Origin of the sequence: Streptomyces sp. NPDC086519, assembly GCF_040686075.1 — a bacterium.
In the GTDB taxonomy this organism is placed as follows: domain Bacteria; phylum Actinomycetota; class Actinomycetes; order Streptomycetales; family Streptomycetaceae; genus Streptomyces; species Streptomyces shenzhenensis.
On the sequence record NZ_JBFBJL010000017.1, the window covers coordinates 1 to 111,880 of the forward strand.

General features: G+C 72.6%; 97 protein-coding genes and 4 pseudogenes (1 of these 101 cut by a window edge). 41 read left to right on the plus strand and 60 right to left on the minus strand.

Going from position 1 to position 111,880, the window contains the following annotated elements:
- The 4 genes from AB0P24_RS17795 to AB0P24_RS17810 all read right to left on the minus strand — a co-directional run.
- Positions 1-493 (minus strand): GAF domain-containing protein (locus AB0P24_RS17795; RefSeq protein ID WP_365794922.1); only part of this gene is annotated, 493 nt, incomplete at its 3' end.
- 145 nt (positions 494-638) lie between these two features.
- Positions 639-1,502, minus strand: a complete 864-nt coding sequence (locus AB0P24_RS17800; protein WP_365794924.1) for a universal stress protein — start codon at positions 1,500-1,502, stop codon at positions 639-641.
- Between the two features lie 118 nt (positions 1,503-1,620).
- Positions 1,621-2,298, minus strand: coding sequence for a pyridoxamine 5'-phosphate oxidase family protein (locus AB0P24_RS17805; RefSeq protein ID WP_365794926.1), 678 nt, complete (start codon positions 2,296-2,298; stop codon positions 1,621-1,623).
- A gap of 23 nt (positions 2,299-2,321) precedes the next feature.
- Positions 2,322-3,389 (minus strand): zinc-dependent alcohol dehydrogenase family protein, encoded by a 1,068-nt coding sequence (locus AB0P24_RS17810; RefSeq protein WP_234532844.1) that lies wholly within the window; start codon positions 3,387-3,389, stop codon positions 2,322-2,324.
- A 274-nt stretch (positions 3,390-3,663) separates the two neighbouring features.
- Between AB0P24_RS17810 and AB0P24_RS17815 the strand changes: the two genes are divergently transcribed.
- The 3 genes from AB0P24_RS17815 (at position 3,664) to AB0P24_RS17825 (ending at position 5,528) form a co-directional block, all read left to right on the plus strand.
- On the plus strand, positions 3,664-4,056 hold the full coding sequence (locus AB0P24_RS17815; RefSeq protein WP_365794928.1) for an STAS domain-containing protein: 393 nt from the start codon (positions 3,664-3,666) through the stop codon (positions 4,054-4,056).
- 159 nt (positions 4,057-4,215) lie between these two features.
- Positions 4,216-4,797, plus strand: a complete 582-nt coding sequence (locus tag AB0P24_RS17820) for a hypothetical protein (RefSeq protein WP_365794930.1) — start codon at positions 4,216-4,218, stop codon at positions 4,795-4,797.
- A gap of 47 nt (positions 4,798-4,844) precedes the next feature.
- Positions 4,845-5,528, plus strand: coding sequence for a universal stress protein (locus AB0P24_RS17825; protein WP_365794932.1), 684 nt, complete (start codon positions 4,845-4,847; stop codon positions 5,526-5,528).
- Positions 5,529-5,544: 16 nt separating this feature from the next.
- Here AB0P24_RS17825 and AB0P24_RS17830 read toward each other — a convergent pair whose 3' ends face one another.
- From AB0P24_RS17830 to AB0P24_RS17905, 16 genes are all read right to left on the minus strand, one after another.
- The gene (locus AB0P24_RS17830) at positions 5,545-6,450 is read right to left on the minus strand and encodes a universal stress protein (RefSeq protein ID WP_365794934.1); all 906 of its coding nucleotides are present in this window, start codon (positions 6,448-6,450) and stop codon (positions 5,545-5,547) included.
- Between the two features lie 222 nt (positions 6,451-6,672).
- Positions 6,673-7,167 carry a flavodoxin domain-containing protein gene (locus AB0P24_RS17835; protein WP_365794936.1) on the minus strand — a complete coding sequence of 165 codons (495 nt, stop codon included), beginning with the start codon at positions 7,165-7,167 and terminating at the stop codon, positions 6,673-6,675.
- Between the two features lie 15 nt (positions 7,168-7,182).
- Positions 7,183-7,914 carry a CBS domain-containing protein gene (locus AB0P24_RS17840; protein WP_365794938.1) on the minus strand — a complete coding sequence of 244 codons (732 nt, stop codon included), beginning with the start codon at positions 7,912-7,914 and terminating at the stop codon, positions 7,183-7,185.
- A 20-nt stretch (positions 7,915-7,934) separates the two neighbouring features.
- Entirely contained in the window at positions 7,935-10,631 is a 2,697-nt protein-coding gene (locus AB0P24_RS17845; RefSeq protein WP_365794940.1) for a GNAT family N-acetyltransferase, read from the minus strand.
- A gap of 207 nt (positions 10,632-10,838) precedes the next feature.
- Positions 10,839-11,852, minus strand: a complete 1,014-nt coding sequence (gap, locus tag AB0P24_RS17850) for a type I glyceraldehyde-3-phosphate dehydrogenase (RefSeq protein WP_365794943.1) — start codon at positions 11,850-11,852, stop codon at positions 10,839-10,841.
- A 30-nt stretch (positions 11,853-11,882) separates the two neighbouring features.
- Positions 11,883-14,267 (minus strand): phosphoketolase family protein, encoded by a 2,385-nt coding sequence (locus tag AB0P24_RS17855; RefSeq protein WP_365794945.1) that lies wholly within the window; start codon positions 14,265-14,267, stop codon positions 11,883-11,885.
- A 74-nt stretch (positions 14,268-14,341) separates the two neighbouring features.
- Positions 14,342-15,202 carry a universal stress protein gene (locus tag AB0P24_RS17860; protein WP_365795205.1) on the minus strand — a complete coding sequence of 287 codons (861 nt, stop codon included), beginning with the start codon at positions 15,200-15,202 and terminating at the stop codon, positions 14,342-14,344.
- Between the two features lie 5 nt (positions 15,203-15,207).
- A complete protein-coding gene (gene adhP, locus AB0P24_RS17865) occupies positions 15,208-16,230 on the minus strand; it encodes an alcohol dehydrogenase AdhP (RefSeq protein WP_365794947.1) in 1,023 nt (340 codons plus the stop codon).
- Positions 16,231-16,255: 25 nt separating this feature from the next.
- Entirely contained in the window at positions 16,256-17,161 is a 906-nt protein-coding gene (locus AB0P24_RS17870; RefSeq protein ID WP_365794949.1) for a universal stress protein, read from the minus strand.
- A 136-nt stretch (positions 17,162-17,297) separates the two neighbouring features.
- A complete protein-coding gene (locus tag AB0P24_RS17875; protein WP_365794951.1) occupies positions 17,298-17,924 on the minus strand; it encodes a hypothetical protein in 627 nt (208 codons plus the stop codon).
- A gap of 142 nt (positions 17,925-18,066) precedes the next feature.
- Positions 18,067-18,810 (minus strand): pyruvate formate-lyase-activating protein, encoded by a 744-nt coding sequence (pflA, locus tag AB0P24_RS17880; RefSeq protein ID WP_365795207.1) that lies wholly within the window; start codon positions 18,808-18,810, stop codon positions 18,067-18,069.
- On the minus strand, positions 18,801-21,059 hold the full coding sequence (gene pflB / locus AB0P24_RS17885; protein ID WP_365794954.1) for a formate C-acetyltransferase: 2,259 nt from the start codon (positions 21,057-21,059) through the stop codon (positions 18,801-18,803). Before pflB ends, pflA begins: the two co-directional genes overlap by 10 nt.
- A gap of 150 nt (positions 21,060-21,209) precedes the next feature.
- Entirely contained in the window at positions 21,210-22,133 is a 924-nt protein-coding gene (locus AB0P24_RS17890) for a carbamate kinase (protein WP_365794956.1), read from the minus strand.
- Positions 22,134-22,147: 14 nt separating this feature from the next.
- On the minus strand, positions 22,148-23,149 hold the full coding sequence (gene argF / locus AB0P24_RS17895; protein WP_365794958.1) for an ornithine carbamoyltransferase: 1,002 nt from the start codon (positions 23,147-23,149) through the stop codon (positions 22,148-22,150).
- Between the two features lie 23 nt (positions 23,150-23,172).
- The gene (locus AB0P24_RS17900; protein ID WP_365794960.1) at positions 23,173-24,378 is read right to left on the minus strand and encodes an arginine deiminase; all 1,206 of its coding nucleotides are present in this window, start codon (positions 24,376-24,378) and stop codon (positions 23,173-23,175) included.
- 24 nt (positions 24,379-24,402) lie between these two features.
- The gene (locus tag AB0P24_RS17905) at positions 24,403-25,869 is read right to left on the minus strand and encodes an amino acid permease (protein WP_365794962.1); all 1,467 of its coding nucleotides are present in this window, start codon (positions 25,867-25,869) and stop codon (positions 24,403-24,405) included.
- Positions 25,870-26,074: 205 nt separating this feature from the next.
- Between AB0P24_RS17905 and AB0P24_RS17910 the strand changes: the two genes are divergently transcribed.
- From AB0P24_RS17910 to AB0P24_RS17950, 9 genes and pseudogenes are all read left to right on the plus strand, one after another.
- Positions 26,075-26,533 (plus strand): cyclic nucleotide-binding domain-containing protein, encoded by a 459-nt coding sequence (locus tag AB0P24_RS17910; RefSeq protein WP_365794964.1) that lies wholly within the window; start codon positions 26,075-26,077, stop codon positions 26,531-26,533.
- A 39-nt stretch (positions 26,534-26,572) separates the two neighbouring features.
- Positions 26,573-27,250 (plus strand): CBS domain-containing protein, encoded by a 678-nt coding sequence (locus AB0P24_RS17915; RefSeq protein WP_365794966.1) that lies wholly within the window; start codon positions 26,573-26,575, stop codon positions 27,248-27,250.
- Positions 27,251-27,336: 86 nt separating this feature from the next.
- Positions 27,337-28,038, plus strand: a complete 702-nt coding sequence (locus AB0P24_RS17920; protein ID WP_234532498.1) for a response regulator transcription factor — start codon at positions 27,337-27,339, stop codon at positions 28,036-28,038.
- A gap of 481 nt (positions 28,039-28,519) precedes the next feature.
- Positions 28,520-30,106 (plus strand): annotated as a pseudogene (locus AB0P24_RS17925) (oleate hydratase); the annotation flags it as partial.
- A 211-nt stretch (positions 30,107-30,317) separates the two neighbouring features.
- Positions 30,318-30,617, plus strand: a complete 300-nt coding sequence (locus AB0P24_RS17930) for an SHOCT domain-containing protein (protein ID WP_365794969.1) — start codon at positions 30,318-30,320, stop codon at positions 30,615-30,617.
- A 129-nt stretch (positions 30,618-30,746) separates the two neighbouring features.
- The gene (ppdK, locus tag AB0P24_RS17935; RefSeq protein WP_365794971.1) at positions 30,747-33,431 is read left to right on the plus strand and encodes a pyruvate, phosphate dikinase; all 2,685 of its coding nucleotides are present in this window, start codon (positions 30,747-30,749) and stop codon (positions 33,429-33,431) included.
- 329 nt (positions 33,432-33,760) lie between these two features.
- A complete protein-coding gene (adhE, locus tag AB0P24_RS17940) occupies positions 33,761-36,424 on the plus strand; it encodes a bifunctional acetaldehyde-CoA/alcohol dehydrogenase (RefSeq protein ID WP_365794973.1) in 2,664 nt (887 codons plus the stop codon).
- 96 nt (positions 36,425-36,520) lie between these two features.
- Positions 36,521-37,735, plus strand: a complete 1,215-nt coding sequence (locus tag AB0P24_RS17945) for a globin domain-containing protein (RefSeq protein WP_365794975.1) — start codon at positions 36,521-36,523, stop codon at positions 37,733-37,735.
- A 20-nt stretch (positions 37,736-37,755) separates the two neighbouring features.
- On the plus strand, positions 37,756-38,178 hold the full coding sequence (locus AB0P24_RS17950) for a hypothetical protein (protein WP_365794977.1): 423 nt from the start codon (positions 37,756-37,758) through the stop codon (positions 38,176-38,178).
- An 84-nt stretch (positions 38,179-38,262) separates the two neighbouring features.
- Here the strand turns inward: AB0P24_RS17950 and AB0P24_RS17955 are convergent, their stop codons facing one another.
- A complete protein-coding gene (locus AB0P24_RS17955) occupies positions 38,263-39,093 on the minus strand; it encodes a universal stress protein (RefSeq protein ID WP_365794979.1) in 831 nt (276 codons plus the stop codon).
- 320 nt (positions 39,094-39,413) lie between these two features.
- On the opposite strand from AB0P24_RS17955, the gene AB0P24_RS17960 reads away from it, so the two are divergent.
- The 3 genes from AB0P24_RS17960 (at position 39,414) to AB0P24_RS17970 (ending at position 43,344) form a co-directional block, all read left to right on the plus strand.
- A complete protein-coding gene (locus AB0P24_RS17960) occupies positions 39,414-39,995 on the plus strand; it encodes a hypothetical protein (protein WP_365794981.1) in 582 nt (193 codons plus the stop codon).
- Between the two features lie 325 nt (positions 39,996-40,320).
- A complete protein-coding gene (locus AB0P24_RS17965) occupies positions 40,321-42,744 on the plus strand; it encodes a SpoIIE family protein phosphatase (RefSeq protein ID WP_365794983.1) in 2,424 nt (807 codons plus the stop codon).
- Positions 42,745-42,894: 150 nt separating this feature from the next.
- The gene (locus AB0P24_RS17970) at positions 42,895-43,344 is read left to right on the plus strand and encodes a pyridoxamine 5'-phosphate oxidase family protein (RefSeq protein ID WP_365794985.1); all 450 of its coding nucleotides are present in this window, start codon (positions 42,895-42,897) and stop codon (positions 43,342-43,344) included.
- Between the two features lie 57 nt (positions 43,345-43,401).
- Here AB0P24_RS17970 and AB0P24_RS17975 read toward each other — a convergent pair whose 3' ends face one another.
- On the minus strand, positions 43,402-45,357 hold the full coding sequence (locus AB0P24_RS17975) for a PAS domain S-box protein (protein ID WP_365794987.1): 1,956 nt from the start codon (positions 45,355-45,357) through the stop codon (positions 43,402-43,404).
- A gap of 235 nt (positions 45,358-45,592) precedes the next feature.
- Between AB0P24_RS17975 and AB0P24_RS17980 the strand changes: the two genes are divergently transcribed.
- A complete protein-coding gene (locus AB0P24_RS17980) occupies positions 45,593-45,841 on the plus strand; it encodes an aldehyde dehydrogenase family protein (protein WP_365794989.1) in 249 nt (82 codons plus the stop codon).
- A gap of 109 nt (positions 45,842-45,950) precedes the next feature.
- Here AB0P24_RS17980 and AB0P24_RS17985 read toward each other — a convergent pair whose 3' ends face one another.
- Positions 45,951-46,970: a YafY family protein gene (locus AB0P24_RS17985; protein ID WP_365794991.1), complete on the minus strand. Its 1,020-nt coding sequence runs from the start codon at positions 46,968-46,970 to the stop codon at positions 45,951-45,953.
- Between the two features lie 101 nt (positions 46,971-47,071).
- Here AB0P24_RS17985 and AB0P24_RS17990 point away from each other — a divergent pair, with 101 nt between their 5' ends.
- Entirely contained in the window at positions 47,072-47,503 is a 432-nt protein-coding gene (locus AB0P24_RS17990) for a VOC family protein (RefSeq protein WP_365794993.1), read from the plus strand.
- A gap of 10 nt (positions 47,504-47,513) precedes the next feature.
- Here the strand turns inward: AB0P24_RS17990 and AB0P24_RS17995 are convergent, their stop codons facing one another.
- The gene (locus AB0P24_RS17995) at positions 47,514-48,032 is read right to left on the minus strand and encodes an adenylate kinase (protein WP_365794995.1); all 519 of its coding nucleotides are present in this window, start codon (positions 48,030-48,032) and stop codon (positions 47,514-47,516) included.
- Between the two features lie 9 nt (positions 48,033-48,041).
- Positions 48,042-49,160: an MFS transporter gene (locus AB0P24_RS18000; protein ID WP_365795209.1), complete on the minus strand. Its 1,119-nt coding sequence runs from the start codon at positions 49,158-49,160 to the stop codon at positions 48,042-48,044.
- A gap of 396 nt (positions 49,161-49,556) precedes the next feature.
- On the opposite strand from AB0P24_RS18000, the gene AB0P24_RS18005 reads away from it, so the two are divergent.
- Together AB0P24_RS18005 and AB0P24_RS18010 are read left to right on the plus strand one after the other, a co-directional pair.
- Complete coding sequence (locus tag AB0P24_RS18005) at positions 49,557-50,324, plus strand: hypothetical protein (protein ID WP_365794997.1); 768 nt, start codon at positions 49,557-49,559, stop codon at positions 50,322-50,324.
- 174 nt (positions 50,325-50,498) lie between these two features.
- Positions 50,499-50,663 (plus strand): annotated as a pseudogene (locus AB0P24_RS18010) (cytochrome P450); the annotation flags it as partial.
- Between the two features lie 109 nt (positions 50,664-50,772).
- Here the strand turns inward: AB0P24_RS18010 and sbnA are convergent.
- From sbnA to AB0P24_RS18045, 7 genes are all read right to left on the minus strand, one after another.
- Positions 50,773-51,861 (minus strand): 2,3-diaminopropionate biosynthesis protein SbnA, encoded by a 1,089-nt coding sequence (gene sbnA, locus AB0P24_RS18015; protein ID WP_365794999.1) that lies wholly within the window; start codon positions 51,859-51,861, stop codon positions 50,773-50,775.
- Between the two features lie 36 nt (positions 51,862-51,897).
- Positions 51,898-52,968, minus strand: a complete 1,071-nt coding sequence (sbnB, locus tag AB0P24_RS18020; RefSeq protein ID WP_365795001.1) for a 2,3-diaminopropionate biosynthesis protein SbnB — start codon at positions 52,966-52,968, stop codon at positions 51,898-51,900.
- On the minus strand, positions 52,965-53,969 hold the full coding sequence (locus AB0P24_RS18025; RefSeq protein WP_365795003.1) for a TauD/TfdA family dioxygenase: 1,005 nt from the start codon (positions 53,967-53,969) through the stop codon (positions 52,965-52,967). The genes sbnB and AB0P24_RS18025 overlap by 4 nt, the downstream gene beginning before the upstream one ends.
- A gap of 37 nt (positions 53,970-54,006) precedes the next feature.
- Positions 54,007-57,273, minus strand: a complete 3,267-nt coding sequence (locus AB0P24_RS18030) for an amino acid adenylation domain-containing protein (protein ID WP_365795005.1) — start codon at positions 57,271-57,273, stop codon at positions 54,007-54,009.
- A 13-nt stretch (positions 57,274-57,286) separates the two neighbouring features.
- Positions 57,287-59,860 (minus strand): Pls/PosA family non-ribosomal peptide synthetase, encoded by a 2,574-nt coding sequence (locus AB0P24_RS18035; RefSeq protein WP_365795007.1) that lies wholly within the window; start codon positions 59,858-59,860, stop codon positions 57,287-57,289.
- A gap of 700 nt (positions 59,861-60,560) precedes the next feature.
- Positions 60,561-60,839: a hypothetical protein gene (locus tag AB0P24_RS18040; RefSeq protein ID WP_365795009.1), complete on the minus strand. Its 279-nt coding sequence runs from the start codon at positions 60,837-60,839 to the stop codon at positions 60,561-60,563.
- A gap of 91 nt (positions 60,840-60,930) precedes the next feature.
- Entirely contained in the window at positions 60,931-61,371 is a 441-nt protein-coding gene (locus tag AB0P24_RS18045; RefSeq protein WP_365795011.1) for an ATP-binding protein, read from the minus strand.
- A 260-nt stretch (positions 61,372-61,631) separates the two neighbouring features.
- Between AB0P24_RS18045 and AB0P24_RS18050 the strand changes: the two genes are divergently transcribed.
- Genes AB0P24_RS18050 through AB0P24_RS18060 form a run of 3 tightly spaced genes read left to right on the plus strand, consistent with a single transcriptional unit; the run spans position 61,632 to position 63,633 of the window.
- Positions 61,632-62,507 (plus strand): helix-turn-helix transcriptional regulator, encoded by an 876-nt coding sequence (locus AB0P24_RS18050; protein WP_365795013.1) that lies wholly within the window; start codon positions 61,632-61,634, stop codon positions 62,505-62,507.
- Positions 62,508-62,530: 23 nt separating this feature from the next.
- On the plus strand, positions 62,531-62,791 hold the full coding sequence (locus AB0P24_RS18055) for a DUF397 domain-containing protein (RefSeq protein ID WP_365795211.1): 261 nt from the start codon (positions 62,531-62,533) through the stop codon (positions 62,789-62,791).
- Between the two features lie 35 nt (positions 62,792-62,826).
- Positions 62,827-63,633 (plus strand): SAM-dependent methyltransferase, encoded by an 807-nt coding sequence (locus AB0P24_RS18060; RefSeq protein ID WP_365795015.1) that lies wholly within the window; start codon positions 62,827-62,829, stop codon positions 63,631-63,633.
- Between the two features lie 73 nt (positions 63,634-63,706).
- Here AB0P24_RS18060 and AB0P24_RS18065 read toward each other — a convergent pair whose 3' ends face one another.
- Both AB0P24_RS18065 and AB0P24_RS18070 read right to left on the minus strand, forming a co-directional pair.
- Positions 63,707-64,561, minus strand: a complete 855-nt coding sequence (locus AB0P24_RS18065; RefSeq protein WP_365795017.1) for a chitosanase — start codon at positions 64,559-64,561, stop codon at positions 63,707-63,709.
- 140 nt (positions 64,562-64,701) lie between these two features.
- Positions 64,702-64,917, minus strand: a complete 216-nt coding sequence (locus tag AB0P24_RS18070) for a hypothetical protein (protein WP_293995971.1) — start codon at positions 64,915-64,917, stop codon at positions 64,702-64,704.
- Between the two features lie 160 nt (positions 64,918-65,077).
- Between AB0P24_RS18070 and AB0P24_RS18075 the strand changes: the two genes are divergently transcribed.
- A complete protein-coding gene (locus AB0P24_RS18075) occupies positions 65,078-65,860 on the plus strand; it encodes a DNA-formamidopyrimidine glycosylase family protein (protein WP_365795020.1) in 783 nt (260 codons plus the stop codon).
- Between the two features lie 97 nt (positions 65,861-65,957).
- On the opposite strand, the gene AB0P24_RS18080 is transcribed toward AB0P24_RS18075, so the two are convergent.
- Entirely contained in the window at positions 65,958-66,635 is a 678-nt protein-coding gene (locus tag AB0P24_RS18080; RefSeq protein WP_365795022.1) for a metalloregulator ArsR/SmtB family transcription factor, read from the minus strand.
- 214 nt (positions 66,636-66,849) lie between these two features.
- Here AB0P24_RS18080 and AB0P24_RS18085 point away from each other — a divergent pair, with 214 nt between their 5' ends.
- Complete coding sequence (locus tag AB0P24_RS18085) at positions 66,850-68,133, plus strand: MFS transporter (protein WP_365795024.1); 1,284 nt, start codon at positions 66,850-66,852, stop codon at positions 68,131-68,133.
- Positions 68,134-68,261: 128 nt separating this feature from the next.
- On the plus strand, positions 68,262-68,621 hold the full coding sequence (locus AB0P24_RS18090; protein ID WP_365795026.1) for a tetratricopeptide repeat protein: 360 nt from the start codon (positions 68,262-68,264) through the stop codon (positions 68,619-68,621).
- A 58-nt stretch (positions 68,622-68,679) separates the two neighbouring features.
- Here AB0P24_RS18090 and AB0P24_RS18095 read toward each other — a convergent pair whose 3' ends face one another.
- The 3 genes and pseudogenes from AB0P24_RS18095 to AB0P24_RS18105 form a co-directional block, all read right to left on the minus strand.
- Positions 68,680-69,600 (minus strand): M56 family metallopeptidase, encoded by a 921-nt coding sequence (locus AB0P24_RS18095; RefSeq protein WP_365795028.1) that lies wholly within the window; start codon positions 69,598-69,600, stop codon positions 68,680-68,682.
- Between the two features lie 6 nt (positions 69,601-69,606).
- Positions 69,607-70,023, minus strand: coding sequence for a BlaI/MecI/CopY family transcriptional regulator (locus AB0P24_RS18100; protein ID WP_365795213.1), 417 nt, complete (start codon positions 70,021-70,023; stop codon positions 69,607-69,609).
- A gap of 108 nt (positions 70,024-70,131) precedes the next feature.
- Positions 70,132-70,809: pseudogene (locus tag AB0P24_RS18105) on the minus strand (PepSY domain-containing protein); the annotation flags it as partial.
- Positions 70,810-70,925: 116 nt separating this feature from the next.
- Here AB0P24_RS18105 and AB0P24_RS18110 point away from each other — a divergent pair.
- Complete coding sequence (locus AB0P24_RS18110) at positions 70,926-71,570, plus strand: peptide deformylase (protein WP_365795030.1); 645 nt, start codon at positions 70,926-70,928, stop codon at positions 71,568-71,570.
- A gap of 124 nt (positions 71,571-71,694) precedes the next feature.
- Here the strand turns inward: AB0P24_RS18110 and AB0P24_RS18115 are convergent, their stop codons facing one another.
- On the minus strand, positions 71,695-73,122 hold the full coding sequence (locus AB0P24_RS18115) for an NAD(P)/FAD-dependent oxidoreductase (protein WP_365795032.1): 1,428 nt from the start codon (positions 73,120-73,122) through the stop codon (positions 71,695-71,697).
- A 133-nt stretch (positions 73,123-73,255) separates the two neighbouring features.
- On the opposite strand from AB0P24_RS18115, the gene trxA reads away from it, so the two are divergent.
- A complete protein-coding gene (gene trxA / locus AB0P24_RS18120; RefSeq protein WP_365795034.1) occupies positions 73,256-73,630 on the plus strand; it encodes a thioredoxin in 375 nt (124 codons plus the stop codon).
- Between the two features lie 6 nt (positions 73,631-73,636).
- Here the strand turns inward: trxA and AB0P24_RS18125 are convergent, their stop codons facing one another.
- Both AB0P24_RS18125 and AB0P24_RS18130 read right to left on the minus strand, forming a co-directional pair.
- Positions 73,637-75,073: a benzaldehyde dehydrogenase gene (locus tag AB0P24_RS18125; protein ID WP_365795036.1), complete on the minus strand. Its 1,437-nt coding sequence runs from the start codon at positions 75,071-75,073 to the stop codon at positions 73,637-73,639.
- Positions 75,074-75,197: 124 nt separating this feature from the next.
- Positions 75,198-76,244, minus strand: a complete 1,047-nt coding sequence (locus tag AB0P24_RS18130; protein WP_365795038.1) for a LacI family DNA-binding transcriptional regulator — start codon at positions 76,242-76,244, stop codon at positions 75,198-75,200.
- Positions 76,245-76,402: 158 nt separating this feature from the next.
- Between AB0P24_RS18130 and AB0P24_RS18135 the strand changes: the two genes are divergently transcribed.
- Positions 76,403-77,074 (plus strand): TetR/AcrR family transcriptional regulator, encoded by a 672-nt coding sequence (locus AB0P24_RS18135; protein ID WP_365795040.1) that lies wholly within the window; start codon positions 76,403-76,405, stop codon positions 77,072-77,074.
- A gap of 9 nt (positions 77,075-77,083) precedes the next feature.
- Entirely contained in the window at positions 77,084-78,280 is a 1,197-nt protein-coding gene (locus AB0P24_RS18140; protein ID WP_365795042.1) for an NAD(P)/FAD-dependent oxidoreductase, read from the plus strand.
- Here the strand turns inward: AB0P24_RS18140 and AB0P24_RS18145 are convergent.
- Positions 78,255-78,935, minus strand: a complete 681-nt coding sequence (locus tag AB0P24_RS18145) for a helix-turn-helix domain-containing protein (protein ID WP_365795044.1) — start codon at positions 78,933-78,935, stop codon at positions 78,255-78,257. The two genes, AB0P24_RS18140 and AB0P24_RS18145, sit on opposite strands and share 26 nt — an antisense overlap.
- A 101-nt stretch (positions 78,936-79,036) precedes the next feature.
- On the opposite strand from AB0P24_RS18145, the gene AB0P24_RS18150 reads away from it, so the two are divergent.
- Positions 79,037-79,594 (plus strand): NAD(P)H-dependent oxidoreductase, encoded by a 558-nt coding sequence (locus AB0P24_RS18150; protein ID WP_181808158.1) that lies wholly within the window; start codon positions 79,037-79,039, stop codon positions 79,592-79,594.
- Between the two features lie 66 nt (positions 79,595-79,660).
- Here the strand turns inward: AB0P24_RS18150 and AB0P24_RS18155 are convergent.
- Positions 79,661-79,786 (minus strand): annotated as a pseudogene (locus AB0P24_RS18155) (LLM class F420-dependent oxidoreductase); the annotation flags it as partial.
- 151 nt (positions 79,787-79,937) lie between these two features.
- Between AB0P24_RS18155 and AB0P24_RS18160 the strand changes: the two are divergent.
- A complete protein-coding gene (locus tag AB0P24_RS18160; protein WP_365795047.1) occupies positions 79,938-80,912 on the plus strand; it encodes an alpha/beta hydrolase in 975 nt (324 codons plus the stop codon).
- Between the two features lie 266 nt (positions 80,913-81,178).
- Here the strand turns inward: AB0P24_RS18160 and AB0P24_RS18165 are convergent, their stop codons facing one another.
- Positions 81,179-81,637 carry a (2Fe-2S)-binding protein gene (locus AB0P24_RS18165; protein WP_365795049.1) on the minus strand — a complete coding sequence of 153 codons (459 nt, stop codon included), beginning with the start codon at positions 81,635-81,637 and terminating at the stop codon, positions 81,179-81,181.
- Between the two features lie 31 nt (positions 81,638-81,668).
- Complete coding sequence (locus AB0P24_RS18170) at positions 81,669-83,723, minus strand: molybdopterin cofactor-binding domain-containing protein (RefSeq protein WP_365795215.1); 2,055 nt, start codon at positions 83,721-83,723, stop codon at positions 81,669-81,671.
- A 192-nt stretch (positions 83,724-83,915) separates the two neighbouring features.
- On the opposite strand from AB0P24_RS18170, the gene AB0P24_RS18175 reads away from it, so the two are divergent.
- Positions 83,916-84,956 (plus strand): helix-turn-helix domain-containing protein, encoded by a 1,041-nt coding sequence (locus tag AB0P24_RS18175; RefSeq protein ID WP_365795051.1) that lies wholly within the window; start codon positions 83,916-83,918, stop codon positions 84,954-84,956.
- A gap of 23 nt (positions 84,957-84,979) precedes the next feature.
- Here AB0P24_RS18175 and AB0P24_RS18180 read toward each other — a convergent pair whose 3' ends face one another.
- Positions 84,980-89,092 carry a molybdopterin-dependent oxidoreductase gene (locus AB0P24_RS18180; protein ID WP_365795217.1) on the minus strand — a complete coding sequence of 1,371 codons (4,113 nt, stop codon included), beginning with the start codon at positions 89,090-89,092 and terminating at the stop codon, positions 84,980-84,982.
- A gap of 345 nt (positions 89,093-89,437) precedes the next feature.
- Between AB0P24_RS18180 and AB0P24_RS18185 the strand changes: the two genes are divergently transcribed.
- Both AB0P24_RS18185 and AB0P24_RS18190 read left to right on the plus strand, forming a co-directional pair.
- Positions 89,438-89,569 carry a hypothetical protein gene (locus AB0P24_RS18185; RefSeq protein ID WP_365795053.1) on the plus strand — a complete coding sequence of 44 codons (132 nt, stop codon included), beginning with the start codon at positions 89,438-89,440 and terminating at the stop codon, positions 89,567-89,569.
- 49 nt (positions 89,570-89,618) lie between these two features.
- Positions 89,619-90,563 (plus strand): polyprenyl synthetase family protein, encoded by a 945-nt coding sequence (locus AB0P24_RS18190; protein ID WP_365795055.1) that lies wholly within the window; start codon positions 89,619-89,621, stop codon positions 90,561-90,563.
- Positions 90,564-90,721: 158 nt separating this feature from the next.
- Here AB0P24_RS18190 and AB0P24_RS18195 read toward each other — a convergent pair whose 3' ends face one another.
- The 3 genes from AB0P24_RS18195 to AB0P24_RS18205 all read right to left on the minus strand — a co-directional run bounded on the left by AB0P24_RS18195 (position 90,722) and on the right by AB0P24_RS18205 (position 93,291).
- Complete coding sequence (locus AB0P24_RS18195) at positions 90,722-91,747, minus strand: alcohol dehydrogenase (protein ID WP_365795057.1); 1,026 nt, start codon at positions 91,745-91,747, stop codon at positions 90,722-90,724.
- Between the two features lie 110 nt (positions 91,748-91,857).
- Entirely contained in the window at positions 91,858-92,943 is a 1,086-nt protein-coding gene (locus AB0P24_RS18200; RefSeq protein WP_365795059.1) for a hypothetical protein, read from the minus strand.
- 165 nt (positions 92,944-93,108) lie between these two features.
- Positions 93,109-93,291, minus strand: coding sequence for a hypothetical protein (locus AB0P24_RS18205; RefSeq protein WP_365795061.1), 183 nt, complete (start codon positions 93,289-93,291; stop codon positions 93,109-93,111).
- A gap of 329 nt (positions 93,292-93,620) precedes the next feature.
- Here AB0P24_RS18205 and AB0P24_RS18210 point away from each other — a divergent pair, with 329 nt between their 5' ends.
- Entirely contained in the window at positions 93,621-94,403 is a 783-nt protein-coding gene (locus tag AB0P24_RS18210; protein ID WP_365795063.1) for a TIM barrel protein, read from the plus strand.
- 224 nt (positions 94,404-94,627) lie between these two features.
- The gene (locus tag AB0P24_RS18215) at positions 94,628-95,662 is read left to right on the plus strand and encodes a LacI family DNA-binding transcriptional regulator (RefSeq protein WP_365795065.1); all 1,035 of its coding nucleotides are present in this window, start codon (positions 94,628-94,630) and stop codon (positions 95,660-95,662) included.
- A gap of 4 nt (positions 95,663-95,666) precedes the next feature.
- On the opposite strand, the gene AB0P24_RS18220 is transcribed toward AB0P24_RS18215, so the two are convergent.
- Entirely contained in the window at positions 95,667-96,464 is a 798-nt protein-coding gene (locus tag AB0P24_RS18220; protein ID WP_365795067.1) for an anti-sigma factor antagonist, read from the minus strand.
- A 129-nt stretch (positions 96,465-96,593) separates the two neighbouring features.
- On the opposite strand from AB0P24_RS18220, the gene AB0P24_RS18225 reads away from it, so the two are divergent.
- Entirely contained in the window at positions 96,594-96,941 is a 348-nt protein-coding gene (locus tag AB0P24_RS18225) for a helix-turn-helix domain-containing protein (RefSeq protein WP_365795069.1), read from the plus strand.
- A gap of 48 nt (positions 96,942-96,989) precedes the next feature.
- Here AB0P24_RS18225 and AB0P24_RS18230 read toward each other — a convergent pair whose 3' ends face one another.
- On the minus strand, positions 96,990-97,124 hold the full coding sequence (locus tag AB0P24_RS18230; protein ID WP_365795071.1) for a hypothetical protein: 135 nt from the start codon (positions 97,122-97,124) through the stop codon (positions 96,990-96,992).
- 243 nt (positions 97,125-97,367) lie between these two features.
- Here AB0P24_RS18230 and AB0P24_RS18235 point away from each other — a divergent pair, with 243 nt between their 5' ends.
- Complete coding sequence (locus AB0P24_RS18235; protein ID WP_365795073.1) at positions 97,368-98,432, plus strand: LuxR C-terminal-related transcriptional regulator; 1,065 nt, start codon at positions 97,368-97,370, stop codon at positions 98,430-98,432.
- 68 nt (positions 98,433-98,500) lie between these two features.
- On the opposite strand, the gene AB0P24_RS18240 is transcribed toward AB0P24_RS18235, so the two are convergent.
- The 9 genes from AB0P24_RS18240 to AB0P24_RS18280 all read right to left on the minus strand — a co-directional run bounded on the left by AB0P24_RS18240 (position 98,501) and on the right by AB0P24_RS18280 (position 109,111).
- Complete coding sequence (locus AB0P24_RS18240) at positions 98,501-101,086, minus strand: carboxypeptidase regulatory-like domain-containing protein (protein WP_365795075.1); 2,586 nt, start codon at positions 101,084-101,086, stop codon at positions 98,501-98,503.
- A gap of 681 nt (positions 101,087-101,767) precedes the next feature.
- Positions 101,768-102,226 (minus strand): hypothetical protein, encoded by a 459-nt coding sequence (locus AB0P24_RS18245; RefSeq protein ID WP_365795077.1) that lies wholly within the window; start codon positions 102,224-102,226, stop codon positions 101,768-101,770.
- Between the two features lies 1 nt (position 102,227).
- Positions 102,228-103,823, minus strand: coding sequence for a long-chain fatty acid--CoA ligase (locus AB0P24_RS18250; RefSeq protein WP_365795079.1), 1,596 nt, complete (start codon positions 103,821-103,823; stop codon positions 102,228-102,230).
- A gap of 40 nt (positions 103,824-103,863) precedes the next feature.
- On the minus strand, positions 103,864-104,700 hold the full coding sequence (locus AB0P24_RS18255; protein ID WP_365795081.1) for an SDR family NAD(P)-dependent oxidoreductase: 837 nt from the start codon (positions 104,698-104,700) through the stop codon (positions 103,864-103,866).
- Positions 104,697-105,557, minus strand: a complete 861-nt coding sequence (locus tag AB0P24_RS18260; protein WP_365795083.1) for an alpha/beta fold hydrolase — start codon at positions 105,555-105,557, stop codon at positions 104,697-104,699. The genes AB0P24_RS18255 and AB0P24_RS18260 overlap by 4 nt, the downstream gene beginning before the upstream one ends.
- 25 nt (positions 105,558-105,582) lie before the next feature.
- A complete protein-coding gene (locus AB0P24_RS18265; protein WP_365795085.1) occupies positions 105,583-106,158 on the minus strand; it encodes a 3-phenylpropionate/cinnamic acid dioxygenase subunit beta in 576 nt (191 codons plus the stop codon).
- Positions 106,159-106,218: 60 nt separating this feature from the next.
- Positions 106,219-107,433, minus strand: a complete 1,215-nt coding sequence (locus AB0P24_RS18270; protein ID WP_365795087.1) for an FAD-dependent oxidoreductase — start codon at positions 107,431-107,433, stop codon at positions 106,219-106,221.
- Positions 107,430-107,765: a non-heme iron oxygenase ferredoxin subunit gene (locus tag AB0P24_RS18275; protein WP_365795089.1), complete on the minus strand. Its 336-nt coding sequence runs from the start codon at positions 107,763-107,765 to the stop codon at positions 107,430-107,432. Before AB0P24_RS18275 ends, AB0P24_RS18270 begins: the two co-directional genes overlap by 4 nt.
- Positions 107,762-109,111, minus strand: coding sequence for an SRPBCC family protein (locus AB0P24_RS18280; protein WP_365795091.1), 1,350 nt, complete (start codon positions 109,109-109,111; stop codon positions 107,762-107,764). The genes AB0P24_RS18275 and AB0P24_RS18280 overlap by 4 nt, the downstream gene beginning before the upstream one ends.
- A gap of 101 nt (positions 109,112-109,212) precedes the next feature.
- On the opposite strand from AB0P24_RS18280, the gene AB0P24_RS18285 reads away from it, so the two are divergent.
- The 3 genes in view from AB0P24_RS18285 to AB0P24_RS18295 are tightly spaced (at most 11 nt apart) and all read left to right on the plus strand, a layout consistent with a single transcriptional unit that may run on beyond the window.
- Complete coding sequence (locus AB0P24_RS18285; protein WP_365795093.1) at positions 109,213-110,196, plus strand: zinc-binding dehydrogenase; 984 nt, start codon at positions 109,213-109,215, stop codon at positions 110,194-110,196.
- 11 nt (positions 110,197-110,207) lie between these two features.
- Positions 110,208-111,155, plus strand: a complete 948-nt coding sequence (locus AB0P24_RS18290; protein WP_365795095.1) for a 3-carboxyethylcatechol 2,3-dioxygenase — start codon at positions 110,208-110,210, stop codon at positions 111,153-111,155.
- Positions 111,152-111,880: the 5' portion of a fumarylacetoacetate hydrolase family protein gene (locus AB0P24_RS18295; protein ID WP_365795097.1), read on the plus strand. It continues 84 nt past the right edge of the window; only the first 729 of its 813 coding nucleotides appear in the window; its start codon is at positions 111,152-111,154; the stop codon falls past the right edge of the window. The genes AB0P24_RS18290 and AB0P24_RS18295 overlap by 4 nt, the downstream gene beginning before the upstream one ends.

Genomic DNA, 111,880 nt, shown 5'->3' on the forward strand with positions numbered 1-111,880 from the left:
TCTCCGTCAGATACAGATTCCCGAAAACCTGGTCACGCACCCGGATCGGAACCCCGAGAAAAGTGTTCATCGGCGGATGATTCGGCGGAAAACCATACGACGCCGGATGCTCCGACAACTTGGTCAACCGCAACGGCTCAGGACGACGGATCAACTCCCCCAGAATCCCGTGCCCCTCCGGAAACGCACCGATCCGAGCGATCTGCTCCTCAGTTACCCCCACCGTATGAAAAGCCGACAACCGCCTCCCATCCGGCCCGATCACCCCCAAAGCCGCATACTCGGCATCCACCAACACCGCCGCAGCCTCCACAATGCTGTGCAGAGCCTGCTCCAGATCCAGCTCCCGACCGACCGACAGCACCGCCTCCAGCAGACTGTGCACCCGATCCCGAGTCCCCCGCGCGGCATCCAGACGCGCCTGCAACTCCTCCAGCAGCTCATCCAACCTGAGCTGCGGCAACCGTACGCGGGCCACCCCAGGGCTCTCCACGGTGCTCCTCCCGATCCCGTCGACTCGTAAACCGGCAGGTCCGGTCAGGTGCCACCGTAATGCGCGGCGACCGGCGGTGAACACCGGATCGGGTCAAGTCGTCGGCAGCCGCGGCGGGGCCACTCGGCCGTGCGGAGCGGACGCGTCAGTCGTGCGGTACGACCGCGACCGGTGCGGCCGCATGCCGCAGTACGGCGTGGGCGACCGGGCCGATGTGCGAGCCGAGCGCGGCCCGGCGGATGCGGCGGCCGACGACCACCAGGGAGGCCTTGCGCGAGGCGTCCGCCAGGTGGGCGCCGGCGTCGCCCACGACCGACTCCTCGGTCACCTCGACGCCCGGGAACTTGGCCCGCCACGGGCTGAGAATCCGCGTGCGCACGTCGGCCTGCCCGTCCTGGGGCTCCGGACCGCTCCGGCCGTGCACCACGCGCAGCCCCGCGGCGCGGCGGGCCGCCGCGGCGAACGCGAAGCCGAGCACCGTGTCGTCGGCGTCGCTGAGGTCCAGCCCGACCACGACCTCCCGGTAGGGGGTCGCCTCGGACGGTGTCCCGGAGGCATCGGCCAGGTGCTCGCCCTCGGCGGCGACTCCCGCCCGGACGAGGACGACCGGCTGTTCGGCACGGGCGACCACCGCCGACGCCACCGAGCCGGGCAGGAAGTCCACGGGCGCGCCCGGGCCCCGCGTGCCGAGCACCAGCAGCTCGGCGTCCCGTGCGGCGCCGATCAGTGCCGGCACCGGCTGTCCCGGGAGCCGGTCGGTAGCCGCCCGCAGGCCGGGGTGACGGTGGTGCAGCCGGGCCGCCGTCTCCCGGAGCAGCGTCGCAGGGTGGCCGGCACCCGCCGGGGGCACCGGCTCGCCCGCGAACGGCGCCTGCTCGTGAGGCTGTTGGCCGCCCACGTGCACCAGTCGCAGCGGAAGGTCGGACATCAGGGACTCACGCGCGGCCCAGTCGGCTGCGGCAAGGCTTTCCGGTGAGCCGTCCAGGCCCACGGCGACGACACGCGTCATGAGGAGACCTCCTGTTTCAGGATGTGCTCCCACTCTGGTCACGTGCGACGCGCGGCAGGAGTGCCCATAGGTCCTCGCGGTGGGTCCATCAGTCCCTGATGCTGTCGGTGACGAAGGGTCAGGAGACCGCGATACGGCGCCCGGACAGGGAGCGGGGCTCGATCCGCACCCACAGCTCGCGCTCGCCGCCCGCCCACGGAGTGCTGTGGACCGCCGCGGTGAGCCGCTCCACCTCCTCCGCCTCGGTCACCCGGCTCGCCGGCCCGCGCGCCAGTACGCTCCAGCCCTCGCCGAAGGCGTCGTCGATGCGGTCGACCTCGAAGGCCACCTGGTGGCCCTGGGCCAAGGACGGTGTGGTGTCGTCAGCGGTCCTGAAGACGATCGCGCCGTCGACGATGCTGTAGTTGACCGGCACGATGACGGGGCCCGAGGCGGTGTCCACGCCGAGCCGTCCCACACCGTGCGAGCCGAGCAGGTCCCTGCACTCGGGCGGGCTCAGCTCCGTGAACCGGGGGTGGTGTCCCGCCCGGCCGCCGCCGGGCGGGGCGCCGAGGTCGCCTCCCGTGAGATGCGACACGGTGGTGCGCAGGACGTCGGCGAGCCTGAGCAGCGCGCCCGTGCCCGGCGCGGCCTCGGAGTGCTCCTCCAGGTACCGCAGGTACCCGGCCGCGATGCCGGCCTGTTCGGCCGTCTCCTCGCGGGTGAGTCCGAGTTCCTTGCGGCGGGCCGCCACGCGGCGCCCCAGGTCCCCCAGCGGCGGTTGTTCTGCCGTGTGCGGCCGTACCTGTTCGGCCATGACCGGTCACGTCCTCTCGTCGGTCAGGTCCCGCGGACGGCGACCTCGTGCTGCTCCCCGCCGAGCACGACCTTGAGCGCGCCGGTGTCGGCGGCGCGGCCGAAGACGTCGTACGCCTCGGCCATGTGGTCCAGCGGGAAGGTGTGGGTGACCAGCTGCGCGGTGGGCAGCCGGCCGGCGGCGGCCATCCGCAGCAGGGTGGGGGTGGAGTGGGTGTCCACCAGGCCCGTGGTGATGGTCACGTTCTTGATCCACAGGTCTTCGAGGTGCAGCGTGGCCGGCTTGCCGTGCACGCCGATGTTGGCGACGCGTCCGCCGGGCCGCACCATGCGGGTGCACAGCTCGAAGGTCTCCGGTACGCCGACGGCCTCCATGACGACGTCCGCGCCGAGCCCGTCGGTGAGGTCGGCGATCAGTTGCTCCGGGGCCTCCCGGGCATCCGCGACGGCGTCCGCGCCGAAACGCTTGGCCGCCTCCAGCCGGGCCGGGGCCAGGTCCACGGCGACGATCCGCTCGGGGGCGAACAGCCGTGCCGTCGTGATCGCCGCGAGGCCGATGGGACCCGCGCCGACGACGGCGACGGTGTCGCCGGGACGCACCCGCCCGTTGAGGACGCCCACCTCGTAGGAGGTCGGGAAGATGTCCGCGAGGAGCACGGCGTCCTTGTCGTCCACCGCGGCGGGCAGCGCGTGGACGGACAGGTCCGCGAAGGGGACGCGGACGTACTCGGCCTGGGTGCCGTCGATCAGATGGCCGAGGATCCAGCCTCCGCCGCCGCGGCACTGGCCGTACATGCCCTCCCGGCAGTAGGAGCAGCGCCCGCAGGAGCTGATGCAGGAGACCAGCACACGGTCTCCCGGCCGTACGGTCCGTACGTCACTGCCGACCTCGACGATCTCGCCGACGGCCTCGTGACCGAGGATCGTGCCGGGCCGCACCTCGGGGACGTCGCCCTTCAGGATGTGCAGGTCCGTCCCGCAGATCGTGACGGCGTCCACGCGCACGACGGCGTCGGTGGGCTCCTTGACGGCGGGGTCGGGGGCCTCTTCCCAGGCGGACTGCCCGGGGCCGTGGAACACGAAGGCCTTCATGAAGTCGCTCACCGTCCTTGGTCCGCTGCGGGGCTCGGGGTAGGCGGACGCCGGCGGCGGTTCCGGCCGGACGTCGGTGCATCGCCGGTACTGCCCCGCACCTCCAGCCTGTCCTTTCCGGGCCGGGTCCGCTTGGGCCGTCCGGCCCTCATGGCCTGCCCAACGGGCCGGCACCGCGCAACACCCGGACGCGGGCCCCTCGGCCCCCGCCGCCCGGGCCCAAAGGGCCGAACGGCACTTCCACGGGCCCCGCCGCCTGGACTTGTCTGTCTCCATGGCCGACAACCACACGAGTTCCCTGACGTACCGGACGACCCGTACCGGACACGGCACCGTCGTCGTCACCCTGTACGGCGAACTCGATCTTCTGGCGGTTCCGGTGCTCTCCGCCGTCCTGGACTCCCTGACGGCCGCAGTGGCGCCCGATCTGGTGCTCGACCTGAGTCCCGTCTCCTTCGTCGACTGTTCGGGCCTCGGGCTGCTGTGCCGGGCCCGCAACCGCGTCCGCTCACGCATCGGCAGACTGCGGCTGGTCACGCCGGACGACGGCTTCCCGCGCCTGCTGCGCTGCACGGGCCTGGGCGAGGCCTTCGAGCTGTATCCCGCTCTCGCCGAGGCCCTCGCCGGCGAGGTCGCACCGGCGCCGGCCACCGCCGCGGTCGCCTGAGTCTCTCCCGGTGAGGGCTGAACGGCCCATGCGCCCGGTCGGACCGACCCCCGAGCAGCCCTATGACGGTCCCTGGTCGGCCCATGTCCCGGCGCCGGGCCGGCTGACACCTTCGAAGAGTGTCACCACGACACGGAGTCAAGGAGGAGGTGCGGACCGATGCGCAGGACCCGGCGCGTGAAGAAGCTGCTGTGGCGGTGGCGGAGCAATCCGCTGCGACGCCGCGACGATGTCGTCGAAGCCTGGATCGTACTGGCCGTATGGACTCTCGCCGTGGTGGGGGGAGCCGTCGCCGGACTGGTGGCCGCCGGGGCCGCGGACGGTGTCTTCGCGCGGCAGCGAGAGGAACGGGAGCCGGTGCGGGCCGTGCTTCTCGTCGACGTCCCGAAGAACGTTTCCGGGTTCGGCACGGTGAGCGAGCGCATACCGTCCGCCGTGACCTGGACCGCCCCCGACGGTTCCCCGCGCACCGGCCGGACCCTCGTGGACACCGGCACCAAGGCCGGCTCCAGGGTCGTCGTCTGGCAGGACCGCCAGGGCCGGCTGGCCACCCGGCCGCCGAGCGCCGGCGCGGCAGCCGTCGAGGCGGGTGTCCTGGGGACGGCGGCCGGCTGTGCGCTGGCCGGCGCGGTCTTCGGGGCCGGAGCGGTCGTGCGGTGGCGGCTGGAGCAGCGGCGGCTCGGCATGTGGGACCGCGAGTGGACCACCGTCGGGCCCCGCTGGGGTCACAAGACCGGCTGAGGGCCGGCGCTTCCTCGAACCCGCACCCATTCGGAAGGTGAACGGCGATGGACCCCGTGCTCCTGGCCCGCACCGGCACGTCGGCCCCCGGCCGCGCCGCGACCGCCTGGGCGGCCCGCGAGGCCGAGATGCGGGGTGCGGTGCTGCGCGTGCCGGACGGCCCGGTGCGGGAGCCCGGCAGGGCATCGGTGATCGTCTGCGGCGTGAGCGGGGAAGCCGACGCGCCGCCTGGGTCCGGCTCTCCCTGGGCCGCCCTCGTCGACGCCGCCCGCGGCCCGGTCGTCCTCGTCCCCGACCTTCTCACCACCTCCCACCGCCGGACGGGGGTCACCCTCGGCGTCGACGCCCGCGATCCCTCCGCCGCGGCCCTCGCCTTCGCCTTCCAGAGCGCCCGGCTCCGCGGCGTGCGGCTGCACGCCGTGCACGCCTGGGCGCTGCCCGCGGACGCCGTCGGCCGGCCCTTCGGCGTGCCGGAGGGCGAGCGCGCCGCCTGGGAGGACCAGGAGGTCCAGTCCCTGGGCGACGCGCTGCGCCCGTGGCGGGAGAAGTATCCCGAGGTGCGGGTACTGGCGGACGTCCGGTTGTTCAGCCCCACGGCGGCGCTGCTGCACTGCTCCGAACACGCCGCGCTGGCCGTGGTCCCGGGTGGCTCGGGGGACCTCGCCTGGCAGGAGGCCGTCAGGGCCCTGCTGCGCCGCGCCACCTGCGCCGTGGCCGTCGTACCGTCCTGACCCGGGGCACCCGCCGTCAACCGTGAGCCACGACCGCGACGGGCGCGCTGATGTGATGCAGGGCGGCGTGGGTGACATGGCCGATGTGGGCGCCGAGGGGGCCGGTGCGGATGCGCCGGCCGACGACGGCCAGGGACGCGTCGCGGGACGCGTCGACGACGGCCTGTGCGGCGCTGCCGCAGCGGCTCGTCTCGATCACGTCGACGCCCGGGAACTTCTGCCGCCAGGGACGCAGCGCCTCGGCCAGAGCGGTGCGATGGCTCCGTTCGAGGTCGTCCTGGAGTTCCGCGTCACCGGGGAAACGGTAGTAGGACGTGGCCGTCTCCGGCCAGGCGGACACCACGCGCAGCGGTGTCTCCCGGCGAACGGCGGCGTCGAAGGCGAACTCCAGCAGCGTGTCGTCCGGGTGATCGGCGTCGAGGCCGAGCACGACCGGCCTGAACGGTGCGGCGGCGGACGGCACGCCCGCGGGATCCATCCTGTGCTCGTCCGCGGCCTGCTCGCCCCCGCGCACCAGTACCACGGGCCGTTCCACGCGGGCCACGACCGCCAGGCTCACCGAGCCGACCACGAACCCGCCGATGCCGCCGAAACCCCGCGAACCCAGCACGAGCAGGTCGGCGAGGCCGGCCGCCTCGCACAGGGCTTCGGGCACACCACCCGTCAGCTGCTCGGTGAGGACCTCGAGGCCGGGGTGCCGCAGCCGAAGGCCCTCGGCGGACTCGTCAGGCAGCTGCGGGGTCCAGTGCTGACGGGTCTCGGGGCCCACCAGCGGGGCCTGCGCCACGGGTGCGGGGGCAGGCTCCGCGACATGCACGAGCTTCAGCGGCAGGCCGCGCAGCTGCGCTTCGCGCGCCGCCCACTCCGCGGCGGCCCGGGCCTCGGGCGATCCGTCGAGACCTACGGTGACGGTTCGAACCATGATCTCCACCTCCGGGGAGCGTCCCCTTCCAGCGTGCCCACACGCTGCCGGGCCGCCAGGGGCCGTACGTCCCTGCACGGGACCGACCGGCCCACGCGCGGGCGCGGGGCGGGTCGTCGGCGTCGTCTTCGGGGCCGGTCCGCCGCTCTGCGCTGCGCACCGGATGTGCGGCACGGCGCAGCGGAGCCTGCCGGGCCGCCGGGGTCGGACGGCGGAACCCGGTCAGTTCTTCAGCTCCGCGGCGATCGCGGCCGCCCACGCCGTCACGGCCTCGAAGTCCCGGAAGTCGCCGCCGCTCCCCGAGTGCAGGATCCTCCGGGCCAGCCAGCCGTCCGCGTCGTCGTCGAGGCAGCCGCCGAAGGTGGCGTGACCGCGGGCGTGCAGTTCCTGCATCGCGCGGCGCACCCCGCGCACGGGCGGGATGTCCCGCTCGGAGGCGGAGGCGTCGAGCGGGCCGCTGCTGAAGAACCAGACGGGCCGCTGGGCGAGGTCGTGGCGGTGGCGGCGGACGAACGTGCGGGCGTCCTTGTGCCAGCGGCCGGCGTACAGCCCGCCGCCGACCACGACCGCGTCGTAGCGGGTGACGAAGGGGACGGACGAGGCCCGCATCGTCTCGACCGTCAGCCCGTGCTCGCGCAGGGTGCCGGCGATCGACTCGGCGATGTGCGCGGTCGATCCGTTCTTCGTGCCGTAGGTGACTAACACCGTGCCGGTCATGGGAACCGTCTCCTCTCACAGTCCGCGCAGCCAGCCGTCGGCCGCGTCGTGTTGCAGTGCCTGCTGCTCGCGGGCGCGGGCGTCGTCCAGGCGGTAGGTCAGCTTGTCGACCACGTCGACCACGCCGTCGATCTGACGGGTCATGGAGACGGCGATCTCGGTCTCGGTCCTGCGTTCCATGTGGCCGGTGAGCGTCACGATGCCCTGCGTCACGGACACGCCGATGGTGCGGGGCGGCAGCCACAGGGCGCGGACGAGGACTTCCTCGGTCACCTCGTCGCGGATGTCGTCGTCGGGGCGCAGGAAGACCTGCAGCAGGTCGCGGCGGGTGACGATGCCGACCAGCCGGTCCTCCTCGTCGAGGACGGGGAGGCGTTCCACGTGCCGTTCGGCCATGGTGCGGGCCGCCTCGACGATGGTGTTCTCGGCGTGCACCGTGACCGGCGGGTCCGACATCAGATCCCCTGCGGTGCGCGCCTGTGCCTTGGCCGCCTGCCTCCTGCCACCACGCGTCAGCTGGCCGAGCCCCACGCGGTACTTCAGCCCGTAGGGGTCCGGGGCGATGGCCTGGCGGGCCATCAGGTCCGTCTCGGAGATGACCCCGATGACCTTGTCGTCATCGTCGATCACGGGGAGGCCGCTGATCCGGTGCTCGGCGAGGAGTCGCGCGACCTCCTTGAAAGGAGTGCTGTAACCGGCGTGGACGACATCCGTGGTCATCACGGAGCCCACTTTGTTGTGCCTCATCTCGGTTTCCTCCTCAGTCCTCAGCGGAGCCGGCGCAGATAGGGGTCCTGGGGCCGCCGCGGCAGCAGTCGTATCCGTGCGTCGAGCACGGTGACTCCGCCCGGTGTGGCCAGGACGGGGTTGAAGTCGGCCTCGGCGAGCTGCGGCAGGTCCGCCGCCATCCGGGACAGCCGCATGAGCAGTTGCTCCAGGGCTTCGAGGTCGACGGGCCCGTTGCCGCGGGTGCCGAACAGCAGGGGCGCGCAGCGCGGGGAGGTGATCAGGTCGTGCACGTCGTGGTCGGTGAGCGGGGCGAGCCGGGCCGCGTGGTCGGCGAGCACCTCGGTGGCCGTACCGCCGAGCCCGAACAGGACCAGCGGTCCGAACACCTCGTCCTGGACGACGCCGGCGAACAGTTCGGTGCCGCGCCGGGCGAGCGACTGGACGACCACGCCGGTCATCAGGCCGCCGAAGCGCGTCTCCAGGTCCCGGAAGGCGGCACGGACCTGTGGCTCGCCGCGCAGGTCGAGGTGGACCGCGCGCTCCTCGCTCTTGTGGACGAGCCCGGGCCAGTGGGCCTTCATGACGACCCGGCCGTCGGCGCCCCGCAGTCGTTCGGCGGCACGGACGGCGTCGTCCTCGGTCTCGGCCCAGGCCCACGGGATCTGCGGGATGCCGTAGCAGGCGAGCAGGTCGGCGCAGGTGCGCGGGTCGAGCCAGCCGCCGTCCGGGTGCGCGGCAAGGTGGGCGTCGGCGAGGGCGTGGGCCCGCTCGGTCCCGACGTCGTCGAGGGCCGGTACGGTGCCGGCCGGGCGGGCCAGCCAGGCCGCGCGGGCGGCCGCGTGGGCCAGCGCGCGGGCGGCCGCCTGCGGTTCGGCGTAGGACGGGATGGTGCCGCCCTCGTCGGCGGCGGGCAGCAGCCTCACCGGCAGGTCCTGCTCCAGGCGGACGGCGAGGACCGGCTTGGGCCTGCGGCCGGGCGCCCCGGTGAGGGCCCGTACCAGGTCGTCGCCGGTGGCGGTGGCGAGGGCCGTCGGGACCAGGACCACCAGGACCGCGTCGACGCCCGGGTCCGCCATGAGCGCGTCGACGCAGTCCGTGAGCTGTTCCTCGGTCACGGCGGCGGTGGCGTCGACCGGGTTGCCGATGACCGCTCCGTCGGGCAGCACGGCCAGCAGCGCGTCGGTCGTCGCCGGGGTGAACGGCGGCAGGACGAGCCCGGCCTCGGCGCAGGCGTCGGCGGCCAGGACCCCGGCGCCGCCCGCGTTGGTGACGATGGCGACGCGGTTGCCTTCCGGCAGCGTCTGGGAGTGCAGCAGCGCGGCCGCTTCGAGGAGTTCGCCGACCGAGCGGGCGGCGGTGATGCCGGCCTGGGTGAACAGGGCCCGGCGGGTCATGGTGGGGGTGGCGGCGGCCGCGGTGTGCGAGGCGGCGGCCCGGCGTCCGGCCGGGGACCGGCCGGCGTCCACGGTCAGTACCGGCATCCGCCGGGCGACCCGGCGGGCGGTACGGGAGAAGGCGCGCGGGTTGCCGAAGGACTCCAGGTGCAGCAGGGCGAGGTCGGTACGGCCGTCGGTCTCCCACCACTGGAGCATGTCGTTGCCGCTGACGTCGTACTTGTCGCCGAGCGAGACGAAGGACGACACGCCGATGCCGAGCCGGGACAGGCCGTCGAGCAGGGCGATGCCGATACCGCCGGACTGGACGGCGACACCGGCCGCCCCGGGGCGGGGGTGCCCGGCGGCGAAGGTCGCGTCGAGGCTCAGCCGGGCCTCCGTGTTGGAGATGCCGAGGCAGTTGGGGCCGACGAGGCGCATGCCGTGGGTGCGGCATGCGGCGCGCAGCGCCTGCGCCTGGTCGGGGCCGAGGCCCGAAGTGACCACGAGGAGGGCGCGGACGCCGGCCTTGCCGCACTCCTCGGCACACGCCGCGACGGCAGCCGCGGGCACCGCCACGACCACCAGGTCCGGGGTCACGGGCAGGGAGCCGACGGACGGGTAGCACGGCACGCCGAGGACCGAGGTCACGCTGGGGTTCACGGCGAAGAGCCGGCGGGTGTAGCCGCCGGTGTGGATGTGGTGGAGGATCGCCCGGCCGACGGAGCCGGGTTTGCGCCCGGCGCCGACGACGGCGACCGCCTCCGGGCACAGCAGCGGCCTCAGGCTCGCCACGTCGGCGGCGCGGCCCCGGGCCTCGACGGCGGTGAGGTAGGTGTCGTCCTGGTCGAGGCGGATGGTGCAGCGCGTCTCCGGGCCCTCGAAGCGGCGGGACGTGTGCAGGCCGAGGTCCGAGAAGAGGCGGAGCACCTCACGGTTCTCGCTGAGCGCGTCGGCCGTGAAGGTGGTGATGCCGTCGGCACGGGCGGCCGAGACCAGGTGCTCGACGAGAAGAGTGCCGACGCCGCGGTGATGCAGTCCGTCCGCCACGGCGATGGAGATCTCCGCCGAGCCCTTGTCGTCTCCGGTCTCGTACTCGGCGAGACCGAGGACCCGGCCCCGCGCCTCGGCGAGGAGCGCCCGGTAGCCGGGGCGGGCCGGGGCGCACGCCCGGTCGGCGGCCATGGCCGCCGAGCGCCGGCTGACCGAGAAGAACCGCAGGCGGAGGTTCTCGGAGGACATGTCGTCGTAGAACCCCTTCAGCCGGTCGTGGTCGCCGGCGGTCGCGGACCGGATGCACACGGTGGTGCCGTCCGCGAGCAGCGCGTGGGCGGGGGCTCGTTCGAGCAGCGAGTCGGTCATCGCGGTTCTCCTCCAAACCGGTTGGCACTACGAGCATCCGGCGCGGCGGGCCGCCGCCCCATGGGCTGTCCGGGGTGAGCCGGGGGCCGATCGGCCCTGATCAGGAGGTCTGGTCGGGACCAGGGCCGCCGAACACGGCTGCCCTCGCCGGCGACCGGGAGTCGGTCGGCCGGCGAGGGCAGGACGGGGCGGCGCCGAGGGTTCGGGTCAGTCCTCCGCCACCAGGGCCGTGAGGTCCAGGAGCCGGTTGGTGTAGCCCCACTCGTTGTCGTACCAGCCGAAGACCTTGGCCAGCGTGCCGTTGGCCTGGGTGAGGGCCGGGTCGAAGACGCAGGAGGAGGGGTCGCCGATGACGTCACGGGAGACGATCGGGGCCTTGGACACCCGCAGGATGCCGTTGAGCGCGCCCTCGGCCGCCGCCTCGAACGCGGCGTTGATCTCGTCCGGGCTCGCCTCGCGGCCGAGCACCACCGCGAGGTCGGTGAGCGAGCCGTCCTCCACCGGCACCCGGACCGCGATCCCGTCCAGCGCGCCCGCCAGCTCCGGCACCACGAGCCCCACGGCGCGGGCGGCGCCGGTGCTGGTCGGGATGATGCTGAGCGCCGCCGAGCGGGCCCGGCGCAGGTCCTTGTGCGGCCCGTCCAGCAGGGACTGGTCGTTGGTGTAGCCGTGGATGGTCGTCATCACGCCGCGTTCGATGCCGAAGGCCTCGTCGAGGACCTTCACCATCGGGGCGACGCAGTTGGTGGTGCAGGACGCGGCGGAGACGATCCGGTGCTCGTGGCGGTCGTAGGTGTGGTCGTTGACGCCCATGACGATGGTGGCGTCGACGCCCTTGCCGGGCGCGGACAGCAGAACCGTGTGGGCGCCGGCCTTCAGGTGCAGGGCGGCGGAGTCCCGGTCCCGGAACCGGCCGGTGGACTCGACGACGATCCCGGCGCCGTAGTCCAGCCAGTGCAGGGCGGCCGGGTCGCGCTCGGCGGTGACGGCGATGCGCCTGCCGTCCACGGTGATCGAGCTGTCGTCGTGCACGACCTCGCGTCCGATGTGCCCGAACGTCGAGTCGTACTCCAGCAGGTGGGCCAGGGTGGCGGGCGAGGTGATGTCGTTGATCGCGACGACCTCGACGTCCTGGGTGCCCGCTTCCGCGCGGTCGAGTGCCGCACGCAGGTAGGTACGGCCGATCCGGCCGAAGCCGTTGATGCCGACCCGTACGGTCATGATGACGGGCTCCTTTCGGGGTTGGGGTGTTCAGCTGTCCCAGGTCCAGTCGGCGACCTCGGGCAGGTCGGTGCCGTGCTCGCGGATCCAGGCCTGGTGACGGGTGCGCGCATCGGCCATCTGCTGACGCACGCCGGCCGCGCGGACGGCGAGACCGGGCACCCGGTCGATGACGTCCATGACCAGCCGGTAGCGGTCCAGGTCGTTGCGGACGACCATGTCGAACGGCGTCGTCGTGGTCCCGGACTCCTTGTATCCGCGCACGTGCAGGTTCCCGTGCCCGGTACGCCGGTAGGCGAGCCGGTGGATGAGCCAGGGGTACCCGTGGTAGGCGAAGATCACCGGCTTGTCCTTGGTGAACAGGCCGTCGTACTCGAAGTCGCTCATCCCGTGCGGGTGCTCCTCCTGGGGCAGCAGCCTCGTCATGTCGACGACGTTGACCACCCGCACGACCAGCCCGGGCAGATTCCGGCGCAGCAACTGGGCGGCGGCCAGGACCTCCTGGGTGGGCACGTCACCGGCGCAGGCCAGCACCACGTCGGGTTCGCGGGAGCCGTCCTCGGTGCCGGCCCACTCCCAGATCCCCGCGCCGCGCGCGCAGTGCACACGCGCCTGGTCCATCGAGAGCCAGTCGAAGCAGGGCTGTTTGCCGGCCACGATGACGTTGACGTAGTCCCGGCTGCGCAGCGCGTGGTCCGCCACCGAGAGCAGCGTGTTGGCGTCCGGCGGGAGGTAGACCCGGACGACCTCCGGGCTCTTGTTGAGGACGTGGTCGACGAAACCGGGGTCCTGGTGCGAGAAACCGTTGTGGTCCTGCCGCCACACGTGGGACGTGAGGAGGTAGTTGAGGGAGGCGATCGGGGCGCGCCAGGGCAGCTGCCTCGACGTCCTGAGCCACTTGATGTGCTGGTTGACCATGGAGTCGACGATGTGCACGAACGCCTCGTAGCAGGAGAACAGCCCGTGCCGGCCGGTCAGCAGATAGCCCTCCAGCCAGCCCTGGCACAGGTGCTCGGAAAGGATCTCCATCACCCGGCCGTGGTGGTCGAGGTGCTCGTCGACCGGAAGCCGCCCGGCCTGCCACGCCTTGCCGCTGGCCTCGAAGACGGCCTGGAGCCGGTTGGAGGCGGTCTCGTCCGGCCCGACCAGCCGGAAGTCCCGGCGCAGCCGGGTGTCCTTCATGACCCGGGCCAGGAAGTCGCCCAGGACCCGGGTGGGTTCGTGCAGGGTGCTGCCCGGCTTGTCGACGGGGACGGCGAACTCGTCGAGATCGGCCAGCGGCAGATCGCGCACCAGGAGGCCGCCGTTGGCGTACGGCGACGCGCCCAGCCGGCGGGCGCCCTCGGGGACGCAGGCCAGCACGTCGGCGACCGGCCGCCCGTCGGGGCCGAAGAGTTCCTCGGGCCGGTAGGACCGCAGCCACGCCTCCAGCTGCCGCAGATGCTCCGGGTTCTCGCGGACCTCGGCGAGCGGGACCTGGTGGGCCCGCCAGGTGCCCTCGACCGGCACGCCGTCGACCACCGCCGGTCCCGTCCAGCCCTTGGGCGTACGCAGCACGATCACCGGCCAGTGCACCCGCTCGGTGACCCCGTCCTCACGCGCCGAACGCTGCATCACGGCGATCCGGTCCAGGGCGTCGTCCATCGCCGCCGCCATGGCCCGGTGGACCTGGCGCGGATCGTCGCCCGTGACGTGGATCGGGTCGTGGCCGTAGCCGCGCAGCAGCGCGTCCAGTTCCGCCTCGGGCAGGCGGGCCAGCACGGTCGGGTTGGCGATCTTGTAGCCGTTCAGGTGCAGGATCGGCAGGACCGCGCCGTCGTTCACCGGGTCGAGGAACTTGTTGGAGTGCCAGGAAGCGGCCAGCGGCCCGGTCTCCGCCTCCCCGTCCCCGATCACGCACGCGACCAGCAGATCCGGATGGTCGAGGGCGGCGCCGTAGGCGTGGGCGAGGGAGTAGCCGAGCTCACCGCCCTCGTGGATCGAGCCGGGCGTCTCGGGGGCGACGTGGCTGGGCACCCCGCCGGGGAAGGAGAACTGCCGGAACAGGCTGCCCATCCCCTGCCCGTCCCGGGTGATGTCGGGGTAGGTCTCGCTGTAGCTGCCCTCCAGCCAGGAGTTCGCCAGCACCGACGGACCGCCGTGGCCCGGCCCCCACACGCACAGCGCGTCCAGGCCCCGAGCCTTGATCACCCGGTTGAGGTGGGTGTAGACCAGGTTCAGGCCGGGCGAGGTGCCCCAGTGGCCCAGCAGCCGGGGCTTGATGTGCTCCGGGCGCAGCGGCTCGGTGAGCAGCGGGTTGGACATCAGGTAGATCTGGCCTGCCGCGAGGTAGTTGGCGGCACGCCAGTGCGCGTCCAGGGTGCGCAGTTCCTCGTCGGACAGTGCGGTGGCGTCCTGGTGTTCGACCTTGGACATGGAAATGGCTCCGTGAGTCAGTCATCGGGCGGTGGACCGGCCAGGCGGGTGAAGCGCGGCGGTGCGGGCGGGCGTCAGATCCGTTCGGGGACGACGGCGACCGGGCAGGCGGCGTGGTGCAGGACCCCGTGGGCCACCCGGCCCAGCTGGAGCCCGAGGTGCCCGGTACCGCGCCGGGCACCGACCACGAGCAGGTCGGCATTGTGCGAGGCGGCCAGCAGCACCTGGCGGGCGGGGCCCTCGACGGTCTGCCGGTGCACGTGCACCTCCTTCGGTAGGTCGCGCAGCGCCTCCTCCAGGGTGTCCGAGGCCTGCTGCTCGTGCAGCCGGGCGGGTTCCCCGGAGAGCAGCGGGTGATCGGTGGTCTCCCGCGCGGGGCACCGCCAGGCCCGTACGGCGTCCACCTCGGCGCCCCGCAGCCCGGCCTCCCGGACCGCGAAGTCGACGGCCTCCTTGCCGCCGACGCCGAGCACGATCCGGCCGCCGTCCCCGGTGCGGACCTGGTTGTCGTGGCTGCCGCGGAGGACGATCACCGGGCAGTGGGAGTGCGCGGCGACGGCGAGGCCGACCGAACCGAGCAGCATCTCGACGAAACCGCTGCGCCCCCGGGAACCCAGCACCAGCACGGCGGCGTCCCGGCTCTCGCGCACCAGCGCGTACTCCGGCTCCTCCGGCAGGACGTCGGTGATGACCTTCAGGCCGGGCCGGCGGAGGCCTGCCCGCCGGGCCGCGACGGCGACGATGTCCTCGGCCGTCAGCTGGTCGGACGGCTTGACGAGATCGTCGGTGAGCGACTCGCCCTCGTACCGTTCCCACAGCGAGGCGTACACCAGCCGGAGCGGCGCCCCGCGCAGGACGGCCTCGTCGGCCGCCCAGTCGACGGCCCGCAGGCTGGACTCGGAGCCGTCGACCCCGACCACGACCGGCAGATCCATGGTGCTCACCGTCCCACCCCCATGTCGAACACGATCCGGGCCTTGACCTGGCCGCGCAGCACGTCCTCGATCGACTCGTTGACGGTCGCCAGCGGCCGGGTCTCGTAGACGACCCTGGTCCGGCCGGCCGCGTGCAGCCGGAACACCTCGGCGAGGTCCTGCCGGGTGCCCACGATGGAGCCGATCACGCTCGTGCCGTTCAGCACGGTGTCGAAGATCGGGACGCGGACGGTGCCGTGCGCGGGCAGTGCCACCATCACCAGCTTGCCGCCGCGCCGCAGACCGGAGTTGACGGCCTCGAAGGCGGCGTCGTTCACGGCGAGCGCGATCGCCGCGTGCGCTCCGCCGTGCCGCTTGAGCACCTCACCGACGTCGTCCTTGCGGGCGTCGATGACGAGGTCGGCGCCGAGTTCGGCGGCGAGCTCCAGCTTGTCGTCGGTGACGTCGATGGCGGCCACCTGGGCACCGGCGATCTTCGCGTACTGAAGGGCGAGGTGCCCGAGTCCGCCGACGCCGGAGATCGCGACGAGCTGGGTGGGCCGTACGCCGGCGACCTTGAGCGCCTTGTACGTGGTGACGCCCGCGCAGGTCAGCGGGGCGGCGTCGAACGGGGTGACGCCCTCCGGGACCGGCTGGGCGAAGTCGGCCCAGGCCAGCATCTTCTCCGCGTACCCGCCGTCGCAGCCGTAGCCGGTGTTGACCTGCTGCTCGCACAGGGTCTCCCAGCCGGACAGGCAGTGCTCGCACCGGCCGCACGCCTTGCCCAGCCAGGGCACGGCGACCCGCTGTCCGATCGTCAGGTGGGTGACGCCGGAGCCGAGTTCCTCGACGATGCCGACGCCCTCGTGTCCGGGCACGAACGGCGGGTTCGGCTTGACGGGCCAGTCGCCGTGCGCCGCGTGGATGTCGGTGTGGCACAGCCCGGAGGCCTCGACACGGATCCGGACCTGGCCGGGGCCGGGCTCGGGGTCGGGGCGCTCCTCGATGACCAGGGGCTCGCCGAAGGCTCGTACGACCGCTGCCTTCATGATCTTTACTCTCCTCGGATGTGGGTCAGCCGTGGGCTACGACGGCGACGGGGGCGGTGGAGTGGTGCATGACGGCGTGGGTGACATGGCCGATGTGGGCGCCGAGGGCACCGCGGCGGATCCGCCGGCCGACGACGACCAGCGAGGCCTCTCGGGACGCCTCGACGAGCAGCTCGGCGGCGCTGCCGTAGCGGGACTCCTCGGTGGTCTCCACGTCCGGGTACTTCTGCCGCCAGGGGCCGAGCGCCTCGGTGAGGGCCCGGGACTCCTCCAGGGCCACCGACTCGTTCAGGGCCGGGTCCAGGGGCATCCCGTACGCGTAGTACGAGGGCGGGAACCAGGTGTGCACGACCCGCAGCGAGGTGGCGCGGCGCAGGGCGGCGTCGTAGGCGAACTCGATCAGCGCCTCGTCCGGGTGGTCGGTGTCGAGGCCGAGGACGACGGGACGGAAGGGTGTCGCGGCGGAGGGAACGCCCGCCGGGTCGGCCTCGTGCTCGTCGGCGGCCTGCTCCCCCGCCCGCACCAGCACCACGGGGCTCTCGGCGTGGGCGACGACGCTCAGGCCGACGGAGCCGACCAGGAAACCGCCGACGCCACCGAGGGCCCGGGAGCCGAGGACGAGCAGAGCGGCGGTCTTCGACGCCTTGCTCAGGACCTCGCCGGCGCTGCCGGACACCTGCTCGCTGACCACCTCGACACCGGGGTGCCGCAGCCGCAGCCCCGCAGCGGCCTCCCGCGGTATGCGCTCGGTCCAGTGCTGCTGGGTCTCGGGGCCGAGCAGCGGGGCCTGTGCCATGGGGTCGGGGACGGGTTCCCAGACGTGGACGATCTTCAGCGGCAGGCCGCGGAGCTTGGCCTCGCGGGCCGCCCATTCCGCTGCCGCCCGGCTCTCGGGCGAGCCGTCGAGTCCTGCGGTGACAGTGCGGGTCATGTTCTGTACCTCCTGGCGCGAGGGATCCGCCGGCTTCCTGCGGCGGATCCGGTTACAGCGTCGTGTTCGGGGGCTTTCGGGGGCAGGGGCCACAAGTCCTCGACAGGGACCGTTCGACCCCCTGTCCGGCGGACGTTCAGCGCAGCCACCCGTTGGTGCGGACGAAGGGCAGCCGGGCCCACAGCCGTCCCAGGCCCAGGGTGTCGCCGGCGGCCATGACGGCCAGGGCGATCAGGATGACGGCGTAGACGAGGTGGTAGTCGACGAACGGGTTGCTGGACATGCTCAGCGAGCCGTCCGAGAGGTGCCGGGCGGGCGGCCACTCGGCCGTCCACATCAGCGCCATCATCGCGGTGCCCGCGACGGCGGCCGGCCGCAGCGCGACGCCCGCGGTCAGGGCCAGTCCGATGCCGAGGAGGCCGAGCATGAACAGCCAGTCGGCCCAGGGGTCGCCGGCCCAGGAGTGGAAGGTGGACTCCAGCGGGCCGGCGGCGACGGAGCTGAGGAAGCCCTTGGTGGGCGAGCCGCCGTCGATCCAGCCCTTGCCCGACGGGGTGGCGTAGCCGAAGCCGAAGGTCTTGTCGAGGAACGCCCACAGGAAGACGAATCCGGTGAGCAGCCGCAGGGAGGCGAGGGCGTACGCACCCGCGGTGCGCGTGTCGCTGACCGCCGAGACGGCGAGCTCGGACGTGGAGCCGGTCCGGTTCCCGCGGAACGAGATACGGAATCCGGAACTCCGGTGAGAGTGCTGGTGCACGGCCATGACCGTGATCCCTTCAGAGGGAGGTGGGTTGTCCGTTCGGTGTCTGACACCCCTTACTCTCGCCTCGCGCCGCGGCTGCCGCCGGATGCCGAAGGTCCGCGCCGGCAGGGCTGAACGGCCCTGTTCTCCAGGGCCGTTGGCATCAGTAGGCCGACAGGCCGTGCGCCCGGAACTGTTCGCGGACGCGTTCGGTCAGTTCGGGGGTGGGCACGGGGTTGTCCTTCAGCCGGAAGGGAACGCCCAGGGCTTCGTACTTCGCGGCGCCGAGTTTGTGGAAGGGCAGTACGTCCACCCGGTCGACCGAGCCGAGTCCCGCGACGAACCGGGCCAGGCCGTCGATGGACTTCGCGTCGTCGGTCCAGCCGGGCACCAGGACGTACCGGATCCACATCGGGACGCCGAGCCGGTCCAGGCGCGTGGCGAAGTTCAGGGTGGGGGCCAGCTCACCGCCGGTCAGCCCACGGTAGGCACGGACGTCGAAGGACTTGATGTCCAGCAGGACCAGGTCGGTGTGGGACAGGAGTTCGTCGGTGGCGCGGGCGCCGAGGAAGCCCGAGGTGTCGAGGGCCGTGTGCAGGCCGGCCTCCTTGCAGCGGCGCAGGATCTCGCCGGTGAAGGCGGACTGGAGGAGCGGTTCGCCGCCCGTGATGGTCACTCCGCCGCCGGCCGTGGTGATGAAGGCGCGGTACTTCTCGATCTCCGCCAGCACCGCGTCGACGGTCGTCTCCCTGCCGTCGCGCATGTGCCAGGTGTCGGGATTGGCGCAGTACAGGCAGCGCAGCGGGCAGCCGGAGACGAAGAGGACGAACCGGGTCCCGGGACCGTCCACGCCGGTGGACAGGTCCCAGGAGTGGATCCGGCCCCGCGGCCCGGTGCTCACAGCGATCCGTGGAAGGTGCGGCTGATCACGTCGAGTTGCTGCTCCCGGGTCAGCCGGACGAAGTTGACGGCGTAACCGGAGACCCGGATGGTCAGGTCCGGGTAGTTCTCGGGGTGTTCCATCGCGTCCTCCAGGGTGGCCCGGTCCAGGACGTTGACGTTCATGTGGAAGCCGCCGGCCGCCGTGTAGGCGTCGAGGATGCCGACCAGGTTGCCCGCGCGTTCGGCGGGGTTGTGGCCCAGGCCCTCGGGCGTGATGGTCGTGGTCAGGGAGATGCCGTCGCTGGCGTGTTCGTACGGCAGCTTGGCCACCGAGAGGGCCGAGGCGGCGACGCCGTGGCGGTCGCGGCCGTTCATCGGGTTGGCGCCGGGGGCGAAGGGCTGTCCGGCGCGACGGCCGTCGGGGGTGTTGCCGGTGTGCTTGCCGTAGACGACGTTCGAGGTGATGGTGAGGACCGACTGGGTGTGCTCGGCCTCCCGGTAGGTCGGGTACTGGCGCACCTTCGCCATGAAGGACTTCACCAGGTCGACGGCGATGGCGTCGGCGCGTTCGTCGTTGTTGCCGTACGCCGGGAAGTCGCCCTCGGTGCGGAAGTCGACGGCGAGTCCGGTGGCGTCCCGGACCACCTGCACCCGCGCGTACCTGACGGCGGACAGGCTGTCGGCGGCGACCGACAGGCCGGCGATGCCGCAGGCCATGAAGCGGTGCACGGGGTAGTCGTGCAGGGCCATCTCGATGCGTTCGTAGGCGTACTTGTCGTGCATGTAGTGGATGACGTTGAGCGCGTTGACGTACGTCCGGGCCAGCCAGTCCAGGACGTGGTCGTAGGCCGCCGACAGCTCCTCGTAGTCGAGGTATTCGCCGGTCAGCGGGGGCGCCGAGGGTGCGACCTGTTCGCCGGTCATCTCGTCGCGGCCGCCGTTGATCGCGTACAGCAGGGCCTTGGCGAGGTTGACCCGGGCGCCGAAGAACTGCATCTGCCGGCCGACCTGCATCGCCGACACGCAGCAGGCGATCGCGGTGTCGTCGCCGGTCCGCGGGCGCATCAGCTCGTCGGACTCGTACTGGACGGCGCTGGTGTCGATCGAGACGCGGGCGCAGAACTCCTTGAATCCGGCGGGCAGCCGGGGCGACCAGAGCACGGTCAGGTTGGGTTCGGGGGCCGGGCCGAGGTTGTAGAGGGTCTGCAGGAAGCGGAAGGAAGTGCGGGTGACCAGCGGACGGCCGTCCGTGCCGATACCGCCGATGGACTCCGTCACCCAGGTCGGGTCGCCGGAGAACAGGGCGTCGTACTCGGGGGTGCGCAGGAAGCGGACGATCCGCAGCTTGATGACGAAGTCGTCGATCAGTTCCTGGGCGCCGGTCTCGTCGAGGAGGCCGTCCGCCAGGTCCCGCTGGAGGTAGACGTCGAGGAAGGTGGAGGTGCGGCCGAGCGACATCGCGGCGCCGTTCTGCTCCTTCACCGCGGCCAGGTAGCCGAGGTAGAGCCACTGCACGGCCTCGTGCGCGGTGGCGGCGGGCCGGGAGACGTCGCAGCCGTACGTCGCCGCCATCCGGGTCAGCTCTTCCAACGCCCTTGTCTGCTCGGCGAGTTCCTCCCGGTCACGGATGACGTTGACGCTGGACGCGCAGGCGTCGAGCATGGCTCGCTCGGCCTTCTTGGCCTCGATCAGCCGGTCCGTGCCGTAGAGCGCGACGCGCCGGTAGTCGCCGATGATCCGGCCGCGGCCGTAGGCGTCGGGCAGTCCGGTGATGACGCCGGCCTTGCGGGCGGCGCGCATCTCGGGGGTGTAGGCGTCGAAGACACCGTCGTTGTGGGTCTTGCGGTAGCTGCCGAAGACACGGGTCACGAACGGGTCGGGCTCGTAGCCGTACGCGCGCAGCCCGTTCTCCACCATGCGCAGGCCGCCGTTCGGCATGATCGCGCGCTTGAGCGGGGCGTCGGTCTGGAGGCCGACGATCAGTTCGCGGTCGCGGTCGATGTAGCCGGGGGCGTGCGAGGTGATCGTGGACGGCGTGGCGGTGTCGACGGCGAGCACGCCCCGGAGCCGTTCCTCCGGGAACAGGGAGCTGACCTTCTCCCAGACGGTGCGGGTGCGCTCGGTGGGGCCGGTCAGGAAGGACGCGTCGCCCTCGTACGGTGTGTAGTTGGCCTGGATGAAGTCGCGTACATCGACGTGCTCGCGCCAGCCGGTTCCTGCGAAGCCTCGCCAGGCACCGGCAGTTTGGTTGTCTGCTGTCACGGTGACGGTCATCGACGGTTCCCTCTTCTGCTCGCTTCTCGTACTGCTGATCCTCCTGGGGCGCGGTGGGGTGCGGGGAGTGCCGACCGGGGCCCGCGGCCGGGGCCGTACGGCCCCGGCCCACCGGCCTTACGACCCCGTCGGCGCGCACCGTGCTCGTCCTCAGCCGGCGGTCAGATCCGGGCGGACCAGCGTGCCCGAGCGGCCGTGGACGATCTCGTACGCCGCGTCCAGCGCCCCGATGGCGGCCAGTGCGCCCGTGCGCTCGACGAACCGGGCGGCGGCCTCGGCCTTCGGCCCCATGGAGCCCTCGGGGAAGCCGCCGCGGCGCAGCTCGGCCGGGGTGGCGTCGGGCAGCGGACGCTGCCGCGGGGTGCCGTAGTCCTCGTAGACGTACGGCACATCGGTGAGGATGAGCAGGAAGTCGGCCTTCAGGTCCTCGGCGAGGAGGGCCGCGGTGAGGTCCTTGTCGATGACGGCCTCGACCCCGGTCAGCGCGCCGCTGTCCGGGTCGGCGGTGACAGGGACGCCGCCACCGCCGGCGCAGATCACCAGGGTGCCGCCGCCGAGGAGGGCGTGGATCGTGTCGGTCTCCACGATCCGTTCCGGCTTCGGCGAGGGCACCACGCGTCGCCAGCCTCCGGTGTCCTGGGCGATGCGCCAGCCCCGCTCGCGGGCGAGCGAGCGGGCCACGTCGCGGGGGTAGACCTGGCCGACGAACTTCGTGGGATGGCCGAACGCCGGGTCGTCGGCCCGCACCAGGGTGTGCGTGACGAGGTCGGCGACCTGCCGGCCGGGCAGGGCGTTGTGCAGGGTGCAGGCCAGCAGGGAGCCGATCATGCCCTGGGTCTGGGCGCCGAGCAGGTGCAGCGGGTACGGGGCGCTCAGGGCGGGGTCGGCCGCGCTCTCCATGGCGAGCAGGCCGATCTGGGGGCCGTTGCCATGGGTGATGACCAGCTCGTGGTCGTGGGCGAGGGCGGCGAGGGCGGTGGCCACCCGGTCGGTGTTGGCCTGCTGGACGGCGGCGTCGGGGCGTTCGCCCCGGTGGAGCAGGGCGTTGCCGCCGAGGGCGACGACGATGCGCATGAGATCTGTCCTCCCTACCTTGTCAGGGTGGCGACGAGTACCGCCTTGATGGTGTGCAGCCGGTTCTCCGCCTGGTCGAAGACGATCGACGCCGGCGAGGTGAAGACGTCGTCGGTGACTTCCAGGCCGTCCAGGCCGTAGGTGTCGAACAGGTCCCGGCCGAGGCGGGTGCGGCGGTCGTGCAGGGCCGGCAGGCAGTGCATGAACTTCACGCCGGGGTTGCCGGTGGCGGCCAGCGTCTTCTCGTTGACCTGGTACGGGAGCAGCAGCTCGATCCGCTTGCGCCAGGAGTCGGCCGGCTCGCCCATGGAGACCCAGACGTCGGTGTGCAGGAAGTCGGCGTCGCGTACGGCGGTCCCGACGTCCTCGGTGAGCAGGATCCGGGCGCCGCTGCGCTCGGCCGTCTCGCGGCAGCGGGCGACGAGGGCGGGGGCGGGCCACAGCTCCTTCGGTGCGGCGATCCGCACGTCCATGCCGAGCAGGGCGCCCATCGACAGCAGCGAGTTGCCCATGTTGTTACGGGCGTCGCCGAGGTAGCAGTAGGCGATGTCCGACAGCGGCTTCGCGCTGTGCTCGTGCATGGTCAGGACGTCGCACAGGCTCTGGGTGGGGTGCGCGGTGTCGGTGAGGCCGTTGTAGACGGGCACGCCGGAGCGGTCGGCGAGTTCGGTGACGAGTGCCTGGTCGGAGCCGCGGTACTCGATGGCGTCGAACATCCGGCCCAGTACCCGGGCGGTGTCGGCGATGGACTCCTTGCCGCCGATGTGGGTGTCGCCGGGACCGAGGTAGGTGGTGCGGGCGCCCTGGTCGGCGGCGGCGACCTCGAAGGCGCAGCGGGTGCGGGTGGAGGTCTTCTCGAAGATCAGCGCGAGGTTGCGGCCGGTGAGCCGGGGCCGCTCGGTGCGGGTGCGCTTCTCGGCCTTGAGGTGGGCCGCGAGGGTGAGGAGGTGGTGGATCTCGGCGGCGGTGAAGTCGAGTTCGCTCAGGTAGGAGCGGCCTCGCAGGTCGACGGTCATGGCGGGTGGTTCTCCTCGCTCGGTCAGTTGGCCGGGTCGCGCTGGATCGGGCAGCTCATGCAGCGCGGTCCGCCGCGCCCTCGGCCGAGTTCGGCGCCGGCGATGGTGACGATCTCGATGCCCTGCTTGCGCAGGTAGGTGTTGGTGGTGACGTTGCGCTCGTAGCCGACGACCACGCCCGGCGCGACGGCGAGGAAGTTGCTGCCGTCGTCCCACTGCTCGCGCTCGGCACCCCGGATGTCCTGCGGCGCGGAGAGCATGCGGACCTTGTCCACGTCGAGGGCCTCGGCGAGCGCGGTCGCCAGGTCGGAGTCGGGGGTCACCTCGAAGCCGGTGTCGCGTTCGGCGCTCGGGGTGAGCGTCCACGAGCGCAGGGAGTCCGCCAGGCCCGGGTAGATGGCGAAGGCGTCCCGGTCGAGCATGGTCAGGACGGTGTCCAGGTGCATGTAGGCCCGGGCGGACGGGAGTTGGACGGCGATCAGCCGGGTCGCCCGGCCGTCGGCGAACAGCCGGGCCGCCAGGTTCTCCACGGCCTGGGCGGTGGTGCGCTCCCCCATGCCGACCAGCACGGCCCCGTTGCCGAGGACATGCACGTCACCGCCCTCCAGGGTGCCCGTCACGCCCTCCAGCAGCGGGACCCCGGCGAACAGCGGGTGGAAACGGTAGATGGCCTCGGCGTGCAGGCTCTCGCGCCGCCGGGCCGGCTTGGCCATCGGGTTGACCGACAGACGGTCGTAGATCCAGCAGGAGTTGTCGCGCGGGAAGAGGTGGTTGGGCAGCGGCGGGAGCGCGAAGTCGTCGGCGTCCAGGGCGTTCCAGACCAGGCTGTGCGGGGCGGCCAGCGGCAGGTCGCTCTTGAGGATCCCGCCGATCAGGTAACCGGCCAGGGTCTCGCCGTCGAGCTCGGCGCACAGCTCCCGTACGGGGTCGGCGAGCGCCGGACCGACGGTGGCGGGGGTGACGACCCGGTCCAGCAGCCACCCGCGGGCGCCGGGGACGTCGAGGGTCTGGGCGAGCAGGTCGGCGAAGTAGTGGACGCGGGCGCCGTGGTCGCGCAGGACCTGGGCGAAGGCGTCGTGTTCCTCGCGGGCCCGCTTGGCCCACAGGATGTCGTCGAAGAGCAGTGCGTCGACGTTGCGCGGGGTGAGGCGGGAGAGTTCGAGGCCGGGGCGGTGCAGGATCACCTGGCGCAGGGGGCCGACCTCGGAGTCGACGTGGAACGTGTTCATGGTGGCCTTTCCGGGGGCGCTGGGTCAGTCCTGGTGGCGGAGGGGGCGCGGCTTGCGGGCGCCGCCGACGCGGTTGGTGCGCAGTCCGCGGGCGCGCCGGGGGCTCGGGACCGCCGTCTCGGGGGCGCGCCTCGGGGTCTTGGGGCCGGCGGCCAGGCTCTGGTCGCGCTTGAGCCAGACGTAGACCGGCACGCCGAGCAGCACGACGAACAGTCCGTAGTAGACGGTCTGGTAGCCGCTGCCCTGGATGGACCAGTAGGAGAAGGCGAGCGCGAGCGCGGCGACGGTCGTGTCACGGGCCAGCCGCTTCGGGCTGAGCGACTCCCTGCCCTTCACCAGCAGCCAGTACAGCTGGGCGGCGGCGGAGAACAGATAGGGGATGACGGCGGTCAGCACGCTCAGCAGCACGATCTTCGTGAAGACGTCCTCGAAGCGGGTGTAGCTGAACACGGTGATCAGCGAGGCCAGCACGGTCGACGCGACGATCCCGAAGGCGGGCACGCCGTTCGCGCCGCGCAGCCGGGCGAAGGCGGTGGGGAACAGTCCGTCGCGGGCGGCGGCGTACGGCATCTCGGCGCACAGCATGGTCCAGCCGTTGAGGGCGCCGATGCCGGAGACGATGGCGGCGACGGCGACCACGTCACCGGCCCAGGTGCCGCCGAAGATGTTGTTGGCGGCGTCGGTGAAGGGCGCGGTGGAGGATCCGAGACCGGCGTGCGAGACGGTTCCGAAGACCGCGAGGGTGCCCAGGATGTAGATGACGGCGCAGACGAGGGTGCCGTACACGGTGGCCCTCGGCACGTTGCGTCCCGGCTCCCGCACCCGGCCGGCCACGACCGCGGCCGCCTCCAGGCCGAGGTAGCTGAACAGGGCGATGGCGCCGGCGGCGGAGATCGCGCCCAGTGCCGACTGGCCGCTGGCGTTGAAGGACCCGAAGTTGTCCGGGTCGACGAAGAACAGCCCGACGGTGGCCATGAAGACCAGCGGGACGAACTTCAGCACGGTGGTGATCACCTGGAAGGCCCCGGTGTTCCGCACGCCGGTGAGGTTGATCGCGGCCGGGATCCAGAGGCCGGTGAGGGCCAGGAGCACCGAGATCCACGTCTTGTGGCCGGTGTTGACGAACACCTCGACATAGCCGACCCAGGCCACCACGATCGCCGCGTTGCCGGCCCAGGCGGTGATCCAGTACGACCATGCGTTCAGGAACCCCGCGAACTCGCCGAAGGCCTCGCGGGCGTAGACGTACGGTCCGCCGCTGGCGGTGGTCCGTGCCGCGAGCGAGCCGAAGGTCAGCGCCAGCGCGAGCGCGCCGAGGGTGACGACGCCGAAGGCGACCAGCGCGATCGGCCCGTACGGCGCCAGTGCCGAGGGCAGCGCGAAGACACCGGTGCCGATGATGCTGCCGATCACGAGGGCGGAGGCGGCGGGAAGACCGAGGGCCGCCGCCACCGGGGCGGCTCGTCTCCCGCTCGTCGGGGTCGTGGACATGGCTGTGCTCCTTGTGCGTGGCACGGTGGATGAGTCGATGCGGGACCGATCTTTGTGCGCCGGGCGGGGGTGCGGGCAGCGGCCGTACGGGCTCGGGGACGTACTGAAGGTCCCGGGCGGCCGGGACCGTTCGGCCCATGCCCGGTCCGGGGCTTCCGCCGCACGCTGGCAGTAGCAGGAGTACGCACCGACCGGGAGGTGGGCCATGAGCACCGCACCGACACCCATCACGCTGCGGGCCCTTCCCGGCGAACACCGGGAACGGCTGATGCGCCTGGCCCGGGAGGTCTCCTTCCCCCAGGGCGCGCGGCTCTTCGAGGAAGGTGCCCGCGCCGACCGGTTCTGGATCATCCGCTCCGGCCGCGTCGAACTCGACATGCACGTCCCCGGCCGCCGGGCGGCGGTCATCGAGAACCTCGGCCACGACGAACTGGTCGGCTGGTCCTGGCTGTTCGCACCGTATGTGTGGCACCTGGGCGCCGAGGCCACCACACCGGTGCGGGCCTACGAGTTCGACGCCGTCGCCGTCCGGTCCATGTGCGAGGACGACCCGGCGCTGGGCAACGCCGTCAGCCAGTGGGTGGGCCAGGTGCTCGCCCACCGCCTGCGCGCCACCCGTACCCGGCTGCTGGACCTGTACGCCCCCTACGGCGCCGGCGTCTGACGGCGCACCCCGGTCCGTTCGGCTCTCCTGGGAGTGACCATGCACGGCACACCGCACATCGTGAGCGACGTCATGACACAGACCGTCGTCAGTGTCGGACGGCGGGCACCCTTCAAGGAGGTGGTGCGGCTGATGCGGGACTGGCGGGTCAGCGCCCTGCCGGTGGTCGAGGGCGAGGGCCGCGTCGTCGGGGTCGTCTCGGAGGCGGATCTCCTGCACAAGGAGGAGTTCCGCGACGGCGACCCGGACAAGCACACCCTGCTGCGCGGGGACGCCGACCTGGCCAAGGCCGGCGCGGTGACGGCGGAACAGCTCATGACCTCCCCCGCCCTCACCACCCGTGCGAACGCCACCCTCGCCGAGGCCGCCCGCATCATGGCTCGGGCCAAGGTCAAGCGGCTTCCCGTGGTGGACGAGCTCGGTCTGCTCCAGGGGGTGGTCAGCCGCGCCGACCTGCTCAAGGTCTTCCTGCGCGGTGACGAGGAGATCGCCGAGGAGGTGCGGCGCGAGGTCGTCTCCTACCTCTTCCCGCTTCCCTCCTCCGCGCTGCGTGTCGACGTCCGCGAAGGGGTGGTGAAGCTCGTCGGCCGGATCCGGGACACCTCCCTCGTCCCGGTGGCGGCGCGGCTGGTCCGGGCCATCGAAGGGGTGGTGGACGTGGAATTCGAGCTGACCGCCGGTCACCCGGAGGAGGCGAGTGGGGCCGGTCGGCCCTAGCACAACCGGCCCCGACAAGGGATGATGTCCCGGGCAGTAAGCGGTCTGCCCACCGACCGGGGGCAACCGGGGAACTAGGGGACGTCATGCCTGAGCCACGCACCTTTTCGGAACAGGACCCGATCCGGGTGTTCCTGCTGGATGATCACGAGGTCGTCCGGCGCGGCATCACCGACCTCCTCGAAGCCGAGCCCGACATCTCGGTCGTCGGCGACGCCGACACCGTCCAGCACGCCCTGGCCCGCGGTCCCGCCCTGCGCCCGCACGTCGCCGTCCTCGACGTCCGGCTGCCCGACGGCGACGGCATCAGCGTCTGCCGTGAGCTGCGCGACCAGATGCCCGACCTGGCCTGCCTCATGCTCACCTCCTTCGACGACGAGGACGCCCTGCTCGACGCGATCATGGCCGGAGCCTCCGGCTACGTCCTCAAGCAGATCAAGGGCTCCGACCTGGTCTCGGCCGTCCGCACCGTCGCCTCCGGCCAGTCCATGCTGGACCCCGCCACCACCGCCCGCCTCATGCGCTCCCTGCGCGCCGACCCCGCCGACACCCCGACGATGCCCGCCGAGCTTGCGAGCCTGTCACCCCGCGAACGCGACATCCTCGCCCTCATCGGCGACGGCCTGACGAACCGCGAGATCGGCAAGAAGCTCTACCTCTCCGAGAAGACCGTCAAGAACCACATCTCCCGCCTCCTCGCCAAGCTGGGCGTCCAGCGCCGCGTCCAGGCCGCCGTCCTCGCCTCCCACCTGGACCAGCCGGAGTCGGGAGACCGTACGGCGAGGTGAGCCCCGCCCCGCGGGGAGCGGGGCCGTCGCGGCCGCGCTCCCGCACGGGGCGCCCCGGCACGCACGCCCCTCGCCGCTTCGTCGGACGGACCGTGGGCGGCGGCCGGCCACCGCTGCCGCCGGCAGGCCGCGACCGGCATCCGGCGGCCGCCTTTGGCCGCGCGCCGGACAGGCGCTCGAACATGTGCCGCATGTCCGCACGCCCTGCATGTCCCGCATGTCCCGCATGTCCTGCTCGCGCCCACCGCGCACGCGCACGGCGTGCGAGCCTCGCTGCTCCGCCGGCCGCCGGAACGGCCCCGGTCCGCGCGACCGGCTGATCCCACCGGCGGACAAACCGCCTCGCCATCCGCGGACGGACCGTGCCCGGCGACGGCCGCCGGGGCCGTCCGGGCCCGGCCGGTGACCAACGGCCCACTGACAGCGCGGCTCGCGCGGGAAAACGTGGGGAGGTGCGTTTCCCGATGCACGGGCGCGAGCGACGAGGAGTGTTGTGATGGCGAAGGCATATCTGGTGGGCAGCGGGATCGCGGCGCTCGCCGCGGCGGCGTTCCTGATCCGTGACGGCGGCTTCGAGGGATCGGACATCCATCTCTTCGAGGAGCAGATGGGCGTCGGGGGCAGCCTGGACGCGGGCGGCACGGCGGAGGCCGGCTACACCATGCGCGGCGGCCGGATGTTCGAGGCCGAGTTCCGCTGCACGTACGACCTGCTGTCCGGCATTCCCACCCTGGACGACCCCTCGGTGTCGGTGACGCAGGAGATCCTGGCCGGGCACGAGGAGTTCGCCTGGGACGACGCCGCACGGCTGGTCGACGGTGACGGCAAGATCGTCGACGTCGGCTCGATGGGCTTCTCCGAGCGCGATCGGCTGGAGCTGGTCCGGTGTCTGGCCACGCCCGAGGCGCAGCTGGACGACAAGCGGATCACCGACTGCTTCGGCGAGCACTTCTTCACCACGAACTTCTGGTTCATGTGGTGCACCACGTTCGCCTTCCAGCCCTGGCACAGCGCGATCGAGTTCCGCCGCTACCTTCGCCGCTTCATCCACCTGTTCCCGGAGTTCGGCTCCATGTCCGGCATCCACCGGACCCGGTACAACCAGTACGACTCGATCGTGCGCCCGCTGACGGCCTGGCTGCGCAGCCACGGCGTGACCATCCACCCCGGATGCACGGTCACCGACCTCGGCTTCGCTCCCGGCATCGGCAGCGGCACGGTGGAGACCATCACCGTGTCCCGGGCCGGCCGCGACGAGCGGATCACCGTCGCCCCCGGCGATCTGGTCCTGGTCACCAACGGCTCCATGACCGACGCCTCCAGCCGGGGCACGCACACCTCTCCCCCGCCGCCGCCCTCCCATCGCTCGGACGCCTGGCTGCTCTGGCACCGGCTGGCCCGCGGACGCGAGAACTTCGGGAACCCCGGCACCTTCGACAAGCATGTGAAGGAATCCCGCTGGGAGTCGTTCACCGTCACCGCCAAGGATCCCGTATTCCTGGACGCGCTGGCGGAGTTCAGCGGCCGGGAGACCGGCAAGGGCGGGCTGATGACCTTCACCGGCTCCAACTGGCTGCTCACCATCGTCGCGAACCGCCAGCCCGTCTACCGCGACCAGCCCGAGGACGTCTCGGTCTGGTGGGGCTACGGCCTCTTCCCCGGCCGGGCCGGGAACAGCACGCCCAAGCCGATGACCATGTGCTCGGGGCGGGAGATCCTCGAAGAGGTCCTGCACCACCTGCACTTCGACGACCGCACCCGCGCCCGCGTCCTCGAAACGTCCACGGTGATCCCGTGCCTGATGCCCTACATCACCAGCCAGTTCCTGAGCCGCCGCCGCGACGACCGCCCCGACGTCGTGCCGGAGGGCTCGGTCAACCTCGCCTTCATCGGCCAGTTCGCCGAGGTGCCGGACGACGTCGTCTTCACGGTCGAGTACTCCGTCCGCACGGCGTGGACGGCCGTGTCCCGCCTGCTCCACCTCGACAAGCAGCCACCGCCCGTCTACAAGGGCCACCACGACCCCCGCGTCCTGGCAGCCGCGTTGGAGACCATGCACCGCCGCTGAAGCGCGCACCCCGCCGTCCCGGGCCCGGCCTCTCGTTCCGCCGCCGCGGCCCGGGGCTGCCCCGTGCGCACCGCTCCGGCAGGGGCAGGGCCTACCGGCCCTGCGCAGGGCCGTCCGGGACCTGTCGTCCGCCCGCCTCCCGCGAGAACCATGGAGACGAACCCGTCCCACGGGCGTCCGCCCGGACGTCGCCGAACTGGGGAAGTGATCCATGATGATGTACTGGTACGGACACGGCACGAGCGGCTGGGCCTGGTTGTGGATGACCGCCGGCAATCTGCTGTTCTGGGCCGCCCTCATCGCCGTCGCGGTGCTGCTCTTCCGCAGTGTGCTGCGCCCCGGTACGCACGCCGGCGCACACCCCGGCTGGAGCGCACCGCCACCGCCCGGCGGACCGGACGCCGAACAGATCCTCGCCGAACGCTACGCCCGTGGCGAGATCGACGAGGAGGAGTACCGACGCCGCCTGGACACCCTGCGCGGCTCGCGGTCAGGACCGGCCGAGAACTGAGCCGAACGAGGGACCTGTCGGGGCCGACCGGCCCATCGGCGGGGACCGACAGCACCTGCCCCCTCCGACGCCGACGGCCGGACGCTGGAGAGAGCATCCAGCCGAAGCCCGACGGAGGAGACCCAGATCATGGTCCGTTACGTGTACGACTTCGCAGAAGGCGGCCGTGACCTGGCCGGCCTGCTCGGCGGCAAGGGAGCGAACCTCGCCGAGATGACCCGGCTGGGGCTGCCGGTGCCGCCTGGCTTCACCGTGACGACCGAGGCCTGCCGGGCGTTTCTCAGCACCGGCAGCGAGCCGGACGGACTGGCCGACGAGATCTCCGCGCGTCTGCTCGCCCTGGAGAACGCGGCCGGCCGGAAGCTGGGGCAGCCCGACGACCCGCTGCTGCTGTCCGTCCGTTCCGGGGCACGCTTCTCCATGCCCGGCATGATGGAGACGATCCTCGACATCGGTCTCGGCGACGACTCCGTGCTCGGCCTGGCGAAGGTCTCGGGCAACGAGCGCTTCGCCTGGGACTCCTACCGTCGGCTCGTGCAGATGTTCGGAAACACGGTCATGGGTGTCGACAGCGGTCTGTTCGAGAGCGCCCTGTCCGATCTCAAGCGCACACGAGGCGCGGCCGACGACCTCGGCCTGGATGCCACGGACCTCGCCGGGCTCGTCGAGACGTACAAGGCCCTGATCCGCCGGGAGACCGGCGAGGACTTCCCGCAGTCCCCGGACGAGCAGCTGCGCCGGGCCGTCCTCGCCGTCTTCGAGTCCTGGAACGGCGAGCGGGCCCGGATCTACCGGCGCCGCGAGCACATCGCCGACGACCTCGGGACCGCGGTGAACGTGCAGACCATGGTCTTCGGGAACCTCGGCGCCGACTCGGGCAGCGGGGTGGCCTTCACTCGCGACCCCGCCACCGGGCGCCCCGGCCTGTACGGCGACTACCTGCCGAACGCGCAGGGCGAGGACGTCGTGGCGGGCATCCGCAACACCGTGTCGCTGACCGACCTGGAAGAGCTCGACCCTGTCTCGTACGCCCAGTTGTGCGGTCACATGGCGACTCTGGAGAGGCACTACCGGGATCTGTGCGACATCGAGTTCACCATCGAGCGCGGCCGGCTGTGGATGCTGCAGACCCGGGTCGGCAAGCGCACCGCCGAGGCCGCGTTCGCCATCGCCTCCGAGCTGGCGGACGAGGGCCTGATCAGCCCCGCGGAGGCGCTGGGCCGGGTCGCCGGGGACGGGCTCGCCCGGCTGATGTTCCCCCGTTTCGACACCTCGGGCGTCGGCGAGGCGCTCGCGCACGGCCTTCCCGCCTCGCCGGGCGCAGCCGTGGGCGCCGCCGTGTTCGACTCCGCCGAGGCCGTCCGCCGGGCCGCCGCGGGCGAGCAGGTGGTGCTCGTCCGCCAGGAGACCACCCCCGACGACCTGCCGGGCATGATCGCCGCGCAGGCGGTGCTGACCAGCCGCGGCGGCAAGACCAGCCACGCCGCCGTGGTCGCGCGCGGCATGGGCACGGTCTGCGTCTGCGGGGCGGAGGAGATCGCCGTGGACACCGCGGCCCGTCGCTTCACCGTGGGCGACACCGTCGTCCACGAGGGCGACGTCATCTCCGTCGACGGCTCCGAGGGCGCGGTGTACCCGGGCGCGGCTCCGCTGGTCGACTCCGCGGTGATGCGGTACTTCGAGTCGGGCGAGCGGTCGGCCGGGCTGGTCGAGTCCGTGGCCCGCGCCATGGAACAGGCCGACCGCAGCGCCCGGTTGGAGGTCCGCGCGAACGCCGACAACCCGGAGGACGCGGCCCGCGCCCGGCGGTTCGGCGCGCGGGGCATCGGGCTGTGCCGTACCGAGCACATGTTCCTGGGCGAGCGGCGCAAGCTGGTCGAGGCGATGATCCTGGCTCGCGACGACGCCGAGCGCAAGGAGGCGCTGGGCGCGCTGCTTCCGCTCCAGCGCGCGGACTTCGTCGGGATCCTGGAGGCGATGGACGGTCTGCCGGTCACCATCCGGCTCATCGACCCGCCCCTGCACGAGTTCCTGCCCGACCGCACGGACCTGGCCGTGCGGATCGCCGCCGCCGAGGCCCGGGGCGAACAACCGGACCCGCACGAGGTGGAGTTGCTGGCGGCGGTCAACCGGATGCACGAGGAGAACCCGATGCTCGGGTTGCGGGGCGTGCGCCTGGGACTGGTGGTGCCCGGTCTGGTGGCCATGCAGGTACGGGCGATCGCCGAGGCGGTCGTGGCCCGCACCAGGGCCGGCGGTTCCCCGGAGGCGGAGATCATGGTGCCGCTGGTCGGCGCCGTCGAGGAACTGCGCATCGAGCGGACCGAGGTGGAGCGGGTCCTGGCCGAGGTGTCCGAGGAGACCGGCGTGCCCGTGCACTGCCCGGTCGGCACCATGATCGAGCTGCCCCGGGCCGCCCTCACCGCGGGCCGGATCGCCGAGGAGGCGGAGTTCTTCTCCTTCGGCACGAACGACCTCACCCAGACCACCTGGGGCTTCTCCCGCGACGACGTCGAGGCCGCGTTCTTCTCCGCCTACCTCGACAAGGGCATCTTCGCCACCTCTCCGTTCGAGACCCTCGACCGTGACGGCGTCGGCCGGCTGGTCCGCCTCGCCGTCGAGGAGGGCCGCGCCGCCCGCCCCGACCTGAAGATCGGCGTCTGCGGCGAGCACGGCGGCGACCCCGAGTCCGTCCACTTCTTCCACCACGCCGGGCTGGACTACGTCTCCTGCTCGCCGTTCCGCGTCCCGGTCGCCCGGCTGGAGGCCGGACGGGCCGCCCTTCCCGAGACCGGCGGCAGCGACACCCGCTGAACGCGCGGGGGCCCGGGCTCGCGCCCCCGAGCCCGGGCCCCCGGCGAAAGCAACCTGACCCATCGTCAGGCGGTGTGCCACGGCGCGGTGCCGGACCGTGCGCCGCGCGCACCGCGACCGGACGCGACGGTGGACTGATCGGCCCCCGTGAGCGGGGGCCGATCAGTCCCTCACGGGGACCAACGGGACCTGGGTGCACGGCAGCTGACGAGAGAAGCTGCTGGTGGGAGCGGTGCCCATCCCCCGAGGTGCCGCTCCCTCCCGCGCCGCCACCCGCGCGGTTGCCGCTTGCGCGGTTGCCGCCCTCTCCACGACGGAGGCCTGCCGACATGACCCGCCACGACGACCGCAGCGCGACCACCGGACTCACCGGTGCTCCCTCCGACATCGCCATCGCGGTGGACCGCCTGGTGACGAACGGGCTCAAGGCGCTCGCCGACTACGAGGAGCTCGACCAGGAACAGGTCGACCACATCGTGAAGAAGGCCTCGGTCGCCGCCCTGGACCAGCACACCGGACTCGCGCGGCTCGCCGTGCAGGAGACCGGACGCGGAGTGTTCGAGGACAAGGCCGCCAAGAACATGTTCGCCTGCGAGTACGTCACGCACAGCATGGGCCCGATGAAGACGGTCGGCGTCATCGCCCGCGACGACATCGACGACATGATCGAGGTGGCCGAACCGGTCGGAGTGGTGTGCGCGGTCACCCCGGTCACCAACCCGACCTCCACCACCGTCTTCAAGGCCCTGATGGCGTTGAAGACCCGCAACCCGGTGGTGTTCGCCTTCCACCCCTCCGCCCAGCAGTGCAGTGCGGAGGCGGCCCGTGTCGTGCGCGACGCGGCGGTCGCCGCGGGCGCGCCGGAGCACTGCGTCCAGTGGATCGAGACCCCGTCCGTCGAGGCGACCGGCGCGCTGATGCGCCATCCCGGCGTCTCGCTGATCCTTGCCACCGGCGGCAACGCCATGGTCAAGGCCGCGTACTCGGCCGGCAAGCCCGCGCTCGGCGTGGGGGCGGGCAATGTCCCCGCCTATGTCCACCACAGCGCGGACATACGCCGGGCCGTGAACGACCTGGTGCTGTCCAAGTCGTTCGACAACGGCATGATCTGCGCCTCCGAACAGGCCGTCATCCTGGACGAGGAGATCTACGACCAGGTCATCACCGAATTCCGCACGCTGCACGCCTACGTGGCGACCGCCGAGGAGAAGGCGAAGCTGGAGGCGTTCCTGTTCCCGGCCGGCGATCCTGCGGGCGGGGGCTGCGAGCCCAAGGTCAACTCGGCGGCCGTCGGGCAGAGTCCGGTGTGGATCGCCGAGCAGGCCGGGTTCTCCGTACCGCAGGACACGTCGCTCATCCTGGTCGAGGCCGAGCAGGTCGGGCCGCAGGAGCCGCTCACCCGTGAGAAGCTCTGCCCTGTCCTCGCCGTCCTGCGGGCCGGCTCCGCGGAGCAGGGCTTCGACCTCGCCGCCGCCATGGTCGCCTTCCACGGGCAGGGACACAGCGCCGTCATCCACACCGGGGACCTCGAACTGGCCGAGGCGTACGGCCGTCGTATGAAGACGGTGCGGATCATCGTCAACGCCCCTTCCTCACAGGGCGCGATCGGCGGCATCTACAACAGCCTGCTGCCGTCGCTGACGCTCGGCTGCGGCTCCTGGGGCAGCACCTCGGTGTCCAACAACGTCTCCGCCGCCCAGTTGCTGAACGTCAAGCGAGTCTCCGTGCGCCGCAACAACCTCCAGTGGTTCAAGGTCCCGCCGAAGGTCTACTTCGAGCCGCAGTCCATCCGCTACCTGACCTCGATGCCGGACGTCCACCGCGTCACCGTCGTCACCGACGCGACGATGACCCGCCTCGGGCTCGTCGACCGGGTCGAGCGCGTGCTGCGGCGGCGCCGGGACCCGGTCACCATCCAGGTCATCGACAACGTCGAACCCGAACCCAGCATCGACTCCGTCCGGCGCGGCGCCCGCCTCATGGGCGACTTCCGCCCGGACACCATCATCGCCCTGGGCGGCGGATCCCCGATGGACGCGGCCAAGGTGATGTGGCTGCTGTACGAACAGCAGGCCGAGGGCAAAGACGTCGACTTCGCCGACATGCGGCACAAGTTCTCCGACATCCGCAAGCGCGCCTTCCGTTTTCCCGTCCTGGGGAAGCTCGCCCGCCTGGTGTGCGTCCCCACCACGTCGGGCACGGGCGCCGAGGTCACCCCGTTCGCGGTGATCTCCGACCCGGCCACCGGCAAGAAGTACCCGCTGGCCGACTACGCGCTCACGCCCAGCGTGGCCATCATCGACCCGCTGCTCACCACCGAACTCCCGCAGGCGCTGGCGGCCGACAGCGGCTTCGACGCCCTCACCCACGCCATCGAGGCGTATGTGTCCGTCTACGCCAACGACTTCACCGACGGCCTCGCCCTGCACGCGATCCGGCTGATCTTCGAGAACATCGAGGCGGCGGTGAACGACCGGGCGAACCGGCCCGAGGCACGGGAGAAGATGCACAACGCAGGCACCATCGCCGGCATGGCCTTCGGCAACGCCTTCCTCGGCATCGTCCACGCCATGTCCCACACGCTCGGCGCCACCTTCCACATCGCGCACGGCCGCACCAACGCGGTCCTGCTGCCGCACGTCATCCGCTACAACGGCACCGTCCCCACGAAGCTCACCGGCTGGCCGAAGTACGAGCACTACCGTGCGCCCGAGCGCTTCCAGGACATCGCCCGCGCCCTCGGCCTGCCGGCCGCCACCCCGGCGGAGGGAGTCGAGTCGCTGGCCAAGGCGGTGGAGCGGCTCCGGGACGCCGTGGGCATCGAGCCGTCGTTCCAGGCTCTCGCCGTCGACGAGCGGTCCTTCCTCGACGCGCTGCCCCAGCAGGCCCTGAACGCCTTCGAGGACCAGTGCGCGCCCGCCAACCCTCGGATGCCCATGCTCGACGACATGCAGCAGCTCATGCGGGCCGCCTACTACGGGCGCAGCTCGTAGCCCGCCCCGGCGGTGCCCGACCGCCGGTCCGCAGGGCGCCGTCCCACGGCGACGCCGTCGCCTCCTTCCCATCGTCCACCCCGTCCGGGAGACCCCATGCTGTCCGCGGAATCCGCCGCCCTGGTACGCGCCACCCTGCCCGCCGTGGCCGGAGCGCTCGACGAGATCACGACCCGTTTCTACGCCACGATGTTCCATGACCGGCCGGAGCTGCTCGACGGCATGTTCAACCGCGGCAACCAGGCGAGCGGGGAGCAGCGCCGTGCGCTGGCCGGTGCGATCGCCGCGTTCGCGGGCGCGCTGCTGGAGAACCCCGGGACCCGGCCGGACCAGCTGCTGTCCCGGATCGCGCACAAGCACGCCGCGGTCGGCGTCACCGACGACCAGTACACGATCGTGCACAAGTACCTGTTCGGCGCGATCGCCGAGGTCCTCGGGGACGCGGTCACCCCGGAGGTGGCGGCCGCCTGGGACGAGGTGTACTGGCTCATGGCCGGTGCCCTGATCAGCCGGGAGGCGCTCCTCTACCAGGACGCGGGCGTCCAGCCCGGCGGGATCTGGCGGCCCTGGACGGTCGTCGAACGCCGTACCGAGACCCCCGACGCCGTCTCCTTCGTGCTGCGGCCGGCGGACGGCGAACGCATCCCGCGTGCCCGCGCGGGCCAGTACGTCAGCGTCCGCGTGTGCATGGCGGACGGGGTGCACCAGCTGCGCCAGTACAGCCTCTCCTCGGACCCGGGGGACGGACTGCGGCGGATCACCGTGAAGCGGGTCACGGGGCACGCCGGCGATCCGGACGGGGAGGTCTCCAACCTGCTGTTCGACACCGTCCACGAGGGCGATGAGCTGCTGCTGTCCGCGCCGTTCGGTGACGTCTTCCTCGACGACCCGGTGGACACCACCACGCCCGTCGTCCTGGTCTCGGCGGGCATCGGCTGCACCCCCATGACCGGCATCCTCGCCCACCTGGCCGGCCTCCGCTCGATCCGCCGGGTCCTGGTCCTGCACGCCGACCGCTCCCCCACCGAGCACGCCCTGCGCGCCGAGACGCACGACCTCGTCACCCGGCTGCCGAGCGCCCGCGCCGTCTTCTGGTACGAGCGCCCCGGACCGGAGGAACCCGACGCGCGCACCGGCCCGATGGACCTGAGCCACATCGAACTCCCCGACAACGCAACGGTGTTCCTGTGCGGTCCGCTCCCCTTCATGCGGGACGTACGGGGGCAGCTGCTGCGCTCCGGCGTGCCCGCACGCCGCATCCGCTACGAGGTGTTCGGCCCCGATCTGTGGCTGCCGGACACCACCGCCTGAACCGACTCAAGGAGAACCGCATGACCACCGACCACACCCGGACGACGCCCGCCGTCGAGCTGCGCTCCGACGGCACCGCCGACCAGGAGACCCTGGCGTACGCCCGGACGAAGATCGACGCCGTGCTGAGCAGGCCGGGGCTGCCCGCCGTCAGCGGCGAGGTGCGCATCCTGCGCGCGGTCGCCCACCACGCCGGCCACCCGTGGTCGGCCACGGCCGACCTGCACATCGGCGGCCGTCAGGTGGTCGTCACGGTGCCCGGGGAGGCCACGGCCACGGAGGCCGTCGACCGGCTCCAGGACCGACTGCGCCGCCAGACGGACCGGGCCGCCGAGGCCTGGAGCGACGGACGCCGGGCGGCCACCCCGCCGTGGCGCGGCGGACGCCCGCAGTCCCACGGCACGGACGGCGACACCGCCGACGAGGGCTCCCGCCCGGCCTGACGCCGACGTCGAACGACCGGAGCGGCACCGCTTCCTCGCGGTGCCGCTCCGGTCATGTGCGAAAGGCCGTCAGCCGTGCGGGGGTCATCCCTCCGGTACGACGATCAGGGGGCAGTGCGACCGGTGCAACAGCAGGTGGGTGACCGGGCCGAGGCGTGGTCCGAACACACCGGTGCGGCGGTGGGCGCCGACGACCACCACGGCGGCTTCCGCGGACGCCGCCAGCAGTGCCGGAGCGGGCGCGGAACGGACCGTGTGGGACTCCACGACGACCTCGGGATACTGGTCCTCCAGGTGGCTGAGGGCGAAGTGCGTCACGGCGTCCTCGGCCAGGCTCTCCCGCACCATCCGCTCCTGGCCGGGGCTGCGCACCGCCATGAGGGAGGGCAGCTCGGGGGTGACGTGCCGGTGGCTCCAGGAATGCAGGACACGCAGGCTCACGCCGCGCCGCTCGGCCTCCTGGAAGGCGTACTCCGCCGCCCGCACGTCCGAGTCGTCGGCGAGGCCCAGCAGCACGGGCCGGCCCTCGTCGCAGCGGTGGTCCCCGCGGACGACCAGGAGCGGTCCGTGGGCCAGCGCGGCCAGCCGCAGACTCACCGAGCCGAACGCCGAGCCCGCGACCGTGCCCAGGCCGCGTGTTCCGACCACGGTGAGGGTGGCGCCCTCGCTCTCGCGCGCCAGGGCGTGCGCCACGCCCCCCTCGGCCGCGACGGTCTCGACGGACAGCCCCGGATGCCGCTCGCTGAGGCGCGAGACGGCGTAGCCCAGGACCGGTTCGGCCTCGTCGCGGTCGGGAACCGCATACAGCACGCGCAGCGTGACGCCGTGCCGGACGGCCTCGGCCGCGGCCCGGTCCAGAGCTCGCACAGAGGTCATGGAGCCGTCGACGCCGACGACTATGTGACGCAGGGTCATGGTCGTACCTCTCCTTCCCACGGCAGGCGGTGTGGTGGCAGCACCGTTCGACACCGCGCAGCGGATTCTTCGGACGATGCTTCCCGTACGCCGCCGCCCCCAGCAGATGCCGATGGAACCCGGGCAACCGCCGAACGGCCCATGGGCAAGGGCCGTTCAGACCGTATGGGGTCGCCGGGCGAGTGCCGCCACGCACCGTCAGGCCGTGGAGCCGGTGCCAAGTGGCCCTGTGACCGCCCCTGTTCGGCTCATGCCCGGCCACCGCGCCGGCTGTCACCTTCAGGGATGTCACCACGACGACATGAAGAAGGTGCGGACCGATGCCCAGGGGCAAGTACGCGAGGAAATGGCTGTGGCGGTGGCGGAGCAACCCGCTGCGGCGCCACGACGACATCGTGGAGTCCTGGATCGTGCTGGCCGTATGGGCGGTCTTCGCCGCGGGCGGTGCCGTCACCGGGCTGGTGACGGCCCACGCCGCGGACGAGGCGTTCGCACAGCTGCGGGCCGAACGGCAGTCCGTCCGCGCCGTGCTCCTCGACGACGTGCCGCGCGCCACCCCGGCGATCGGCACGACGACCGAGCGCCGTGTGACGACGGTGCGCTGGACCGCACCCGACGGCCGGACGCACACCGGCCGGACCCTGGTGCACGCCGGCCTCAAGGCAGGGTCCGAGGTCACGGTCTGGCAGGACGGCCAGGGCCGTCTGACCCCGGCGCCGCCGGACCCCGCGGAAGCGGCGATCGAGTCGGGCTTCCTGGGCGCGGCGGCGGCGGCCGCTCTCGGCGGTGTGGTGTTCGCGGCAGGCGCGGTCGCCCGGCGGCGGCTCGACCGGCGCCGCATCGACGAGTGGGACAGGCAGTGGGAGCTCGTGGGACCCCGGTGGGGCCACAAGACCAGCTGAGGACGCGCAGGATCCCGGCTCCGGGCCACGGGGCCGGAGCAACCCGTCCGCCACGCCACGTGCCCCCTTCAGCACCCCGTGTCGCCGCCGAAGCGTCCGGTCCGCTCCCGGGCGCCGGCCGGGCCGCATCCCTCACCTCCCCGATCGCGGCATCGGCGGCGATGGAAGTGACGCACGGGAGCGAGTGGAGAACGATAGAGACGAAGACGACACAAACGAGGAACAAGGTCGATGCGGTGAGACCGGCCGCCTCGGACGTTCCATGACCGTCCGGCGTTCGTCCGGGGCCACGGCGGCCGAGCCGGCAGAACGGGCGGTGACCGGCATGCGTGATGCCAACCCACTCGGCGGGAGCGGAGCCGTAGCGCCCGATCCGGCGGACCCGGCCACGGCGGTCGTCGACGACCGGGGAGTCGTGACCGGGTGGAGTGCGGGCGCCGAGCGGCTGCTGGGCTACCCCTGTCAGGAGGCCGTCGGCAGCCCTGTCACTCGTCTGATCGCATCGGACGACGGCACCGGGGACGGCCTCGCGGCCCTGAGCGGGGCCGCGACGACGGCCCTGCTCCGGCACCGGGACGGCCGGCCCGTGGCGGTGCGGGTGCGGGCGTATCCGTCGGTCGACGGAGCGGGCCGCGCCCAGCGGCTTCTGGTGGTGACGCGACCGGAGCCGTCGCCGCCGGAGGAGGTCACGGGCGACGAGGCGTTCGTCCAGTGCCGGCTGCCCGTGATGGTGTACGACGGCTCCCTGCGGGCGGTGCGGGCGAGCGCCGGTGCCGTGCGCGAGCTGGGTCTGTGCGAGGAGCGGATGCGCGGCCAGCGGGTCACCGACATCCTGCCCGCGCACCTGTGCCACCGGGTCGAGGACGGCATGGGCAGGGTCCTGGCGACGGGTGTGCCCGAGGAGCTCCACCTGCGGGGCCGGGCCCGGCCGGACGGCCCCGAGAAGGTCTGGTCCGTCACCGTCTCCCCGCTGGTCACACCGGCGGGGCAGGTGCGGCACGTGGAGGTGTCCGCGCTGGACGTCAGCGAACAGTTCCTGGCGCGGGAACGGCTCACGCTGCTCAACGACGTCAGCGCCCAGCTGGGCAGCACGCTGGACGTGATGCGCACGGCGCAGGAGATGGCGGACGTCACGGTGGACCGGCTCGCCGACTTCGTCACCGTCGACCTGCTCGACTCCCTGTGCCGCGGCGTCGAGCCGAAACAGTCCGCCACGGGCATGGTCCTGCTGCGGCGGGCGGCGCAGCAGTCCGTGCTGCCCGGGACGCCCGAGGCGGTGATCGAGCCGGGAGACGCCGACGCCTACCCCGCGTCCGCGCCCCCTGTCCGCTGCCTGGCCACCGGCCGGCCCTCGCTGCACAACGCCGAGGACGAGGCGATCCGGGACTGGGTGGGGGCCGATCCCGAGCGGGCGGGGGTGGTCCGCAAGTTCCGGATGCACTCGATCATGGTCGTTCCGCTGCGCGCCCGCGGCATCACCCTCGGCGTGGCGGTCCTGGTCCGGCACCGGCGTGCGGAGCCGTTCACCCACGACGACCTGCTGCTGGCCGAGGAGATCGCCGCGCGCACCGCCGTGGCCGTGGACAACGCCCGCCGCTACACCCTCGAACGCGACACCGCGCTGGCCCTGCAGCGCAGCCTCCTGCCGCACCGGCTCGCGGCCCAGGACGCGGTCGAGGTGGCCCATCGCTACCTTCCGGCCCGTACCCGGGCGGGGCTGGGCGGTGACTGGTACGACGTGATCCCGCTCTCGGGCGCCAGGGTGGCGCTGGTGGTGGGCGACGTGGTGGGGCACGGGCTGCGGGCGTCGGCCACCATGGGGCGGCTGCGGACCGCGGTGCGCACGCTGGCCGACGTCGAGCTTCCCCCCGACGAACTGCTCACCCACCTTGACGACCTCGTCTCGCACCTGGCGGCCGAGGAGGACAGCACGGCGGGCCACGAGTCCGACCTCGATCCCTGTACCGATCTCGTCGCCACCTGCCTGTACGTGGTCTACGACCCCATCTCGCGCCGGTGCACGGCCGCCAGCGCGGGGCATCCGCCACCCGCGCTCGTCGGCCCGGACGGCCCGGCGGACTTCCTCGACGTACCGCCCGGGCCGCCGCTGGGCGTGGGAGGGCTGCCCTTCGAGACCGTCGAGCGGGAGCTGCCCGCGGGCAGCCTCCTGGTGCTGTACACCGACGGCCTGGTCCAGAACACCGGGCACGACGTGGGCAGTGGCCTGGCGCGGCTGCGCCGTCTGCTCGACCGGGCCGCCTGCCGACCGCTGGAGGAGCTGTGCGACGACCTGACCCGGAGGCTGCTGCCCCCGCAGCCCGAGGACGACGTCGCCCTGCTCGTCGCCCGCAGCCGGGTGCTGGACGCCGGCCGGGTCGCCACCTGGGACGTGCCCTTCGACCCGGCCCGGGTGACCGACGCCCGCACCCAGGTGCTGGCCCGGCTGGAGGCCTGGCACCTGCCGGAGGCGGCGTTCACCACCGAGCTGGTGGTCAGCGAACTCGTCACCAACGCGATCCGCTACGGGCAGCCGCCCGTCCAGCTGCGGCTGATCCGGGACGCGACGCTGATCTGCGAGGTCTCCGACGCCAGCGGCACCGCCCCGCACCTGCGCCGGGCCCGCACCTATGACGAGGGCGGCCGCGGCCTGCTGCTGGTCGCCCAGCTCGCCTCGCGTTGGGGCACCCGTCACGAGCCGGGCGGCAAGACCATCTGGGCCGAGATCGAACTGGCCGGGCAGGACACGTGACGGCAGGCGGGCAGCAGCGATGCCCGCTCACGCACGAGCCGTACGAGCCGCGCACGCCGGCCGGCGCGGTCCGTGAGTACGTGCGGGGCGGGCCCGAGATAGGGCCTGTCGGCCCTACAGCCCCGAACACGCCAGGAGGAGTATGGACGGATGCCCCCGAACGACGGCTTTCGCGCACTCGACCGCCAGGAGTGCCTTCGCCTGCTCGCCAAGGTGCCGGTCGGTCGGGTGGTCTACACCCAGCAGGCACTGCCCGCGGTCCTTCCGGTCAACTTCGCGCTGGACACGGATGCCTCGGTGCTGCTGTGCACCGCCGCTGGGTCGGATCTGGTCCGTGCGATCGGAGGCGTGGTGGTGGCCTTCGAGGCGGACGAGATCGACGCCGAGAACCGGTCCGGCTGGAGCGTGGTCGTCACCGGACGGGCCGCGGTGGTGAGCGATCCCGCGGAGCGGGCACGGCTGTCGCAGGCCGGCCCCCACTCATGGCTGCCGATCAGCGAACCGGTGTTCGTCCGGATCGAGTCCGAGATGGTCACCGGGCGTGAACTGGGCCTGCCCCACCGCCTCGTGGCCCCGCCGAAGCAACAGCCGGACGGCTGACGCCGGCCCCGGGGCCGGGGGGCGAGACCGCCGGTCGGGCATCCCGACCGGGCCGTGTCACAGCCGCAGCGTGAACCAAATCGTCTTGCCCTCGTCGGTGGGACGCACGCCCCAGGTGTCGGCGAGGGTGCGGACCAGGAACAGGCCGCGGCCCGACTCCTCGTCCCCGGCCGCGATACGGGGCTGGGGCAGGTGCGGGCTGCGGTCGCTGACCTCGACGGTGAGTTCGGTGGCGGTGCGGCACAGGTGCAGACCGATGGGGCCCTCGGCGTGCTGCACGGCGTTGGTGAGGGTCTCGGACAGCAGCAGGAGGGCCTCGTCCACCGGGCCCGTGCAGTCCCAGGAGAGCAGCGCCTTGCTGAGGAACGCACGGCCCTCGGGCACCGACGAGGGGACGGCCAGGAGGTCGGTCGTGACGGCCGCCGGGGGTGCGGCCGGCAGTTGGGCGAGCAGGAGCGTCACATCGTCGTCGTGGCTGTCGGCCTCCGGCAGCAGCCGGGTCAGGACGTGATCGGCGGCGGTCTCCAGACTCGGCGGGGCGGTGAAGAACCCGCCCAGCACCGAGGTGAGTTCGGCGATCCGGAACTCGATGTCGCTGCCGGGCGTCTCGACCAGGCCGTCGGTGTAGAGGATGAGGGTGGCGCCGGGCGGCACGGCCGTCGACGACTGCTCGTAGAGGACGTCCCCCACCCCGAGCGGGGCGTTGACTGGCGCCGGGAGTCTGTCGACGGTGCCGCCGGGGGTGGCCACCAGGGTCGGCAGGTGACCGGCGGAGCAGACGGTCACCGTGCCCGTGTCCGGGGCTATGGTGAGGTAGCAGCAGGTCACCAGCTGGTCCGGCACGTCGAGGTCCTCGACGCAGGTGTCGAGGGCCTGCATCAGCTGCCGGGGCTGCATGCCGGTCTTGGCCAGGGCGTGCGCGGCCGAGCGCAACTGGCCCATCACCGCGGCGGCTTCGAGTCCGCGGCCCATCACGTCCCCGATGAGGACGCCGACCCGGCCCGCGCCCAGCGGTATGAGGTCGAACCAGTCACCGCCCACTCCCGCGCCCTGCGTGGCCGGCCGGTAGCGGCTCGCCGTGGCCAGGCCGGGGATCGCGGGCGGCGTGCCCATGAGGCTGCGCTGAAGGGTGAGCGCGATGTGCCGCTGCTGCTCGTACAGCGCGGTCAGTTCGGCCTCCGCGCGCTTGCGGTCGCTGATGTCCCGCACGATGGCGCACGCCCCGACGACCGTGCCGTCGGTGTCCCGGGTCGGCCAGAGTGTGACGTCCACGTCCAGCAGACCGCCGCCCTTGGTCATCCGGAGCGTCTCGAAGTGCTCGACCTTCTCGCCGTGCAGCAGCCGCTCCAGGAGTGCGCTGATCTCGCCGCGCAGTTCGGGCGGGGACAGCAGCGACACGTGCCGGCCCATGGCCTCCTCGGCCGTGTAGCCGTACAGCCGCTGGGCTGCCGCGTTCCAGTAGGTGATGTAGCCGTCGAGGGTCTTCGCCAGGATCGCGTCCTGGGACGACTCGACGAGCGCGGCGAGTTCGTTGATGCGGGCCTCGGCCGCCTTGCGGTCGCTGACGTCACGGACGGCGGCGGAGACCAGCAGTCCGTCCGCGGTCTCCAGCGGGCTGAGGCTGATCTCGACGGGGAACTCGGTGCCGTCCTTGCGCAGCCCGTGCAGGTCGAGTCCCACGCCCATCGGACGGACCTGGCGGTTGGCGGCGTATCCGCCGCGGTGCACCGTGTGCTGGCCACGGAAACGGTGCGGCATCAGCAACTCGACCGGGCGGTCCAGGAGTTCCTCGCGTCCGTAGCCGAAGAGGGCCTCGGTCTGGGCGTTGACGAGTCGGATGGTTCCGGTGTCGTCCACGATCACCATGGCGTCGGGTGCCGCCTCCAGCAGGCCGCGGAATCTCTCCTCGGCGGCCTTCGGCCCGTCAGCGCCGACAGCCGCGCCACACCGGCAGGCCTCCCGGCCCGCTACGGTCGCCGAACAAGCCAGACCCGACTCGGCAAACGTGTCCATGTCCGCCCCCCTCCCGCCGGTTGCGCCGAATCAGGTCATCTCAGCGCATCAGGACGGGAAACAGGGTGAAATGTCGGTTACTGTCCGCCATGCGTTCGAATCTGTACGTCAACGGCCCGCTGCGGCTCGGTTCGGTGAGAGGACACGGAACCTGGCCGGGAACCGCCCAGAGGGGTCATGGGCTCGGATCCGGTTCGTTGCCGGCCGGCGCGTGCCCCCGTCGCGAGGGCCGCTCGTGGGCAGCGGACGGGGCGCTGCCGTACCCCTCCCGGACCTGGCGGTCGCTGACGCGGAGGGCCAGGAAGCAGGCGCACAGGCACAGGGAGGCCAGGGCGAGGAAGGCGACGCGGTGGGCGAAGGCGCCGCCGGGGCCATCGGCGCCCCCTTCGGCGGCTACCGGCACAGCGGCTTCGGCCGGTCCATGGGCCCCGACTACCTGGAGGACTGGACGCAGGTCAAATGCCTGGTCATCAACGCGGGCTGACCCGCGGCGGCGCCCGCTGCGGCGGTACGGCGCACCGGAGGGGGCCGGGCGCGCGGGAGCCCGCCGGTTCCGACACCGCGGAGAAGGCGGCGCGTCGTGCCCGGCTCGGTCAGCTGGTCCCTGGCGGTTCGGCCCGGCGGGCGCAGGAGGCCACGCGGTCGGCGTGCGCGACGACGAGGTCGCGCAGTTCGCCGGGGCGCTCGATGACGAACGGCCGGTCGAGTGAGGCGAGGAGCGGGGGCAACCAGTCGAGCCGCTCCGCCCGCAGCTCGACGCGCAGCCAGCGCTCGGCCGCCCGGTCCCGGCCCGCCGCGGGCTCGTGCCCGTCTTCGGCCTCCTGAAGGATCGCGACGCCGGCGGGCAGGCGGGCGCGGATCTGCTCGGCCGTCCCGTGGATCCTCAGGGTCACCGCGTGCCGGTAGTCGGCCGTGGCGAACCCTGACAGCAGACGCTGTGCCGGATCGAGGCCCGCGGGCGGTTCGAAGGAGCCGGGCAGGGTCCGCGCGTCCGCGATGCGGTCGAGCCGGAAGGTGCGGTCCTCGCCGATCCCGGCGTCCTTGCCGGTGACGTACCAGCGGCCGGCGTGGGCGACGATCCCGTACGGGTGCAGTGTGCGTTCGCTGCGCCGTGCTTCGCGGTCGGTGTAGCGAACGGCGACGGGCCGGCGGTGGCGCACCGCGTCGGCGACGGTGAGCAGGACGCCGGCGTCCGGGGTGTCGAACTCCCCGGGCCGGTCCGTGAAGGCGAGTGCCTCCAGGAGGGCGTCGAGGCGACGGGCGGTGTGCTTGGGCAGCACCCGCCGGATCTTCGCCGCCGCGGTCTCGCCTGCCGTGAGCTGCGCCGTCGTCAGCCCTGCCCGGCGGCCGGCGATGAGGCCGAGCAGCACGGCCAGCGCCTCGTCGTCGCTGAGCATCAGGGGAGGCAGGCGGTAGCCGGGCGCGAGCCGGTAGCCGCCGTAGCGGCCGCGCACCGATTCCACGGGGATGTCCAGGTCGATCAACTGGTCCACGTACCGCCGCACGGTGCGTCCCTCGACGCCGAGCCGGTCGGCGAGTTCGGCGACGGTCCGGGTGCCGCCCGACTGCAGCAGCTCCAGGAGTGTCAGTACACGGCCGGTGGGTCGGGACATGCGCCCAACCTAACGCAAAATACCGGACCGATTCTGTCCCCTATTTCTCCTAGCCTGCGCAGTGCACGCCTTCAGTACAGCCGCACGGCCAGGGAGCTTCCATGGAATTCGTCTCGATCCGCATCATCACCGGCGACGTGGCACGCCTCGTCGCGTTCTACGAGCGGGCCACCGGGGCGCGGGCGACGTGGGCCACCGAGGACTTCGCCGAGCTTCACACCGCGGGCGCGGTCCTCGCGATCGCGGGCACCCGCACCGTCCCGCTGTTCGCCCCGGGCTCCGCCCGGCCGGCGGACAACCACAGCGTGATCACCGAGTTCCTCGTCGACGACGTGGACCGCGTCCACCGCGACCTGACCGGCGTCGTCACCGACTTCGTCAGCGGACCCACCACGATGCCCTGGGGCAACCGGTCGCTGCTGCTCCGCGACCCCGACGGCAACCTCGTCAACTTCTTCACCCCCGTCACCCCGGCGGCCGTCGAGAAGTTCGCACGTCGGCACCCCGCACGGCCGCTCGTCCGGGAGCCCTGAGCCGGCGTCGTCACAGGGATGCCAGCCAGGCCGCCGTGTCATCGGGGTGGCCGAAGCGGAGGGTGTCGAGCGGAGCGAAGCGGGGATCGCGGACACGGCGCTCGACCTCGGTACGGCGGGATCCGTGGTGCGACCAGGCCCACCAGGCCGGGTGTTCGCGGCTCAGCCAGCCCGTCCAGGTTTCCCTGTTGCCGCCGAAGAGGACCTCGCGGGTGACGGTGCGCCGCAGGGACCGGTACAGAACGCGGGGCATGACGACGCGTCTGGGATAGTCCAGCCAGATCACGGTGTCGGCCCGGTCCCACAGCAGGTCACGGACTTCCGGATAGCCGAGCGAGTCGATGATCCAGCGCGGCCCGGCGGTCAGCCGTGACACGTCCTCGGTCAGCTTGTCATTGACGGCCCAGCCGGGGCCGTTGAAGTACAGCGCGTCCATCTCGTGGTACGGCAGGCTCAGACGGCTGCTCAAGGTCCTGGCGAGCGTGGATTTGCCCGCACCGGTGACTCCCACCGCCAAGATCCTTTCCATGGGTGCACCCTATCCCGCCGTTGGGCGGGGGCCGCCTGTCCTGCCGAGCAGGACCGCACAGGCCCCGGCGCTGAGCAGTCCGCCGGCGAGGAAGGTGCCCCGTACGCCGGCGAGCGAGAGGATCAGTCCGCCGAGCGCGGCGCCCGCCGCGATGCCGGCGTTGTAGGAGCCGGAGTTCGCCGCGAGCGCGAGGTCGGTGCGGCCCGGGGCGCAGTGCAGCATCTCGTTCTGCGCGGTCATGAACACCGGCCCGAGCGCACCGCCCATGAGCACCAGGGACACCACCGCCCCCGCCGGATTCCCGCCGGCCGTGTACAGGCCGAGCATGCCCACCGCCTGCGTGGCCACGGCGGCGGGCAGCGCGGAGTACGGGAAGCGGTCGAGGAACGCCCCGGTGACGCTCACCCCGGCCAGGCCGGCGGCACCGAACACCACGAACAGGAGGTCGGTCGTACCCGTGGCGAAGCCGCTGACCTCGCCCAGGAACCGCACGAGGTACGTGAACCCGGCGAACGCCCCCGTCGCGGAGAGCGTCCCGGCCGTCAGCACCGTCCTGAACCGGCGGACGTCGGGCCTGGTCGCGTAGGCGGCGGGCTCGTCCTGCGGCCGCGAGGTCGGCAGCAGCGCGGCGATGGTCAGCAGCGAGAGCAGGCCCGAGGCCGCGAGTACGGCGACGGGCACCCGCCAGTCGCTCTGCCGGCCCAGCCACGCCCCGGCGGGCACACCCAGCACGAGGGCGAGCGAACCCGCGACGGACAGCGCCCCGACCACGCGTCCGCGCACCCGGGGCGCGAACAGGCCCACCGCGACCGGCCCCGTCACGGCCCAGAACAGCGCCTGGGCGAGCGCGGTCAGCAGCCTCGCCCCGAGCAGCGGCCAGTAGGAGGTCGCCAGCGCCGCGACCAGGCTGGACACGACGAGCGCGGCCAGCAGCGCCGTGAGGACGTGCCGCCGGGGCACGGCCCGCACGACGTGCGCGATCGGCACCGAGGCGACGGCGACCGTCAGGCCGTAGCCGGTGACCAGGAGACCGACCGCCGACAGCGACACCCGAAGGCTCGCGGAGATGAGTTCCAGAAGGCCGACCGGGAGGTTCTCGGCGGTATTGAAGGTGAAGGCGGCCAGCATCAGGGCCCCGAGCACCGCCGACCGCTGCCATGCGGCCGGTTGCCGCGTGGTCGCACGGGTTCGTCCCGGCCCTGCCCGTCGCACCTGTTCCGTGCCGCCGTCCATGGATACACCTCACCGGGCTCGCCAGCCCGCGGCAACCGAATTCCGCCACGCGCCGCCGGGCCACCGCGCGCGGCCTTTCGCCGGGCTGGCGTGTCCGAGTCGAACGTGGACGGCCAACGCCGACCCGGGTTCGGTCGGCTCCTCGAACTCCTTCGCCGGGCCGGCGACTTCGTCGGCGTCGAGAAACCCCCGTGCGCGCCGTTCCCCTGAGTACGGCTACTCATGCCGCCCCGCGTCGGGGCGGGGACGATGGGCCGTGTCGGCGTGCGGACAGGAGACGGAGACCGGGGCATGGGGAGATTTCTCGCAGCGGTGGCGGCCGTCGTGACGGCGGCCGCGGCGTTGGTTCTCGCGTACGCGGCGGGGGCACCGACCGCCGTGGTGTTCGCCGTGGGGGCGGGTGTGCTGAGCCTGCTGTGGCTACTGCTCCTGCTCACCCTGCCCTGGAACCTGTACTTCCGGGCACATGCGGTGCTCGCCGAGATCGCGGTCAGCCGGGAGAAGGGCATCCAGGTCCCGGCGGCCCGGGACGCCGAGGCCGCGCGCATCGCCCGCGCCATGCTCCGGACGGCGGTCGCGGGGCACGTCCTGACGGCGGCGGTCGTCGTCGCCGTCACCTGGGCGACGGGCGAGTTCACGGGGTACTGGTGCGCCGCGTTCTTCCTGCTGAGCACCTTCTTCCGACCGGCCGGCGCGTACTTCGGCCAGCTCCGCAGGCGCCTGGGCACTCTCCTGAAGGACGTCACGTATCCGCGGGACGACGTCGTCGAAGTGCAGGCCCGGCTGAACCGCGCCGAGGCCGGGACGCGGGTCCTGGAGGAGAAGGCGGAGGAACAGTACCGGGCCCTCGCCGAACTGCGCCGCACCGTGGACGCGCTGACCATGAGCACCTACGAGCGGGCGGAGGAGGCGGACCGCAGGATCACGGCGCTGGGCAGGCAGTTCGAGTCCACGGTGAACCAACTCACCGACAACCAGGAGATCATCGCGGGCGTCAAGGCGTTCCTGCGGCTGCTGCGCTCCACCGACGCGGCCGACGGAACCCCGGCCGCCGGGTGACCGACCGGCCGGCCCCGCACGCACTGTCCAGGGTCGGGACATGTATGCCGGGTACGCCAGGCTGCGGGAGGCCGGGCCCGTGCACCGGGCCGCCGGCACCGACGGGCCGCCGGCCGGCTGGTGACGCGGTACCAGGACGTGCGCCAGGCCCTGGTCGCCCCGCGGCTCACCCGCAAGCGTGCCGAGCCCGCCGACGACCTGCTCTCCGCGGTGATCGCCGTACGGGACGAGGAAGACCGGCAAAGCGAGGACGAGTTGATGTCGCTGACCTTCCTGATCCTGTTCGCCGGGTACGAGAACACCGCCCACCTGATCGGCAACGCAGCTCTGGTGCTGCTGAGCAGGACCCGGTCGCCCGGACGCGGACACGCCGCGGCCCCTCGGGTGGCGCCGCGCGGGCGTCTCCGAGGGGCTGCGCTTCGGCGTGACGTGCCGCCGGGTGCGGCCGTCAGGTGCTGCGCCGGCGGGCCGGTGCGCGGGAGGCGGACTTGGGCTCCCGGTGCAGCGGCTTCGGCGGTGCGGTGTTCCTGGTGTCGAGCACCTCGTCGGCGTCACCGGTGCGGGGCACCCGGTCGCCCTCCTCGGCGGCCAGTATCCGGTCGCCGTACAGGTCCTGGAGCCAGTTGGTCTGGTAGATGGTGTCGAGGTAGCGCTCGCCGAGGTCCGGCGCGATGGCGACCGCGGTGAGGTCACCGGCGTCCTGCCGGGACAGCCAGTCCGTCGCCCCGCTGACCACGGTCCCGGTGGAGCCGCCGAACAGGAAGCCGTGCCGGGCCATGCGATGGCACATCCGTATGGTGTCCGGCTCCTCCACCTGGATCACCTCGTCGACGAGTGACTCGTCGAGCAGCGGCGGGCGCATGCTCATGCCGAGGCCCGGGATCATCCGGCGGCCCGGTTCGCCGCCGAACGCCACCGAGCCCGCCGCGTCCACGGCCACGATCCGCACCGGCCGGTGCCACTCGCGGAAGTAGCGGGCGCAGCCCATCAGGGTTCCGGTGGTGCCCGCGCCGACGAACAGGACGTCCACTTCGGGGAACCGGCGGGCGATCTCCGGGGCGGTCGTGCGGTAGTGCGCCGTCCAGTTGCCCGCGTTGGTGTACTGGCTGAGCCAGACGTACCGGTCGTCCGACGCGCACAGCGAGCGGACGTACTCGATCCGGGTGCCCAGGAACCCGCCGTTGGAGTCCTGGTCGGCCACGATGTGCACCTCGCTGCCGAGCGCCTCCATCAGGAGCCTGGTCGACAGGTTGCAACGGGAGTCCGTCACACACAGGAACCGGTAACCCTTGCTCGCGGCGATCATGCTGAGCGCGACGCCGAGGTTGCCGGAGGAGGACTCGACGAGGACGGAGTCCGCTTTCAGGATTCCGTCCCGCTCGGCGTTCTCCACCATCTCGTTCGCGGCCTTCAGCTTGATGGAACCGGCGAAGTTGAAGGCCTCGCACTTCAGGTAGAGCGGGTGTCCGCAGATCGACTCCAGGTCGACGAAGAGATCGCCCTCGTTGAAGGCGTGGGGAGCGGAGATGACAGGCACGGCGGGCCTCCTGGTGCCGGGCCGAGGACGACGGCCTCAGCCGTAGCGGCGCAGTTCGTGGAAGAAGTCATCGATGAGACAGAGGTCCCCGGCCCGGGACACCTCGTCGTAGACGTACTTGCCGACGGCGAGGTCGAGGACGCCGAGTCCGAAGGGCGAGAAGATCACCGGGCGGTCGGCCGGCGGAGCGGCCCGTCCGCACATGACGTCGCCGAGGGTTCCGTTCAGGAAGTCACGGCTGCCGGTGAGCTGTTCGACCAGATGGGGTGAGGTGTCGGCCTGCAGGCAGTGGTCGATGTCGTCGACGAAGTTGGCCGCGCCCAGCAGGATCTCCGGGGCGAGGTCGCGCAGGGACACGTGCAGGACCAGCGGGTTGTGGGTGAACAGGGCCGGGTCCGTGACGTGGGGCCGGCCGGCGATGGTGGCGAAGACCACGAGGTCGCTGTCGCGGACCAGGTCCTCGGCACGCTCGTGGACGGTGATCCGCGCGCCCGTGCCGGTCTGTTCCAGGTAGCCGCGGAATCCGCCGGCGCTGTCGGCGGACAGGTCGTGCACACCGATCTCGTCGAAGTCCCATCCGGTGCCCGCCAGGAAGGTGTGGAGGTAGCGGGCGATCAGGCCGGTGCCGAAGAACCCGACCCGGGTGGGGCGGGTGCGGCCGCGGCTGAGCCAGTCGGCGGCCAGGGCGGCGGAGGCCGCGGTCCTGGTGGCGCTGATGATCGAACTCTCCAGGCAGGCGAACGGGTAGCCGGTGTCGTGGTCGTTGAGGACCAGCACCGCGGAGGCCCGCGGCAGCCCGGCGGTCACGTTCTCCGGGAAGCTGGAGATCCACTTCAGGCCGTCCACCTGGACCGTCCCGCCGAGGGAGGCCGGCAGCGCGATGATCCGCGAGGTCGGCCGGTCGGCGAAGCGCAGGAAGTACGACGGCGGGTTGACCGAGTCTCCGGCGTCGTGCAGCCGGTAGACGGACTCGATCAGCTCCACGAGTTCCTTCTCGCGGCCGCTCAGGGCGCGCTTGACCCGCTCACCGGTGATCACCGCGAAGGTCGGCGCGGCCGGCCTCCCGGGTACGGCCGCCCGGGCGGCCGACGACAGCACATCGGTCATCGCTCGCTCGCCTCCAGGGCCGGGCAGTCCTCGGCGGGCCGGACGGGTTCGCCCAGGCCGACGAGCACCTGCCGCTCTCCGCTGAACGCCTCTCTGCTGTGCGCGGTGCGGATGTTGTCCACGAGCAGCAGGTCACCCGCCTGCCACGGCTCGCGCCGGGTGTGCGCGTCGTAGGTGCTGTTGATCAGCTGGACGACGTCCTCGGCGATCGGGGTGCCGTCGCCGTGGCGGGTGTTGAAGGGCAGTCCGTCGGCGCCGTAGACGTCCACCAGGTACTCGCGCACCTCGGGGGCGAGGGTCCACTCGTTGAGGAAGGCGATCTGGTTGAACCAGCAGCGCCTGCCGGTGACCGGGTGCCGGACGACGGCGTTGCGGCGCTGTTCGGTGCGCAGGGTGCCGTCGGGCTGCCAGGTGAAGTCGATGGCGTTGGCCCGGCAGTAGCGCTCGATCTCGGCGCGGTCGCCGGTGCCGAAGGACTCGGTGAGACCGGCGCCGATCTCGTCGTTGTAGCTGCGGGTCAGGATCCAGCCCTCCCGCTCGAACCGGTCGACGAGTCCGGCGGGCAGTGCCCGCAGCATCTCCTCGGCGTCGGCGACCGCCGTCGCGCCGCCCTGTCCGGGCGGGGTGAGGCAGGCGAACAGCATCAGGCCCGGCACCTGGAGCGCGTAGCTCAGCTCGTGGTGCATGCACATGGGCTGGTTGGCCGGCCAGGGCGTGGACGCGTACACACCGGGCCGGTGCGTCTCACGGGGGGCGAAGGCCTCCCGTTCCGTCATGAGTTCCCCGGCCAGGTGCTTGAAGACGGCACCAGCCTGGCCGGGGTCGCTCAGTCCGAGACCGCGGACGACCAGTGCCCCGTCCTCGGCGACCTGCGCGCGCAGCGCCTCGCGGTGCTCGGCCGCCCACTTCGGGGGGTCGTCGGGCGGATCGACGCGCAGCAGTGCCGGCTTGTCCGGCCGCCGCTCCACGTCGAGCGGTGATGCCAGGGAGGAGAACGGCATCTCGGGTTCCTTTCGGTCGACCGCCTGGTGTGACGGATCAGGAGGAGGCGAGGGGGAGGACGGTGGTCAGGACGGCCTGCGCGGCCTCGGCCGGGCGGGTCCGCAGGAAGTGGTGTCCGCCGTCCGCGAGTTCGAGCAGTTCGACGCGGTCGGCCAGGAGCAGCCAGTCCCGGTGGTGCCGGGCGTGGCCGGCGGTGTGCGGGTCGTCGGCGGCGACGACCACCGAGAGGGGGGCGGACAGCTTGGCGGGCGGCGGGGCTTCGAGGGCCGCGCCGAAGTAGCGGTGGGCCTCGGCGCAGTCGTGCCGGTAGGCGGCGGCGATGTGCGCGGCGTGCCGCGGGTTCAGTTCGGCGAGTTCGGGATAAGCGCCGTCCGCGGCCAGGCGCGCCGCGATCTCGGCGTCGCTCAGGTGCGTCAGTTCGGCGACACCGGCGTGCCGTCCGGCGGCGGTGCCGAGCAGTTGGGCGCCGAGGAAGAGCCGCTCCACGGGTACGCCGCGCCGCTGGAGCCGGCGCGCCGTCTCGACGGCCGGGGCGGCTCCCGAGGAGTGGCCCCACAGCATGACCCGGGTCAGTCCGCGTGCCGTGATCTCGGCGGCGACCCGTTCGGCCACCTCCTCGACGGGCGCGAACGGTTCGGGGGACGCGGCCAGGTTGTGGCCGGGCGGGTCCACGGCGAGGACCGCGAGGCCGCTGCCGGCCAGGGCGCTCGCCATCGGCTGGTAGTTGACCGCGTTGCCGCCCGCGTACGGGAAGCACACCAGGGCGCACTCGGCCGTGCCGTTCCCGTCCGCCAGGGTCAGCAGCAGCTCCGGGCGCTGCCGGGCCGGGGCGTCGAGGAGGGCGGCCAGGTCGGCGAGGACGGGGTGCCGGGTGATGTCCTTCAGGGACACCGCGCGGTCGAGGGCGAGGCTGAGCTTGACCGCGGTCAGGGAGGTGCCGCCGGAGTCGAAGAAGTGGTCGGTGCGGCCGATCTCCTCCTCGGGCACCCCGAGCAGGCCGGCCCAGGCGGCGGCCAGTCTCCGCTCGGTCGCGGTGAGCTGGTCCGTGGCCGTACGGTGTGCGTCACCGTGCGGCGTGCTCTCGGCCAGCCTGGTCAGGGCCTTCTTGTCGATCTTGCCGTTGGCGGTCAGCGGCAGGCTGTCCTGCCGGTGGAAGGCCGCGGGGACCATGTAGGCGGGCAGCGCCGCGCCGAGCTCCTCGCGCAGGGCCTCGGGGCGCTGCCGGCTGCCGGAGTAGAAGGCGACGAGCTGCTTGCCGCCGCCGGACCGCTCGGCGACGACCACCGCGCAGTCCCGGACGCCGGCCACCCGCAGCAGGCCGTTCTCGATCTCGCCGATCTCGATCCGGAAGCCGCGGATCTTGACCTGGCTGTCCCGGCGGCCGAGGAACTCCAGCTTGCCGCCGGGGTGCCAGCGCCCCCAGTCGCCGCCCAGGTAGAGCCGCTCGCCGGGCCGGTACGGGTCGGTGCGGTACGCCTCCCGGGTGCGCTCGGGATCGTTGACGTATCCGCGGCCCACGCACACGCCGGAGAAGGCGATCAGTCCGGGGGCGCCCAGCGGGACCAGCGACAGGTGCTCGTCGACGACGTACACGCGGACGTTGCCGACGGCCCGGCCGAGCAGCACCCGCTCGGGGACCTCCCGCAGCAGCTCGTGGTTGGTGTCGTCCGACGTCTCCGTCAGACCGTAGGCGTTGAGCAGCCCGATGTCCGGCTGGACCGCGAACCAGCGCTGGACCAGCTCCCGTTTGAGTGCCTCGCCGGTCACCGACACGCACCGCAGGTCCGGCAGGGTGCGCGGGTGCTGCTCCAGGCAGGAGACGACGACCTCCAGGTACGACGGCACCAGCTGGACCACGCCGACCCGGGCGCGCTCCAGGGTGTCGATGAACCGGGCCACGTCCGTGATCACGTCCTGCTCGACGAGCAGGGTCCGTCCGCCCGTCAGGAGCGGGGCGACGAGCTGCCACAGGGAGATGTCGAAGCACTGCGGCGCGGTCTGCGCCACCACGGTCCCCTCGCCGATCGCCAGGTCGTCGATCTTGGCGTGGAGGTGGTTGAGCATGCCCGCGTGCTCGCACATCGCCCCCTTGGGCTCGCCGGTGGAGCCGGAGGTGAAGTAGATGTAGGCGAGCTGGCCGGGGTCGACACGGATCCCGGGGTCGTCGTCGGCGTGCGGTTCGGCGTACGCCGTGTCGAACGGCAGCTTCTCGACGCCCGGCAGGGCGGCCAGCGCCCGGTCCAGGGTGCCGGTGCTGCCGGGTTCGGTCAGGGCCAGCCGGCATCCGGCCCGGGACAGGGTGGCCTCGATGCGGCCGGCCGGGAAGTGCGGTTCGATCGGCAGGTACACACCGCCCGCCTTGAACACCGCCAGCACCGCCGCCAGCCAGTCGAGGGTTCGCTCGGTGACGACGGCGACCACGTCCTCCCGGCCCAGGCCTCTGGCCAGCAGGGCGCGTGCCAGCCTGTTGGCGCGCCGGTTGAGTTCGTCGTACGTCCACTCCCGCGTGCCGTGCACGGCGGCCACGGCCTGCGGATGCGCCCGTACCCGCTGCTCGAACAGTTCGTGAGCGCGGGCGTCCGGCAGCGGGCGGTGCGGCCCGGCCAGGTCTTCCAGCTGCTCGCGGTGTTCCTCGGCCGACAGCAGACTCTGCCGGCCGTGGTCGGCGTCCGGGTCCGCCGTCATCAGCCGCAGCGCGGTCAGGTGGTAGCCGCCGATGCGGGCGGCCGCCTCGCCGTCCAGGACGTCCGTGCGGTACCGCAGGCGCAGGGTCAGCCGGCCGTCCCGGTCGGAAAAGCGCACGTGCAGGACGCCCTCGTCGGCGTGGGTCTCGTCGGCGTGGGTCTCGTCGGCTCCGAGGGAGCCCCAGACGACCTCGTACGGCGGCTCCGTCAGGCCGAGTTCGCGCCGCAGCTCGGTCACCGGGTGGTCCCGGTGGGCCAGCACCTCCGCCTCGGCGTGCCCGGCGGCCGCCAGCAGCGCCGCCCAGCTTCCCGCGGGGACGGACACCCGGCACGGCAGCGGCTCGCCGCCCGCACCGGTCGCGTGACCCGTGACCACCTCCGGCTCACCGCAGAGCGCGGACAGCACCTTGAGGTGGGCGGCCAGCAGCACCGCGCCGGCCGACAGGCCCCGCTGCCAGGCCAGTTCCCGCACCGCCCGCGCCACGTCGTCCGGCACCGGTGTCTCGTGCCCGGCCGTTCCCGGCACCGGTACCCGGACCCACCGGGGCACGGCGGTGGCACCGCCGGCGGTCAGTGTCCGGGTCCAGAAGTCCCGGTCCGTCTCCACGCGCGTTCCCATCGAATGGCCTTCCTCAACTCGCGGTCGCCGTGGCGGCGTCGGCTGCTGCTGGGGTGATCCGGCCGACGCCCGCGAACCGGCTGCCGTCCGGTACGTCCACCGCGGGATTGCCTCCCCAGCGGGCGTCGGCGGGGACTTCCTCGCCCTTCATGAGGAAGGAGTCGGGCGCCAGCACGGAGCCGTCGCCCATGGTCACGCCGTAGTGCACATGGGCACCGACGCCCAGGGTGCAGCCACGGCCGAGCGTGGTGACGTCGGACTTGAAGGTGCCGTCCTCCTGCGAGTGGCACTGGATCTTGCTGCCGGCGTTGAGGGTGCAGTCGTCGCCAATGGTGGCGAGGGTCCGCTCGGTCAGGTAGCAGCCGTCGTCGAACACCCTGCGGCCGATGCGTACTCCCAGCAGCCGCCAGACCAGGCTCTTGAACGGGGTCCCGTTGAAGATCTCGAGGAAGTGGTCCGGCACCTTCCACAGGCGTTCGTGCCACCAGAAGTACGGGTCGTAGATGGAGCAGAGCCGGGGGCGCAGCGGGCGGAACCTCGCGAGGCAGCGCTCCAGCAGGATGAAGTAGGCGGTGGAGAAGGCGAGGGTGAGCGCCAGGTAGCCGGCGATCACCATGTGTCCGGCCACTCCGTACAGGTCCACCGAGGCGAGTCCGAACAGGGTGAGCGCGAAGGTGTGCAGCCAGCGCACGCCCAGCATGAGTGCCATGGAGCGGAGGTTGTAGCGGTTCTTCGCGGCCAGCCGGCGGTGGAAGGTGTCGCCCGTCCGAAGGTGGTCGAAGCGGGTGTCGCGGTCCACCGAGCGGGGGATCTCGAAGCACGGTGAGCCGAGGAGCCCGACGCCTTCGCGGATCTCGCCGTCGAGGGGAACCATCACCTTGGTCGCGAGCAGGCAGTTCTCGCCGGTCCTGCCGCCGGCCGGATAGGCGATGTTGTTGCCCAGGAAGTTGTGCGCGCCGATCGAGGCCCGGGACAGCCGGAAGGACGTGCTGGAGAAGTCGGCGTTGAGGACGGAGAGGCCGTCGGCCACCATCGTTCCGCTGCCGACGGTGACCAGCAGCGGTGTCTCGTGCTGCACCTCGCTGCCGAAGTTCGACCCGGTCTGCTCCACCTGTGACAGGTCGTAGCCGATGCCGCGGAGGTAACCGACGATGTAGGAGCTGTCGCCGAAGAGCCAGGCGAAGAACTTGACGTTCGTCATGCGGGCCGTGGCCCGGTGCAGCGCGTAGTGGAGTCCGTAGAGCGGATAGACCCTGTCGGGCCTGACCACGAGGCCCACCAGGCGCGGCAGGGTGCACAGGGCCGCCAGCCCGAGGACGACGAACCCGAAGAACAGCGCGAGGGAGAGCAGCAGCGCGTCGGGCAGCAGTTGCGACCAGCCGAGCGCGACCGTCGTGGGGTCGAGTCGCTTGCCGATCGCCGGTACCTCGGTGAACAGCATGTAGACGCCGCCGATGACCAGCGGGATGTACAGGAAGATCAGCTGAAGCAGCGTGCCGAGGCCGAACCAGGCACGGCGCAGGGTGCCGCAGCTCGCCGGGGCGACCCGGATGTACTCGGTCCCGGTGGGTTCCGCCGGTGAGCCGTGCCAGTGCTCGCCGTCCGGGACCGCCTGGCCGCGGTGCAGGGCGGAGGCGTGGCCGAGCTGGGCACCGCGGCCCAGCGAGGTGTCGATGTCCAGGACGGTCTTCTCGCCGACGAAGGCGTTCGCGCCGATGGTGACGCGGCCGGTCTGGATGTGTCCGGCGTAGGCCCGGTAGCAGAGGAAGAAGGAGTCCTTGCGGATCACCGTGCCCTCGCCGATCGTCAGGAGGTCGGTGCAGACGGGGACGGAGTGGGACAGGATCGTGACGCCCTTGCCGATGCGCGCGCCGAGGGCCCGCAGGTACAGCACGTACAGCGGGGTCCCGGTGAGGAAGACCATCGGGTTCGCGTGCAGCAGCACCTTGACGAGCCAGAAGCGCAGGTACGTCGGGCCCCAGACGGGGAACTCGCGGGGGCGCCAGCGTCCGACGAGCACCCACTTCGCGGCGACGGGGAACGCGCACAGCGCCACGAACACGCCGCTTCCGAAGAGCAGCGACCGCAGATAGACGTCGGCCAGTCCCTTGCCGGTGGCGATCCACTCGTATCCCGCGGCGGTGACGTATCCGGAGGCCAGGGAGGAGACGAGGAAGACCAGCAGCTGGAAGGTCCCGCAGAGCAGATGGCTGTGCCGGTTCACGCGCCTGTTCGGCGGCGGCGCCGGCGCGGGCGGCTGCGGGCTGTGCGCCAGAGCGGCGGGCGCGGTCTCTTCGAGGGCCGCCGCCAGGCTCTGGATCGTGGGGTGCCGGTAGACGTCCCGCATGGACGGCGAGGGAAGACCGGCCGTCTTGCGTATTCGTGCGCAGAACTGGGCCATGACCAGGGAGTTGGCGCCGAGGTCGGCGAAGAAGTGGGCGTCGACCGGGACACTCTCGGCTTCGAGGAGGCCGGCCAGCGCCTGCGCGAGTCTGCGCTCGGTCTCCGGCCCACCGGGGCCGGTGCCGGTCAGGGTGACAGCGGGTTCATCCGGCTCCGACACGACCTCGGAGGACTGTTCCACCATGCGATCTCCTGGAGCGTGGATGTTCCTGATCACGAACCGGCGGATTCAGTTTGTCCGGATAAGAGCACTACCTGCCACTTGTCCCGAGGTCTTGGCCGAGTGCCCGTCATGAGCCGTCAGGCCAGCATTCCCTTGGTTTCACGCCAGGAAGAGGAGCACACGAAGTCACCCGAACGGCGGCCCCCCGGCCGGCAGCCCGCACCGCGGTCCCGGCACCGGAGCGGCGCCCCACCGCGGGCGGCCGGACCGACCTTCACGGCCCCGCCCGACGTTCACGGCCGGACCGACCTTCACGAGCGCGACCCACGCTCACGGCCCGACCAGCCTTCACGAACCCGCCCGACGTTCGCGGCCCGACCGGCCTTCACGAACCCGACCCACGCTCACGGCCCTGCCGGCCTCCGCAAGCCCGCCCGACGTTCGCGGCCCGACCAGCCTTGACGAACCCGACCCGACCGACACTCGCGGCCCGACCGACCTTCACGGCTCGTCCGGACCGCGTGGCCCGAAGCGGGCCCTCTTCACCGGCTCGCCCGGTCTTCGCGGCTCGCCGGCCCCCCAGGGGCGAGCACGCGACGGTGTCACGGAACGGGCAGGCGGAATCTCGTCACCGCATCCGGTGCGGCGGCCGTACACGGATCCGGCCCGCGCCGACGGGAGTCCGCACCGGCGGCGCGGGGACGCGGATCCTCAGGGCACCTCAGGCGTCGGCGCCGGCCGCCGCCGCGGCGGTCTCGTACGCCGCCATGCCGACGAAGCGGCGCACTGCCTCCACGGGCATGTCGAGCCCCTCGGATGCGGCACGCTCGTCGCCGAACACCTGTACTGCTTCGGCGACGGCCACCGCCAGTTCGGCTTCCGCCTTGCGGACCTTGACCTCGGCCTTGTCCACCATGTCGGCCACCGCCAGCTGACGGCGCTGCTTCTCCTGGAGTCGCTGCTTGCGAGAAAGTGTCTTGTCAGAGTTCTGCACAGTCACGACCAAGATCATATGCAGTTCCGCGCACCCGCGTGAAATCAGCAACTCCCCCTCTCCGAAGCCCTGTTCACAACCCGTCGAGGCACCGGAGTCAGGCCGTGAGCATCGCCCACACCGCGTGGCCGCTGGTGAGCCTCGACCGGTCGACGCCCCAGGAGTCGGCGAGCTGCTCGACGAGCAGCAGCCCCCGGCCCCCCTCGTCGTCGGGGCCGGGCTCGCGCCGGGGCAGGTCGCGTCCGGAGTAGTCGTGGTCATGGACCTCGAGCCGCAGACATCCGTCGGCGACCAGTCCCATGCCGCACAGGATCCGCACGCTCAGCGTGTGGATGACGGCGTTGGTGGCCAGCTCGGACACGAGCAGCACCGCGTCCTCGCACACCTCGCGGGAGAATCCCCACTCACCGAGCCGGGCTCTCACCGAGCGGCGGGCGACCCTGACGCTGGAGCGGTGCGAGGGCAGCTCGATCCAGTGCGCCCGGTCGGGCGTGACAACGTCTAACAGGTCGCGGGGGGAGGTCGCGTGGGGGGACACGATGACTGCCTTCCGTAATGCGGGCGCGGCGAAGAGCCGGGCAGAGCGGCGGAGCAGAACAGGCACGGCGCAGCAACGGCCGCACGGAGAGCGTGTCATCGCCCGCGATGGTGGCCGCGACTTACTCAAGTAATCATGCGCGCATGCGAGTTCAGGCTGCAACCGACTCCCTGATAATTTCAGAATGCCGGTATCGGTATGGTCGCTTCAACAACTGCCTGTCACACTCGTCCGGGTGACAGACCCTCAGGAGGTTGGGCGTGAGCGAAGGACGTTCGAACGCGGGCGGCACCAGTGCGCCCACCGTTCTCCGCATGATCCTGGGCCGCAGGCTCCAGGAGCGGCGTCAGGACGCGGGCGTGTCCCTGGAGGACGCGGCGCGGGCGCTTCGGGTCACCCCCCTGACCATTCGCCGGCTGGAGAAGGCCGAGGTGACGCTCAAGCCGCTCTATGTGGACAAGCTGCTTGAGACCTACGGCGCCGACCGGCAGGAGCGTGACGAGTTCGTCGCCTTCGCCGAGCGCGCCAACGAGCCCGGCTGGTGGCACACGTACCGGGATGTGCTGCCCAGCTGGTTCAGCGCCTATGTGAGCCTGGAGACCGGCGCGACCACCCTGCGCACGTACGAGCCGCACTACGTCACGGGGCTGCTGCAGACCCAGCAGTACGCGCGCTCCGTGCTCAGCGGCGGTTTCCCGAACGACAGCGACGAGGACCTGGAGCGGCGGGTGAACCTGCGGCTGCGCCGTCAGGTCCTGCTGGAGCGCTCCGACGCCCCGACGCTGTGGGTGGTGATGGAGGAGGCCGTCCTGCACCGGGTGGTCGGCGGGCCCGAGGTGATGCGGGAGCAGATCGAACGGCTGCTGGAGATCTCGGAGCTGGCGCACGTCAGCGTCGACGTCGTCCCGTTCACCGCCGGTGCCCATGTGGGCGCGTGCGCCCCGTTCACCTACTTCCGGTTCGCGGAGCCCGAGCTGCCGGACGTCGTCTACACCGAGATCCTCTCCGGCGCGATGTACCTGGACCAGCGCTCCGACGTGGTGGCCCACCTGGAGGCGCACAACCGCATGTCCCTGCTCACTTCCGACGCGCAGAGCAGGGGGCTCCTGAACCGCATGCGCAAGGAGTACTCATGACCACCTTCGACGAAGGAGTACTCATGACCACCTTCGACGGCAGCGTCCACGACGTGTACAACGGCATGCCCGCATCGGACCTGGGGGAACAGGGCTGGGAATCGCCCTGGAGCGGCCCCAACGGCGGTCAGTGCGTGCAGACGAAACAGCTCGCCGACGGCCGGATCGCGCTGCGCCAGTCGACGGATCCGGCCGGTCCCGCGTTGATCTACACCCCGGAAGAGATCACCGCGTTCGTCACCGGGGTCAAGCGGGGCCTCGCGGACCACCTCACGACTGGCTGACCCCTCCCCCACGCTCCTCCTCTGAAAGGTTCAGGATGACCAACTCCCCCATAGCCCGGGACATCGACACCAGCAGGCCCCACTCCGCCCGCATGTACGACTACTACCTGGGCGGCAAGGACCACTTCGAGGTGGACACACAGGCCGCCGAGACCGTGGCGTCCGCCTACCCGGGCATCTTCGTGTGCGCGCGGGAGAACCGCGCCTTCATGCACCGGGCCACCCGCGTTCTCGCCCGCGAGCACGGCATCAGGCAGTGGCTGGACATCGGCACCGGCATCCCCACCGAGCCGAACCTGCACCAGGTGGCCCAGTCCGTGGTCCCCGAGGCCCGGGTGGTGTACGCCGACAACGACCCGCTGGTGCTCAAGTACGCCGAGCGTCTCATGCGCAGCACGGCACAGGGCCGTACCACCTACATCGAGGCGGACGTCAACGACCCGCAGGCCCTGCTGGACGCCCCCGAGCTCGCGGAGGTCCTGGACCTCGGCCGGCCGGTGGCACTGTCGCTGAACGCCCTGATGCACTTCGTGACGGACGCGCAGGACCCGTACGGCATCGTCAGCCGGCTGCTCGACGTGCTTCCCTCGGGCAGCGCGCTCGCCCTGAGCCACTGCACGCCCGACTTCGACCCGGGCACCTGGCAGAAGGTCACCGACATCTACAACAGCGCCGGGACCCCGGTGCAGTTCCGCTCGCGGGCGGACGTGGCACGGTTCTTCGACGGGCTGGAACTGCTCGACCCCGGCGTGTCCGTGGGCCACCGCTGGCGCCCGGACGAGGAGCCGACCGCCACCGACGCCGAGGTCAGCCTGTGGACCGGGGTGGGCATCAAGCCGTGACGGCCGCGGTGAGGGGGGTCCGCCTCTGGGCTGTCGTACCGCGCGGGGAATCGGCGGTACGACAGCCCGGGGGTCAGCCGATGTGGTAGCTGTCGCCGTACACCTTCCAGTCCAGCGGGGTGTTCAGGCACAGGTTGCCCTTTTTCAGGAAGACCCGCTGCTCGGTGTCGACCCTGGTGGTGTCGCTGTGGGCCTCCTCCTGCTTCATGGCCCACACGCGGGCGTCGAGGAAGGCGTTGAGGTACGTCACCTCGTTGCCGCCCTGCGCCGGGGGCTTGGCCTTGCCGAGGGCGCGCTTGCGTATGTTGCGGAAGCTGGTGGGGTCGTCGCCGTCACCGTGCATGACGATGGCGTCGTAGTACGTGAACTGCCCCAGCGTGCCCAGCCCGTCCGTCTTGCCCTGCTGGACGGCCGGGTTGAAGTACACGCGGTCGCGTTCGTCGTTCTGGGCCTGCTGGAAGGCGGTGTCCTGGGCGGCCTTGCGCCAGTCGGCGGGGAAGTTCGGGTCGAGGCCGCTGTGCGAGTCGGTGCCGTTGACCTGCCGCAGGGCGGGAAGGTACTTGGCGAGCACGTTGCCGGGCTTGCGGTCGGTGTAGAGCTGGACGAGGTCGAGCATGTCGCCGGTGCCGGAGCAGAAGCCGATGATCCCGGCGGTGTAGCCGCGGCCGTCGCCGATGTCCTCGATGTACTTGTACTGCGCCTTCCAGTCGAGCGAGGAGTTCTCCGCGCTCGACACCAGCTTCATGGCGATCTCCTTCTTCGCCGGGTCGTCGAGGCCCGCACAGCTCGCGGCGGTCGCGGCGGCGGAGGCGTGCGCCGGGCGCAGCAGTACGGCTCCGGCGCCGACGGCGGACGCGCCGAGCAGGGCGAGCAGGGTGCGGCGGGAGGTCAGGACCGGGTTCGTGGTGGTGTCGTTCGGGTTCCGCACAGGGACTCCAGTGGGGGGTTGGGATCAGTCATCGATAGGAAGGTTTCCTATCAGTAGATGGGACTGATGTGTACCCGTCACACAGAAAGTTCGTAGGGTCGAACAACTCCGCCGGTGCGGTCCGGGTCGTCCGACGCGGGTCAGCCGGTGGCCGTCCAGGCCTTCGGGCCGATGCCGCGCCACTCGATCAGCTCGGGGTCGTCGACCGTCGTACTGGCCTCGGGCAGGCCCGCGCGACGCAGGAACTCGACGATGTCGAGCAGGTGGTACGCGATGCCGACGTACTCCCCGCGGATGGTGACCCGTCGGCCGCCGTCGGGGCCCGGCGGCTGCACGATCACAGGCGCGCCTTCCATAAGGACCGCATGCCCCCGAGCGGCGCGGATCATGCGGCGGACCGGGCCCGCTTCCGCGCCTCGCGACGATTGGGCGCGGGCGAACGCGGCTACCCGGGATGCAGAGAGCGCGCCGGGATCACCACCGAGACCACCACCGGGAGCGCCGCCGGGAGGAGTCATGCCGGAGTTGCCGGACGTCGAGGGCTTTCGCGAGGTGCTGGACTCCTGCGGCCGGGGGCACCGCGTCCGGCGCGTCGACGTGCGGGACGCGGGTGTCCTGCGCGGCGTCGGGGTGCGGCGGCTGCGGCGCGAGGTCGAGGGCCGGCGGCTGGGTACGCCGCGCCGCCACGGCAAACTGCTGGTGGCGCCGTTCGGCGACGGGCCGGCCCTGGTGTGGCACTTCGGCATGACCGGCCGGCTGATAGCGGCCTCGGCCGACGACCCGCCGGACCGGCACGACCGGGTCGTCCTCACCTTCGACGGCGAGCGCCAGCTGCGCTATCGCGACCAGCGCAAACTCCAGGGCGTACGGCTGGCCGACGGACCCGAGGCGGTGGAGCGCATACTGGCCGGGCTGGGGCCCGACGCCCTCGACATCGGCCGCGAGGACTTCCTGGCGCTGCTCGCCGGGCGGCGGGGCGCCGTCAAGGGTCTGCTGATGGACCAGTCCGCCATCGCCGGCCTGGGGAACCTTCTCTGCGACGAGATCCTGTGGCGGGCCCGGGTGGCGCCGGGGCGTCCCGGCCGGGAACTCGACGAGGCCGAGGCGCGTCGGGTGTTCACCGCGATGCGCCGGGTGCTCACCTCGTCCTGCCGCGCCGCCCGCGTGCCCCCGCGCACCACCTGGCTCACCGGCCACCGTGACGACGCCGAGCCCACCTGCCCCCGCTGCGGTACCGGCCTGCGCTCACGCCGCATCTCCGGCCGCCGCACGGTCTGGTGCCCGGCCTGCCAGCACTGACGCGGCCGCCCGGCGGAGGCGGGACGGCAAGACAGCGGCCGGCCGAGCAGGGCCGGCGTCGCACCCGCCGCCCCTGCCGCCTCCTCGGACGGCTCGTTCACGCCGTCGCCCCGGCGTGCACGGGAAGGTCGGCGAGGCGCCACTCGAGCATGCCGTCGTTGAGCCGGATCGCCCGCCGTCCGCGGTCGGTGAGCAGGCGTACGGCGTCGTAGGCGAGCGCGCAGTACTCGCCGCGGCAGTAGACGACGACCTCGGTCTCGCCGGGCAGTTCTCCGACGCGGTCGGCCAGCTCGGCGACCGGGATGCAGACGGCCCCGGGGATGTGGCCGGCGAGGTACTCCTCCACCGGCCGCACATCGAGCACGACCACGTTGCCGGCCTCCACCCGGGCCAGCAGCTCCTCGTGGGTGACCTCCGCGGCGCCGTCCTCGCCGAGGTAGGCGTCGCGAGCGGCGGGGACGGCGGCCTGATGGCGGTCGGCGACCCTGCGCAGCAGGGCGAAGAGCTGGGCGACGTCGTCTCCCGCGAGCCGGTAGTGGATGCGTACGCCGTCGCGGCGGGTGGCGACGAAACCGGCCTGCTTGAGGATCTGAAGGTGCGCCGAGGCGGTGGTCAGGTTCAGCCCGGCGGCCTTGGCCAGAGCGTCCACGGTGCGCTCGCCCTGGGCGAGCAGGTCGAGCAGCTCAAGGCGCTTTCCGCTGGCCAGCGCCTTGCCGCTGGCCGCGAACGCGTCGTAGAGGGCGGCCTTGGTGCCGCCTGTGGTGGCATCCCGCATTGCTTCCTCCAAATATCTATGGATTACTGTAACCGATGCTCGGCGGTGACGCCCTACTCCGCCCGGCGCCCCGAGGAAGGACGGCACGATGGGCTTCGCCGACGATCACCCGATACCGCCGGTCGACAACGGGCCGGGCAGCCGCACCCCCACCAGCAGCCGACCCCGCCGCCCACGGCCAGAAGCTCATCCAGGGCACAGAGGACACGAACACGTGAACACCACCACCGCGGCCACCACGCCGACCGACGCCCGCGGCCGGCCCGTACGCCTCGGACTGCGGGAGAACCGGCTTCAGTTCACCCTGCTGGTCATCGTCAACGTCTGCGTCGGCGGCCTGGTCGGCCTGGAACGCACCACCGTCCCGCTCATCGGCTCGCAGACGTTCGGCCTGACCAGCGACCTGGCCGTCTTCTCGTTCATCATCGCCTTCGGCGTCACCAAGGCACTGACCAACCTCGCCGCCGGAGCCCTCACCGCCCGCTTCCGCCGCAAGCAGCTGCTGGTGGCCGGATGGCTGATCGGCATCCCCGTCCCCTTCGCCCTCGCCTGGGCACCGTCCTGGGGCTGGATCGTCGCCGCCAACGTGCTGCTCGGCCTGAACCAGGGCCTGACCTGGTCGATGACCGTCAACATGAAGATCGATCTCGTGGGCCCGGCCCGCCGCGGGCTGGCCACCGGTCTGAACGAGGCCGCCGGCTACACCGCCGTCGGCGTCACCGCTCTGCTCACCGGCTACCTCGCCACCCGCCACGGCCTGCGCCCGGTCCCCGAGCTCATCGGCGTCGTCTTCGTCATCGCGGGCCTCGCGCTGGCCCTGGTCGTCCGCGACACCGCCGCCCACGTCGCGCTCGAACTCGCCCACCACACCAAGCCCCTGCCCACCGACGAGGACACCGGCCTGAAGGCGGCGTTCAGACGCACCTCCTGGCAGCACCGCTCCCTGCGCGGCGCCAGCCAGGCCGGGCTGGTCAACAACCTCAACGACGGCCTCACCTGGGGCGTCTTCCCCCTGCTGTTCACCGAGCACGGCCTCGGCCTGGCCGCCGTCGGACTGATCAAGGGCCTCTATCCCGTCCTGTGGGGCCTCGGGCAGATCCCCACCGGCCACCTCGCCGACCGCATCGGCCGCAGACCCCTCATCGTCTGCGGAATGCTCGTCCAGGCCGGCGGCTTCGTGCTCGCCCTCGCCCTGCTCGGACGCCCGCTGCTCGCGGGGATCCTGTCCGCCGTCGCGCTCGGCCTGGGCACCGCCATGGTCTACCCGGCCCTGATCGCCTCCGTCTCCGACCACGCCCACCCCGCCTGGCGGGCCAACGCCCTGGGCACGTACCGGTTCTGGCGGGACATCGGCTACGCCCTCGGCGCGCTCGTCGCCGGCGTCGTCGCCGACGCCGTCGGCCTGAATGCCACCGTCGTCGCCGCCGCCGTCCTCACCGCCGCCTCCGGGCTCCTCGCCGCCCGCTGGATCACCGAGCACCGGCCCGACCCCCGGTGATCGACCGGCCCGTCCCGGCCACGGCCGGGGCAGGCTCTCCGTGCCGAGGGCGGCGGCGAGGACGCCGGGCATGGGTGGTGGAATTTTCAAGCATCTCTGCCTGTTGTCGGCGCCGAAGGAGGTCACGAGTGGACACCACGTACGACACGACGTACTACGACCAGGGAACCGCCGCCGAGCGCTGGACCCGGGCACAGCTGTTCTTCGACGCCAGGGACTACGCGGGCGCCGCACGGGTGCTCGCCAGGCTGGTCGAGGAGGTGCCGGAGCAGACCGGACCCCGGCTGCTGCTGGCGCGCGCCTACTACCACTCGGCCCAACTGCGCCGCGCGGAGGCCGAGTTGCGCGAGATCATCGAGCGCGACCCGGTGGAGCACTACGCCCGGCTGATGCTGGGCCGTACGCTCCAGCGGCAGGCCCGGCACGAAGAGGCGGCGCCGCATCTGCGGATCGCCTCGGCGCTGGCCGGCGATTTCCCGCAGGAGTGACGAGGAGGGGCCCCTGGCAGTGCCGGGGGCCCCTTCGGCGCCGTGCGGCCGGACGACGTCACAGCGGTGCGGCCGCGCGCAGGATCAGGAACAGGGTGACCGCCGAGTTCGCCGAGGACATCGCCGATACGAGGGTGCCCGCGGCGGCGCCCCAGACCGCGAGGCCGGCCGTGGTGAAGGCGGCGGGCCAGCCGCGGGCCACCGGAGCGGGACCGAGCAGCGCGGCGACCCGGCGCGGCACCGGACCGGTGGCGGCGAGCCCGGCCACGGTCGGCGCCGGGGTGCCGCGAGACAGCAGCGCCGCCTTGCCGATGGCACGCGCGACCGTCGGCCGGTCCGCCACCGAACCGGCCGCCTCCTCGTCCGCCCAGCGCTCGGCCGTGTAGCGGACGGCGGTGCGCAGGGGCCGCAGGAAGGGGTTGGCGCGGGCCGCCAGGTGCACGGCGAGCAGGTGCCGGTGGTGCCGGGCGGCGAGATGGGCGCGTTCGTGGGCGAACAGGGCCCGGCGTTCACCGGGGGCGAGGCCGTCGAGGAGCGCGGTGCTGACGACGATCCGGCCGGGGAGCGCGTAGGCGTAGGGGGTGCTGTCGGGCAGCACGCAGACCGCCCGGCCGGGCAGTCCGGTGAGCGCCCGGCGGGCCAGCCGGATGACGCGGCGGTGCCGGTGGAGGGCACGGCCGCACAGCGCCGCGACCGCCGCGAGGGCGGGGATGGCGGCGCGGCCGGCGATCTCGTCGTGCGGGACGGCGGCCCGCACCTCCGGGTCGGACCAGCCGTCCGGGAGCGGGTTGCCGGGCAACTGGGCGGTGCCGACCACCATCAGCAGGGCCAGGCACAGCGTGCTGCACCCGGCCATGACCACGGCCATCGCGGTGAGCAGCCGGGTGGCGGCGCGCGGGTGCAGCCGCCCCTCGGCCAGCCGGGCGACGGGCCACGCGGTCAGCGGCAGGACCAAGGGCAGGAAGACGAAGACCCCCATGGCCGGTCAGTCTTCCGTACCGCCGTCGTCGCTGGGCGCGGCGTTCCGAGTGTTCACCTGCCCCGGTCCGGCGGCCTCCAGCAGGGCCCGCAGCACCTGCTCGTCACCGGGCGGCAGGTCGGTGACGAAGCTGGCGAGCACCGCCGCACGGTCCCGTTCGCCGTCGAGGAGCCGGCGCATCCGCAGGGCGGCGAGCCGGGCCACGTCGGCGGTGGGGGTCCACAGGAAGGAGCGGCCCCGCCGCTCACGGGCGACGACGTCCTTGGCGAGCAGCCGGGTCAGGATGGTCACGACGGTGGTGTAGGCGAGGTCGCCGCCGAGCCGCTCCTGCACCCAGGCGGCGGTGACGGGACCGCCGGCCTCGCGCAGCGCGCCCAGCACCTGGCCCTCCAGCTCCCCCTGCCCCCGCCGGGCCCGCGCCATCGTCCCGTCTCCCCTCTCCTGCACTCGGTTCACCCCCGAGGCGCCCCCGTCGGTGCCGAACGCCCCCGGGCTCACTCGCCGCCACCGCGAGCAGCGTGTCTGACCACGCTACTTCACGCCGGCGCTCCTCCCGTACGAGCGCCGCCCACGACGGTACGCGATCTCGCCGAGCACGATGTCCACGGCGAGAAAGGCGGCCAGCGGGATCCCGAGCAGCGGCACGAAACAGCCGAGGACCGCGATCACCCCCAGCGCCGGGACGAGGAGGTACGGCGGGACCTCGGCCCAGGCACCGCGCGGGACCGGCCGACCGAAGGCGGAGCCGCGGCCGCGCTGCCACCACATGCGGTAGCCCCACAGGATCAGCAGGATCAGGCAGAGCGCGAGCAGGGCCAGGGCCAGCTGGTTGACCACGCCGAAGAGGATGCCGGTGTGCAGGTCGATGCCCCAGCGGGTGAGTCTGGCGAGCACCGGATAGTCGGCGAAGCGCAGCACGTCGGTCACCTCGCCGGTGCCCGGGTCCACGGCGACGGAGTCCTGCTTCTCGGGCCAGCTGCGCTGGACCTGCCTGACCACGTAGGCGCTGTTCGCGTCGGCGGGCGGGACGATCTCGACGGGGTCGCCCAGCCCCTCGGCGCGGGCGGCGGCGAGCACCTTGTCCAGGCCGACGCCGTGCTCGGCGTCGCCGCCGGTTCCGGCCGCCGTACCGTGTCCCGCGTGTTCGCCGCCGCTCGCGGCCGCGGAGACCGCCGGGGTGGCCTGGCCGAGGGAGGTGCGCAGTTCGTCTTCTCCGGGGACTGGTGCGGGGGTGCGGACGGTCCAGTAGTCGGAGCGCGGCCGGGCCGAGTTCCCCACATTTGAAGTGACCCGCGTCACACGCCCTGCCATGGCATGCTGGCTCGATGGCATCTCCCAGCGAGCGCGCACCCCTTGCCGAGCGGATCGAGGAACTCCTCGCCCCCGGCGGGCCGTTGCCCGTCGTCGCGGCCGGCGACCCGGTCCTGCGACGCGGAACCGAGCCCTACGACGGCCAGTTGGCCCCGGCCCTGCTGGCCCGGTTCGTCGAGGCGCTGCGCGTCACCATGCACGCGGCCCCGGGCGTGGGCCTGGCCGCTCCCCAGGTCGGCGTCCCGCTCCGCATCGCCGTGCTCGAGGACCCGGCACCGGTACCGGAGGAGGTGGCGGTGGCCCGGGGCCGGGTCCCGCAGCCGTTCCGGGTGCTGGTCAACCCGGTGTACGAGCCCGCCGGCACCGCCCGCGCCGCCTTCTTCGAGGGCTGCCTGAGCGTGCCGGGCTGGCAGGCGGTGGTGGCCCGGCACGCGAGCGTGCGGCTGACCGGCACGGACGAGCACGGGCATCCGCTGGACGAGGTGTTCACGGGGTGGCCGGCCCGCATCGTCCAGCACGAGACCGACCACCTCGACGGCACGCTGTACCTGGACAGGGCAGAGCTGCGCTCACTGTCGTCGAACGAGGCGATGGCGGGGCGCTGGGCCCAGCCGACCCCGGCGACGGCGGCGGAGGCGCTGGGCTTCGACCTGCCGTAGGCCGACGGGACCCGACCGCGCCCCGAAGGGGTGCGGGGCTGTATCGACATGCGGCTACCGCCGCGTGGGCGCGACAAGCCCCCACCGGCCCGCGGACAACCCACGCACCCCGTGCCCCTCGGGACTACCCCCGGTACGCCTCCAGCAGCCGCAGCCACACCTCGCTCAACGTCGGATAAGACGGCACCGCATGCCACAACCGGCTGATCGGCACCTCCCCCGCGACCGCGATCGTCGCCGAGTGGATCAGCTCGCCCACCCCGGGCCCCACGAACGTGACCCCGCGCAGGATCTCCGCCTCCAGGTCGACGACCATCCGGGCGCGCCCCTTGTACCCGTCGGCGTACAGTCCCGCCCCGGCGACGGAGGAGAACTCGACGTCGACCGCCCGCACCCGGTGGCCGGCCTGCTCCGCCTCCGCGAAGGAGAGCCCGACGGCCGCCGCCTCCGGATCGGTGAAGACGACCTGCGGTACGGCGTGCAGGTCGGCGGTGGCCGCATGCGCACCCCACGGCATGTCCAGGAGCGGTGTGTCCGCGGCGCGCGCCGCGATCGCCGCGCCCGCGATCCGGGCCTGGTACTTGCCCTGGTGGGTGAGGAGCGCCCGGTGGTTGACGTCCCCGACGGCGTAGAGCCAGTCGGTGCCCTCGACCAGCAGGGTGTCGTCCACCGGCAGCCAGGAACCCGGCTCCAGACCGACCGTGTCGAGGCCGATGTCGTCGGTGTGCGGGACGCGCCCCGTGGCGAAGAGGATCTCGTCGGCCTCGATGCGGTCGCCGCTGTCGGTCACGACCACGACCGTGCCGTTCTCGCGGGTCACCGACCGCACGGAGGTACCGGTGCGGACGTCGGCGCCGGCCTCCTTGAGCGCGTCGGCGACGAGTTCGCCGGCGAACGGCTCCATGCGGTTGAGCAGCCCCTTGCCGCGGACCAGGACGGTGACCCGGGAGCCGAGGGCCTGCCAGGCGGTCGCCATCTCGGTGGCGACGACACCGCCGCCGACGACGATCAGCCTGCCGGGTGCCTCCTGGGCGCTGGTGGCCTCGCGGCTGGTCCAGGGCTTCACCTCGGCGAGGCCGGGCAGGCCGGGCAACTGGGCACGGGTGCCGGTGGCGACGGCCACCGCGTGCCGGGCGGTGAGGGTGGTGAGGGTGCCGTCGGGGCCGGTCACGGTGACCGTGCGCGGCCCGGCGAGGCGGCCGTGGCCTCGGTAGAGGTCGGCGCTGATGCCGTCCAGCCAGGCGACCTGGCCGTCGTCCTTCCAGTTCGAGGTGAAGTAGTTGCGGCGGGCGAGCACCGCCGGGGTGTCGAGCGGGCCCTGGACCGCCTGGGCGAGGCCGGGCAGGCGGCGGGCGTCCGCCTGGGCGATGACCGGGCGCAGCAGGGCCTTGCTGGGCATACAGGCCCAGTACGAGCATTCGCCGCCGACGAGTTCGCTCTCCACGACCGCGGTGGAGAGGCCGGCCGCACGGGTGCGGTCGGCGACGTTCTCCCCCACGGGCCCGGCCCCGAGCACCACGACGTCGTAAGCGATGGTTTCCGTTTCCGTCATGGGGTCAGTCTTGCTGGTGGTGTGCGCCCGGGCCACACGGGTAGGGGGCGGAATACCTGTCCGGCCGGACATGTTGTGCGGACGGTTCGCCCCGTCCCGGGGTGCCCCCCACGTCAGGAAGAGGGAAGCACGCATGAGCAGCACCGTGGAGCTCACCAAGGAGAACTTCGACCAGACGGTCACGGAGAACGAGTTCGTCCTGATCGACTTCTGGGCGTCCTGGTGCGGCCCGTGCCGGATGTTCGCCCCGGTCTACGAGAAGGCCGCCCAGGACAACCCCGACCTGGTGTTCGGCAAGGTGGACACCGAGGCGCAGCCGGAGCTGGCCCAGGCCTTCGGCATCCAGTCGATCCCGACCCTGATGATCGTCCGCGACCAGGTCGCCGTCTTCGCCCAGCCCGGCGCCCTGCCGGAGGCGGCCCTGACGGACGTCATCGGCCAGGCCCGCAAGCTGGACATGGACGAGGTCCGCAAGAGCATCACCGCACAGCAGGGCGACGCGCAGTAGTCCCGGTCAGAAGGGGTACGGCGCCACGTCCCCGCGCACCGTCGTCCAGCGCACGTCCGTGAACGCCTCCAGGTTGGACTCGCCGCCGAACCGGGCACCGGTGCCGGAGGCGGCGACTCCGCCGAAGGGGGCCACGGCCTCGTCGTTCACGGTCTGGTCGTTGATGTGGACGATGCCGGTCGGGATGCGTTCGGCGAGGTCCAGGCCGCGCGCCGTGTCCCGGGTGACGATGCCGAGGGAGAGGCCGTAGGAGCTGTCGGCCGCGAGCGCGGCGGCCTCGTCGAGGTCGGCGAAGGACCGCACGGGCGCGACCGGTCCGAAGACCTCCTCGGCGTAGGCGGGTGTGCGGTCGTCGACGCCGGTCAGGACCGTCGGCCGGTAGAAGAGGTTCTCATGGGTGCCGCCGGCGGCGAGTCGGGCGCCCTGGGCGGTGCTCGACTCCACCAGGCCGCGGATCTTGGCGAGTTGACCGGCGTCGATGACCGGTCCGAGGTGGACCTGTTCGCGGTGCGGGTCGCCGACGGCGAGCGAGTCGGCCTTCGCTGCGAGGCGCTCGGCGTACTCGTCGGCGAGCGAGGCGTGGACCAGGTGCCGTCCGGTGGTCATGCAGATCTGGCCCTGGTGGAAGAAGGATCCCCAGGCGGCCGTGGAGATCACCGCGTCGAGGTCGGCGTCCTCCAGCACGATCAGGGCGGAGTTGCCGCCGAGTTCGAGATGGGCGCGCTTGAGACGGCGGCCCGCGGCCTCGCCGACCGCACGGCCGGCCGCCGTGGAGCCGGTGAACGAGATGACCGGCACCAGCGGGTCCTCGACCAGCGCCGCGCCGACGTCCGCCCCGCCGGGCAGCACGTGCAGCAGCCCCTCCGGCAGTCCGGCCTCCGCGAACACCGCGGCGAGCGCGAGCCCACCGCACACGGCGGTGCGCGGATCGGGTTTGAGGACGACCCCGTTGCCGAGGGCGAGGGCGGGCGCGACGGAGCGGATGGACAGGATCAGCGGCGCGTTGAACGGCGAGATGACCCCGACGACACCGACCGGGATCCGGCGGGTGTACGACAGCCGGGGCGCCTCGCTGGGCAGCACCTGGCCGGCCGGGCGGGAGGCGAGGGCGGCGGCCTCGTAGCACTCCTGGGCGGCGACGTGCAGCTCGAAGTCCGCCTTGCCGGGTATGGACCCGGACTCGCGGACGATCCACTCGCGCAGTTCGTCGGCGTGCTCCGTGAACAAGTCACCTGCCCTGCGCAGGACTTGGGCCCTGACGAAGTGCGGGGCGCGAGCCCAGTCGCGGTGCGCGGCGCGGGCGGCCGCGGCGGCCGGGGAGACGTCCGCGGGCGCGGCCAGGGTGACCGTGCCGAGCGTGTCGCCGGTGGCGGGCTCGGTGACTTCGTACTGTGCGCCGGACAGGGTGCTCGCCTGCCAGGTCTTCGGGTCGAGCAACGGCATGACGGCTCTCCGATCGATCACCGGGGTTGCGCGGCCCACGGCGCTGCCATGAGCCGTTTGGTTGAGCGCGCAACATCTTAGCCAGGGGGCCCGGAAAAGCACCGCCCCCGATCAGGGTGACCCGTCAGCTGGATTCGCGCTGCACCACCGAGGCGCCGAGCACCCGGTGCGTCTCCGGTGCGCCGCCCGGATCGCGGACCGCACGGTCGACCAGCTCCGCGAGGTCGCGGCCGGAGGGCAGGTCGATCCGGATCGTGGAGAGCCGGGGCCGCAGCAGCCGGCCGAGCATCAGGTCGTCGGCGCCGAGCACCGCCGTGTCCTCGGGGATGCGCACGCCCGCGTCCTGGAGGGCGCGCATGAACAGCATCGCGTACTCGTCGTTGTACGCGAACACCGCGTCGAGCCCCAACTCGGGCCAGCGTGCCGCGAGTTCGGCCGCCGACTGTTCGGTGTAGCCGAGCGGCAGCACGGTCACCTCGGCGTCGGTGCCGCGCAGCACCTGGCGTACGCCTTCGAGGCGGGGCCGGGAGTAGGTCTCCAGGCCGGTCTCCTCGGGGACGAGCACGCCGATCCGGCGCCGGCCGCGGGCGTGCAGGTGGCTGCCGGCGCACTTGCCGACGGCGTCGTGGTCCATCAGCAGGGCATGGGCGCCCTCGACGCGCTCGGGGCCGAAGGTGACCACGGCCCGGGCGCCGGCCCGCTTGAGCACCGCGACACCCTCGGGGCCGAGTTCGGCACCCGGCACCAGCACGGCGACCGGCCTCAACTCGGCCCAGGCGCGGGCGGCTTCGTGACCACGCAGGCCGGCGGTGCCGTACTGGACGACCGTGTAGTCGAGGCGGCTGAGGGCCCACTGGAGTTCGTTGATGAACTGCCCGTACCGCGGGCCCGTCGGAATGGCCGGGGCGGGCATCAGGACCATCCGGGTGTGTCCGGCACGCAGGCTGCGGGCGGCCGCGTGGGGAACGTACCCGAGTTCCTTCGCGGCCTCGTGGACCCGGCGACGGGTGGGCTCGCTGATCCGGACGGCACTGGTCTTGTTGAGGACGTAGGAGACGGTCGCGCGGGAGACTCCGGCCAGGCGGGCCACATCGGCGCTCGTGGGGACCGAGCGCGGGACCGGCGACGCTGCCGAGGGCGGTTTCGGGATGTGCACCATGACGTACGGCATCTTGGCAGAGGCCCGGGCAGGGGGGTCCGGCGGGGCAAGGTGATTGAGAGGTTGACGAGTTGGGCTCTGGCCGTCGGAGCCCACGACGCCGGCGCCCCATCGACGAACATGTTCGTCACGAACTTGTTCGCAACGAACATGTTCGTTATGGTGGGCGCATGCCAGCAACTCCCCGCTCCCGCCGGGAGCGTCCCGCCAAGCCCGCCCTGACCAGGGAGGGCATCGTCGCCGCCGCCGTGGGGATCCTGCGCGCCGAAGGGCTGCAGAAGGTCACCATGCGGCGCCTGGCCCAGGAGCTCGACACCGGCCCGGCCTCGCTGTACGTCTACGTCCGCAACACCGCCGAGCTGCACGCGGCGGTCCTGGACGAACTCCTGGGCACCGTGGGCCCGGCCCCGGCGGAGGGCACGTGGCGGGAGCGGCTGGAGCAGGTGCTCGTCGCCTACACCACGATGCTGCTGGAGCATCCGAGCCTGGCCCGCTCCGCGCTGACCTCCTGGCCGAGCGGCCCGCACTACCTGAACCTGATCGAGACCCTGCTGGGCCTGCTCGCCGAGGGCGGGGTGGCACGCGAGCGGGCCGCCTGGGGCGTCGACCTGCTGCTCCAGCGCGCCACCGCGACCGCCGCCGAGCACGCGGGCGGGGCGTCCCAGGAGGACAGGGACTCGCTCGGCCGGGCGCTGAGCCAGGTGTCGGACCGTACCCACCCGCACATCGCCGCCGCCTCCGGGGCGCTGCTGTCGGGCGCACCCGCGGCCCGCGTGTCCTGGGGGTTCCAGGCCCTGATCAACGGCATCGAGCACACCCCCGTACCCGGATCCCACGACTAGGAGCCCTTCATGTCCACTCCCCACCACCCCGTCGCGATCGTCGGGGCCGGCCTCGGCGGGCTCACGCTCGCCCGGGTGCTGCGGGTGCACGGCGTCGAGGCGGCCGTCTTCGACCTCGACGCCTCCCCCGAGGCCCGCACCCAGGGCGGCATGCTCGACATCCACGACGACTCCGGCCAGGTGGCGCTGCGCGCGGCCGGGCTGTACGACGCGTTCCTGGCGCACGTCCACGCGGGCGGCCAGGCGACGCGGGTACTGGACAAGGACGCCCGGGTCCTGCTGGACGAGCCGGACGACGGCACCGGCGGGCGGCCGGAGATCGACCGGGGCGAGCTGCGCCGGCTGCTGCTCGGCTCCCTGCCCGAGGGCGTGATCCGCTGGGGCGCGAAGGTCACCGGCGCCCGCCCGCTCGGTGCCGGCCGGCACGAGGTGACCCTTGCGGACGGCGGCTCCTTCACCACCGATCTGCTGGTCGGCGCGGACGGCGCCTGGTCCCGGGTGCGCCCGCTGGTCTCGGACGCGCGGCCCGCGTACACCGGGATCTCGTTCGTGGAGACGGACCTGCCGGAGGCGGACGTACGCCATCCGGTGAGCGCCGAAGTGGTCGGCGGCGGCATGCTGTTCGCGCTCGGCGCGGGCCGGGGCTTCCTCGGCCACCGGGAGAGCGACGGCAGCCTGCATGTGTATACGGCGGTGGAGGCGCCCGAGGAGTGGCTGGACGGGATCGACTTCACCGACACCGAGGCGGCCAAGCGGGCGGTGCTCGACCACTTCGACGACTGGGACAAGAGCCTGCGGGCGCTGGTCGCGGACGCCGAGGGCACGCTGGTGCCGCGGCGGATCCACGCCCTGCCGGTCGGCCACCGCTGGGACCGGGCGCCCGGGGTCACACTGCTCGGCGACGCGGCGCACCTGATGTCGCCGTTCGCCGGTGAGGGCGCCAACCTGGCGCTGATCGACGGCGCCGACCTGGGCCTCGCGCTCGTCGCGCACCCGGGCGACACCGAGGCGGCCCTGACCGCCTACGAGGAGAAGATGTTCGCGCGTGCCGAGCGGTCCGCGGCGGACTCCGCGCGCAGCGGTGCCATGCTGTTCCGCGCCGACGCGCCGCGTGGTCTGGTCGACATGTTCACCGGCGGCGGGCCGGACGCCGGCGGGCAGGGCCTCGTCGGGGCGGACGTCAGCGGGCCGGTGCCGTCCGCGTGACGCGGTCGACCAGGTCGATCCAGCCGGCCTCCAGGCGCTCCATCGGCATCCCGCACTGCCTGGCCAGATAGTGGATCTGGGCGGGGTCGAGGTAGGCGAGCAGCGTCTGGGCGAGCAGTTCGCAGTCGGCGTCCGGCTGGATCTGCCGCAGCAGCATCGTGACATGCGTGCGCAGCGCCTGGATCGGCGGATTGGCATAGCGCCGGGTGGGCTCGGGCTGGGCGGCCAGCTGGAGGTCGAGCTGCTCGGCCGCGCGGTAGAGGACCGCGACGCCGAACGCCCGGAGCCGCTCGACCGGCGGCGCGCCGGGGCCCAGCGGCGGGGGGCCGCCGAGGAAGTCGGCCTGAAGCCGCCGCGAGGAGTGGTCCAGCAGCGCCATCAGCAGGCCGGTGCGGTCGCCGAACCGGCGGAAGACCGTGCCCTTGCCCACCTCGGCCGCCGCGGCCACCGCCTCCATGGTCACGCCGGCCACCCCGTGCTCGGCGATCAGCCGGGCGGCGGCCTCCAGCAGCCGGGCGCGGTTGCGGGCGGCGTCGGCACGCAGGCACTGCTCTTCCGGAGCGGGTCCGACCTCGAGCAACTGCGGGCGGTCGAAGGGCTCCTGGGGCTGTGGGAGAGGCGGCAGGACGCTGGACATGAAGACAGCGTAAAGCATGGGGAACAAAACTGGACCGCGGTCCGGTTAGAGTGTTAGAAATTAAACGGACCTCGGTCCGGATTCGTTACGGCAGTGTTTCATCCCCCCTGGAGTTCCCCATGTCTGTCCGCATCCTTGCTCTCGTCGGCAGCCTCCGCGCCGGTTCGCACAACCGCCAGCTCGCCGAGGCGGCCGTCAAGCTGGCCCCCGAGGGTGCCGTGGTCGAGGTCTTCGAGGGCCTGGCCGACATCCCGTTCTACAACGAGGACATCGACGTCGAGGGCAACGTCCCGGCCGCCGCCGCGAAGCTGCGCGAGGCCGCCCAGGCCGCCGACGCGTTCCTGCTCTTCTCCCCCGAGTACAACGGCACCATCCCGGCCGTCCTGAAGAACGGCATCGACTGGCTGTCCCGCCCGTACGGCGCCGGCGCCTTCGGCGGCAAGCCGGTCGCCGTCATCGGCACCGCCTTCGGCCAGTACGGCGGCGTGTGGGCGCAGGACGAGGCCCGCAAGGCCGTGGGCATCGCCGGCGGCAAGGTGGTCGAGGACATCAAGCTGTCGATCCCCGGCTCGGTGACCCGCTTCGCCGAGACCCACCCGGCCGACGACGCCGAGGTGGCCGCCCAGCTGACCGAGGTCGTCGCCCGCCTGCACGGCAACGTGGGCGTGGCCGCCTGAGGCACCCCGCAAAGGGGCCGGAGCTCACCAGCTCCGGCCCCTTTCACGTCCGGCCCGGCCCCGCTACGGCCCCGTCACCGGCGCGGGCACGCAGAGGGGCTCGGCGAGCTGGTGGTGCCGGCCCTCGAAGGGGCCGTTGTCCTCCGGGTCCCGCATCTGCGGGCAGACCCGCAGCGTCTCCCCCAGCCGCTCGACGTCAAGCCTCGGCGTCGGCGGCCCGGCGGGGCCGGGACGGGCACCCGCCGGACGGCGGGGAGCTTCCGCCGTCCGGCGGCCCCGCGGATCGTACGACCGCGCGGATCATAGGCGTACGAGCCGCAGCGCACCACCGCGAGGAGCCGCCATGACCTCCGTACCGCCCCCGTTCGACCCCGAGCTGTCCGCCGCCCTGGAGCTGATCAAGGACGTGATCTCCCCGGGGTTCACGATGGCGGACATCGCCACGCTCCGGCAGAGCGCGGGGATACAGCTGCTCGCCGAGCTGGACCTCACCCTGGACGGGGCGTTCGAGGTGCAGGACCGCACGGTCCCCGGCCCGGCGGACGCGCCGGAGATCTCGCTCCTGATCTGCCGCCCGGTCGCCCCGGCCGTCCCCGGCCCGCTCCCGGTGATCTACCACGTGCACGGCGGCGGCATGGTGCTCGGCAACAACCGGGTGGGCCTGGACGTGCCGCTGGCCTGGGCGCAGGAGCTGGGCGCGGTGGTGGTGTCGGTGGAGTACCGGCTGGCGCCCGAACATCCCCATCCCGCGCCGGTGGAGGACGTGTACGCCGGGCTGCTGTGGACGGCGGAGCACGCGAAGGAGCTCGGCGGCGACCCGGAACGGATCGTGATCGCCGGCGCCAGCGCGGGCGGCGGCCTCACCGCGGCCCTGGCCCTTCTGCTGAGGGACCGTCAGGGCCCCGCGGTGATCGGCCAGATGCTGCTCTGCCCGATGCTCGACGACCGCAACGACACCCCTTCCGGCCACCAGATGAAGGGCCTCGGTGTCTGGGACCGTACGGCCAACGAGACCGGCTGGACCGCCCTGCTGGGCGAGCGCCGGGGCGGCCCCGACGTCTCCCCCTACGCGTCCCCGGCCCGCGCCACCGACCTCACCGGCCTCCCCCCGGCCTTCCTCGACGTCGGCTCCGCCGAGACCTTCCGCGACGAGACCGTCACCTACGCCTCCCGCATCTGGCAGTCCGGCGGCATCGCCGAACTCCACGTCTGGCCCGGCGGCTTCCACGGCTTCGACGGCTTCGCCCCCCAGGCCGCCCTCTCCCAGGCGGCCAGGGCGGCCCATGTGGACTGGCTGCGCCGGCTGCTGGCGCGGTGAGCGGACGTCAGCCGACGGGCGTACCGTGACGTGCGCGCGCCCGCCGGCCCGACGCCCGGTCGAGGTGGACTGCCACGGTGCCGTAGAACCGCCGCACCGCGTCGTCGACGCTGCGGATGAATCCGGTCCCGGCGGCGACCGCGAGGACGCCGGGGGTGCTTTCCCTGCGCGGCTCGGCCTGGAGCCGCCCCGGGAGCCGCGAACCGGGAGCGCCTTCTGCCCGAGTTCGCCGCCAGGGCCCGGACGGACCTGCCGGATGAGGGGGCTCAGCTCCCCTTTGCCGACGCCTTCTTGATCGCCTCCCTGATCCTGGAGTAGGTGCCGCAGCGGCAGACGTTCTCGATGTCGTCGATGTCTGCGTCCGTGGGGTGCGGGGTGCGTTTGAGCAGGGCGGCGGCCGCCATGATCTGGCCGGGCTGGCAGAAGCCGCACTGCGCCACGTCGCGGTCCAGCCAGGCCTGTTGGACGGGGTGCAGGGTGTCGCCGTCGGCGAGGCCCTCGATGGTGGTGACCGCGCGTTCCGCGCAGTCGGCGACCGGGACGACGCAGGGCTGGATCTCCTCGCCGTCGAGGTGGCTGGTGCAGGCGCGGCAGACCCCCACCCCGCAGCCGTACTTGGGGCCGGTGACGCCGAGCAGGTCGCGCAGGACCCACAGGAGCGGCATGTCGGCGGGGGCCTCGACCGTCACCGGTCTGCCGTTGAGGACGAACGAATACGAACGCATCGGTGCCTTCGGGGAGTCGGGAAGCGGCTGGTCAGAAGTCGAGGGGGAAGCTGCGCGGCCTGTGGCCGGTGGCGCGGGCGTAGGCGTTGGCGACGGCGCCCGCCGCCGCGGGGACGCCGAGTTCGCCGGCGCCGCCCGGTTCCCCGCCGGACGGAAGGATGTGGGCCTCGAACTCCAGCGGGGCGTGCCGCTGGCGGGCGTAGTGGAAGTCGGCGAAGCTGCCCTCCCGGACCGTGCCCCGGTCGATGTGCAGCCCGGCCCGCAGCACGGTGGAGATGCCGTCGACGGCGGTGCCCATGAGCTGCGCCTCCAGGCCGCGCGGGTTGACGGCCGTACCGACGTCGGCGGCCATCACCACCTTGGTGACCCGGGGGTTCTTCGGGTCGGTGGCGTCGATCTCGGCCAGGCAGGCGACGGCGGAGCCGTACTCCTCGTGGACGGCGACGCCCTGGGCGGTGCCCGCGGGCATGCGGCGGCCCCAGTGACCGGCGGCCGCCGCCTTGGCGAGGACGGCCTTCACCGTGCTGCCGCGCAGGGTGGCACGGCGGAAGGCGACCGGGTCCTGGCCCAGCGCGCGGGCGATGTCGTCGACGACGATCTCCTCCGCCGTGCGCATGGTCCCGGAGTCCACCGAGCGCCAGGCGCCGAGCGGTACCGGCAGTTCGATGCCGCCCGCGTCACCGCCCACCCGGCCGAAGTCGTACAGCCCGCTGTCACTGGGCAACGGCCGGACCGCCCCGGACTGCGCGGTCACGCCCTTCCCGTCGGACGACTCCCCCACCGAGGCCGACATGTGCTGGAAGGCCACCACCCGGCCCCCGGCGAGACTGGCCCGGATCCGGTGGTGGTCGGCGGGGCGCATCCTGCCGTGCCGGGTGTCGTCGTTGCGGCTCCACATCAGCTTCACGGGTCTGCGGGCCGCCTTGGAGACGAGCGCCGCCTCGATCGCCTGGTCGAAGGTGAGCCGCCGCCCGAACGAGCCGCCCCCGCGCGTCACATGGACCCGTACGGCGCTCTTCGAGAGGCCGAGCAGGTCGGCGAGGGTGTCCCGGGCGTCCATCGGTGTCTGGGTGGCGAACCACAGCTCGGCCCGGTCGGAGCGGACGTCGGCGACGGCGGTGAGCACCTCCATCGGGGCGTGGCTGACGAACGCGAACGCGAACTCGCCCTCGATCTGGGTGGATCCGCGCGGCGGGGTGCCGAGCCGGGGTACCGCGGCCCGCAGCCGGGCGCGGATCTCCTTGTCGGACAGGGGTGCCAGCGGCCCGTCGGCCCAGGTGATCCGGAGTGCGTCCCGGGCCTGGAAGGCGTGGTGGAAGGTCTCGGCCACGACGGCGACCCCGGCGGGGATCCGCACGACCGCGTGGACGCCCGGCAGGGCGCGGGCGGCCGTGTCGTCGAGAGAGAGCAGTCTGCCGCGCAGGGTCGGGGGCCGGGCCACCACGGTCGGCTTCGCGCCCGCCACCGCCAGGTCGCCGGCGTACTTCGCGGCGCCGGTGACGATGTCCCGAGCGTCGATCCTGGTCGTCGGCTTCCCGATCAGCCGGTGCCGGGAGGCCGGCTTGGGTTTGCCCGGCACGTCCGGGGTGCGGATCCGGGCGGCGCTCGCGGTGAGGGAGCCGAAGGTGGCCGTCCGGCCGTCGGGGGCCACGACCATGGTGTTCCGGGTGCGCAGGCTGCGCGCGGGCAGCCGCCAACGGCGGGCGGCCGCGGTCACCAGCCGGGCGCGCGCGGTGGCGGCGAGCTGCCGGGCCGGGCCGTAGAGCGAACGGACCGAGCTGGAGCCGCCGGTGTACTGGCTGCCCCTGCTGCGGGCGTCGGCGAGCGGGATCCGGACGTCGGCGAGACGGGCGTCCAGCTCCTCGGCGATCATCATGGCGACGGCGGTGGTGATGCCCTGGCCGACCTCGACCCGGGGCAGCCGTACGACGACCTCGTTGGCGGCGGTGACCTCCAGGACGAGCATCTCCTCGTCGGTGCCGGTGACCAGGACGCCGGGGGCCGCGGTGGCGCCGTCGGCCTCCGGGGTGCCGCAGCCGAGCGGGGCGGCGATCGTGAGGGTGGCCGCGGCGACCGTGTACACCATGAATCTCCGGCGGGACGGTCCGGCGGCCCGCCGGGGCTCGTTGCGGTCCAAGCGGGGGCTCCTGTCGGTCGGTTCCGGTGCGGGCGCGGTACGGCACCGGGTCTCGACAGCTAGGAGGGGCGGGTGTCCGCACGGGTTGCCTGCCGTGCCCGGCTCTCCTCGCCGCGGGGCCGGATGGCGCATCATGGCGGTATGAAAGAGCTGGCGGGGCGGCTGGCCGCGGTGGACCCGGATGCCGGGGCCGCCGTCGCGGTCATCGCCTACTTCGACCGGCTGGCCGAGACCCGGGCCGGTCTGGAGGCGCTGGTGCGCGGGGCCGCCGTGCTCGCCGGGTGCCCGGCCCGGCTGGCCGACGAGGAGCGGCGGGTCCGGCTGCGGGTGGAGCCGGACGGACGGCGGACGGACGCCGCGAGCGCGCCCGAGCCGGGCTGGCCGAGCGCGCCGCTGGTACCGGGCGGCCCGCCGGGGCTGTGGCTGGAGCGGGCCGGGGGTGAGGGTCCGAGCGTCGTCGACGCGGTGATCCTGGAGCGGGCCTCGGCGGCCGTACGCTCCGTGCTCGACCGCACCCGGGGGCGGGCTCCGGGGCCGCCGGCGGACGACCCGGCGCTGGTCGAGACGGTCCTGGACGCGGGCGCCCCGCTGCCGGCCCGGCTGCACGCGGCCCGCCGGCTCGGCCTGGACACCGCCGACCCGGCGGCGCGGTTCCGGGCGGTGGCGGTCGCCGACGGCTCACCCCGGATCGCGGCCGACGGGACGCCCGGGATCGCGGCCGACGGGACGCCGGTGGTGCTGCCGGCGGGACGCGCGGGCGTGGGTCCTGCCGTGGCCGCCGCGGATCTCCCCCGGTCCTGGGCCGCGGCCAGGACCGCGCTGCGGTTCACCTCCGACGGCGGCGCGCAGGAGTCCGGCGGCCCGCCCGTGGTGTACGCGGACGAGCTGGGCGGGGTCGCGCTGCTCGCCGGTCTCGTCGTGCCCGGCGGGGAGCCGGCGCCGGACGTCCGCGCCGTGCAGGCCGCCGCGGCGGACGCGCCCTGGATGCTGCGCACGCTGCACGCGGTCGCGTCGACGGCGAGTCTGCGGGCGGCGGCCGCCGAGGTCAACGTCCACCACTCCACGCTCCAGGACCGGCTGACGCACGCGGAGCATCTGCTGGGCTGGTCGGTGCGCACCCCGCACGGCCGGTTCCGGCTGCAACTGGCCCTCACCATGCGCCACCTGATGGTGAACCAGTAGAACTCGATAGAAATCGGCAGAACTCAGTAGACGTCCCGGACGTAACGCCGGTCCGCGGTCAGCTGCTTGACGTACACGGTCGCCTCGTCCTCGGTCAGTCCGCCGTGCACGGTGGCGATGTCCCTCAGGGCCCGGTCCACGTCCTTGGCCATCCGGGAGGCGTCGCCGCAGACGTAGAAGTGGGCGCCGTCCTGGAGCCAGGACCACAGCAGCGGGCCGTGTTCGCGCATCCGGTCCTGGACGTAGACCTTGGCGCGCTGGTCGCGGGAGAACGCGGTGTCGAGGCGGCTCAGGGTGCCCTCGGCGAGCAGGGCGGTGAGCTCCTCCTCGTAGTAGAAGTCGGTGGCCCGGTGCTGTTCGCCGAAGAACAGCCAGTTGGGGGCGCGGTGGCCGCGGGCGCGGCGCTCCTCCAGGAAGCCCACGAACGGCGCCACGCCGGTGCCGGGGCCGACCATGACCATGGGGGTCGCCGGATCGGCGGGCGGGCGGAAGTGCGCGGAGCGCTGGACGTGCACCGGCACCTCGGTGCCGGGTTCGGCGTCGGCCAGGAACGGCGAGCAGACGCCATGCCGGGGCGTGCCGCGCAGGTTCTCGTAGCGGACGACGGAGACGGTGAGCGAGACCTGGTGGGGGTCGGTGAGCGGACTGGACGAGATGGAGTACAGGCGCGGCTGGAGCCTGCCGAGGACTTCCGCCCATTCGCCGGCGTCGGCGCGGATCCCGAACTCGGCGACCACGTCGACCGCCTGCCGGCCCCAGGACCACTTGGCCAGCTCGTCCTTGTTGTCGGGGCGCAGCAGTTTCCGCAACTCGCGCGGGTCACGGGTGCGTTCGGCGGCGAAACGGAGCAGGTCCGGGGTGACGCGGGTGATGTCCAGATGGCGGGAGAGCGCTTCACCGAGGGGGACTTCACCGACTCCGTTGACCTCCACGCCGGTTGTGGCGTCGAGACCGGTGACGTCCAGCCATTCCGCGACCAGGTCCCGGGAGTTGAGCGGGCGGACTGCGAGCGCGTCGCCGGCCTCGTAGACCAGCGGGGTCTCGCTGTCGCGGCTGTCGAAGGTGAAGCGGCGGACCTCCTTGCCGGCGCCGGGCAGGCTGAGCAGCCGGTTGCCGACCAGCCGGGCGGTGACGGGGGCGGGGCGCCGGGGCCTGGCGGGCGCGGGGGCCGCCGCGGGGGACGGCGGGGCCTCGGCCTTGAGGGCGGTGAGTACCTGGTCGAGCCAGGCCTCCGCCTGGGTCTCGTAGTCCGGTTCGCAGTCGGTGCGCGGCGCAAGCCGGACCGCGCCGAGTTCGTCCATACGACTGTCCAGGCGCCGCCCGTGGCCGCAGAAGTCGTCGTAGGCGGAGTCACCGAAGGCCAGTACGGCGAACCGGCGGCCCGCGAGCCGGCCGGTGTCGAGGGCGGCGAGGCCGTCCCAGAAACCGGCGCCGTTGTCGGGGGCGTCGCCGTCGCCGAAGGTGCTGGTGATCAGGAGCAGGTCGGCGCCGGTGGGCAGGGCGGCCGGGTCGGCCTGGTCCATGGGGACGAGGGAGGCCGCGTGGCCGCCGGCGGCGAGCCGCTCGGCGGCGGTGGCGGCGAAGTCCTCGGCGTTGCCGGTCTGCGAGGCCCACAGGACCACCACCTGACGGGTCGGCGACGCCGGCGCGGCGACCGGGGCCGCGCCGGTGCGTGAGTACATGCCGGCGAGGGTGCCGTTGACCCACAGGGCGTGCTCGGGGCTGAACGGCGCGTCCGGCGGCAGCACGGGGACGCCGGGGGCGCCGACCGGAATGCCGGCGAGGAAGCCGACCAGGTACTGCCGTTCACGATCGGTGAGGACCGGCGGCGGCGCCGGGTCGAGGCCGAAGACGGAGGCGGCGGAGGGCGGCACGGCGGCGGGCGCGACAGCGCCGGCGGCGGGTACGACGTCGGCGGCAGCGGGTACGACGACCGCGGCCGGGGTCTCCTCGGTCCCGGGCGCCTGCACGGTCACCGGCGTGGACACCTTGGTCAGCGACACCGCGCACACCTTCAACTCGGGCTGGAAGGACAGGGGGTCGACCGCGTCGCTGGTCACCGCGTTGACGCTGAGGTACTCGCCGAACAGGTCGTTCCAGTGGAACGGCGCGAAGCAGGAGCCCGGCAGCACCCGGTCCGTGACGACCGCCGGCAGCACCGCCCGGCCGCGCCGCGAGGCGACCTCGACGGAGTCGCCGTCGGCGAGCCCGAGCGCGGCCGCGTCCTCGGGGTGGATCTCGACGAACGGGCCGGGGTCGAGCTTGTTCAGCTTGGCGACCTTCGCGGTCTTGGTCAGGGTGTGCCACTGGTGCTGGAGACGGCCGGTGTTGAGGACGAACGGGTAGTCGTCGTCCGGCATCTCGGCGGGATCCACGTGCGGCCGGGCGTGGAAGACGGCGCGCCCGGAGGCGGTGGCGAAGGTGAGGGAGCCGTCGGGGTTGCGGTACCGGACGGGGTTGCGGTCGGGGCCGTCGGCGGTGGCGGCCGGCCACTGGACGGGGGCGGTGCGCAGCCGGTCGTAGGTCACGCCCCGCAGGTCATAGCCGGTCTGCGGGTTGTGGAAGCGTTTGATCTCCTCGAAGATCTCCTCCGCGCTGGCGTAGGAGAAGCCGTCCTCGAAGCCCATCGCGCGGGCGACGCCGGCGATCAGCCGCCAGTCGGCGGTGGCCTCGCCGGGCGGGTCGGCGGCGGGACGGGCGAGGGTGAGGTTGCGCTCGCTGTTGATGAGGACGCCCTCGGTCTCAGTCCACAGGGCGGCGGGCAGCACGACGTCGGCGTAGGCGTTGGTCTCGGTGTCGGCGAAGACGTCCTGGGTGACGACGAACTCGGCGGCCTCCAGGCCCTCGATGACGGTCCTGCGGTTGGCGACGGAGGCGACCGGGTTGGTGCAGATGATCCAGCAGGCCTTGATCTGGCCGTCCGCCATCTTCTGGAACATCTCCACCGTGCCCTTGCCGACGCCGTCGGGGCGGATCGTGCCGGGCGCGAGCCCCCACTGCTCCTCGACGAAGGCGCGGTCGGCGTCGACGAGCACCGAGCGCTGGCCGGGCAGGCCGGGTCCCATGTACCCCATCTCCCGGCCGCCCATGGCGTTGGGCTGGCCGGTGAGGGAGAGCGGGCCACTGCCCGGGCGGCAGATCTTCCCGGTCGCGAGGTGCAGGTTGACCAGGGCGTTGGTGTTCCAGGTGCCGTGCGTGGACTGGTTGAGGCCCATGGTCCAGCAGCTGGTCCACTCCCCCGCCTCGCCGATCAGCCGGGCGGCCTCGCGCAGGTCGGCCTCGGGGATCCCGGTGATGTCGGCGACGGCGGCGGGCGGGTAGTCGGCGAGGAACTCCGGCATCGCCTCCCAGCCCTCGGTGTACGCGGCGACGAAGTCGGGGTCGGTGTGCCCGTTCTCGTGCAGCAGGTGGAGCAGGCCGTTCAGGAGCGCGAGGTCGGTGCCGGGCCTGACCTGGAGGAAGAGGTCCGCCTTGGCGGCCGTGGCGGTACGGCGCGGGTCGACGACGATCAGCTTGGCGCCCGCCTTCACCCGGTCCATGAGCCGCAGGAAGAGGATGGGGTGGCAGTCGGCCATGTTGGCGCCGATGACCAGGAAGACGTCCGCCTTGTCGAGGTCCTGGTACGAGCCGGGCGGGCCGTCGGCGCCGAGGGAGAGCTTGTAGCCGGTGCCGGCGCTGGCCATGCACAGCCGGGAGTTGGACTCGATGTTGTTGGTGCGCAGCCAGCCCTTGGTGAGTTTGTTGGCGAGGTACTGGGCCTCCAGGCTCATCTGGCCGGAGACGTAGAGGGCGACCGCGTCGGGGCCGTGCTCGTCGACGATCGCACGCAGCCGTCGCGCGGTCTCGGCGACCGCCGCGTCCACGGCGGACGGCACCGCCTCCTCGCCCCGCTCGGGCCGCAGCAGGGCGGTGGTCAGGCGGCCGGGCGCGGCGAGCATGTCGGCGGTGGTGGCGCCCTTCGTGCAGAGCCTGCCGGCGTTCGCGGGGTGCTCCTTGTCCCCGGAGGCCTTGAGGACGGTGCGGCGGCCGTCCGGGCCCGTGCCGATGTCCAGGACCATGCCGCAGCCGACCCCGCAGTACGAGCAGACGGTCCGCACCTTGCCGGTGTCGGTGCTGCGCGAGTCCGGCGCGGCCACGGGCACCCCCTGTTCCTGCTGGTCAGCCTCATCCATCCGACCCCGACCGTATGTACGGCTGATTACGCCGGCGTCACCGCTCCCGATCAACAGGGGTTAAGGCCGCCGCACAGACCCGCTCCGGGCGATGTGAGCGGACCCGCCCGGGACGCCGGCCGGACCCCTGCCTCTCCGTCGATCCGCGCATGACCCGGAGGACGGGACTGCCCGCCGGCGACGCCTTCGCCACCGGACGCACCCGGGCGGCCTCGCCCTGCCAGGTCCGGGAGTGGCGGTGCCCGGACCACCGGCTCGTGGACGGCACCGGCGAGGTCGTGGACGCCGCCGCGGTGGCCTGGAGACGTCGTGGTGCCCACCGATCCGCTGGACAAGATCCTCGACACGGGCCTCACCCGCCTCGCCCCCGGCTGGGAGGACGACATCATGCTGCTCCCGGCGTGCCCGCCGCGCCTCCGGCCGCCGGGTGAGACACCGTGATGCGTGGCTCGTCCACCGGCAGGGAAACGATCAGCAGTGAGGAACGGGGATGCGGCACGAGGAGAACGGCACGGCGGCCGCCGTGGAGCAGGCGCTGCGGGACTGGCTGTCCCGGGATGCCGGGGGGCCGCTCGCGGAGGTGCACCGCTGGGCGCTGCACCCGCCGGGGAAGCTGCTGCGGCCGGTACTGCTGCTGGAGTCGGCGGCGGCCGTGGGCGGGTCCTACGAGCGGGTCATGCCTGCGGCGGTCGGGGTGGAGCTGGTGCATGTGGCGAGCCTGCTGCACGACGACATCCTCGACGACGACCAGCTGCGCCGCGGCAAGCCGTCGGTGCACGCCAGGTTCGGGGCGGGCGCGGCGGTCCTGGGCGGTGACGCGCTGATGTTCGCGCTGTTCGAGCAGGTGGTGGAGTGCGGTCGGCGCGGGGTGCCGGAGGCCGCCGTGATCCGGGCCGTGGGCACGCTGGCGCGGGCCGGCCGGCGGATGGCACGGGGGGTGGCCCGGGAGCTGGACCCGGTCCGGGCGCCGGACGCGGTCGGCGGGTATCTGGAGATGGTCCGGCTGAAGACGTCGGCGCTGCTGAGCGCGTGCTGCGAGGCGGGCGCGGTGCTGGGCGGCGGCTCGCCGAGGCAGGTGCGGGCGCTGGCCGGGTACGGCGACGCCCTCGGGGTGGCGTTCCAGATCCGCGACGACCTGCTGCCGTACGGCCCGGAGGCCGGGCGGGAGGGCAAGCCCGCCGACAGCGATCTGCGCAACGGCCGGCCCAGCCTGCCCCTGCTGCTGGCCGGGCCGGTCCCGAACGATCCGGAGCAGGTGGGGCGGCTGCTGGTGGAGACGGGCGCGCTGGAGGAGTCCACGCGGCTGGCGCGCAGGTACGCGGAGCAGGCCCGCCGGGAGCTGGACGCGCTGCCCCGGGGCCCGCACCGGTCCGCGCTGTACCGGACGGCCGAGGCCCTCGCCCCCGAGCCGTGGCGCACGGAAGGTGCCGGGTGAGGACGCGGCTGTCCGGCGATCTGGGAGACGCCGCGCCCGTACGACCTGGCGGTCATCCCGGTCCGCACCGCGCAGGCGGTCGAACCGCGCGGGTACGGGCGAACGCCGCCGCGGCCCGAGCGGCACGAGGAAGGAGCGGTGCGGTCGGTGCGTGACGCTCAGTCGTAGGTGATGACCATCCGGAAGCGCGCGGCCCCGGTGAGCATCTTCTGGTAGGCCTCGCCCGCCTGCTCCAGCGGTACGGTCTCGATCGTCGGGCGGATCTGGTGCAGGGCGCTGAACTCCATGGTGTCCTGCACCTCCTGCGCGGTGCCGGACGGATGGCCGCGGACCACCCGCGCGGCCGCGAGCAGCTGGAGCGGGCTGATCTGGAGCGGCTCGGGGTCGATGCCGATCACCACCAGTTCGCCCCGGGGGGCCAGGCCGTCCACGGCCGCCGAGATCGCCTGGGAGTTGCCCGCGGTGGCGAGTACGGCCTTGGCGCCGCCCAGCGACTGGAGGGCCTCCGCGACCGGGGTCCGGGCCGTGGAGTCGACGTAGTGGTGGGCGCCGAGCTGTTTGGCGAAGTCGGCCTTCTCCGCGCCGCGGGCGACGGCCACCGTCTCGAAGCCCATGGCCACCGCGTATTTCACCCCGAGGTGGCCGAGCCCGCCGAGGCCGACGACGGCGACCAGGTCACCGGGCTCGGCCGGGCTGCGCCGCAGGCCGTTGAAGGTGGTCACGCCCGCGCAGCCCATGGGGGCCGCGTCGGCCGCGGTCAGCCCGTCGGGAATGCGGGCCAGTGCGTCGACCGGCGCGATGACCTGCTCGCCGAAGCCGCCGTCGTAGGTCCAGCCGGGCGTCTTCATGTTCTCGCAGACGATGAAGTCGCCCTGGCGGCAGGGCTTGCAGTGGCCGCAGCTGCCGCCGAACCAGCCGACCGCCACCCGGTCGCCGGTCTGCCAGCCCCAGTCCTCGATGCCCTCGCCGAGCTCCTCGATCCGCCCGGCGATCTCGTGGCCGGGGACCACCGGGAACGTGACGCCCGGCAGTGCGGCGGTGACGAAGAAGGCGTCGCTGTGGCAGACGCCGCAGGCCTCCACGGCGATCCGCACCTGGCCGCGGCCCGGCCTCGGCACCTCCCGCTCGACGATCTCGAAGGGTCCGCCCAGGGCGGGCACCTGCGCGACTCGGTAGATACTCATGGGTCACTCCCGTAACGGGTATGACGGGCAAGGTCCGAAGCCCCCTCACCCAGCACACCAGCTCCGGGCCGATCGCGCGCGTCGAGCGGCAGGGCGGGCCCGTCGTGCGATCAGGAGGTGATGCCGTTGTACTGGTCCCAGGTGTAGGCGAGGTCCGGCGAGGAGGGCTTGCCGGGCCAGTTGAAGTAGTCCCAGACGAGTTCGGCGGGGTTGGTGGCCAGGTAGCCCCGGCCGGGCAGGTCGTCGGCGTCGTCCCAGGCCCAGGGCGGGTTGGCGGCGTCGGTGTCGCAGGCGCCGTTGGCCGGGCCGAGGACCCCGCCGGCGCCGCACTTGGCACCGTAGGGGTTGGAGCTGTCGTCGCCGGCGAAGTTGTCGGGCGTCGCGAACAGCGAGGTGAGGGTGCGGTCGGCCCACATGCCGTTCGCGGCGAAGACGTCGGTCAGCGTGTACTGCACGTCACGGTCGTTGGAGCCGGACGGCACCTCGGCGGTGGAGCCGGGGTAGTAGACGATGCCGTCGCCGCTCGCGTACTGGTCGCGTTCCTTGGAGAGGTAGCCCTCGGCCCACGCGGCGTGGGTGTTGGGCTGCTGGGTGGTGAAGGGGCGGCCGTGGCCGTCGTCGTGCGGGTCGCCCTGCAGCCTGAGCGTGCCGTCCACGCTCTCCTGCCCGCTGGCGAAGTCGCTGCCGGAGGGCACCCAGGAGTAGAAGTTGCTGTGCGCGACCGTGATGGCGGCCTTCAACTGCCCTTGCTCGGAGCCGTCGTTGGCCACGACGACCAGGACGCCCTCGGAGTCGTTCTCGTGCTCGGTGAGGTCCTCCTGGTAGTTGTCGAGGACGCCGTCCGACCAGTCGCGCGGGTGGAAGTACATGTAGAGCAGGTACGAGAAGCTCGGGGTCTGGACGACCGAGTAGTAGACGTGCGCCGCGAGCGGGAACTGGCTGGTGTTCTCCCAGTTGTCGCGGCCGTTGAGGTCACCGTCGTAGTCGTACGACGTGATGTAGTCGGACTTGCCGCCGAGCGCGGTCTCGCCGGTGGAGTCGACGTCCTGGAAGTTGACCGGGGCCCACCACTGGGCGAGGGCGGCGCGGTCGGTGGCGGCGTCCGCACTGGCCGGGGTCGGCCGGGTGAGGCCGGCGCAGCAGACGGCGGCCAGGGCGGCGGTCACGGCGAGGGATCTGCGGCGGGTCAGAGGCACACGGGAGCGGTGGGGGCGGCTGGTTGCCACGGTTCCTCCGGGAGCGGCGTAAGGAACCGGCACGTCGCTGAAGTCGGCGTGCCGGTAAGGAAGTTGACGCTGTGAGCCGGTGGTGCGTGTGGTGCCGCGGGTACGATACAGCGCGGTATCGGCGCCGTGCGGGTCCTAGGGTGAGGTGCCCGTCGTGCCGGGCACGTTCGCCGGCGGGGCGGTGAGCGGCGACGACGACGGCGGGGACGCCTCCCCCGAGTCGGCCTGAACGACGAGGACGACCGCGATGACCGCCGTGGTCAGGGCAGCCATCGTGGCCAGCCACCAGATCCTGAGTGTTTTCGCATGAGCGGCCATGGCCCCCCCCTTCGACGCGGAGCGTACGCCGTTGCCTGAAGAGGGGAGTCTCTTTTCACAGCACGCGGCAGCCGGCGCCGCACGCCACCGGCCTCACCGCCACATTGTGGCCGTCTTTCGCGTCTGTCGCACCGGATTGCCGAATCCGCGAGGCAACTGACTCCCTGTCAAGGGTGTCGGTGCGGAGCGGCTGTCCCCACGACGTCGTCCGGAACGTCACAGCTCTCTCGGGAACCTGACACTTGACAGCGCCCCGCCGCTGCTGGCGTACTGCTCGGAGCCGTTTAGAACGTTCTAGTCTCCGGGTGGCCGGGAAGAGGAGAGCCGCGATGTTCGCACTGGCGGTCTGTGCGGAGATGGTCTTCCGCGACCTGCCGATCGAGGAGCGCGCCCGGCGCCTCCACGAGGCCGGTTTCCAGGTCGAGATCTGGGACTGGACGAGGCACGACCTCGACGCCCTCGCCCGGACACCCGCCGACATCGTCTCCATGACGGGATACGTCAGCGGAAGCCTCACCGACGAGGACGGCGCCGCCGCACTGCTGCGCACCGCCGAGGAGTCGCTCAAGGCCGCCGAGCACCTGGGCTGCACCCGGCTGAACCTCCACGGAACCGGGCTGGACGGGCAGGGGCTGCCCGTGGTGCCGGTGCCCGGGGAACCCACCGGCGCGATGTGGCTGGCCGCGCAGCGCACCCTCACCCGGATCGCCGAGCTCGGCGAGAACGCCGGCGTCACCTTCACCCTGGAGAACCTCAACACCGCGGTCGACCACCCCGGCGTGCCCTTCGCCAGGGCCGCCGACACCATGACGCTGGTCGCCGCTGTGAACCGGCCGGGGCTGCGTATGAACCTGGACCTCTACCACGCCCAGATCGGCGAGGGGAACCTGATCGAGCTGGTACGCCGGGCCCACGGGGCGGGACTCATCGGCGAGATCCAGGTCGCGGACGTACCGGGCCGGTGCGAGCCGGGCACCGGAGAGGTCAACTACCCGGCCGTCGCCCGGACGCTGGCCGACATCGGCTACGCGGGCACCATCGCCATGGAGGCGTGGGCCTCCGGCGACACCGAGGCCGCGCTGGAGCGCTTCCGCGCCGCCTTCGCCCTGTGAACGGCTCGGAACGGCAGCGCCTGGCCGCGCGCCTCGGCTGTCCGGATGGGCGACGTCCGGGAGCGCGGCGCGACCGTACGGACCGCGTCGTCGCGCCGAGCACGGGTGACGGCAGGCCACGGCCCGGCACCTGCGACCGCGGGGCCCGCTCCCGCGTCCCGGCATGAGGCGAGGGCCTTCTACACTCGTCGCACAGGACGCGACCCCGGACCAGGGAGGACAGAGTGCCGACGCCCCCGGCGCCCCCCGGCGGAAAGCGGCCGACGCTCGCCGACGTGGCGGCACGGGCAGGGGTGTCCACGGCGCTGGTCTCCATCGTGATGCGCGACGCGAAGGGCGCCAGCGCGACCACCCGCGAGCGCGTCCAGGCGGCCGCGCGCGAGATCGGTTACCGCCCGGACACCCGGGCACGTCTGCTGCGCAGCCACCGTTCGCGGCTGCTCGGAGTGCAGTTCGGCCTCCAGCACCCCTTCCATGCCGACCTGGTGGAGGGCATCTACGCGGCGGCCGAACCGGCCGGTTACCAGATCGCGTTGAGCGCCGTGACCGCCGGGCGCGGCGAGCGGCGCGCCGTCGAGTCGCTGCTCGCCGACCGCTGCGAGGCCCTGATCCTGCTCGGCCCGCAGGCCCCCGGCGCACGGCTGGCGGAACTCGCCGGGCAGTTGCCCGTCGTCTCCGTGGCCCGCCGGCTTCGCCCGGCCCTCCCGGGCCTGGACGTCGTACGGACCGCCGACGACGAGGGCGCCCGCCAGGCCGTGGACCACCTCGTCGCGCTCGGCCACCGCGACATCGCCCACATCGACGGCGGCCGGGCACCGGGCGCGGCCGACCGGCGCCGCGGCTACCGCGAGGCCATGAACCGGCACGGCCTGGGCAGCCACGTCCGGGTCCTCTCCGGCGGCCTGACCGAGGAGGACGGCGCCACGGCCGCCCGCACCCTGGCGGCCTGCGCACCGCGCCCCACGGCCGTCCTGGCCTTCAACGACCACTGCGCGACCGGCGTCCTCGACGCCTTCCTCCGCAGCGGCATCGCCGTCCCGGCCGGCGTCTCCGTCGTCGGCTTCGACAACAGCCACCTGGCCCGCCTGGCCCACATCGACCTGACCACCGTCGCACAGGACGTCCCACGTCTCGCGGCACTCGCCGTCGGCCGGGCCGTCGCGCGCCTGGAGGGTGACGAGGCCCCCGCCGGGGAAGCCGTCGTCGCCCCCCGCCTCGTCGTCCGGGGCACGACCGCTCCACCGAGCAGCGTGAGATGAGCGGTCATCCGGTGAACGCCTGGTCACCGGCGCGGTGACGTGGCCCGGCTCGGTGGAGGGACGTCGCCGTCACGCGTGCGGCGGCGACCCGGGTGACCGCGGCGGACAACTGCTTCCGGGTGGGCGCGGGCAGCGGGCCGCCTCTGACGGAGTCCACCAGCTGACCGGCGGTCCGGTGGAGCTTGGTGTTGGTGTTCTGGGAGGTGGCCACCAGGACACTCCAGGCTTCCTCGGGAGTGAGAACGAAGGCGGCCATCAGGATGCCGCGGGCCAGGTCGATGGTGTCCCGGGTCTGAAGCGCCCGCCGTAGCTGTACGACCTCGACGCGCAGGTCGGTGCCAGGATCGCCGGCAGCGGGCCGAGAATCCCCGGCGTCCCCCGCGTCCCCCGCGGCCCCTGCCTCCTCGGCGTCTTCCCGTCCGTCCGGCACGGTGTCCGGCGTGAACAGGGGGAGGGCGCCCGTGATCTCCAGTATCCGCCGCACGGCCGGGCCGGCGTGCCGGAGCGTGACCTGCTTGGACTCCTTGAGGGCCTGCCGCCTCGCGTTCAGAAGGACGTTGAGGCCGGAGCAGTCACAGAACCCGACCCCGCGCAGGTCCAGTTCGATGCCGTGCGAGGAGCGCAGCAGCGCCGCCCGCAAGGCACGCCGAAGTCGTGGCTCACTCGTGAGGTCGAGATCACCGCACACCGTGACGACGGTGCGCCTCCCCTCGTCGCGGCTGCGAATGGTGAGATCCGGCGGCTCGCGCACACCGGCTGGGTCGAGTGTCCGCCCGGTGCCGGGCTGTTCTGGTTCCGGCATGGCCTCGCTCCCGTGGCGCTCGTGCGATGTCCACCACCAGGTTCACCCCGGCATCGACATGCGTCAAGAAAAACAGGAAACAAAATTCGTGTGTTCTGAAACGCGAATCATGAGGCGTAGGATTGGCCCATGGCTGGAGCAGCACCGGAACCTCACACGGGGTGGACCTTCGTCACGAACCACGCCCGTGTCCTGGCCGCCATCGCGGGCGACGAGAGCGCCCGCGTCCGTGACATCGCCGCTCATTGCAGGCTCACGGAGCGCGCCGTCCAGAAGATCATCTCCGATCTGGAGCGGAGCGGTTTCCTCTCCCACACCCGTGAGGGGCGCGGCAATCTCTACCGGATCGAACCGGGAACGGCTCTTCGGCACCCGGCCGAGTCCGGGCTGACCGTGGCCTCCTTGCTGGCCCTGCTCGCCCAGGTCGAGCCCCATGCCGCCGGCCGGCCGGGCGGCGAGGGGGCGTCACCCTCCTGAAAACACCGGCCCCGACACCCGGTCACGTTGCGGCCGTCGGGCTGCGCCTCAAGGACGGCGGGGCTCCAGGGCCCGGCCGGCCACCGCGCGGGCGGTCCCGGCGGGCCGGGCCCGGCGACGGTGCGCGTGCGCGGTGAGCGGCGGCGCCTCCTCGGCGCTCACACCCGGCTGTATCATGATCATCCCGGTGGCCTGGCGCACCTCCTCCCGGTCCGCCGGCGAGGGGGCCGATCCTCGTCGCACGCCGCTGCCCCGCAGGACGGCGCGGATCGCATCGGGCGTACCAGTGTCTCGGTCGCTCCCGACTGCCGGCACCGTCGCCCACCTGTGCCTGGTCAGCCGGCGCCGACGTAGCATCGACGCCGATTCCCCACCGGTTCGGCCCGGGTCCGCCCGGCCTCGCAGCGCACAGGAGTGGCACCGCCCATGGACGCACCCGCGGACAGCCCGTGGTCCGGAACCGGTCTGGACCCGCTGACCGGTCGCGTTCTGGAGCACCTGGTGACCGTGCCCGCGGCGGACGCGGCCGAGGTGGCGGCAGCGGCCGAAGTGTCCACGGCGGACGCGGAACGGGCTCTGCGCCACCTCACCGACACCTCGCTCGCCCTGCGCATCGACGGCGCCGTGCCCCGCTGGGCGGCCGGCCCTCCGCGCACCTCCCTGGGCGTCCTGCTGGCCCGCCAGCGGGCCGAACTGGCCCGCGCCGAGGGGCTCGTGGAGCGCCTGCACGCGGTGTACGAGACCGTGTCCGGGGCGCGCTCCGCACACCTGGTGGAGCTGCTGGAACGCGAGGACGAGGTGTCGGCGCGCTACGGCCAGTTGCTCAAGGGATGTGTGGCGGAGGTGCTGCACCTGGCGAAACCGCCGTACGTCACCGGTTCCGGGGCGGACGCGGGGGGATCGGACGTGGCGGACGGGGTGCGGATGCGTTCGGTGTACGAGACCGAGGGCTTCACCGACGAGGTGTCCCTGGCCACGGCGGTGCGCGGCACCGGGCGGGGCGGGGAACTGCGGCTGGCTCCGCGGCTGCCGGTGAAACTCGTGGTGTTCGACCGGACGGCGGCCCTGCTGCCGGTGCGGGGGGACCGGCCGGCCGCCGGCTCACTGGTGGTTCACTCGCCCGCGCTCGTCGAGGCGCTGGCGGCCCTGTTCGAGAGTGCGTGGGCAGCTGCCGAACCGGTGTCCCTCGCCGGCCGGACCGACGCGCCGCCACCGGCTCGCGGCCACGGCGCCTCGCCGCCCGAGGACACCGGGGCGACGGAGGCACCCGACCCGCGCACCCGGGAGATCCTGCACCTGATGGCCACGGGGATGAAGGACGACACGATCGCCCGCGTGCTCAAGGTGAGCCGCCGCACCGTCCAGAAACATGTCAGCGACGCGGGCACGCGGCTCGGCGCCCGCACCCGCTTCCAGATCGCCCTGCTGGCGGCGGAACGGGGCTGGCTGGGGGCGGGCCAGGGCCTGGGGGATGTCGTGGTCGGGCAGTAGTCGCCGGAAGGCCGGCGCCGCGTACGGTGCCGTACCCGTGGATACGGCACCGTAGCTGGGGCGGGGTGCTACGTCGTGGCCTTCAACGCGAAGTTCCGGTGGGTGACCCGGTCCCCGCGCACCACGATCCGCCGGGTGAGGGGCCGGTGTCCGTCCGCGGTGACCCGGAGGGTGTGTACGCCGGGGGCGGCCGAGAACAGGGTGTAGAGGCCGTCGCCCACGGCCGGGTCCTCGGGTGTGGCCACGGTGAGTGCGGCGGCGTCCGCGGCCGAGGTGTCGGCGACCTTCGCGCCGACGATCGCCTTACCGGTGCGGGCGTCCTCGACGGTTCCCACCGTCAGCCCGCCCGGCACCGGCTCCAGCGTCCGGCTCTGCACGCTCACGTCGTCGACTTCCCAGAAGTAGGCCCAGTTCGCGACGAAGTGGAAGCGCAGCCGCACCGACGGCTGTCCGGCGTACTGCCGCAGCGGGACGCTCACCGAGAGGTGGTCGGCCTCGCCGTTCGCCTTGGGACCGGCCCACACGGTCTGCCAGGTCGCGCCGTCGTCGGTGCTGGCGTCCACGGTCATGTCCTGCTGGCTGAGGTTGGTGATGTAGTGCGTCTTGAAGGTGAGACTGGCCGACTGCGCCGTCGACAGGTCGTAGGCGGGGCTGACCAGCGAGGTGTCCTGGTGCGGTCCGAACGGCGCGTTGTCGCTCTCGACGGTCGCGAAGGAGCCGCTGCCGCCGGTGGCGTTGCCGCGCTGGGTGGGGTCGTCGAACTGCCAGCCGTTGTCGCTGTCCGCCGCGCTCGCCACCGTCCAGCCCTGTGGTGCCGCGGTGGGTGTGTCGAATCCCTCGGAGTGCTCGGTGGTGTGGAGGGCGTAGCCGACGGCGGTGGCCGTGTCCGGGTCGGCGGCCAGGGCGGTGTCGGCGTGCACGGCCTTCTTGCCCACCGTCACCTTGCGGGTTACCGCCTCGTAACCGGGCAGGGCCGCGGTGACGTCCAGGGTGTAACCGGCTTGCTCCGGAAGGGAGATGTCGTACCGGCCGGTGACCGGGTCGGTCCACACCGGCGCCTCCGGCGAACCCTCGACGGCGATCCGGGCGTACAGCGGCCAGCCGTGCCCCGAGCCGTCCCGGACCGTGCCGCGCACATGGGTGCGGGGCAGGGCCTTGAGGCCGAAGTCGCGTGTCGCGGTCTGGCCGTCCGCGATCTCCAGGGAGACCGGTGCCGTGGACGCGTAGCCGAAGGCCGTGACGGTGAGCCCGTCGACCTCACCTGCGGGCAGGTTCAGGGTGTACGTGCCGTCGGCGCTCGTGGTGGCCACGTCGAGGCCGGAGGCCACGGTGGCGGCAGCGACGGGTTTGCCGGTCCTCGTGTCGGTCACCTTGCCGGTCAGGGTCCCGCTCGGGCCGCTGCGGAAGGCCGCCAGTCCGGCCGGGGTGCCCAGGCCGGTGGGGCCGTCGTAGCCGGTGCCCGCGGTGCACAGGTAGGCGGCGGCGCAGGTGCCGTTGGATCCGGAGGTGACGTCGTTCAGTCCGGTGCCGCCGGCCGTGTACGGATACGCGTCGGGGTAGGTGCCCGGGCGCGGTGAGCCGGCCAGCGCGTAGACGCCGGCGATCACCGGGGCGGCCGCGCTGGTGCCGCCGTAGCGCTGCCAGCCGGTGCCGAGCGATCCGAACGTCGAATAGACGGCAACGTTGTCAGCGACCGCGGAGACGTCCGCCACACTGCGTCCCAGGCATCCGGTGTCCTCCTGGAAGGAGGGCTTGGACTGGTACGACGCGCAGCCCGAGCCGGGCCCGTAGGAGCCGCGCTTCCACACGGTCTCGTCCCAGCCGCGGGCCGTGCCCGGGTCGGCGACCAGGTTGGTGCCGCCGACCGCCGTCACCGTGGGAAGGGTGGCCGGGAACGCGACGCCGTAGCCGTTGTCCCCGCTCGCCGCGACGACAGCGACGCCGGGATGGTCGTAGGAGGCGCCGTACGTCGGAGCGTCGGAGGCGTAGTCGCCGGAGCGGCCGTAGGAGTTGGACACGTACTTCGCGCCCAGCTCGACCGCCTTGTCCACCCCGGCCGCGAGCCGGTCGAGTCCGTCGTTGTCGGTCTCCACGAGCAGGATGTGCGCCTGCGGGGCGACCGCGGAGACCATGTCGAGGTCGAGGGCGATCTCCCCGGCCCAGCTGTCGTTGGACAGCGGGTAGTCGGTGCCGCCGCGCTGGTCCACCTTGCTGAAGCAGCCGTTGGCCGTGGTGCACGGCGGCAGCCCGTACTGGGCGCGGTAGACCGCCAGGTCCGCTTCGGCGTCGGGGTTGTCGTAGGCGTCCACGATGGCGATGGTCTGCCCCGCGCCGCCGTCGGCCGGGAGGCTGTAGGCGCTCTGCAGGTCCTGCGGTCCGAGACCCGGCGGCGTCTGGGCCGCGGCCAGCCGGAGCAACGGGGACTCGCTCGCGGAGCGCATGGCGAAGCACGACGCGTGTCCCTTGGCGGGCGTGTCGCACACGGGAGTCAGGCCGGTGCCGGTCTCGGGGTCCAAAGAGGTGTCGAGCCGGGTCGCACGGGCGGTGGCGCCGGAGGCCGGGGCCGGCGCGGCGTGCGCGGGCGCCTCGATGCCGAGGAGAACGAGGGCGGTGAGCCCCAGGGCGGCTACCACCGACCGGGGCCGCGGGGCCACTGATATTCGCTCTCTCCGGAACACGGATTTCTTCACTTCGTACCCATCGTGACGGGCCCTCGTTATTGGGCCGGGGAACTGGAACCTGCGCGCAAGACGACGTCCGGACAATTAGCCGGTTAGGCGTGACGGGATGTCAATAGCCTCTTTGTTACGCGTTCATTTCCCGGGACGGGGCCGACGTCGACGAGGGTTCTCACTTGTGCAGAATCACGAAGTGGCAGGGTAAAGCCCGTGCGCGGCGGACGAGTTCGCGCTCACACTGCATGGGTCCGACCGAACCCGCCGACCGATTCCGACATGCCCCCGCCTTTTCCTCTCAGCGGCCGTCTTCGTCCGGCCGTGCTTCCGACGGGTTCGGATGACATGGTGAGTACCGGCTGCCTTTTCCCCGGAACGGCAATTGGCCCGCCCTGGGTCTGGCGGGGGCGGGTCGCCGGACAATTGCCCGTTCAGCAGCCGTCGGAGGCGGCTCTCGGTTTCGTCGCGCCCGGAGGGAAGGCCGCGGAGGTCGCCCGGCTCCTCGGCATCGCCGACCCGACGGTCCGTGTCCGGCGTCGCCGGCACCTCGTCGTCTTGGGGCGGCTGCCCGGCATGAGGAGCAGTGGCCTGTCCGAGCTCGGGACGGTCACCGCCGACGGCATGCGGAGGCCGTGCCCGACGGGCACGGCCTCCGTTCGGTCACGTACCGGGTACGTGGTCCAGATCGGCGTCGGTACCGGTGACCCAGTCGGGTTCGTGGACCAGGAGGCTCAGCTGCCGGTCCGCCAGATCGACGTCGACGACGTACCGGAATCCCGCCGACGCGGCCCTGTCCGCGGCGTTGCGGTCGCCCTCCGCCACCGCGTACACGACCCGGCGGCAGCGCGGGTCCGCTGCCCGGACGGCACGCACCAGAGTCCGGAGAAGGGCGGAAGCCGTCTCCGTGCCCTGATCCGTCTCCAGCACGACTTCCACGTCGTGGGCGCCGACGGGGTAGGCGTCCTTGAGGCGGCCGGCCGCACAGCGTTCCACACGGACCGTGATCTCGGCTCCGCCCGCGCCCAGTCGCAGCCTGCCCGCGCGACGGCTCCAGGACTCGACGGTCGTCCGCGCCGCACCGTCGACGCGCAGGACCGGAAGTGCGGGCACCGCGAGCATGTCAGACCTCCCCGTCGGCGAGCCGGCGGACGACCACCCGGTCCAGCTTGCCCGAGGCGTTCCTCGGGACAGCGGGCACGACGGTGAGGCGTCTCGGCAGCTTGTAGCGGGCCAGTTGCCCTGCCGCCCACGCGTGCACGGTCTCCAGGGTGACCGCTGTCGGGTCGTCCACGCTCAGCACGGCGGTCACCAGCTCCCCCCACTGCTCGTCGGGTATGCCCACGACCGCGACGTCGGTCACACCGGGCATGGCGGACAGAACGCGTTCGACCTCGGCGGGGTAGACGTTCTCCCCACCACTGATGATCATGTCTTTGAGGCGGTCGACTATGTAGAGACAGCCGTCCTCGTCGAGGTATCCGATGTCGCCCGAGTGGAACCAGCCGTCCTCGTCGAAGGCCGCCCGGTTCGCCTGCGGGTTGTTCCAGTAGCCGGCGGTGACGTTCGGGCCGCGGACGACGATCTCCCCGGGCTCTCCCGCCTTGACGGACCGGTTGGTCGCGGCGTCGACAACCCGGACCTCGGTGAAGGGCATCGGTATGCCGGCGGAGCCGATCTTGTCCAGCGTGCGCTCGGCCGGCAGATGGGTGGCGAACGGAGCGGTCTCGGTCAGCCCCCAGGCCTGCTGGAGCAGCAGCCCGTGCTCGGCGTAGAGCGAGATCAACGAGGGCGGTACCGGCGCTCCCGCGACCACCACCGACCGCAGTCCGCTCAGGTCCGCCTCGAACAGGCCCGGTACCCGGGCGAGGGCGGCGAACATCTGGGCCACCCCGAACATGGAGTTCACCCCGTGCGTCACGAGATCGTCCAGACACGCCTGGGGCTCGAAGCCGCGGCGGATCACCACCGTGCCGCCGCGCACCAGGGTGCGCAGCACGAAGCTGTTCAGTGCGCCCACGTGGAAGAGCGGCGCGGCGGCGTACGTGACGTCACCGCGGCGGGTGTCCAGGCGCAGCTCCACGTTCACGGAGTTCCACCAGATGTTGCCGTGGGTCAGGACGACACCCTTGGGCGTTCCGGTGGTGCCGGAGGTGAACATGAGGATCGCGGGGTCGTCCGCGCCCTTGGCCGCCACGCCGGCGGCCGGGAGCGCGGACGCGAGCAGCGGCGACCACGCCTCCCAGCCCACGGCGTCGGTCGCCGGCGCCTCGCTGTCGTCGTCCACGAGAAGGAACCGGGCAAGGCTCGTCCGGCCGCGTATCGTGTCCACGCTCTGCCTGTGTCCTTCCTCGCAGATCAGGGCGGTGGCACCGCTGCCGTTGAGCACGGCCTCCAGTTCGGCCTCGGCCAGCCGGAAGTTGACCGGGACGAAGACGGCACCGAGCCGGAACACGGCCAGCATCGTCACCAGGAACGAACTGCTGTTGAGACCGAGATACGCCACACGGTCCCCGTCGACGATGCCCCCGTCCGCCAGGACGCCCGCGAGGCGGGCCGCCTTGTCGTCGAGTTGGGCGTAGGTGAGGTCGCCTCCGGCATAGCGGACGACGACGGTGTCCGCGTGGTAGCGGGCGTTGCGTTCGACCGCGGCGGCCGCATTGAGGTCGACCCGCAGGCCCGAGTTGGCCTGGTGCGGGGTCGTGGCGAACGTGGTCACGAGCGGCTCCTCGTTGAGCTACGTCTGGCGTTGTCGAGTGTCAGAGGTGGTCGCCGCCGGCGGCGGTCGCGAACCCGCGTACGCCGATGCCGCCGTCGGCATTGATCGCGTGTCCGGTGATCGGACCGCTCTGGGCACTGGAGGCGAGCAGCACGTAGGACCCGGTGAAGTCACGGGGGTCCGTGCTGGAGTCGTGCAGCGGGATGGGCGGTGGCGGGGAGCCGGGTGCCTTCTTCGCGAACGACGTCGAGATCGAACGGCCGGCGAGCGCCAGCGCCGCGGGGCCGCGCAGGTCGGTGTTCATGCCGCCGCAGGCCACGCCGTTGACACGGACCTTCGGGGCCAGTTCGTAGGCGAGCTCACGCATCAGTCCCAGGCATGCGTGCTTGCTCGCGGTGTAGAGGGGGCCGCCGCCGTTGACGTAGAAGGAGGCGTTGGACAGCGTCATGACGATGCTGCCGCGGGTTTTGACCAGCTCCCGCCAGGCGGCCTCCGCGGCGAGCGCGTATCCCTTGACGTTGACGGAGAAGATCTCGTCGAAGGTGGAGTCCAGTTCCGCGGGGCTGAGCCGGGTGAGCTGGCGCTGGTAGTCCCACAGGCCCGCGTTCGTGACGAGCGTGTCGAGCTTGCCGAAGCGGTCGACCGTCTCGGCGACGGCGGCGTGCAGGGCCGCCGAGTCGCGCACGTCGGCCTCGACGGCGTGGATCCGGGAGGGGTCGGGCGCCGCCTGGACGACCTCGTCGAGCCGGGTCTTGTCGCGGCCGACGATGGTGACCGAGGCTCCCTCGGCGAGGAAGCGCTCGGCGACGGCCCGCCCGATGCCCGAGCCGCCGCCGGTGATCAGGGTCGCGTAGCCCTCCAGCCAGCCGCCGCTCATGACGCGTCCCGCGTGAGGAAGTCGGTGACCATCCGGTCGAACTCGGGCTGCCGTTCGAGCTGCACCCAGTGACCGCACCTGCCGAACACGTGCAGTTGGACGTCCCGGATCTGCTTGAGCATCAGCTGGGCGCCGTCGAGGGTGATGGTGCGGTCGTCCCGGCCCCAGAGCAGCAGGGTCGGCGCCTTGATCCTGTGCAGGTCGCGCCAGAGGGGGTCCATGCCGCCGCGCCTGGCGAAGGCGGCGTTGTACAGGTGGTAGAAGGCGATGTGGCTCTCGTCGAGGGAGGACTCGTAACGGGCCCGGACGACGTCCTCGCCGAACTGCTTGTGGTCGTAGACCATGGTGCGGATGAACGCGGCCATCTTCTTCTCGCTGGGCCCACCGCCGTTGTAGTAGCGGAACATCTCCTTCTGTCCCTCGGTGGGTGTGGGACCGAAGGGCAGCCAGCCGCCGCCGGGTGCCATGAGGACGAGGCGGGTGACCCGGTCCGGGCGCTGCTGCGCCATGGCGATGGCGGCCGCTCCGCCCAGGCTGTTGCCGAGCAGGTGGAAGGTGCCGATGCCGAGTGAGTCGAGGGCCTGGTACAGGGCGTCCACCGTGATCTCGGTGATGGACCGCTGCTGGAGGTCCTCCTCCGTGGGACGGTAGCTGGCGCCGAAGCCGGGCTGGTCCGGCAGGATCACCCGGAAGTGCTCGGCGAGCGCGGGAAGGTTCTGCCGGTAGTTGCTGACGCCGCCGGCGCCGGGCCCGCCGCCGTGCAGCATCACCAGCACGGGCCCCTCGCCGGTTTCGGCGACGGCGATCTCACCGAGTGAGGTGGTCACGCGATGACGCTTGAGTTCGAGGTCGGTCACGGATGTTCCCATCGGAGAGGCACGTTCAGAAGAAGGTCGAGATGTTCTTGGCCTGGAGGATGTTCTGGTCGAGGAGGATGGTGCGGCGCGCGACCTGGAGGCCTCCGTCGCCGGTGCGGCGCAGGATGTCGGTGCGGCCGCCGGCGAAGACGTTCTCCTCGCGCTCCAGCCGGTTGCGGTAGACCAGGAACGCGGACCGCACCCACAGGTCGTCCTCGGTGAACCCGTGGTGGTCGGCCGGGTCCACGTGCCGGACCATCACGTTCGTGACCAGATGACGGGTCCGCGAGGGCGGATCCTCGGCCCAGGCCATCCCGGAGTCGAACCGCCTGATGCGCCAGGCGAGGCTCTCCTTGGTCTCGTCGTAGAAGGCGGCCTCGCCTCGCGCGGCCACGGACAGCGCCTGCTGGCGACGCAGCCGGTTGGTGCGGGTGGGCATCCAGTAGTCGAGGTCGTCGGCGAGCAGGTCGAGCCAGTCGGCGTAGCGGCCGTCGTCGAGGAGGGCGGCCTCTTCATAGTAGAACTGCTCGACCTCGAAGTGCGTGTCCCGGTCCGCGCGCTCTCCCGCACGCGACCGGATCTGCTCAGGGGCTGTACTCACGGTGTCATTCGATCCCTTCTCCGGGCCGGGGTGGTACGGGCTGTGCCGCTGGGCGGCACATCAGCCCCGCAGCAGGTCGCGCGGCTTCACGGACGTGTCGGCCAGCCGGGCCGCGTCGACGGGGATGCGGCGGTCGATCATGCGGCGCGCCGCGCGTACGGCCGACGGGTCGTCGACGGAGGCGGCGGCGACGACAAGTCCGTCGCGCAGGCCGAAGACCGCGCAGGACGGCCCGTCGAAGGAACCGCGCACGACCGTGTGCGTGGCGGCGTCCATGTGTCCGACCGCCTCCACGTGACGTGCGTGCCGGTCCGTCCAGAACCAGGACACCGTCTCCTCGGGCGGCGTGGCACCGAGGAGGGTGGCGGCCGCGCGAGCACCGTCGTGGCGGGCGGCCTCCCAGTGCTCGGTGCGCGGCAGGAGAACACCGCCCCGGCGGACTCGGGCCGGGTCGCCGACGGCGAGCACGGCCGGATGGGAGGTGGTCCGCCGCTCGTCGACCACGATGCCGCGGTCCACCTCGAGACCGGCACCCTGGGCGAGTTCGGTGCACGGCACCATGCCGACACCGAGGACGACGGCGTCGTACACCTGCGGTGCGGCGGATGTGGTGAGCCTCGCCTCGATGCCGGTGCGGCGCTGCTCGAAGGACTCCACGGATGCCTGGACGGTGGTCACGCCGTGCAGGGCGTGCAGCCTGTGCAACCAGGCGCCCAGCTCGGGGCCCAGCGCACCGGCCAGCGGAACGGCCACGGGATCGACCAGGTCGACCTGGCATCCCAGGCGTACGGCGGTGGAGGCGACCTCGGCGCCGATCAGCCCGGCGCCGACGACGAGCAGACGGGCGCCCGGCACCAGGGACGGGCGCAGTCGGTCGGCGTCGTCCGCCGTCCGGAGCACATGTACGCGCTCGCTGTCGATGCCCGGGATCGGCGGACGGGCCGCGCCACCGCCGGTCGCGAGGACGACGCGGTCCGCGGGCAGCAGATGGCCGTCCGCGAGCTCGACGGCCGCGTCCCGTGGCCGCAGCGCGGTGACGGCCGTCCGGTTGATCAGCCGTATCCGCTGGTCGTCGTACCACTGGGACGACTGCAGCGCGATCTGCTTGATGTCCTTGGTGCCGGCCAGGAAGTCCTTCGACAGGGGCGGCCGGTCGTACGGGAACTCACCCAGGTCGACGAGGGTCACCTCGCCCTCGAAGCCGCCGGAGCGCAGGGACGCGGCCGTGCTGACCCCGGCGATGCCGCCGCCGACGATCACCACGCGTTCGGTCATGGTGTCTCTCCCGGGAAGAGATAGACCTCGCCGTCACGGACCTCGACCCGGTGCGGGCAGGCGTTCCTCGTCGCGGGCAGGCCCTGGACCTCGCCGCTCCTCAGGCAGAACTTGCTGGAGTGCAGAGGACACTCCACGAAGCCGTCTTCCACCCAGCCGTCCGCGAGGGAGGCGGTCTCGTGGGTGCAGGTGTCGTCGAGCGCGTAGACGCTGTCATCGGTGTCGCGCAGCAGGGCGATGTTGTCCGAGGTGCCGGTGATCGCCTTGTCGACGGCGATTCCCTCGCCCTGGGGGATGTCGTCCAGGGACGCGACGCGGATTCCGTTGCTCACTTCTTCTCCTCGTGCCAGGCGGCGGTGTTCATCAGCTCGCGCCAGCGCCCGTAGAAGGCGCGTCCGCCCGCGTCGCTGTACAGCTCGCTGGTCCGGCCCGGATAACGGCCGTCCTCGCGCTCCGAGCCCAGCCCCATCTGGTAGTTCAGGGCGACGCCGTTGGTGATGAAGCCGTGCGAGATGGCCTGCACCTCGCTCCAGTTCTCGCCGTCGTCCTGCTCGAAGATGCCGCTGGGGCCGAACGTCCGCAGGTTGTAGAGGCGCTGGGCCTCGCGGACGTCCTCGGGCATGGACTTGTCGACGATGGTCCAGGCCCAGACCTCCATCCTGTCCGGGCCCTTGGGGTGCCAGACCCGGATCGAGCCGTTGACCGGGAGGTAGGAGAAGTTGGGGAAGACGGTGGCGTGCCCGTTGGTCAGCGGACCCTCGACCCGGGCCTCGCCCAGCCGCTCCCGCAGCGCGTCGTAGTCCATCCACTGGTGCACGGTCTGCGCGTCGAAGCGGTTCCTGGGGTGGACCGGGAAGCCCGCGCCGTTGCCGTGGGCGTCGGAGTACTGGCGGCCGGTGCGGTGCACGACCTCGTCCTTGGGCTTCTTGCCGGGCGGCGCGAGGACCATCAGGGCCGAGGCGTGGCTCATGTTCACGTGGTACCAGTCGGTGGCGAACTGCTCGGCCGCCAGCTTCCAGTTGCCCTCCAGGACCCACTTGTGGACCCCGCCGACGACGACCGTGCCCTCCTCGTCGTGGTCGAGCATGGCGTCCATGTACCAGGCCATGTCGCCCAGCGACTCCCGCAGCGGCAGGGGGTCCGGGTTCCAGGTGCCGAAGACCAGACCGTGGTAGCTCTCCACGTGGGGCACCTCCACCAGGCCCCACTTCCCCTCGTCGAAGGCGTCGGGGTAGCCGTCCTTGTTGGGCACGCTGATCAGCGCCCCGTCCAGGTTGAAGGACCAGCCGTGGTAGGTGCAGGTGAAGTTGCGGGTGGTGCCGGAGTCCGCGCGGCAGACACGGGCGCCGCGGTGGCGGCAGGAGTTCAGGTAGGCGCGGATCCGCCGGTCACGGTCGAGGGTGACGATGACCGGGTCCTCACCCATGTACGTGGTGAAGAAGTCGCCGGGCTTGTGGAACTGGTCGGTGTGCGCGAGGAACAGCCAGCTCGGCGCGAAGACACGGCGCAGTTCCTGCCGGTAGAGCTGCTGGTCGGTGAAGATGACGCGGTCCAGCAGTCCGCCCTCGGTGTCCACGAGCCCGGAGACGTCGATGTTCCGTGCCAGGTCTGCCGGACGCCGCAGGGCCCCGTGCGGGGCCGCCGTGGCCGCGCCCTGGGGTTCGTTCGTCGAGGTCATGGGCACAGGCAACAACAGGGGCGAAGAGGTGTGCCACGCGTCGTGCCGCATAGTGGCACACCGGCTGTCGGACCCGGGCGCCCTCGGGAGAGCGTGCTCACATGCTTGCCGCAATCGCCGTCTCCCAGAGCGCGACCGACCCGTTGTCGGGGCTCGTGACGGGAGACATCCCCAAGCCCGAGCCGCGCCCCGGATGGTCCACGGTCCGCGTGGTCGCGTCCTCCCTCAACATGCACGATCTGTGGACCCTGCGCGGGGTGGGCCATCCTCCCGAGCGGCTGCCCATCGTCCTCGGCTGCGATGCCGCCGGATACGACGAAGACGGCAACGAAGTCCTCGTCCACCCGGTGATCGCCGACCCGGACGCCGGCCTCGGCGACGAGACCCTCGACCCGCGACGAGCCCTGCTGTCCGAGCAGCACCACGGCGCGTTCGCCGAGTACCTGTCCGTGCCCACCCGCAATCTCATCCCCAAGCCGGCCTGGCTCACCTTCGCCGAGGCCGCCTGTCTCCCGGTCGCCTGGGGCACCGCTTATCGCATGCTGTTCACCCAGGCGGGCATCCGCGCCGGCGACCGGGTGCTCGTCCAGGGGGCCGGCGGTGGCGTCGCCTCCGCCGCGATCAAGCTCGCCGTGGCCGCGGGAGCCGTCGTCTACGCGACCAGCCGCAGTGCGGACAAGCGGGCGCAGGCCGAGTCCTGGGGCGCGCGCAAGGCCGTACCGACCGGCGAGCGGGTTCCCGAGCGGGTGGACGTGGTGGTCGAGACGGTCGGCGAGGCGACCTGGTCGCACTCGCTCAAGTCGCTCCGCCCGGGCGGCACGGTCGTGATCGCCGGGGCGACCAGCGGCACCAACCCTCCCGCCGACCTCGGTCGGGTCTTCTACCTCCAGCAGCGCATCCTCGGCTCGACCGGCTGCACCCGCAGTGAGCTGGTCGGCCTGCTGAAGCTGATGGACGCCACCGGGCTGCGTCCGGTCATCGACCGCGCCCTGCCGCTGGACGAGATCCACAAGGGCTTCCAGCTCATGATCGACGGGCGGCTCACCGGCAAGCTCGTCATCCACCCGCCCGCCCCCGAACAGTGAGGAGCACCGCGATGACCACCGCCGCCGTCGGCCTGTCCCACTCACCCCTCATCGGCAAGAACGACCCGGCTCCGGAGGTCCTGCGCTCCGTCGAGAACGCCGTCGACGCCGCGCGCGCCTTCGTCCGTGCCTTCGACCCCGAGCTGGTCGTCCTGTACGCCCCCGACCACTACAACGGCTTCTTCTACAAGGAGATGCCCCCGTTCTGCCTGGCGACCGACGCGAACGCGGTGGGCGACTTCGGCTCCGCCGCGGGACCGTTGTCGGTCGACGCCGAGGCCGCCCGCGCCCTCGCCCGCGGTGTTCTCGACCGAGGCGTCGATCTGACCGTCTCGGCCCGCATGACCGTCGACCACGGCTTCGTGCAGCCCCTGGAGGTCCTGTTCGGCGGCATCGACAGGATCCCGGTCGTCCCGGTCTTCGTCAACGGCGTCGCCACCCCGCTCGGCCCGGTCAGCCGCATCCGCGCCCTGGGCACCGCGATCGGCGAAGCGGCGGCGGAACTGGACCGCCGCGTGCTGTTCCTCGCCTCCGGCGGCCTCTCCCACGACCCGCCCGTCCCGGTCCTCGACGGTGCCCCGCCCCGGGTCGCCGACGCCCTCATCGAGGGCCACCCGCCGACGCCCGAACAGCGGGCGCGGGGCGAGGAGCGGGTCGTCCAGGCCGGCCGGGACTACGCCGCCGGCTCGACCACGATGATCCCGATCAACCCGGCGTGGGACACCCACGTGCTCGACACCCTGGAGAGCGGCCGCCTCGGCGACGTGGACGGCTGGAGCGTGCAGTGGATGAGCGCGGAGGGCGGCGGCTCGGCCCACGAGGTGCGCACCTGGATCGCCGCGTTCGCGTCCCTCGCCGCCGCCGGTCCCTACCGCATGACCTCCCGCTTCTACGCGCCGGTCCCCGAGTGGATCGCCGGCTTCGCGGTGGCCACGGCAGAACAGGAGCCGACCCGATGACAGAGCGCACAGAGCGCGAAGCCGCGATCGGGATCGCCGCGGACCGGCTGCTCACGGCCGCGGACAAGCAGGAGCCCTGCGCCCCGGTCCGCGATGTGCTGGGCGCGGAGGACATCGACGGCGCCTATCAGGTCCAGAGGCGTCTCACCACGCTCCGGCTGGCCGGCGGGGCCGTCGTGAGCGGGCGGAAGATCGGGCTCACCTCCCCCGCGGTGCAGCAGCAACTCGGCGTGGACCAGCCCGACTTCGGCGTTCTGTTCGCCGACATGGACGTGACGGCCTACCCCGAGGTGCCCATGTCCCGGCTGCTACAGCCGAAGGCGGAGGCGGAGATCGCCTTCGTCCTGGCGGCGGACCTGGACGGCGACGACATCTCCCCGGCCGACGTCCGCGCCGCGGTCGCCTGCGCGGCACCCGCGCTGGAGATCGTGGACAGCCGCGTCGCCGGCTGGGACATCACCATCACCGACACGGTCGCCGACAACGCCTCCAGCGGACTGTACGTCCTCGGGGAGGCACGCCTGCCGCTCGACGCGTTCGAACCGCGCGCGGCGACCATGCGGATGTTCCTCGACGACGTCCTCGTGTCCGAGGGAACCGGCGCCGCCTGTCTCGGCGACCCTCTCACCGCCCTGCTCTGGCTGGCCCGCACCGCTCGCGCCTACGGGGAGCCCCTGCGCGCCGGGCAGGTCGTCCTGTCGGGCGCGCTCGGTCCCATGGTCGGC

Excerpts from the sequence above, each read along its gene's own strand:
- adhE (WP_365794973.1), top strand. The coding sequence starts at position 33,761 with ATGACCCGCCACGACGACCGCAGCGCGACCACCGGACTCACCGGTGCT.
- AB0P24_RS17990 (WP_365794993.1), top strand. The coding sequence starts at position 47,072 with ATGGAATTCGTCTCGATCCGCATCATCACCGGCGACGTGGCACGCCTC.
- ppdK (WP_365794971.1), top strand. The coding sequence starts at position 30,747 with ATGGTCCGTTACGTGTACGACTTCGCAGAAGGCGGCCGTGACCTGGCC.
- AB0P24_RS18100 (WP_365795213.1), bottom strand. The coding sequence starts at position 70,023 with ATGGCGCGGGCCCGGCGGGGGCAGGGGGAGCTGGAGGGCCAGGTGCTG.
- AB0P24_RS18255 (WP_365795081.1), bottom strand. The coding sequence starts at position 104,700 with ATGAGCGGCGGCTGGCTGGAGGGCTACGCGACCCTGATCACCGGCGGC.
- AB0P24_RS18230 (WP_365795071.1), bottom strand. The coding sequence starts at position 97,124 with ATGATCATGATACAGCCGGGTGTGAGCGCCGAGGAGGCGCCGCCGCTC.
- AB0P24_RS18140 (WP_365795042.1), top strand. The coding sequence starts at position 77,084 with ATGTCCACTCCCCACCACCCCGTCGCGATCGTCGGGGCCGGCCTCGGC.
- AB0P24_RS18235 (WP_365795073.1), top strand. The coding sequence starts at position 97,368 with ATGGACGCACCCGCGGACAGCCCGTGGTCCGGAACCGGTCTGGACCCG.
- adhP (WP_365794947.1), bottom strand. The coding sequence starts at position 16,230 with ATGAAGGCAGCGGTCGTACGAGCCTTCGGCGAGCCCCTGGTCATCGAG.
- AB0P24_RS17860 (WP_365795205.1), bottom strand. The coding sequence starts at position 15,202 with ATGGATCTGCCGGTCGTGGTCGGGGTCGACGGCTCCGAGTCCAGCCTG.
- AB0P24_RS17845 (WP_365794940.1), bottom strand. The coding sequence starts at position 10,631 with ATGACCGACTCGCTGCTCGAACGAGCCCCCGCCCACGCGCTGCTCGCG.
- AB0P24_RS17920 (WP_234532498.1), top strand. The coding sequence starts at position 27,337 with ATGCCTGAGCCACGCACCTTTTCGGAACAGGACCCGATCCGGGTGTTC.
- AB0P24_RS17965 (WP_365794983.1), top strand. The coding sequence starts at position 40,321 with ATGCGTGATGCCAACCCACTCGGCGGGAGCGGAGCCGTAGCGCCCGAT.
- AB0P24_RS17950 (WP_365794977.1), top strand. The coding sequence starts at position 37,756 with ATGACCACCGACCACACCCGGACGACGCCCGCCGTCGAGCTGCGCTCC.
- AB0P24_RS18195 (WP_365795057.1), bottom strand. The coding sequence starts at position 91,747 with ATGAGTATCTACCGAGTCGCGCAGGTGCCCGCCCTGGGCGGACCCTTC.
- sbnB (WP_365795001.1), bottom strand. The coding sequence starts at position 52,968 with ATGACCGATGTGCTGTCGTCGGCCGCCCGGGCGGCCGTACCCGGGAGG.
- AB0P24_RS17905 (WP_365794962.1), bottom strand. The coding sequence starts at position 25,869 with ATGTCCACGACCCCGACGAGCGGGAGACGAGCCGCCCCGGTGGCGGCG.
- AB0P24_RS17955 (WP_365794979.1), bottom strand. The coding sequence starts at position 39,093 with ATGACCCTGCGTCACATAGTCGTCGGCGTCGACGGCTCCATGACCTCT.
- AB0P24_RS17910 (WP_365794964.1), top strand. The coding sequence starts at position 26,075 with ATGAGCACCGCACCGACACCCATCACGCTGCGGGCCCTTCCCGGCGAA.
- AB0P24_RS18000 (WP_365795209.1), bottom strand. The coding sequence starts at position 49,160 with ATGCTGGCCGCCTTCACCTTCAATACCGCCGAGAACCTCCCGGTCGGC.
- AB0P24_RS17805 (WP_365794926.1), bottom strand. The coding sequence starts at position 2,298 with ATGGCCGAACAGGTACGGCCGCACACGGCAGAACAACCGCCGCTGGGG.
- AB0P24_RS17930 (WP_365794969.1), top strand. The coding sequence starts at position 30,318 with ATGATGATGTACTGGTACGGACACGGCACGAGCGGCTGGGCCTGGTTG.
- AB0P24_RS18205 (WP_365795061.1), bottom strand. The coding sequence starts at position 93,291 with ATGGCCGCTCATGCGAAAACACTCAGGATCTGGTGGCTGGCCACGATG.
- AB0P24_RS17820 (WP_365794930.1), top strand. The coding sequence starts at position 4,216 with ATGCGCAGGACCCGGCGCGTGAAGAAGCTGCTGTGGCGGTGGCGGAGC.
- AB0P24_RS17815 (WP_365794928.1), top strand. The coding sequence starts at position 3,664 with ATGGCCGACAACCACACGAGTTCCCTGACGTACCGGACGACCCGTACC.
- AB0P24_RS17945 (WP_365794975.1), top strand. The coding sequence starts at position 36,521 with ATGCTGTCCGCGGAATCCGCCGCCCTGGTACGCGCCACCCTGCCCGCC.
- AB0P24_RS18080 (WP_365795022.1), bottom strand. The coding sequence starts at position 66,635 with ATGCGGGATGCCACCACAGGCGGCACCAAGGCCGCCCTCTACGACGCG.
- AB0P24_RS18005 (WP_365794997.1), top strand. The coding sequence starts at position 49,557 with ATGGGGAGATTTCTCGCAGCGGTGGCGGCCGTCGTGACGGCGGCCGCG.
- AB0P24_RS17870 (WP_365794949.1), bottom strand. The coding sequence starts at position 17,161 with ATGACCCGCACTGTCACCGCAGGACTCGACGGCTCGCCCGAGAGCCGG.
- AB0P24_RS18025 (WP_365795003.1), bottom strand. The coding sequence starts at position 53,969 with ATGCCGTTCTCCTCCCTGGCATCACCGCTCGACGTGGAGCGGCGGCCG.
- AB0P24_RS17975 (WP_365794987.1), bottom strand. The coding sequence starts at position 45,357 with ATGGACACGTTTGCCGAGTCGGGTCTGGCTTGTTCGGCGACCGTAGCG.
- AB0P24_RS18115 (WP_365795032.1), bottom strand. The coding sequence starts at position 73,122 with ATGACGGAAACGGAAACCATCGCTTACGACGTCGTGGTGCTCGGGGCC.
- AB0P24_RS17830 (WP_365794934.1), bottom strand. The coding sequence starts at position 6,450 with ATGGTTCGAACCGTCACCGTAGGTCTCGACGGATCGCCCGAGGCCCGG.
- AB0P24_RS17970 (WP_365794985.1), top strand. The coding sequence starts at position 42,895 with ATGCCCCCGAACGACGGCTTTCGCGCACTCGACCGCCAGGAGTGCCTT.
- AB0P24_RS18055 (WP_365795211.1), top strand. The coding sequence starts at position 62,531 with ATGACCACCTTCGACGGCAGCGTCCACGACGTGTACAACGGCATGCCC.
- AB0P24_RS18030 (WP_365795005.1), bottom strand. The coding sequence starts at position 57,273 with ATGGGAACGCGCGTGGAGACGGACCGGGACTTCTGGACCCGGACACTG.
- AB0P24_RS17835 (WP_365794936.1), bottom strand. The coding sequence starts at position 7,167 with ATGACCGGCACGGTGTTAGTCACCTACGGCACGAAGAACGGATCGACC.
- AB0P24_RS17985 (WP_365794991.1), bottom strand. The coding sequence starts at position 46,970 with ATGTCCCGACCCACCGGCCGTGTACTGACACTCCTGGAGCTGCTGCAG.
- AB0P24_RS18110 (WP_365795030.1), top strand. The coding sequence starts at position 70,926 with ATGGCATCTCCCAGCGAGCGCGCACCCCTTGCCGAGCGGATCGAGGAA.
- AB0P24_RS18270 (WP_365795087.1), bottom strand. The coding sequence starts at position 107,433 with ATGACCGAACGCGTGGTGATCGTCGGCGGCGGCATCGCCGGGGTCAGC.
- AB0P24_RS17915 (WP_365794966.1), top strand. The coding sequence starts at position 26,573 with ATGCACGGCACACCGCACATCGTGAGCGACGTCATGACACAGACCGTC.
- AB0P24_RS17890 (WP_365794956.1), bottom strand. The coding sequence starts at position 22,133 with ATGCGCATCGTCGTCGCCCTCGGCGGCAACGCCCTGCTCCACCGGGGC.
- AB0P24_RS17810 (WP_234532844.1), bottom strand. The coding sequence starts at position 3,389 with ATGAAGGCCTTCGTGTTCCACGGCCCCGGGCAGTCCGCCTGGGAAGAG.
- AB0P24_RS17960 (WP_365794981.1), top strand. The coding sequence starts at position 39,414 with ATGCCCAGGGGCAAGTACGCGAGGAAATGGCTGTGGCGGTGGCGGAGC.
- AB0P24_RS18070 (WP_293995971.1), bottom strand. The coding sequence starts at position 64,917 with ATGGAAGGCGCGCCTGTGATCGTGCAGCCGCCGGGCCCCGACGGCGGC.
- AB0P24_RS18060 (WP_365795015.1), top strand. The coding sequence starts at position 62,827 with ATGACCAACTCCCCCATAGCCCGGGACATCGACACCAGCAGGCCCCAC.
- AB0P24_RS17875 (WP_365794951.1), bottom strand. The coding sequence starts at position 17,924 with ATGGCCGTGCACCAGCACTCTCACCGGAGTTCCGGATTCCGTATCTCG.
- AB0P24_RS18145 (WP_365795044.1), bottom strand. The coding sequence starts at position 78,935 with ATGCTTTACGCTGTCTTCATGTCCAGCGTCCTGCCGCCTCTCCCACAG.
- AB0P24_RS18285 (WP_365795093.1), top strand. The coding sequence starts at position 109,213 with ATGCTTGCCGCAATCGCCGTCTCCCAGAGCGCGACCGACCCGTTGTCG.
- AB0P24_RS18220 (WP_365795067.1), bottom strand. The coding sequence starts at position 96,464 with ATGCCGGAACCAGAACAGCCCGGCACCGGGCGGACACTCGACCCAGCC.
- AB0P24_RS18075 (WP_365795020.1), top strand. The coding sequence starts at position 65,078 with ATGCCGGAGTTGCCGGACGTCGAGGGCTTTCGCGAGGTGCTGGACTCC.
- AB0P24_RS18160 (WP_365795047.1), top strand. The coding sequence starts at position 79,938 with ATGACCTCCGTACCGCCCCCGTTCGACCCCGAGCTGTCCGCCGCCCTG.
- AB0P24_RS18125 (WP_365795036.1), bottom strand. The coding sequence starts at position 75,073 with ATGCCGTTGCTCGACCCGAAGACCTGGCAGGCGAGCACCCTGTCCGGC.
- AB0P24_RS18245 (WP_365795077.1), bottom strand. The coding sequence starts at position 102,226 with ATGCTCGCGGTGCCCGCACTTCCGGTCCTGCGCGTCGACGGTGCGGCG.
- pflB (WP_365794954.1), bottom strand. The coding sequence starts at position 21,059 with ATGACCGTCACCGTGACAGCAGACAACCAAACTGCCGGTGCCTGGCGA.
- gap (WP_365794943.1), bottom strand. The coding sequence starts at position 11,852 with ATGACCGTACGGGTCGGCATCAACGGCTTCGGCCGGATCGGCCGTACC.
- AB0P24_RS18095 (WP_365795028.1), bottom strand. The coding sequence starts at position 69,600 with ATGGGGGTCTTCGTCTTCCTGCCCTTGGTCCTGCCGCTGACCGCGTGG.
- AB0P24_RS18290 (WP_365795095.1), top strand. The coding sequence starts at position 110,208 with ATGACCACCGCCGCCGTCGGCCTGTCCCACTCACCCCTCATCGGCAAG.
- AB0P24_RS18150 (WP_181808158.1), top strand. The coding sequence starts at position 79,037 with ATGTCTGTCCGCATCCTTGCTCTCGTCGGCAGCCTCCGCGCCGGTTCG.
- argF (WP_365794958.1), bottom strand. The coding sequence starts at position 23,149 with ATGACCGTCGACCTGCGAGGCCGCTCCTACCTGAGCGAACTCGACTTC.
- AB0P24_RS17900 (WP_365794960.1), bottom strand. The coding sequence starts at position 24,378 with ATGAACACGTTCCACGTCGACTCCGAGGTCGGCCCCCTGCGCCAGGTG.
- AB0P24_RS17995 (WP_365794995.1), bottom strand. The coding sequence starts at position 48,032 with ATGGAAAGGATCTTGGCGGTGGGAGTCACCGGTGCGGGCAAATCCACG.
- AB0P24_RS18135 (WP_365795040.1), top strand. The coding sequence starts at position 76,403 with ATGCCAGCAACTCCCCGCTCCCGCCGGGAGCGTCCCGCCAAGCCCGCC.
- AB0P24_RS18190 (WP_365795055.1), top strand. The coding sequence starts at position 89,619 with ATGCGGCACGAGGAGAACGGCACGGCGGCCGCCGTGGAGCAGGCGCTG.
- AB0P24_RS18170 (WP_365795215.1), bottom strand. The coding sequence starts at position 83,723 with ATGGTGTACACGGTCGCCGCGGCCACCCTCACGATCGCCGCCCCGCTC.
- AB0P24_RS17825 (WP_365794932.1), top strand. The coding sequence starts at position 4,845 with ATGGACCCCGTGCTCCTGGCCCGCACCGGCACGTCGGCCCCCGGCCGC.
- AB0P24_RS18210 (WP_365795063.1), top strand. The coding sequence starts at position 93,621 with ATGTTCGCACTGGCGGTCTGTGCGGAGATGGTCTTCCGCGACCTGCCG.
- AB0P24_RS18165 (WP_365795049.1), bottom strand. The coding sequence starts at position 81,637 with ATGCGTTCGTATTCGTTCGTCCTCAACGGCAGACCGGTGACGGTCGAG.
- trxA (WP_365795034.1), top strand. The coding sequence starts at position 73,256 with ATGAGCAGCACCGTGGAGCTCACCAAGGAGAACTTCGACCAGACGGTC.
- AB0P24_RS18225 (WP_365795069.1), top strand. The coding sequence starts at position 96,594 with ATGGCTGGAGCAGCACCGGAACCTCACACGGGGTGGACCTTCGTCACG.
- AB0P24_RS18175 (WP_365795051.1), top strand. The coding sequence starts at position 83,916 with ATGAAAGAGCTGGCGGGGCGGCTGGCCGCGGTGGACCCGGATGCCGGG.
- AB0P24_RS17855 (WP_365794945.1), bottom strand. The coding sequence starts at position 14,267 with ATGTCCAAGGTCGAACACCAGGACGCCACCGCACTGTCCGACGAGGAA.
- AB0P24_RS17840 (WP_365794938.1), bottom strand. The coding sequence starts at position 7,914 with ATGAGGCACAACAAAGTGGGCTCCGTGATGACCACGGATGTCGTCCAC.
- AB0P24_RS18130 (WP_365795038.1), bottom strand. The coding sequence starts at position 76,244 with ATGCCGTACGTCATGGTGCACATCCCGAAACCGCCCTCGGCAGCGTCG.
- AB0P24_RS18035 (WP_365795007.1), bottom strand. The coding sequence starts at position 59,860 with ATGGTGGAACAGTCCTCCGAGGTCGTGTCGGAGCCGGATGAACCCGCT.
- AB0P24_RS18280 (WP_365795091.1), bottom strand. The coding sequence starts at position 109,111 with ATGACCTCGACGAACGAACCCCAGGGCGCGGCCACGGCGGCCCCGCAC.
- AB0P24_RS17800 (WP_365794924.1), bottom strand. The coding sequence starts at position 1,502 with ATGACGCGTGTCGTCGCCGTGGGCCTGGACGGCTCACCGGAAAGCCTT.